This window comes from Streptomyces sp. NPDC053427, assembly GCF_044544985.1.
Lineage (GTDB): Bacteria > Actinomycetota > Actinomycetes > Streptomycetales > Streptomycetaceae > Streptomyces.
Window position 1 is genome coordinate 1 of the sequence record NZ_JBITYA010000001.1, and the last position, 115,343, is coordinate 115,343.

A 115,343-nucleotide genomic window follows, 5' to 3' on the forward strand; every position below is an offset into this window, starting at 1 on the left:
GCGACGATGGTGGTGGCGTCGTCGAGGGTGAGGGCGCCGGCGGTGTAGGCGGCGGCGATCTCGCCTTGGGAGTGGCCCAGGACGGCGTCGGGGTGAATGCCGTGGGCCTTCCACAGTTCGGCCAGGCCGGTGAGGACGGCGAAGAGCGCGGGTTGGACGATGTCGACGCGGTCCAGCCCGGGTGCGTCGGGGTGCTGGGTGAGCACTTCGGTCAGTGACCAGTCGGTGTGTCGGGACAGTGCTGTCTCGCACGCTTCGATGTGGTTGCGGAAGACGGTGGAGCTGGTCATGAGATCGGCGGCCATGCCCGGGTATTGCGAGCCCTGCCCGGGGAAGAGGAACACCGTCTTCCCACCGCCGGACGCCGCCGTGCCCTTGATGAGACCCGGGTGCTCCTCGCCCCGGGCCAAAGCCTCCAACGCCGCGGTGAGTTCGTCCCGATCGGTACCGATGGCCACGGCGCGGTGGTCGTGGTGCGCACGGGTGGTGGCCAGGGAGTGCCCGACGTCGGCAGGGTCGAGCTCCGGCCGCTCGGCGACGTGGGTCAGCAGCCGCATCGCCTGGGCTGCCAGCGCCTCGTCCGTCTTCCCTGAGACCGGCCAGGCGAACACCGGATTGGGGTCCGGCTCCACGGTCTCCTCGGCCACCGGCTCAGCCTCGGCAGGCGCCTCAAGAATGAGGTGAGCGTTCGTCCCGGAAATGCCGAACGATGACACACCGGCCCGGCGCGGCCGCTCAACCTCGGGCCACGGCGTCGATTCGGTGAGCAGGCTGACCGCGCCCGCCTCCCAGTCCACGTGTGGTGTCGGCTCGTCGACGTGCAACGTCTGCGGAAGCAGCCCGTGCCGCATGGCCATGACCATCTTGATGACACCCGCGACACCGGCCGCCGCCTGCGTGTGCCCGATGTTGGACTTCACCGACCCCAGCCACAACGGCCGCTCCACCGGCCGGTCCTGGCCATAGGTAGCCAGCAGCGCCTGCGCCTCGATCGGGTCACCCAGCGTCGTCCCCGTACCGTGCGCCTCCACCGCGTCGACATCAGTGGCGTCCAACTGCGCACTGGCCAGCGCCGCCCGGATCACTCGCTGCTGCGACGGGCCGTTGGGCGCGGTCAGACCGTTGCTGGCTCCGTCCTGGTTGACCGCCGAACCCCGGATGACAGCGAGCACCTGGTGCCCGTTGCGCTCGGCGTCCGACAGTCGCTCCAGCAGCACCAGCCCGACGCCTTCGGAGAAGCCCGTGCCATCCGCCCCGGCCGCGAAGGACTTGCTCCGTCCGTCCGGTGCCAGACCACGCTGCCGCGAGAACTCCACGAACACCGTCGGGGTCGCCATGACGGTCACGCCGCCGGCCAGCGCCATCGTGCATTCGCCATTGCGCAGCGCCTGCGCCGCCAGATGCATGGCGACCAGCGAGGACGAGCACGCCGTGTCGATCGTGACCGCCGGGCCCTCCAGGCCCAGCGTGTACGCGATCCGGCCCGACGCCACACTGCCCGCCGCGCTGGTGATGAGGTAGCCCTCGAAGCCCTCGGGGGTGCGCTGCGTCCCCGAGGACGGGGCGTAGTCGCTGTACATGACGCCGGTGAAGACGCCCGTGGCACTGCCCCGCAGCGTCCCCGGGTCGATCCCGGCCCGCTCGAACGTCTCCCAGCCGGTCTCCAGCAGCAACCGCTGCTGCGGGTCCATGGCCAAGGCCTCGCGCGGCGAGATGCCGAAGAACTCCGCGTCGAACTCGGCCGCGTCGTGCAGGAATCCGCCGTGGCGCGTGTAGCTCTTGCCCGACCGGTCCGGGGCGGGGTCGTACAGGTCCGCCACGTTCCAGCCCCGGCCCTCGGGGAACCCGGAGATCAGGTCGCGCCCCTGGGCCAGCCGCTCCCAGAACGCCTCCGGCGAGTCGGCCTCCCCGGGGAACCGGCAGGCCATCGACACGATCGCGATCGGCTCGTCGCTGCCGGCGAGGGTGACGGGCGCCTGGGCCGCGGTGCCGCCGGAGAGGTCGCCGGCCAGCTCGTCGTGGAGATGACGGGCGAGCGCGATGACCGTGGGATGGTCGAAGATCAGTGTCGCCGGCAGCCGGAGGCCCGTGGCCGCGGTCAGGTGGTTGCGGAGTTCGACCGCCGTCAGGGAGTCGAAACCGAGTGCCTTGAACGGCCGGCCGGGGTCGGTCGCCTCGTCGGCGGCATGGCCCAGCACCGCCGCGACCTGCGCTCGTACGAGGTCCAGCAGCGCCTGCTCCCGCTCGGCACGGGACAGCCCGGCGAGCCGGCCCCGCAGGGCGTCCGCCCCCGCGCCGCCCGAGGCCGGACCGGCCGCGCCGCGGCCGTCGGTCGCGCTCCTGCGCCGCACCGGGGTGCGGACGAGGTCGCGCATGACGGCCGGGAGCAGCCCCGCACCGGCCTGGGCGCGCAGGGCGGCACCGTCCATGGCGGCCGCCACCAGCACCGGCGGGAGGCCGGCGGACAGCGCGGCGTCGAACAGTTCCAGCCCGCGCTCCGTGGCCAGCGGCAGTACGCCCAGGCGGCCGGTGCGCGCCACGTCCGCGTCCGCGAGGTGGCCCGTCATACCGCTGGACTCGGCCCACAGGCCCCAGGCGAGGGAGACCGCGGGCAGGCCCCGGGCGTGCCGGTGGGCGGCCAGGGCGTCGAGGTAGGTGTTGGCCGCGGCGTAGTTCGCCTGACCGCCGCCGCCCGCGATGCCGACGATCGACGAGAACAGCACGAAGGCGGCCAGATCGAGGTCGGCGGTCAGCCGGTGCAGATGCCACGCGGCGTCGGCCTTCGGCCGCAGTACGGCATCCAGTTGCTCCGTCGTGAGCGAGGTGACGACCGTGTCGTCCAGCACCCCCGCCGTGTGCACGACCGCGGTGAGGGGCCGGTCGGGCGGTACGCCCTCGACGAGCCGGGTCAGCTCGTCCGGGTCGCCGACGTCGCAGGAGGCGACGGTGACCTCGGCCCCCGCCGCCGTGAGTTCCGCGACCAGCTCGGCGGCGCCCGGGGCGTCGGCACCCCTCCGGCCGGCGAGGAGCAGGTGGCGCACACCGTGCCGGGTGACCAGGTGACGGGCCGTCAGGGCGCCGAGGGTGCCGGTGCCGCCCGTGATGAGGACCGTGCCGTCGGGGTCCAGCGGGCGGCCGGGACGCTCGTCCCCGGGCAGCGCGGCCCGGTTCAGCCGCGGGACGTAAGCGGTTCCGCCGCGCAGGACGAGCTGCGGTTCACCGGACTCCAGCGCGGTGGCCACGGCTCCGGCCAGGGCCGCCGGCGGCGGCGAGGCGACCGCCGCGGAGGCGTCGTCGCAGTCGAGCAGGAGGAACCGGCCCGGGTGCTCGGTCTGCGCCGAGCGCAACAGGCCCCACACCACGGCCTGTTCGGGTGCCGGCACCTCGTCGCCGGGGTGCGCGGCGATCGCTCCTCGTGTCTGTACGACGAGGCAGGACCCGGCAAAGCGGTCGTCGGCCAGCCACGACCGGACGAGGGCCAGCGCGGTGTGGGCCGTCGTACGGGCGGCCGCCGCGTGGTCGGGGGTATCCGTCGCCCCGGTGAAGGCGGCGATGACCACGTCAGGGGCCGGGCCGTCCGCCGCGACACCCTCCTCCGGCGCGAGGAGACCGGTGTCCGCGTCCGGGCCGACGACCGCCCAGCGGTAACCGTCGGGCACTCCCGTGACCGGCAGCGGCGACCAGGTGAGGGCGTGCAGGGCGCCGTCGCCCTCGGACAGGGCGGCGGCCGCCAGCCGGTCCGGCGCGACCGGCCGGGTGGTCAGCGAGGCGAGGGAGACGACCGGCCGTCCGTCCGTGTCGGACAGGGACAGCGTCACGGCGTCCGGACCCGCGGGGGAGATCCGTACGCGCAGCGCGGTGGCCCCGGTGGCGTGGGACTCCAGTCCCGCCCACGAGAACGGCAGCCGGATGCCGCCGTCCGCCTCGCCGCCGAGCAGGCCGATCGTGGCGAGCGCGTGCAACGCGGCGTCGAGGAGGGCCGGATGGATGCCGAACCCCTCGGTGTCGGCGTCCTGCGGGAGGACGATCTCGGCGTACACCTCGTCGCCGTGCCGCCAGGCGGCGCGCACCCCCTGGAATACCGGCCCGTACTGGTATCCCTGGCCGGCGAGGCGTGCGTAGAGGCCGGTGGTGTCGACCGGCGTCGCGCCCCGCGGCGGCCAGGCGTCCGGGGCCGCCGGAAGGGCGTCGGCCGCCGGGCCGGACCCAGCCGGATGGGAGAGGGTGCCCGTCGCGTGCCGGGTCCACGGCCGGTCCGGGCCCCCGTCCTCCGGCCGCGAGTGGACGGTCAGCTGCCGCAGTCCGGAGCCGTCGAGGGCGCCGACGACCACCTGGAGGCGCACCGCCCGGTCCTCGGCCAGGGCGAGCGGCGCCTCCAGGACGAGCTCCTCCACCCGGTGGCAACCGCACTGCGCGGCGGCCTCCATGGCGAGTTCGGCGAAGGCGGCGCCGGGCAGCAGCGCCGCGCCCAGCACGACGTGGTCCGCGATCCACGGGTGGGTCTCCAGCGACAGCCGGCCGGTGAGCACGGACTCGTCGCTGCCCGCCACCGGGACGGACGCCCCGATCAATGGATGGCCGCTCGCCTCCAGCCCGGCGGTCGTCACGTCCGCGGCGGAGGCCGAGGGCGCGAGCCAGTACCGGTCGTGCCGGAACGGGTACGTCGGCAGGTCCACGACCCGGGCCCCGGGCGGGAACACCGGCTTCCAGTCCACCGGCAGGCCCCGGACGTGGGCGTGCCCGGCCGAGGCGAGGAACCGCTCCGGGCCGCCCATGCCGCGCCGCAGGGACTCCAGGACGGCGCCGGGGCCGTGGTCCCGCTCCTCCTCCAGCACGTCCGCGATGCCCAGGGTCAGCACCGGGTGCGGACTGACCTCCACGAAGCTCCGGTGACCGGCGCGGATCAGGGCGCGGACGGTCTCCTCGAAGCGCACGGTCCGGCGTCCGTTACGGAACCAGTACTCGGCGTCCAGCGCGGTGGTGTCGAGGAGGTCACCGGTGACGGTCGAGTAGAAGGCCGTTCCGGCGGGCAGCGGGGTGACGCCGTCGAGCACGGTCAGCAGATGGTCGCGCACCGCGTCCAACTGCGCGGAGTGGGAAGCGTAGTCGACCGGGATGCGGCGGGCCTGCACGCCCTGCCGCTCGCACGCGTCGAGGAACTCGTCCAGGGCCTGCGTACCGCCCGAGATCACCGTCGTGGACGGTCCGTTCACCGCCGCGACCTCGATCGCGTCGCCCCAGCGGACCAGCCGGTCCCGCACCTCGGCGACGGGCAGCGGCACGGAGACCATGCCGCCACCGCCGGACAGCGCCACCAGGGACCGGCTGCGGAGCGCGATGATCCTGGCGGCGTCCGCGACCGACAGGGCCCCCGCCACGCACGCGGCCGCGATCTCCCCCTGCGAGTGCCCGATCACCGCGTCCGGGACGACGCCCACGGACTCCCACTGCGCGGCCAGCGCGACCATGACGGCGAACAGCGCGGGCTGGACGACGTCCACGCGCTCCAGCGACGGCGCGCCCTCCGCTCCGCGCAGCACGTCCATGAGCGACCAGTCGACGTGCGGGGCCAGGGCGTCCGCGCACTCCTGGACGCGTGCGCGGAAGACGGGCGAGGTGTCGAGCAGTTCCAGGGCCATGCCCTGCCACTGGGAACCCTGGCCGGGGAAGACGAACACGGTCTTTCCCGTGTCGTCGCCCGCCACGCCCCGCACCACGCCGGGGGCTTCCTCGCCGTTCGCCAGGGCCTGGAGGGCGGCCGTCAGCTCCGCCCGGTCCCGGCCGGTCACGACGGCGCGGTGGTCCAGCGCCGCGCGGGTGGTGACCAGGGCGAACCCGATGTCCGCCAGGTCGGGGCCGTCCGCGGTGCCGTCCCGCGCGTCGCCGTGCCGCGGGTCCGGCCGCCCGGCGAACGCGGCGAGCCTGGCCGCCTGGTCGCGCAGGGCCTCCGCGGACCGCGCCGACAGCACCCAGGGCACGTACGCCCCGGCGGCGGCCGCCGCGGCCGGGGCCGCGTCCGCGCCTGCGTCGGCCGCCAGGACGGGGGACTCCTCCGGGCCCTGCTCGAGGATCACATGGGCGTTGGTGCCACTGATGCCGAAGGAGGACACCGCCGTCCGGCGGGCTCGTCCGGTCTCCGGCCACGGGACCGGCTCGGTGAGCAGGGCCACCCGGCCGGCCGACCAGTCCACGTGCGGGGACGGCTCGTCCACGTGCAGGGTCCGCGGCAGGACGCCGTGCCGCATGGCCATCACCATCTTGATGACCCCGCCGACCCCGGCCGCCGCCTGGGCGTGGCCGATGTTGGACTTCAACGAGCCCAGCCACAGGGGGTGTTCGGCGGGCCGGTCCTGGCCGTAGGTGGCGAGCAGCGCCTGCGCCTCGATCGGGTCGCCCAGCGTCGTCCCCGTGCCGTGCGCCTCCACCGCGTCGACGTCGCCCGGCGCCATCCTGGCGGCCGCGAGGGCCTGGCGGATCAACCGTTCCTGGGCGGCGCCGTTGGGCGCGGTCAGGCCGTTGCTGGCCCCGTCCTGGTTGATCGCCGAGGCCCGGATCACCGCCAGCACACGGTGGCCGTTGCGCCGGGCGTCCGACAGCCGCTCCAGGGCGACCATGCCGACGCCCTCGGCCCAGGCCGTACCGTCCGCGCCCGCCGCGAACGCCTTGCACCGGCCGTCCGGCGCCAGGCCCCGCTGCCGGCTGAACTCCACGAACATGCCGGGACCTGCCATCACCGTGGCACCGCCCGCGAGCGCCAGGGTGCACTCGCCCATCCGCAGGGCCTGGCAGGCCAGGTGGAGCGCGACCAGCGAGGAGGAGCACGCCGTGTCGACGGTGACCGCCGGGCCCTCCAGGCCGAACGCGTAGGCCAGCCGGCCGGACGCGACGCTGACCGTCTGCCCGGTGAGCAGGTAGCCGTCGAGCCGGCCCCGGGACTCGTACAGCCGCGGCCCGTACTCCTGCGCCGTCGCGCCGACGAACACCCCGGTACGGGTGGCGCGCAGGGACGTCGCGGCGATCCCCGACCGCTCGGCGGCCTCCCACGCGATCTCCAGCAGCAGCCTCTGCTGGGGGTCCATGGCCAGGGCCTCGCGCGGGCTGATGCCGAAGAACGCCGGGTCGAACCCGGCGGCGTCCCGCAGGAACCCGCCCGCCCGGGCGTACGAGGTGCCGGGCCGTTCCGGGTCCGGATCGTAGAGACCGCGCAGGTCCCAGCCCCGGTCGGCGGGGAAGCCGGAGATCGCGTCGGTGCCGTCGGCGACCAGCCGCCACAGGTCCTCGGGCGACTCGACACCACCGGGGAACCGGCAGCTCATGCCGACGATGGCGATCGGCTCGTCCTGCGGCGCCGGGCGCCCCGGCCCGTTGTCGGCCCTCGCGGCATCGGCGGTCCCGGCCGTGACCGCGCCCGCCAGCCTGGTCCGCAGGTGGCCCGCGAGCGCGGCCGGTGTGGGATGGCCGTACAGGGCGCTCGCGGGCACCCGCCGCCCCGTCACCGCCGTCAGCCGCCTGCACAGCTCGACGCCCAGCAGCGAATCGAAGCCCAGCTCCTTGAACGCGTGGTCCGTCCCCACCGCCTCGGCCGTGACGTGGCCGAGGACGATCGCCACCTGGGTGCGCACCAGTTCGAGCAGCAGCCGGCCCTGTTCCGTCTCGGACAGCCCCGACAGCCGTGCCGTCCAGCCGGTGTCGGCACCGTCCTCGCCTCCGGTCTCCGGAAGGGCGTCACCCGGCACCGCCTCCGGCAGCCCGGGCTCCTCCTGCGGCCCCGCGCCGTCCACGGCGTCCGGGAGCGGCTCGGGCCAGTGGCGGGTGCGCTGGAAGGCGTAGGTGGGCAGGGGCAGCCGCTCGCCGCCGTCGTCCGCCAGGAGCGTGCCCCAGTCCACCCGTACGCCGTGGGCGTGGGCCTGGGCCAGCGCCTCCCGCACCGACCGCTCCTCGGGCCGGTCGCCGCGCAGCACCGGCACCAGCAGGGGAAGGTCCGCGGTGTCCCCGGCGGCCTCGGACAGGGACGCCTCCGCCATGGCGGACAGCACGCCGCTCGGCCCCACCTCCAGGTACGCGCCGACGCCCAGACCGTCCAGGGCGATGACGCCGTCGGCGAAGCGCACGGGCCGTCTGATGTGCTCGGCCCAGTACTCGGGTGTCGTCAGCTCACCCTCCGTCGCGAGCCGGCCGGTGAGGTTGGAGACGACGGGGACGCGCGGCGCGTGGAACCGCAGCCCGGCGGCGATCTCGCCGAACTCCGCCACCATCGGCTCCATGAGGGGCGAGTGGAAGGCGTGGCTGACCTTCAGCCGCCGCGTCCTGCGGCCCCGCGCCGCCCAGAGACCGGCGATCTCCTCGACGGTGCTCTCCTCGCCCGAGATCACCACCGCGGCCGGGCCGTTGATCGCGGCGATGCCGGCCCGGCCCGCGTGCCCGGCCAGTGTCTCCAGCACCTCCTCCTCCGTCGCCTCGACCGCGGTCATCGCGCCGCCCGCGGGCAAGGACTGCATGAGGCGGCCGCGCGCCGCCACCAGCGCGCAGGCGTCCGGGAGTTCCAGGATCCCGGCCACGTGGGCCGCGGTCAGCTCACCGATGGAGTGACCGGTGAGGTGGTCGGGGGTGACGCCCCAGTGCTCCAGCAGCCGCGTCAGCGCGGTCTCCACGGCGAACAGACCGCTCTGTGTGTAGAGGGTCTGGTCCAGCAGCGCGGCGTCGGCACCGCCCTCCGGCGCGAACAGGACCTCGCGCAGCGGCCGCGGCAACAGCGGGTCCAGATGCGCGCACACCTCGTCGAGCGCCGCGCGGAAGACGGGCTCCCGCCGGTGCAGACGGTGCCCCATGCCGGCGTACTGGCTGCCCTGGCCCGTGAACAGGAAGGCGGTGCCGCCGCGTTCGCGCGCCGTTCCGCGCACCGCCGCCGCGCTCCCGTCGTTCCCGGAGGCCAGCTCGTCCAGTGCAGCCCGGAAGTCCGCCGCCTCCTCGCCGAACACGACGGCCCGGTGCCGGAAGTGGGTACGCGTGGCGGCCAGCGAGTAGCCGATGTCCGCGAAGTCCGCGCCGGGGTGGGCGTCGAGGTGCTCGCGCAGCCGCCGCGCCTGCTCGCGCAGCGCCGGCTCGTCGCGCCCGGAGACGACCCAGGGCACTGCCGTGCGGGGGGCGGAAGCTCCGGCGGACCGGCCGGACCCGGAACGGGCGGGGGCCTCGGCGCGGGCGGGAGCCTCGGCGCGGGCGGGGGCCTCGGCCAGCACCACGTGGCAGTTCGTGCCGCCCATGCCGAACGACGACACCCCGGCCAGCAGGGGCGCTTCCTCCCGCGGCCACGGGGTCAGCTCCCGCTGGACCTCCAGTCGCAGCGCGTCCAGGTCGATGTCCGGGTTGGGCCGCTCGAAGTTGAGGCTGGCCGGGATCCGCCGGTGCCTGATGCTGAGCGCGGCCTTCAGCAGACCGACGATGCCCGCGGCGCCTTCCAGGTGCCCCACGTTGGTCTTCGCGGACCCCACGAGCAGCGGCGGCCCGTCGGCACGCGCGGCGCCGAACACGTCACCGAGCGCCGCGGCCTCGACGGGGTCGCCGACCCGCGTGCCGGTGCCGTGCAGCTCCACGTACTGGACGTCGGCCGGCCGGACCCCGGCGCGGTCGTGCGCGGTGCGGATCACCCGGGACTGGCTCGCGGCGCTGGGCACGGTCAGTCCGTCGGTCGTGCCGTCGTTGTTGACCGCGCTGCCGCGGATCACGCAGTGGATCGGGTCCCCGTCGGCCAGCGCGCGGTCCAGGCGCTTGAGCACGACCAGCCCGCCGCCCTCGCCGCGGACGTAGCCGTTGGCCCGCGCGTCGAAGGTGAAGCAGCGGCCGTCGGGGGAGAGGCCGCCGAACCGCGCGGCGCCCTCGCTGCTCTCGGGGACGAGGGTCAGGTTCACCCCGCCGGCCAGGGCGACGTCCGACTCGCCGCCGCGCAGGCTCTCGACCGCCATGTGCACGGCCACGAGCGAGGACGCCTGGGCCGCATCGACGGTCATGCTCGGCCCCTGGAGGCCGTACGTGTAGGAGATGCGGTTGGCGATGATGCTGCGGTGGGTGCCCGTCAGCGTGTGCGGGGTGAAGGACCGGCTGCCGCGACGGAACAGGAGGTTGGCGTAGTCGTCCCAGATCGATCCGATGAAGACACCGGTCGCGGTGGAGCGCAGGCTCTCCGGGACGATGGCGGCGTCCTCCAGGGCCTCCCAGCTGAGCTCCAGCATGAGCCGCTGCTGGGGGTCCATGACGGCGGCCTCGCGCGGCGAGATGCCGAAGAACCCGGGGTCGAACAGGTCGACGCCGTCGACGAACCCGCCGTGCAGGGTCCCCGGAGCGGCCGACGGGCCGCTCACCCAACGGTCCCGCGGCGTCTCGGTGATGGCGCTGCGGCCCTGGCACAGCAGCTCCCAGAAGCCCTCCGGGCCGGCGGCCTGGGGCAGCCGGCAGGCCATTCCGACGACGGCGAACCCGTCCTCGGGAACGCCGTCGGCCGCCCGGTCCCGGTCGGTGGAGCCCTGAAGCCCAGAACGCTGATTGCCAGGGGTGCCGAACTCGCCTCGCATCGTCGCCCACTATCCCCTCGTGCGTACCGCAACCCGAGAAAACCGGCGGCCGCCGCAGGAGGGCCGGGCCCCGGTTTCGTGAACGGCCAGCATCTGTGGCGTTGCTTGCGGTGCCCTTTGCTCCTTCTAAAGCGGGACGAGGCCGTGACGGCGGGTCCTAGCCGGGCTTTAGACGTGGGCGGTTGTATGCGGCACCGAACCTCTTTTCCCGCCCGAACCGCGATCGTCCGACAGGAGAGGCGTCGATGCGAGTTCTGTTCGTTGCGGCGGCGATGAAGCCGCACTTCTACCATTTGGTGACGCTCGCGTGGGCGTTCCGGGCCGCGGGCCACGACGTCCGTGTGGCGGGTCAGCCGGCCATCGTGGAGCAGGTCAAGCAGTCCGGCCTGCCCGCCGTGTCCGTGGGGGCCGGCTACGACTACATGGACAGCCTGCGGGAACTGTTCAACGACCCGAGCATCGACCTCGCCTCGATCCGCAAGCGGATGACCCAGGCCGCGGGCGACGGGCGGCGCACGAACCGTGACACCAAGGAACTGCTGGGGCTCACGCCCGAACAGCAGCGCATGCGCGAAACGGTGACGTACGGGCCGTACGCCAAGATGGCCGAGGCGATGGCGGAGGACCTGGTGCCGTTCGCCCGGGCATGGCGCCCCGACCTCGTCGTGACCGACCCCCTGCCGTATGTGTCCGCGCTCGTCGCCGAGGTCCTCCGGGTCCCACTGGTACGGCACTTGTGGGGCCCGTACTCCGTACGGCAGCTGGCCGGACACGGGGCGCCGACCGCCGGCACGATGGTCGACTCCTGGCCCGCCTCGCTCGTCGAGCTCTTCGAGCGGTACGGGGCGGCCGTGAGCCCCGACCACGCCCGGGTCACCATCGACCCGACGCCCGTCCGGCTCCAGATCGACGACGTCCCCAACCGGCTCCCCGTCCGGTACGTCCCCTACAACGGCTCCGGCGTGGTCCCCGCCTGGCTGAGCGAGCCGCCGGAGCGACCCCGCGTCTGCGTGACCTGGGGGACCACGACCGGATTCCTCACCAGCCGCGAGGAGTTCGTGGTGCCGACGATCCTGAAGGAGCTCGCCGAACTGGACGTCGAGGTCGTCGCCACGCTGAGCAACGAGGACCGCGAACGGCTGGGCCCCCTCGGCGAGCGCATCCGGGTCGTCGAGGGGCTTCCGTTGGACTGGCTGCTGCCGACGTGCCAGGCCGTGGTGAGCCAGGCCGGCGGCGGCACCATGCTGACGGCCGTCGCGCACGGCATCCCCCAGGTGACCATCCCGCAGACGACGGACCAGCCCTTCAACGCGACCAAGTTGCAGCGCGCCGGTGCCGGACGGGTCGTGGACCTGGACGACCTGAAGAGCGGTGACATCCGCGACGCCGCCTCGGCGGTCCTGTACGACGAGTCCGTCCGCGAGGCCGCCCGCGGCCTGCGCGAGGAGATCATGTCCCAGCCCAGCCCGGCGGAGCTCGTCGGCACGCTGGAGCAACTGGTGTGAGGGGGCGGACCGCCGCCGCTCCGTGTCACGGCGCGGGCGGCGGCGTCCGCCGACAGGACGGGCCGACAGGCCGCCTCCGCAGGTTCGGCCCTGCGGAGGCGGCCTGCCGGCCCCTCCGTTCAGCCTCGGCGTGCCGTCCAGGTCACGGGGAGCTCGTGCACTCCGTAGATGACCATATCGCTACGCAAAGGAACCTCCTCCGGAGGCACCGCGAGCGCCAGATTGGGAAAGCGTCGGAAAAGCGCGGGAAAAGCAACACGCATTTCCACTCGTGCGAGCTGCTGGCCGAGGCATTGGTGGACGCCGTGCGAAAAGGCGAGATGCCCGTTGGCCGGTCGGGCCAGATCGAGTGTGTCGGGGTCGGGGAATCGCTCCGGGTCTCTGTTTCCGCCGGGCAGCGAGAGCATGACGGATTCGCCGGCGCTGATGCGGACGCCTTCGATTTCGACGTCCTCCAGGGCGACGCGCATGGTCCCCGGGATGATCGGGAGATAACGCAGGAGTTCCTCGACGGCGTTGTCCACGGTCTCGGGATCGGTCATCAACGGGATCTGCTCGGGGTGCTGGAGCAGGGCGAAGGTGCCGAGGCCGAGAATGTTCGCCGTGGTGTCGAGTCCGGCGCCGAGGAGCATGAATCCCATGTTGGTCAGCTCTTCGTCGCTCAGTTCGGCACCCGAGGTGACGAGGTCGCTGAGCACGTCGTTGGTCGGCTCGACCCGCATGCGCTGCACCAGACCGCCGAGGTATTCGGTGATGCTGACCATCGCCTGACGCTTCTCCTGCGGCGTGGCGTCCTGGCGGATCATCTTCGCGGTCAGCTCCTGGAACCACTCGCGGTAATCGATCGGCACCCCCAGCAGTTCGCAGATGACCGTCGTCGGGATCGGCGCCGAGTATGACCTGACCAGGTCCGTCTTGGGGCCTTCTGCCTCCATCCGGTCCAGGTGCTCGTCGGTGATCCGCGTGATGCGCGTGGTCAGCTGGCGCATCCGGCGCACCGTGAACTGGGCGGTGAGCAGCCGCCGGTAATGGGTGTGGTCCGGCGGGTCCATGTGCACGAACATGCCGGGCATGGCCGGCGTGGTGTCGCGGACGCTGGTGAACGGATTGCTGCGCAGTTCCTTGCGGGCGCTGAACCGCGGATCGGTGAGCACGGTACGGACGGTCGCGTGGCTGATCACCACCCAGCCGTGGGAACCGTCGGGATACGCGACCCGGGCGATCGGCCGTTTCCCGCGGAGCGCGAGAATCTCGCCGGGGGGTTCGAACAGGCCGGAGTTGGCCATCGGGAATGTCAGGGGTTCTGTTTGCATCGCCGCTGTCCTCCATTGCCAGGCGGCCACGTAACAGCGGAAGCCTGCGTCAACTGTCGGGAATGCCAGATGCGTTCGGCGCACCGGTCGGTGAACCAGGTTCGCACGGACGCGATAACCGATGCTATAACCGCCTCAGTTGGTAGTCCAGGTAACAAGTATCTCCGAGCGAAATGGTTTCGGAAGATACGGGGACGGTGTGGATGCAAGCCGCCGTGACGGGATTGCAGTGAACGATCACGGTGACGGAATGGTGAACTCCATTTAAGGTTCCGGCCGGTTCGCCAATTGATGTCGCGGCATGCCGGACGGTGTGCTCGCTGCTATTTGCATACGCGTTGTCAGGAGGCTGACGTCCTCGGACGGGAGAGCCAGGCGCAGTCCTAGGCCCAGGCGCAGGCGCAGGCCCAGGTGGGGGCCGTGGCCGAAGCTGAGGTGGCCGGTGCGCGAGTGCGCAGGGGCGCGAACGGTCACTGTCAGACCCTCCAACTAGTCTTGGCGCCAACGATGTTGATGTTCAACGGGGAGACACGAATGGGCCGTTCGGAGCGGGGGAGCGACGTGGGGGACGGGGCCGCGGGGGAGGACGGGTTCGTCGTTCCTGAGGCGTGGCGGGAGCGGGTCCATCCGCGGCGCGGGGGTATCGCCGGGCCGCCGATCGAGATCGACTCCCGTGCGGCGGGAGCCATCCGGCGCAGGCTGAAGAAGGTCCGGACCGACCTGGACGGGGTCCTGGACCACTCGCGCAGCGACAAGGAGATGGCGGACGCGGCGCGTGCCCATCTGAACGGGGAGCCGGATCCGCTGGGTGCCGCCGTGGTCGCGGCGATCATCTGGTCGATCTCGGGGTGGGACGAAGAGAAGTGCGAGGGCTTCACGGATGCCTGGGCCGAGCAGCACGGGCTTCTTTTCGCCGCCGTGGCGACCGCGGAGCTCAGCCGGGTACTCGTCCTGCACAGGACGAAGAAGCCGACGTTCGACGGCTGGGTGACGGTTCTGGCCGACGACAACTCCGCCTCCGGCTTCGAGGACGTCGAAGGGGCCGCGCGCCGGACCCGGGAAATGCTGGCCGCCGCCGACGAGACGGAATATCAGGAGACCGTCGCCGCGCTGGCGGACCGCCGGCTGACCCAGTACCAGCGGGTGGTCGTCTCCTACCTGGTGCCGGACCGGACGGACTGGTCGGACGAGCTGGTCGCCACCCCGTTGACGGCCAAGTATGCGCGCTGGTCACCCCTGCTGGTGTGTGCGCTGAGCTCGGCGGAACAGTTCACGCTGCTGCGGGAGCGACAGGGCGAGGCCTGGCTGGAGATTCCGCGGGTGGTACACACGGTTGCCGAGGGGGTCGGCGCCCCCGCGCTGGTAACGACGCTGGTCACGCTGCTCGACGAGGATCGTGTGCCCCTTCCCTGGCTCCTCAACGACATCTACGAGGTGCTGGCCGCCATGCCCGGCGACGAGGCGTTCGGCGCGCTCGCCGCCCGGCTCGGGCGGCCGGGCGTCCATGCCGCCGTACTGGAGGCGATGAAGCGGTTCCCGGTGCGGGCGCTGCGGCTGTTGGCCGACTCGGCCACCGGTTCCTCCCGTAGGGCTCGGATGGCCTGGCGGCTGCTGCGGGAGCACCTGAGGGCCAACCGCGCCCTGGTCGAGGACGTGCTGCCGACCCTGCCCGACACGGCCCGGAAGGCGATCGGGACGGCCATGCGGGCCAGAGAGCAGGTGGCGGAGGCGGCGCCGGAGGCGCTGCCCGGCGTCCTGGTGGATCCGCTCTGGGGGCGCACGGACGCGGCCGGCGCGGAACCGGCCCCGGGCGACGAGATCGATGTCCATCTGCTGCCGCAGGTGCTGGTGCGCGGGATCCGCCAGGCCCTGCCGGTGCCGGCCGTCCGGCACCTGGTGCGGATGCTCGCCGTGGCCCGGCCCGGTGAGGCGGGCCCCGCGGGTGCGGCGGACGCCGGCATCGACGTCGTCAAGGAGCTGTGCGAACCGGCGTCGCTGGACGAGTTCGTATGGGCGCTGTTCCGGCAGAGCGCCGAGGCGCCGCCCTGGGCACTGGCCGCGCTGGAGCGGCTGGGTGGCGAGGAGACGGCCCGCGAGCTGACCCGCCTCATCCGCACCTGGCCGGGGCGGGGCCACTACCGCAAGGCGATGGCCGGGGTCGATGTGCTGGCCGCCCTCGGCAATGACGTCGCGCTGATGCATCTGAGCGGGATCGCGCAGCGGACCAAGCATGAGAGCGTCAGGAAGACGGCCCGGAACCACCTCGACCGGCTCGCCGGTGAGCGGGGGCTGACCGTGGAGCAGCTCATCGAGCGGCTGGTGCCCGGCTTCGGCCTGGAGCGGAACGGCAGCCTGGTCCTCGATTACGGCCGGCGCCGGTTCACCGCGGGCTTCGATGAGCAGCTTCGGCCGTATGTCACCGATGAGGACGGCAAGCGGCGCAAGAATCTGCCCAGGCCCGGTGTGCGCGACGACCAGGTCCTCGGACCGCTCGCACACCGGCGGTTCGCCGGGCTGAAGAAGGACGTGCGGGTGGTCGCCGCGGACCAGATCCGGCGCATGGAGCGGGCGATGGTGTCCCAGCACCGATGGTCCCTGGCCGAGTTCCGCGCGACCTTCGCGGACCATCCCCTGCTGTGGCACCTCGCCCGGCGGGTGGTGTGGACCGCCGAGTACGGCGACACCCGCCGCGACTTCCGCCTGGCGGAGGACCGTACCCTCGCCGACATCGAGGACGAGGCGTTCACCCTTCCGGACGCGGCAAGGATCGGCATCCTCCATCCCGTCCATCTGGCGGCCGGGCACAACTGGGCGGAAATGTTCGCCGATTACGAGATCCTCCAGCCGTTCGCCCAGCTCGACCGGCCCGTCCATGCGCTGGCCGACGACGAGCGCGGCGGCACGGCCCTCACGCGCTTCCAGCACCTCACCGTGCCGACCGGCGGGGTCCTCGGCCTGGAGAAGCACGGGTGGCGGCGGGCCGCTCCCCAGGGCGGCGGCGTACAGCCGTGGATCTCCCGCGAGATACCCGGCGGCCTCTCCGTGGTGGTGGGGCTGAACCCGGGCATCGTCGTCCGAGCGCCCTACGAGCGACCCGAGCAGGCCCTCACCGGCGTCGAGATCCGCGACCTCTCCGAGGACGGGCGACGCCGGAAGCCGCGTCCCGCGCGGACCTTCGGCGACCTCGACCCGGTGACCGTCAGCGAACTGCTCACCGACCTCATCGACCTCACCGGGGCGGAGGCCTGACCGGGAGGGACTCCTGACCGGGCCCGACTCCCGACCGGGCCGGCCCCCGACCGGGACGGGCCGGCTCCTGGCCCGGTCCCGAACCGCTGACCGTGCCGCACTCCTGAACCGCGCCGACCTTCCGAACCGCGAGGCACCACACCGTGACATCACCACCCCTATCCACACCGGGATCCACGCCCGGATCCACCGAATCCGCGTCCGCGCAGCGGCCGCCCGCCGAAGTCCGCTTCGCGGACGAACTGGCCCGGCTCCGCGACACGGACGACCGCCACCGGCCGCCCGGCTGGGCCCTCAGCCTGGATGCCGCCCGGCGGTTCATCGTCGGGGACGACAAGCGCGGCGTCAGCCGTAAGTTCGTCGGCGACTCCGCCCTGGTCGACCGCGCCCTGGTCACGCTGGCGACCAGCCGCGGGCTCATGCTGGTCGGCGAACCGGGCACGGCCAAGTCGCTGCTGTCGGAGCTGATCGCCGCCGCCGTCAGCGGAGAGTCCACGCTCACCGTCCAGGGCGGCGCGGCCACCACCGAGGACCAGATCAAGTACTCCTGGAACTACGCCCTGTTGGTGTCCGAGGGCCCGTCCCCACGGTCCCTGGTACCGGCGCCGATGCTCCGCGGGATGACCCAGGGCAAGGTCGTCCGGTTCGAGGAGATCACCCGCTGCCCGCTCGAGGTCCAGGACTCCATGCTCTCGCTGCTGTCCGAGCGGGCGCTCGCGATTCCCGAACTGACCGGCGCCGACGGCATGGTGTTCGCCACCGAGGGTTTCAACGTCATCGCGACCGCCAACACCCGCGACCGCGGCGTCAACGAGATGAGCGCGGCCCTCAAACGCCGCTTCAACTTCGAGACGGTGTTCCCCATCGCCGACCTCGCCACCGAACTCGATCTGGTCGAGCAGGAGGCCAACACGCTGCTGCGGCGCTCCGGGGTGGCGATACCGGCGCCCCGGGACGTACTGGAGGTGCTGGTCACCGCGTTCCGCGAGCTGCGCACCGGCAGCGCGGAGACGGAAGGCGGCGGCGGGTCCACGGACCGGCTCTCCACGGTGATGAGTACCGCCGAGGCGGTCTCGGTCGCGCACGCCGTGGGCCTGCGGGGCTGGTATCTGCGGGGGGAGGCGGGCACGCCCGCCGACATCGTGGAGTGCCTGGCGGGCACGGCGGCGAAGGACAACGCCGAGGACCTCGCCCGGCTGCGCCGCTATCTGGAGCAGCGGGTGCCGCGGAAGAAGGGCGCCCAGTGGAAGGCCCTGCACCGCGCCCGTCACCTCCTCCCGGACCGGTGAGGGGGACGGTGATGCCGAAGTGACCGCCACCTTCGTCGGGGTTCGCCATTACAGCCCGGCCTGTGCCCGTCTGGTGGCCACGGCCATCGAGTCGCTGCGCCCCGCATTCGTCCTGGTGGAAGGGCCCGCCGACGTCAACGACCGGATCGATGAGCTGCTGCTCGGCCATGATCTGCCGATCGCGGTGTTCAGCTCCTACCGGGACGGCGAGCGGTACGAGAATTCCTGGACGCCGTTCTGCGCGTACTCCCCGGAGTGGGTGGCGCTCACCGCGGGCCGGGCGTGCGGCGCCGAGGTGCGGTTCATCGACCTGCCCGCCTGGCACCCCGCGCTCGCGCGGCGCCGCAACCGCTATGCGGACGCGGACCGTTGGGGCGCGGAGGCGGTCGCGCACCTCTGCAAGACCTTCGCGATCGACGATGAGGACACCCTGTGGGATCACCTCTTCGAAGCCGACGGTGAAGCGGACGGCCAAGGGGACGGTGAAGGAGGAGACGGTCAAGGAGGAGGCGGTGCGGAGGGCCTGGCCAAGGGGCTCGACGTGCGGCTCTCGGCCTACTTCGACCTGATCCGCGGGGAGGAGCGCGCGAGCGAGGCGGACCTGGCGCGCGAGGCGTACATGGCGCGATGGGTCAGGGCGGCGGTCGCCGAGGCCGGCGGCCGGCCGGTCGTGGTCGTGACCGGCGGCTTCCACCAGCCCGCGCTGCGCGCCCGGTGCGCCCAGGAGACGACGGGGGACGGCGACTGGCCCGAGGTACCGCGGCCGCCCGACGAGGCGATGGCGGCCAGTTACCTCGTTCCGTACTCCTTCCGGCGGCTGGACGCCTTCGCCGGCTATCAGTCGGGCATGCCGTCCCCGGAGTACTACCAGCGGCTGTGGGAGGGCGGGGCGCGGTCCGCCGCCGAGGGCCTGGTCGAGGAGTCCGTGACCCGGCTGCGGCGGCGCGGCCATGTGGTGTCCACCGCGGACCTGGTCGCGGCGCGCACCATGACCGAGGGGCTCGCGCGGCTGCGCGGCCATCGCACCCCGTTCCGTACCGATGTGCTGGACGGCCTGGCCGGGACGCTGGTCTCGGACGATCTCGGGCAGCGGCTGCCGTGGGCCGCGCGCGGCCCGCTGGCCCCGGGCGCCCACCCCGTCGTGGCGGAGCTGATGGCGGCGTTCAGCGGCGACCGGGTCGGCCGGCTCCACCCGGACACCCCGACGCCGCCGCTGGTCCACGACGCGACCGCGGAGCTCGAACGCCTCGGCCTCGCCGCCACGGGCGCGTCGGCCCTGACCCTGGATCTCGCCGAAGACCGGGGCCTGCGCCGCAGCCGCGTCCTGCACCGGCTGCGCGTTCTCCACATCCCGGGATGCGTACGGCAGTCGGGGCCGGCCACCGGAGCCGACCTGGTGCTCAACGAGCGCTGGCAGCTGTCCCCTTCCGACCGCCGGCTGCCCCGGCTGATCGAAGCGGGAGCCTACGGCGCCACCTTGCGGGACGCCGCGGCGGCGGTGCTGCGGGAGCGGATCGCCGAGGCCGGCAATGACGCCGGGCGGCTCGCCGGGGTGCTGTTCGATGCCGCGCTGTGCGGCCTCGCCGAGCTCTCCGCGGGCGCGCTCGAAGCCGTCGACGCCGGGATCGCGCAGGCGGTGGATCTGGGCGGGCTCGGCGGGGCGCTGGGCGCCGCGCTCGGACTGTGGCGGCACGACCGTCTCCTGGGAGCGGCCAAGAGCCCGCTGCTGGGCGCCGTCATCGGCGCCGCCGTCACCCGGATCCTGTGGCTGGCCGAGGGCGTGCACGGCGGCCCCGCGCCCGCCGACCGGGCCAGGCTGTCCGCACTGGCGGCGACGCGGGACGCGCTGGTGCACGCCGGGCCGCAACTCGGCCTGGACCGGGCGCCGGCACTGGCCACCGCGCGCCGGATCAGCGCGGACACCACGGCCCCGCCCGATCTGCGCGGCGCCGCCTTCGGGCTGTGCTGGTCCCTGGACGGCGCCGGCGCAGACGGAGACGAGGGCGGCGGCCGCGAAGCCGAGGGCCTCGACCCGGCCAAGGCCCTCGCCGGTACGGCCGGCCCCGAGGTGCTGGGCGACTGGCTCGCCGGGCTGTTCGCCCTGGCCAGGAGCGAGGTGCTGGCCGACGGCGGGGCGAGCGCCGGCGAGAGCGTCCTCGGAGTGCTCGACACGGTGGTCGCCGCCATGACCGGGGACGAGTTCCTGGTGGCGCTGCCCGCCCTGCGCCAGGCATTCGCGTACTTCCCGCCCCGCGAACGGGAGGCGATCGCCGGCGGTCTGCTGGAGCGCCGGGGGCTGCGCGGCTCGCCCAGGGCGCTGACCCGGACGGCGGCGGACCCGCTGGTGGCAGCCGAGGCGATGGCCCTGGAGGACCGGGTGACCCGCGTCCTGGCCGGCGAAGGGCTCGTCCCGGCCGGAGAAGGACCGATCCCGGCCGCGGCGACCGACACAGGCGGAACAAGGGGGACATCATGACCGAGCCGAACCCGGAGATCGAACGCTGGCGGCTGATCCTCGGCGCCCCGGCCGAACGCCGGACGGGTCCGCCGCAGGGCGAGGACGCCGACCGCGACGCCGCGCTGGAATGGCTCTACGGCCGCGACCCGGACCGGGCACGACGGCAGATACGCATCGGCGGGGTGCGCGCCGACGACGCGGCGGGATCCGACGGCGCAGAGGAATCCGACCGCAGCGGCGGCGCCACGAGACGGGCCGGCGGTTCCGAGCCCTCCACGCTCACCACCGTGGAGTGGCTCGACGGCATCCACCGCCTGTTCCCCAAGGAGACGATCGAACGGCTGGAGCGGGACGCCGTCGAGACGTACGGGATCCAGGAAGTGGTCACCGACCCGGCCGTCCTCGCCCGGATCGAGCCCAACGCCGTGCTGCTGCGCGCCGTGCTGCGCACCAAACACCTGATGAACCCTCAGGTCCTGGCGCTCGCCCGACGCATCGTCGAAGCGGTGGTCCGTGACCTGATGGAGCGGCTCAGGCCCGAGATCCGCCGGTCCTTCTCCGGCACCAGAGCCCGCCGCCCCAGCCGCTTCCGTCAGGCACGCAACTTCGACTTCCACGCCACCATCCGCGCCAACCTCGCCCACTACGACCCCGCGGCACGCCGCGTGGCCATCGAGAACCCCCGGTTCTTCGCCCGGACCCGGCGCCATGTCGAGCAGTGGCAGCTGATCCTCCTGGTGGACCAGTCCGCGTCGATGACGTCCTCGGTGATCCACTCGGCGGTGACCGCCGCCTGTCTGTGGGGTCTGCCGGGACTGCGCACCCACCTGGTCGCCTTCGACACCGACGTGGTGGACCTCACCCACGACGTCACGGACCCGGTGGAGCTGCTGATGACCACGCAGTTGGGCGGCGGTACGGACATCGCCAAGGCGGTGGCGTACGGTGCCTCGCTCATCGACAACCCACGCCGGACGATCCTGGCGGTGGTCACCGACTTCTACGAGGGCGGCGACGCGCAATGGCTGATCCGCACGGTGCGTGAGCTGGTGCAGCAAGGCACCCACGTACTCGGGCTCGCCGCACTCGACGAGGAGGCGAACCCCGACTACGACCACGACCTGGCGCAGCGGCTGGCCGACCTCGGCGCCCATGTCGGCGCCATGACCCCCGGACGGCTGGCGGAGTTCGTCGCGGAAAGGCTGGGCGGATGACCCGCGACGACCTCCTCACCCTCACCCCGGACGCGCTCGCCGCGCTCGCCAACCGCGGCCTGGTCAAACGCGCCGCCAAGGCCCTTGACGCCGGGACGGCGCCGGCCATCGAGGTCGGCGAGGACGGCACGGTACGGGGCACGTTCGACGACGGTGCGACCGCCGTGCTGCCCCGCGACACCGATCTCCAGGCGGCGTCCTGCACCTGCGCGGCGCCCGGCGTCTGCCGTCACCGCATCGGCCTGGTCCTGGCCTACCAACGGCAGTTCGGCCGGCCGCGGACCGACGAGGAGCCCGCGCCGTTCACCCCGTGGTCGCCGGGCGGCGTCGACGACGACACCCTGACCGCCCTGTACGGCGCGCCGGCCGTCGCCGCCGCCCGCCGCACCCTCACCTCCGGGTTCCCGGCGCGGCTGATCCGCCCCACGCCCGCCGATCCCGTGGCGCGCGCGGAACTGCGCTCCTGCACGGTCCGCTTCCTGGTCCCCGGCGAGGTGCGCTACGCCCACACCGATGCCGCCGACACCGCCCGGCACGAGATGGTCGTCCTCGCGGTGTGGGCGTTCCGGGCGGCGGACGAACGAGGCCTGGACGCCGACGACATCCAGCTCGACGTAGGAGGCACCCCCGAGAACTCCATTGCCGCCGCCACCGCCGCCACGGGCACCGGCCAGGGACTGGTACCCGCGGTCGCCCTGGTCGATGAGCTGCTGCTCGACGGCGCCTCGCACACGGGCGCCGTGGCGACGGCCTCGCTCCGCCGCGCCGCCCGCGCCCTGGACCGGCAGGGCCTGCGCTGGCCGGCCGCCGCGCTGACCGATCTCGTCGAGCAGCTGAACGCCTACCGCGACCGCACCGCCCGGCACCACCCCGAACGCCTCGCGGAGTTCCTCACCGAGATCCACGCCCGGCACCGCGCGGCCGTCAACGGCGGCGCCAGCCCCCGCTCCCGGATCCTGGGCAGCGACGAGCCCGCCGAGACGCCGCTGCGCCGGGTGCGCCTGACCGGCCTGGGCTGCCGGATCGGCGGCAGCGACACCGACCGCACCGCCGAGCTGTTCTTCGCGCATCCTGACAGTGGCACGGTCCTGGTGCTGCGCAAGCACTGGCCCGTCCCCGAGGGCGAGGAGCGGCCGCCGACCGGCGCGCGGCTCGCCACCCGCAGAATCAGCGGCGTGCCGCTGCGCGCCCTGGCCGCCGGTCAGGTGGTGACCGAGTCGGCGTCCCGCAGCGCGAGCCGGGTCGTCCGCCTGGCGCCCGGCCGGGTCGCCAGGACCAGCGTCACCCCGCTGGGCAGCAGCCAGGAGTGGGGCAGCCTGCCCGCCTCCGTGACGGCCCCCGATCTCGCCTCCCTGGAGCGCCAACTGGCCGAGCTGCCACCGAAGGTGATCCGCCCCAGAGTCGAGGCCGAACTGGTGAGGGCCGTGCCGGTCGACGAGGTGCGGGCGATCGGCTACGACCCCGGGGACCAGCGCCTCGACGCCGTCATCGCGGACGCGGAGGGGACGACGGCGCTGGTATCGGCCACCTACGACGGCGCCGCCCCGGGGGCGCTGGACTGCCTGGCCGCCGCCCTGGAGGGGGAGTTCGGCACACCCCGTTACCTCAGCGGCCTGGTACACCGCTCCGGAGGCCGCCTCATCCTGCGCCCCCTCGCCGTACTGACCGATGACGGCCCCGTCCTGCCCGACCTCGCGCCCGGCGACGGCGCCACGGATCTCGGCGCCGCCCCGGAGGAGGACGACGGCCCGTCCGAGCCCGTTGACGAAGCCCTTGGCGCCGCGCTCGCCGCCTGCGCCGACGCCGCCCACCACGGCCTGCGCCAGATGCCGCCCGGCGTCCGCCGCCGCCTCGGCGATGCGGCGGGGGCGCTGTCCGCCGTGGGGCTGCACACCGCCGCGGCTCTGGTCATCGACCTGTCCAAGGCCGTCGCGGGGGACGAGACCGACGCGATGGTCACCGCCTGGGTGGAGGCCCAGCTCAGGCTGCTCACGACCGCCGAGCTCCGCTGATGCTCCGTGCCCGCATCGCCCGCCGGCCGCCCCGTACCGCCCGCCGGCGGGTCGCGGGCGGTTGCCGCCGACCGCGGCGACCGAGGCGGAGGCGGCCGCGGGGCGTTCCGGCGCTCGGAGTGAACTCAACTGCCGGTTAAGCCCGGTGACCTTCACTGTCCGTAAGTGGACTGGTGCGGCGCGTTCATCCCATGAAAGGATGAGGAAAGAGGTTCCGGTGCCCTTAACTGTTCGTTGGGCTCGGCCCATTGGGCCGTCGTGCGGGACCCGAGGGAGTCCGGAGGACGGTGGGCATGACAGTGGGGGGCGACGGCCGGTCCAAGGGGGCGAGCAGCCCGCTCGCGGAACGGCTCAACCATCTCTTCGCGCATATGCACCCGGCCGGGGCTCCGTACACCAACGCTTTCGTGGCCGATGAGATCAGCGGTGAGACGGCCGAGTACGGCGGGGTGAAGGTCACCGAGCAGTATCTGTCGATGCTGCGCAACGGCAGACGTACCAACCCCAGCCCGGAGCTGCTGCGCGCGCTGGCCAAGTTCTTTGCCGTGCCGGTCGGTTATCTGCTGGGCGACCTCTCGCAGCCGCAGGCCGCGCGGGTGGCGGAAGAGGTCCGCTTCCTGGCGGCGATGCGCGACCAGCGGGTACGGGCCATCGCGCTGCGCTCCGTCGGGCTGCCGCCGGAGGTGCAGGAGAGCCTGACGACGATCATCTCCCAGTTCCGGCAGCAGATGAATCTCCCGGCCGATCCGCCCGAGCAGGGTGGTGAGCGGCGTGCGGAGTGAGGCGACCGGCGGTCCGACGGACGGGCCGATAGGCACCGCCGACCGCGACCAGATCTTCGCCTTCTGGCGGCAGGCCGGATACGAGGACGGGATGAGCATGCGAGTGGGGCAGATACGCAGGCGGTGCAAGCGGCTGATCAAGGAGCTGGCGCTGCCCGCCTCCATCGATCTGCGGGGGATGTGCGACATCGTCGCCACGCGTGTGCAACGGCCCGTCCAGATGGTGCCGATGAGCCTCGGCGGGGTGGTGTCGGGCATGACGGCCTCGACGGACGACGGCTACTGGATCTTCTTCGAGCTCAAGACGTCCCCCTGGCATCAGGCGCACATCGTGTTGCACGAGCTGAGCCATCTCCTGCTGGGGCATGCGCAGGATCCGGCCATTACGGAGGACGCGCTGCGGGTATGGACCCCGTCGGTCGATGTCGCCACGGCAATGCGCCGGATGGGGCTGACCGCCGGCCTCGCCCGGCACCACGGCTACGACAACCTCGCCGAGCGGGAGACCGAGGTGCTGGGCACGCTGCTGATGGAGCGGGTCGCGCCGTCCGCCGGGGAGCGGCAACTCCCGCTGGAGGGGCAGGCGGCCGAACTCGCCGCCGCCCTCGGACCCGCGCTGCAGCACATCCGCAAGCAGCAGGACGCGGACGCGGCCGGAGACGGGGGACCGCAGCGTGTTTGACGTCATCTACCTCTGCTTCGCGGTTCTCGCCTGGGCCATCGTCGGCTACAAATCCGCCGCCTGGTTCCGCGACCGCGGCAATGCCGACCTGGGCCTCGCCTGTGTGATGACGGGCGGCGTGGCGACGGTCTTCCTGTTCTCCGCGCCCAGCCTCTACCGCTGGTTCGACCGGCTGGTCGGCGTGGCCAACCTCGCCATGGTCTTCCTCTACTCCTCCGTCGTGGTGTTCGCCGCGGGCGCGCTGGTGCTGCTGCTGCGCTGGACCGCCGGCGAGGGCGAGGCCGCCCGGGCCCGCGCACGGGCCAAGGCGCGCGCCACGGTCGGGGGCGTGGCCGCGCTGTGGGCGCTGGCCGTCATCGGCTTCGCGGTCGGCCGCCCGGATGCGGTCGAGCACCCCCGCGACTTCAGCACCGCCTACACCAACTCCCCCGGTGTGATGCTCTTCCTGGTGCTGTATCTGGCCATCTTCGGCTCGAGCCTGGCGGCGCTGGGGACGCTCTGCCCGCGCTACGCCGCCCGGCTCGGCGCCTGCTGGCTCGCGCGCGGCCTGCGGGTGCTGGCCGCGGGCTGCTGGCTCGGCCTCGCCTACTGCGCCTGCAAGGTCATCGGCTTCGCCCTGTCCTGGGCGGGCCACCCGGCGCACTGGCTCTCCAACGGCGTGGCCCCGCTCAGCGCCTCGGTCGCGGCGATTCTCGTGCTCGCCGGATTCGCCCTCCCGGCCGCCGGCCCCCGCGCCGCCGCCTGGCGCCGGCTGCGCCGCCTCTCCCCGCTCTGGCGGACCGTCACGGCGGGGACTCCCGAGGTCACCATGGAACGCGCGAACTGGACCGTACGCTGGCCGTTCGCCGACCTCGAATGGCGCGCCAACCGGCAGATGGCGGAGATTCGGGACGTCCAGCGCGGCATCCGCCGCCATGTCGAGTCCGACGCCGTCGACATCGCCCGCGAGCGCGCCCGCGGCGTCTCGCTCGACGACCGTCAGCTCGCCGCCGTCGCCGAGGCGGCCGCGCTGCGCCGCGGGCTGGAGAACCGGGCGGTGGGCCATGTGCCCCACCACGGCGCCGACAGCGTGGTGGTCGTCACGGGTACGCCCATGGGGACGGACACGCATCCGGAAGGCGCAGAACTGGCCGCGGAATACGAGCACTTGGCGCTGGTCGCGGACGTCTATCACTCGCCTCTGATAGAGACCGTGCTCACCGAGCTGCGGCAGCGCAGCTCCGTATCGCGCGGCTAGCGGCGGCGCGACCACACAGACGGGGTGGCCCGGCACGGGGGTCCGGGCCACCCGCGCGACAGGGGCGGCACGGGTCCGTAGGCGCCGGTGCCGCCCCGCCGTTGCGGCCCGCGTCCCGGCCCGGGCGGGAGTTCGACGACACCCCCTAGAGTCGTGCCCCATGCAGAACACCGCCGAGACCGGCCCCGACGCCCCCATCGACGTGACGCCCCTCCTGGACGATCCCCATCCGGCCTATGCCGCGCTGCGCGAGGCCGGTCCGGTGCACCGGATCACCGGCGCGGACGGGAGCCCCGCCTGGCTGGTCACGCGTTACGAGGACGTCCGGCGCGCTTTCGCCGACCCGCGGCTCTCCCTGGACAAGCGGCATGCCGCGCCCGGTGGTTACCGCGGGTTCGCGCTGCCGCCCGCGCTGGACGCCAATCTGCTGAACATGGATCCGCCGGACCACACCAGGGTGCGCCGCCTGGTGGTGAAGGCGTTCTCCCCGGGGCGGGTGGACGCGCTGCGGGAGCCCGTACGACGGGTCGCCGACGCGCTGCTGGACGCCATGGAGGAACGCGGCGGCCGTGCGGAACTGATGGCCGACTACGCGGGGCAGCTGCCGATCATCGTGATCTGCGATCTGCTCGGCATCCCGCAGCGCGACCGGCGCGACTTCCGGGCCTGGACGGACACCCTGATCACCCCCGACCCCACCCGGCCGCAGCTGATGAAGGAGGCGATCGGGGCGATGCTGGAGTTCTTCACCGGCCTGATCGCCACCAAGCGCGCGGACCCGGGCGACGATCTGCTCTCGGACCTGATCGCGGTGCGCGACGACGCCACCGGCACGGCAGGCGACCGGCTCACCGAGGACGAGCTGACCTCGCTCGCCTTCCTGATCCTCTTCGCCGGATACGAGAACGTCGTCCACCTCATCGGCAACGCCACGCTCGCCCTGCTCGAACGCCCCGAACTCTGCGACCGTTTGCGCCGCAATCCGGCCGAACTCCCCTCCGCGGTCGAGGAGTTCATGCGCCACGACGGCCCCGCGCCGCTGGCGATCCGTCGCTTCCCCAAGGAGGACGTGGAGATCGGCGGGGTACGGATCCCGGCCGGCGAGAGCGTGCTGCTCGCCGTCGCTTCCGCGAACCGCGACCGCGCCCGCTTTCCCGATCCGGACACCTTCGACCACGGCCGGGACCTCGCCGGGCACCTCGCGCTGGGCCATGGCATCCATTACTGCCTCGGTGCGCCGCTGGCCCGTATGGAGACCGAGACCGCGCTCGGCGCGCTCATCAGCCGGTTCCCGGGCCTGCGGCTGGGCGTCCCGGCGGATGCGCTGCAGCGCCGGCGAGGCCTTCGCGCGCATGGCCTGATTTCGCTGCCCGTGGCCTGGGAATCGAGAGCCGAACAAGTTTTTGAGGCATAACCCCCCGCCAATGCGGTAGAAAGGTCTTGAGCCCGCCCGGTGTGCATCCCCCGTCGCACCGGGCGGGCCGTCGTTTGCAGCTGCGACACCGCGCCTCGCGAGCCGACACCACGGCCCGCCGCGCCCCACGCCGCGACACGCCGAACGGGCAGCGCTCCCGTGGTCCGTCTGGCGCACCCACGCTGCGGGCCGCAACGGCCGTTCTTAGCGTGACGGCATGGCAACCGACGCGCTGTATTCCAGGAAGGCCGCCGCGGTCGTGGCGCTAGCCGTCGCCGGAATCTCCCTGACGTCCATACCGGCCATGGCCCACCCCGGACCCGCCGGGACCGGCAGCCGTCGACCCGCCTCGCCGGGCGCGGACGTCCAGGTCGCCGCCGCCCCCCAGGTGCCCGAGCTGCCGAGCGGGCTGTCCGCCCGCTCCTGGATGGTCGCCGACGCCGACACCGGCGCCGTCCTCGCCGCCAAGGCGCCGCACCGCCGACTCCCCCCGGCCAGCACCCTCAAGACGCTGTTCGCGGTCACCGTGCTGCCGAAGTTCCCGGCCGGTTCCGTCCGCCGGGTCAGCGCCGAGGACCTCGAGGGCGTCGGGGACGGCAGCAGCCTCGTCGGCGTCGAGCAGGGCGAGCGCTATCGGGTCGCCGACCTGTGGCGCGGGGTCTTCCTCCGCTCCGGCAACGACGCCGTGCACGTCCTGGCCTCGATGAACGGCGGCTGGGACGCCACCGCCCAGGAGATGCAGAAGACCGCCCGCACATTGGGCGCCCGCGACACCACGGTGAAGTCCCCGGACGGCTACGACACCCCGGGTCAGCTCTCCTCGGCGTACGACCTGACCGTCTTCGGCCGCGCCGGGCTCGCCAACCCCGATTTCGCGCGCTACTGCGCCACCGCCCGCGCCCGCTTCCCCACCAGCGACGGCCTCACCCCGATCGAGAACACCAACCGGATGCTCGCCGGCTCGCACGGTCTGACCCCCTACCCCGGAATCATCGGCGTCAAGAACGGCTACACCACCCACGCGGGCAACACCCTCGTCGCCGCCGCCCGGCGGGACGGCCGAACGCTGCTGGTCACGGTCATGAACCCGCGGTCCGGCGAGTACAACGCCGTCTACAAGGAGGCGGGTTCCCTCCTCGACTGGGGCTTCGACAGCGTCGGCAAGGCCCGACCGATCGAGACCCTGCGCACGGTGCACACCGGCTCCGAGGGCCGTACCGCGATAGGCCCCGAGGACCGTGCGGTCAGACGCCCGCCGCCCACCGCCGCCATCACCGCCAAGGCCGACCACGGTCCCTCCGGGAACTCCGCCACCGCGGTGTGGGGCGGCGGCGTCGGCGCCCTGGTGCTCGCCCTGGCCGGGACGCTCGCCTGGTGCCGGCACGGCCGCCGGCGCGGGGGCCCGCCGGACGGGGAGGCCTAGGGCGCTTCTGACGGAGATCCCGCCAAGGTCCCGGCTACGCGGCCCCGGTACGCAGCCGGGGCGCCGTCCCGGCCGCCGGTACCGGGCCGCCGTGGTCCTCCAGGCTCCCCGTCACATGCCGTGCCCAGCCCATCAGCCCGACGACGTCGACGCCGTACGGGGAGGAATCCGCGTACGGCGCGACGGCCCCCGCGCCGCGGTCGAGCAGCGCCACGGCGCCCGCGACATTGCCGCGCGCCGCATGGGTGAGGCCCACGGCGAGCTGGGCCAGCCCCCGCCACAACCCGCGCTCCGCCTCCGGTGCCGCCTTCCAGGCGTCCTCGAGCACCTCGTGCGCATGGAACGGCATCCCGTCGTCCAGCAGTCGCTGCGCCTCGGCCAGCGCCTGTTCGGGCGTACGCGGCACCCCCTCGGGCTGCCGCGCCACGCCGGGGGAGTCGTACGGCAGCGGGCGTCCGAGTCCGTCCCGCGGCCGGGCGTTACGGGCCCGGCCCTGCGCATCACGGTCCCGGGAGCGCGAGGCCGCGGGCGCCGTCGGCGCGGTCTCCGTCCCGGCGCCGCAGTGCTCGCACACCTCGCTCTCCGGGCGTTCGCGGACCCGCCCGCAGGCGTCGCACACCATGCTCAGCCAGCAGGCCGGATCGCCGCCCGTGCCGGACCCGCCGGACCTGTCGTTCGTTTCCTCCGTGCCGTTCACCCTTCGATTGTGCGTCGTGCGCGGGGCCTGCGTCTCCCGGACGCGGAGCCGGGGCCGGTCGGGGAGGAATCCTGGTCAGGGGACCGGCGCCGGTGAGGAGGCGTCCGGTACGCGAAGGGACGGGCGGCCGCCGCCGTCCGCCCGGACGGTCCAGATGTCGGAGGGCCGGCCGTCGCGGCCCGGCAGGGCGTAGGCGAGGGTGCGGTCGTCCAGCCAGGCGGCCTGGTCGTCCACGCTGCGCGCTTCGGCGAGCGGGTGCTCGCGCAGCGTGCGCAGGTCCAGGACGTACAGCCGCCAGGGCCGGGTGGCCCCCTCGCGTACCCGCTTCTTGAAGGCGAGGCGGGTGTTGTCGGGGGAGAGCGACGGGCATTCGACGTTCTCGCGGAGGGTGTGCGCCGCCCACTTCCGCATATCGCCCTCGACCAGGTAGGTCTTCCCCTGCGTCGAGACGGTGGCGTAGAACCGGTTGTCGTCGCGGGCGAAGGTGACGCCCCAGTAGTTGACGTCGGGGGAGTGGTAGCGGCGGCCGTCGAGGGTGAGCGGGATCTCCTCCATGTTCTTGATGAGGTAGCCGGTGCGGGTGTCCAGGATCGAGGTGCGGGTGGAGAACGCGGTGGTGGCGTACGAGTCCCCGGTGGCGAACATCGTCCACGACAGCATCCGGCCGGACGCCGAGACCCGGGCCCGGTTGGGGATGCCGGTGAGCGCGATCCGCCGCTTCTCGCGCAGCCGCCGGTCCAGCACGACGGCGTAGGACCGGGGCGGGATGCCCGGGCGGCGCTGCAGACAGAGGCCGGTGCCCGCGGCCGCGTAGAAGCGCTCGCAGGCGGGGCCGCCGGTGGCGCGGTGGTCGGCGGGGCGCGCGGCGTGCGCCGACGCGCGGGCGGTGGCACCCGTTCGGGCGGGCAACCGGGCCACCCGGCCGGATCCGGCGCCCGTACTGCGGAAGTACAGCCGGCCGCGGTCCAGGCCGAAGGCCGAGGTGGCGTCGGCCGGTTCGGCGCGCCGGGCGGCGCTCACGGTGTAGACGACGGCGACGCCCGCGAGGAGGGCGGCGGCGGTCGCCACGGCGAGGATCCGGGCGCGGAACGAGAGGGCGGCGAACGGCGCGGAGGTACGCGCCGGGAGGGGACGGTCCTCCTGCTGCGACGGCGACGTGGACGGCGTCTCGGGCACGGGCGTCGTTTCCTTCGGTGGGTCAGGGCTTCGATGAGAGCAGGGCTTCGGGAGGTCGGGACTTCACGGGTTCGCGGGTTCGCGGGTTCATGACGGGGACGGTCGCCCATCCGGCTGTTCCGGCTGTTCCGGCTGTTCCGGGCGCTCCGGGGCCCGGCCGCTGCGGCTGGGGCCGGGGAGCAGCGCGGTGGCCGCCGCGAGCGCCACGGCCAGCGCGGCGACCGCGATGATCAGCGCGGGACGGGCGCCCCACAGCGTCCAGGCGGCCCCGAACCCGGCCGCCGCCAGCAGACGGCACAGCGCCTGCCCCGTCTGCAGCAAGGCCATTCCGCTCGCCCGCCGGGCGGCGGGCAGAACGGGCCCGGCGAGCGCCATCAGGACGCCGTCCGTCGCCGCGTAGAACACCCCCAGCAACAGCAGCACGCCCACCAGCAGCAGCCGGCCCGCGTCCGTCGACGCCAGCAGGACATAGCCGCCCAGGAGCGCCAGATGCCCGCCCAGGAAGGGAATGCGCCGCCCGATACGGTCACCGAGCCGCCCGGCGGGCACCGCCAGCAGCAGATAGACCGCGGCGGCCCCCAGCGGCAGGAGCGGGAACCAGCCGACCGCGAAGTCCAGTCGGCGCTGGAGCAGCAGATAGAGGAACGAGTCGCCGATGGTCGCCGCGCCGAGCAGCGCCGCGGCCGCGAAGATCCGGCGGAAGGCGGGGTCGCCGAGCGGCGTCAGCAGCCGCGCTCCGGCGCGAAGGCGCGGCCCGGCGACCGGTGCCGGGGGCCGGACCGCGGGCAGCGCCGCCCGCCCCGGAACGAAGGCGACCAGCAGCAACACCCCCACCAGCCCCACGCAGAAGCTGACGACGAAGACCGCGTCATAGGCGTCCGCGGTGGCCCACAGCAGCGCGAACGCGGCCAGCGGACCCAGCAGGGCGCCGGTGGTGTCCATGGCGCGGTGTACGCCGAAGGCCCGGCCGAGCGCGTCCGGCGGGGCGCTGAGCGAGATCAGCGCATCGCGCGGCGCGGTCCGTACGCCCTTGCCGATCCGGTCCGCGGCGAGCGACGCGCCGATGCCGACCGTGCCGCCACCCGCCAGCAGCAGCCCGAGGCGGGACAGCGTGGAGAGCGCATAGCCCGCCCCGGCGACGAGTTTGTGCCGCCCGCCGCGGTCGGCGGCATGCCCGCCCAGCAGCCGTACCAGCGCTGTAACGCCGTTGTAGAGGCCGTCGAGAAATCCGAACTGGAGTGGAGACAGTCCGAGTTGAAGAACGAAGTAGAGCGGCAGCACGGCGGTGACCATCTCGGAGGAGATGTCCGTGACGAGGCTGACCGCGCCGAGGGCCAGTACCGGCCCCCCGACGCGGCCACGCGTCACCTTTTTCGCCGTCGCGGCCGCGTCCGTGGTCGCGAGATACATCGGTCAGACCGCCCGTCGGTCCCGTTGCCGTCCGCCGCCGTCCGCCCGCGGGCTCAGTGGCACTGGTAGCTCGGGCTGCTGTCCTTGGTGCTGCCGTCCGTGCCGACCAGGTCCCAGGAGAACCCGTCGTCGGTGAAGTTCAGCTTGACCACGCCGAAGGTGTCGGTCAGCCGCTTCTCGCTGTTCGGCTGCACTTCCTCGATCTTGTACGGGTTTGCGCCGCCCATCCCGCCCAGCAGCTCGACGATCCCGTTCTTGTCCGCCTTGCCGTCCGGGTTCTGCGGCGCGAACCGCTCGTAGTGATGGTCGTGCCCGTTGAGGATCAGCTCGGCCTTGGCGTCGTAGAGCAGTTTCCAGACCGGGCGGCTGACCGGGTCGTTGCCGTGTTCGCCGGAGGAGAAGAGCGGGTGGTGCCAGTAAGCGGCCACGCACTTCTTGGAGTTGGCGGCGAGGTCCGACTTCAGCCAGTTCATCTGGGCCGAGTTCAGGCTGTTGGAGTCCAGCGCGATGAAGTGCCAGTTGTCCTGGTCGTAGCTGTAGTAGCTCTTGCCCTTGGGGTAGGCGATGTCGCCGAAGTAGGCCTTGTAGCCGGCCAGTTCACCGTCCGGGTCGTATGTCTCGTGGTTCCCGGCCACCGGATGCGTCTTGTTCTTGAACGCGCCCCAGCTGGTGTCGTAGTAGCTCTTGAAGTCCTTCAGCCGGGCGTCGTCGTACTGGTTGTCGCCCATGGTCATCACGAACGCCGGATCGATCTTCTTCACCAGCGCCGCGGTCTTCGGGTGCTCGCAGTCGCTGTCGTCGGCGGTGCAGCGCTCGGCGATATCGCCCGCCGCGACGGCGGTGAAGCCGCCGGCCGCCCGGTCCGGCGCGGCATCGGCGCGGCCGGCGGGCGACCACAGCACCACCCCGCCGACGAGCGCGAGCGCCGCGCCCGCGGCGGGGATGCCCCAGCGGGGGCTGGTGAGGCCGGTGCGCTTCCTCGAGTGTTTCCTCGGGTGGTTCTCGGAGTGGGGGGTCGACGTCATGTCCGTCTCCAGGGTCGGCGTGGGGGAGCCGTCCCGAGGAATCCTGGCGACAGGCCATGTACGCGTCAAGGAGACGGGCGATTATTGTTAGGAAACTTTCCTACCGTCATTCCCGATCCCTGCGCGGTCCGTCGGATCAGCCCAACTCCACCTCGTAGAAGCAGAGATGGTCCTTGATCTCCGCCACCTCGGGGCGCGGCTCAGGGTAGGCCCACACGATGTCCTCCGGACCACCGGCAAGTGACCAGTAGGAGGCGGTGCCCTTGAAGGGGCAGACGGTGTGGGTGTCGGAGGGGGTGAGCAGGTCGGTGCGGACGTCCTCGGGCGGGAAGTAGTAACGGGTGGGGTAGCCGGTCTCGGTGAGGAGGAGGGGCCGGTGCGAGTCGGCCACGACCTGGCCGTTGACGATGACGCGGACGTGCTCGGTGCCCTGGGTGACGTCGATGCGGTGGCCGGGGGTGGGGTTCATGCGGGCTCCTTGGGGGCCGGGGCGGGCGCTGGTCACTCCAGTGTCGTACCGGGGGCGGCGTCGGGGAGGGGGACACGGGCCGGCGCGGCGCGCACGATCTCGCCGACGTCGGCGACGGGGACGCCCAGCCCGGTCAGCCAGGAGACGACCTGGGCCAAGGAGGCGTCCATGGCGGAGGTCAGGGGCAGCAGGGTCTGGAGAGGCACCGGGGTGACGCCGTGCCAGGTGCGGTAGAAGGACAGCAAGGTGAGGGCCCTGTCGTACGGCAGGCCCGCGGGCAGCTGCCGGCCGGACGTCCGGATGCCGTAGGAGGCCAGGCGCGCCGCGATCTCCTCCGGAGTCGCCTGCACCTCCTGCGAGGCCACCACGACACGGGCGAACGGCAGCACTTCGGCCGGGCTCATCCGCCAGGCGGCACACGGCCCGGTCGGGCTGAGAAGTTCTTCGTCGAGCGCCGTACGGCGGTGCGGCGGCCGCAACGGCAGGGGGAACCCGTACGCCTGCAAGCGGGTCAGGATCTCCTCCAGGCCCCGGCCGGTCGCGCGCACGGCATGGAACAGGCGCTCGTAGGTGAGCGGTTCCTTGCGCCGCGGCAGGAGAGGCAGATCCGCGTCGCAGGCGTCGGCGGGGAACGGGTCGGGCGGCCGGAAGCCGTAGCCGGACAGCATCTCCACGATGCCCCTGGGCCCGAGGCTCAGTTTCCTTGCAGCCGACAGCACATGGCCGGGAGGGACCGGCTCCGCCAGGGACAGCCAGGGCCAGCGCCCGTTCGCCTCCGCGCTCAGCAGCGTCAGTGCCGCCTCGTCGGGCGCGGCGGGCAGCGTACCGGCCCGTGCATCGAATCCGTACCGGCGCAGTACGGCGGCGACCTGAGGCAGGGGGATGCCCAGCCGCAGGGCCGCCTGCGCCAGGTGGCCCGGTGGCACGGGCGCCTCGATGTCGAGCCACTCCCGCTCGTCGGGGCCCGGGTCGCGCAGATCCGTCAGCAGCAGCACATCGGGCCGGTCGGCCCTGGTGCGGGCCGGTGCGGCGGAGCCGGTCGAGGTGACGGGACGCAGCAGCGCTCGCCCGCGCAGGAACGGCACGTTCTCCTCGGCGTACGCCTGGAAGGAGACGCGGGCTCCGTCGGCGCCCGGCGAGGGAAGTCCCCCCTGCTCCTGAGGAGCCTGCAAGAGGATCGGCGGCGAGGCCCGCACCGCCCGTCGCGGTGCCTCCGCCGCCCCGGCGGGCGGGGCGGCCCGATGGGTGAGCGACAGATGGCCGATGCTCCCCGCCGGGACCACCGGGCCCGCCACCGCGCCGCCGGTCACCGCGTTCCGGATGTGCCCGTACTGCTGCATCGCGCCCTTCCCTTGGTCTGCGTGGAGACAGCCTAGGAGGGGTGGGCGCCGGGCCTCACACCTTTCGGATTCCGCGCCCCGCCCACTCCGGCGCCGGCCCGGCCAGACCGGTGAGGTAGCCGCGAGCCGCATCCGGCAGCGGCGCCGCCCGGCCCGCCCCCTGGTCGACGTGCAGCGCGCACAGCTCCTCCGTCGCCACCGCCTCGCCGACCGGTTCGCCGGAGGACGCCTCGCACACATACATCTCGTGCAGGAGGCGGACCTTCTTCGCGTCCGCTCCCAACACCGTTGTCCGGACGGCCAGTTGACTGCCCCGAGCGACTTCGTCGAGGTAGCGGACGTGCGCCTCGACCGTATAGAGCGAGCAGCCGCTGCGCGCCCGATAGCCGGCGTCGAGGCCGGCCGCGTCCATCAGCGCGTCCGTCGCGAAGCCGAAGACGAGGACGTAGTACGCCTCGCTGAGGTGGCCGTTGTAGTCGATCCACTCGTCCTGGACGGATTGCCGGAAGAGGGTGAGATCGGCGCTCATCGCTTGACGTCCCCCAGCCGGCCGGTCGCGCGCAGCACGTCGATCACGCCCCGGTCCCGTTCGGCGACCAGATCCGCGTACGTACGGTCGCCCGCGGCCGCCGCGCAGCCGTCGACCATCGCGTCCCGCAGCTTCCGGTCCAGCTCCGGTGCCTCCAGGCGGGTCCAGGGGGACTTCAGCGACGGGCCGAAGTGGTCGAGCATATGGGCCATCCCGCCCTCGCCGCCGGCCAGCGCAAAGGTCAGGCAGGGGCCCATGAAAGCCCAGCGCAGGCCCGGTCCCTCGGTTATCGAGGCGTCGATGTCCTCGACGGAGGCCTCGCCGTTGGCGACCATGTGCAGCGCCTCGCGCCAGAGCGCTTCCTGGAGGCGGTTGGCGATGAAGCCGGGCAGTTCGCGGTCCATGGTGATGACGGACTTGCCGGCCACGTCGTAGAAGCGGGCGGCCCACGCCACGGCGTCCGCGTCGGTCCGCTCGCCGCCGACGACCTCGACGAGGGGGATGAGATAGGGGGGATTGAAGGGATGGCCCACGACCAGCCGGCCCGCGCCGGCCGCCGTGGCCGCCTCGGTCTGCATATCGGTCATCGGGTAGCCCGAGGTGGACGAGGCGATGACGACACCCGGCGGGGTGGCGGCGGCCAGCTCGGCCAGCAGGGAGCGCTTCAGCTCCAGCTTCTCCGGGGCGCTTTCCTGGACGAAGTCGGCGTGGGCGACGGCCTCGGCGAGGGTGGGGGCGACCGTCAGGCGGCCCTGGGAGGCGCCCTCGGCCAGGCCTATCTGCTCCAGGGCGGGCCAGGCGGCGGCGACCAGGCGGCGGAGCCTGTCCTCGGCGTCGTCGGCCGGGTCCCAGGCGGTGACGTCGTAGCCGCGGGCCAGGAAGTGGGCGACCCAGCCGCCGCCGATGACGCCGGCGCCGATGCAGGCCACGCGGCGTACGGCCTCGGGGGCGCAGGGAGCGGCGGGGGATTTAGGGGCGTTGTCGGGCATGCCAGGGGTGTTTTCGGGCATGGGGGAGCGGCTCCAGACGGGGGAGAAGGGGCGGGGAGGGGTGAGGTCAGCCGCGCGGCTTCAGGCCGAGCCGGGCCCGTGCCTGGTCCGGCGTGGCGACCGACGCGCCGAGCAACTCCGTGATCTGCACGGCCCGTTCGACCAGCTGGGCATTGGTGGCCTTGACGCCGCGGCCGAGGTAGAGGTTGTCCTCCAGGCCGACCCGGACGTTGCCGCCGAGCAGAATCGACTGGGCGACCCACGGCATCTGCATCCGGCCGAGCGCGAAGCTGGCCCACTGCGCGCCCTCGGGCAGCATGTTCACCATCGACTGGAGCACGCCCGGGTCGGCCGGTGCGCCCCACGGGATGCCCATGCACAGCTGGAAGATCGTCGGGTCGTCCAGCAGCCCCTCGGCCAGCAGCTGCTTGGCGAACCACAGCTGGCCGGTGTCGAAGATCTCCAACTCCGGCCGCACGCCCAGCTCCTGGATGCGCCGCGCGCCGGTCCGCAGCATGTCGGGAGTGGAGACGTAGAGGTTGGAGCCGTCGCCGAAGTTGAGCGAACCGCAGTCCAGCGTGCAGATGTCGGGGAGGAGTTCCTCGACGTGCGGGAGCCGGTCGAGGCCGCTGACCAGGTCGGTACCGGGCAGCTGCGTCAGCGGGGCGTCGGGGTCGATCACCAGGTCGCCGCCCATGCCGGCGGTGAGGTTGATGACGACGTCGGTGCCGGTCTGCTTGATGCGGTCCACGACCTCGGCGTACAGCCGCGGGTCGCGCGAGGGGTCGCCGGTCTCGGGGTCGCGTACATGGATGTGCACCACCGCGGCGCCGGCGCCCGCCGCCTCGACGGCCGACTCGGCGATCTGCCGGGGCGTGACGGGGACGTGCGGGGAGCGGCGGACGGTGTCACCGGCGCCGGTCAGCGCACAGGTGATGATGACCTCGTTGTTCACGGGGGTTCCCTTCTCCGGGGGCCGGCCATGGACCGGCGTCGGCCAGATGCGATCTGGGCGTCGGCGGGTGTGCGCCCGGCTTCGGCCGGGTGTGCTCTCGGCGTCAGCCGGGCGTGAGTTCGCTCTCCACGAAGGCGAGGAGCGCGGCGTGCATGGTGTCGGGGGAGGTGCTGTCCGGGGCGGTGGCCAGGACCTGCGTGGCCAGGCCGTCGATCAGCGCGGTCAGGCGGAGCGCGGTGAACTCCGCATCCAGCGGGCGGAAGACGCCTTGCTCGACCCCCCGCCGCAGGACATCGGCCACCGTGGTGCGCCACTGCCGGTAGTAGTGCTCGTGCAGCCGGCCGACGGCGGTGGAGCGGGCCGCCTGTGCCCACAGGTCGAGCCAGACCAGCCACTGCCGGCGCTGCTGAGCGGTGCGCGGGGTCTGCAGCGCGATCAGATGCAGCAGCTCGGCGTGGGCGTCGGCGGCCGCTGCCAGGCCCGCGGCGCGGCGCTCGGTGTCTTCGTCCATGCACCAGCGCACGGCCGCCTCGAGCAGTTCGTCGCGGCCGGGGAAGTGGTAGTGCACGGCGGCGGTGCTCGTACCGCAGGCGGCCGCGATGTCCGCGACCCGTACGCCGTGGAAGCCGTGCTCGGCGATCAGCCGTACGGTCTCCCGCACGATCTGCAGCGGCCGGCCGCCCTCGGGCACCGCCACCGGCTCGCGGCCGGGCGGCGCTGCCGGGCGCTCCGGGGCGCCGAGCAGCCAGCCGGTCTCCACGCCGCCGATATCGGCGATGCGCACGATCTCGGCGAGCGTGAAGCGCCGGGTACCGCTCAGTGACCTGGACAGCTTCGAGGGGTCCATGACCATCCGGCGGGCGAACTCCCGACGGCTGCAGCCGAGCCGGTCGATCACCTGGCGGACACGGTCGGTGACATCCCCGGCCTCGTCGGCGATCCGGGCTCCGGGGTCTCCGGCGTCTTCCTCCATGGTCGGGGACCGTAACAGCGTGTTGAGAATATCGCAACGGTCGGGGTGGGATTCGGGGAGGAAATGCCTGTTCTTTCGGGGCGCGTAGTGGTGTGTTGCGAAGCAACTGATGGACGAGTCAGATGTGGGGCGGAAGTGGTGGACAATTCAGCCGGAGGATCCGAAAACCGCGGGAATGTGGCAAAGTGACGACATGGCTGACCGGGGAGCGAAGCGCCCCACCGTGTCGGTGCCGGACGACTGGCCCGCCCACCCGGACCTGACCCTGGCTCTCAACGGCATGGGCGGCTTCGACTGGGACCTCGACAGCGGGCTGATGCACATGGACCCGCCCGCCCTTGAGGTCTTCGACATGCTGCCGGCGGAGTACGACGACCGCCCGGACACCCTCGGCTGCCGCGTACCCGCCCACGAGGCGGCCCGCCTGGACGCCCTGGTGGCCAACGCCCTCAAGGACGGCAGCGACTCCTACGGCGCCTACTTCCGGGTACGGCTGCGGGACGGCGAGCTGCGCTGGACGCACGCCCAGGGCAGCATCCGCCGCGACCCCACCGGCCGGCCCCGCCGCATCATCGGCGTGGTGCGCGACGCCAGCGACGAATACACCCACGCGGCGGAACGGCTCGCGGCCGATGAGGAGCGGCGCCGGCACACCGGCATCGTGGAGCGCACCACCGCCGCCCTGGCGCACGCCAGAACGGTCCACGAGGTCATCGCCGTCCTGGGCGACGAGCAGGGGCTGAGCCGGCTGGGCGCGGAGAACGTGATCCTCGGGCTCGTCGAGGCGGGCCGCATCCGGCTGGTGTCGGAGGGCAAGGCGGGAAGCTTCGTGCCGGATCTGGAGTTCACACGCGTCGGCGACGAATTCCCGATGAGCGAGGTCGTGCGCACCCTCACACCGCGATATGTGCGCAGCCGCGCCGCATTCCAGTACGGCTACCCGCGGCTGTGGCACGCCATCGAACCGCTGAACGTCAATTCCGCCGCCTACCTGCCGCTGATCGCCCAGGGCCGCCTCATCGGCGTGATCGGGCTGTTCTTCGAGCGGGAGAGCGACTTCCGCGACCAGGAACGCAACGTCCTGCTCGCACTCGGCAGCAGCATCGCGCAGAGCCTGGCCCGCGCCATGCTCTACGACCAGGAACACGACCTCGCCGCCGGCCTCCAGCAGGCCATGCTGCCCCGCCGCATCCCCGGTGTCCCCGGCGCCCAGGTGGCGGTGCGCTACCGCTCCGCCCGGATGGGACGGGACATCGGCGGCGACTGGTACGACGTGATCCCGCTGCCCGACGGCCGCGTCGCCGCCGTCATCGGCGACGTCCAGGGGCACGACACCCAGGCCGCGGCCCTCATGGGCCAGCTGCGCATCGTCCTGCGCGCCTACGCCGCCGAAGGGCACGCCCCCGCGACCGTCATGGCGCGCGCCTCCGCCTTCCTCAACGAACTCGACACCGACCGCTTCGCCACCTGCACCTACGTGGATGCGGACCTGAGCACCGGAGCCGCCCGGTTCGTCCGGGCCGGGCACATCGAACCCCTGCTACGGCACGCCGAGGGCATCTGCCGCCGGCTGCCGGTGGCCGGCGGGCTGCCGCTCGGGATCGCCTCCGAGTTCGTACGGCTCGACTACCCCGTCACCACCGTCCATCTCGCCCCCGGCGACACCCTGGTGCTGTGCACCGACGGCCTCGTGGAACAACCCGGCATCGACCTCGACGACGGTATGCACGACCTGGCCCGCGAGGTCCGGGAGGGCCCGCAGGACGTCCAGCAACTGGCCGACCGGCTCTGCGAGTCGGTGGACAAGGGAACCGGCGAGGACGACATGGCGCTGCTCCTGCTGCGCCGCCTCGGCGCACCCGAGCACGACACCGTCGGCCGCTTCCGGCAGCACATCGCGCCCGCCGACCCCGAAGGACTGTCCGCCGCCCGCCACATGATCCGCGCCGCCGTACGGGCCTGGGGCGCCCGCGAACGCTCCGAGGAGATCGAGCTGGTCGCCGACGAGTTGATCACCAACGCTCTGCTGCACACGGACGGCGAGGCGATCGTCAACATCCGGATGCCGCACAGCGCCATGCGGCGGCTGCGTCTGGAGGTCGAGGACCACTCCAGCAGCCTGCCGCGGCGCCGCGAACCGGGCGAGGCCGGGGTCTCGGGGCGGGGACTGCTGCTGGTGGACCGGCTGGCGGATGTCTGGGGTGTGGAACCGCGCGGCACCGGAAAGTGCGTATGGTGCGAGTTCAACTGCCCCTGAGGGGATAGGCACCGACCGCGCCGGCACCGGCGGTATCGGACGCCGAGGAATCGGCACGGCCAAGTGAGGACGGTAGGACGGGTTATGGGATCGCCTGCGGATGCGGAACAGCGCGGACACACCCGCGAGTTGGCGGGACTGCTGGATGCGGAAGCCGTCCGGAACATCGCACTGTCCTGGGTGGACAATGCGGGCATCGCGCGCGCCAAGGCCATTCCGGCCGCCCGCCTGGCCCACGCCGCCCGGCGCGGGGTCGGCATGTCGCCCGTCTTCGACGTCTTCACCTCCGAGGACGCCATCACCGCATCCGACCACCTCGGCGGACCCTCCGGCGACCTACGGCTCTTCCCCGACCTGGACCGGATCACCGTACTCGCCGCGCAGCCCGGCTGGGCCTGGGCCCCGGCCGACCGCTACGACCAGGAAGGCGCGCCGCACCCCGCCTGCCAGCGGCAGTTCGCCCGCGCGATGGCCGAGCGCGCCACGGCGGCCGGCATCGACGTGCGGATGGGCTTCGAAACCGAGTGGGTCGTCACCCGCGCGCCCAAGGGCCACGATCCGGGCGAGGACGACGCCTACCAGCCGCTGGACTACCCCTGCACGGGCCCCGCGTACGGCATGAGCCGCATCGTCGAACTCTCCGACTACCTCCGCGATGTCACCGAAGCCCTGACCCTCCAGGGCATCGACGTCCACCAGATCCACCCCGAGTACGCGCCCGGCCAGTTCGAGGTGAGCTGCGCCCCCGGCGACCCGGTGCGCGCCGCCGACGACGCCGTCCTGGTACGCGAGACCGTCCGCGCCGTCTCCGTCCGGCACGGACTGCGCGCCTCCTTCGCCCCGTCCGTCGTGGCCGGACAGGTCGGCAACGGCTGCCACCTCCACTTCAGCCTCAACCGCGACGGCAAGAGCCTGCACCGCACCCCGAACGCCCCATGGGGCCTGGCGCCCGACGCGGTCGCCTTCCTCGGCGGCGTCTTCGCCGCCCTGCCCGCCCTGCTCGCCGTCGGCTGCCCCTCGCCCGCCAGCTATCTGCGGCTGCAGCCCTCCCACTGGGCCGGCGTCTACCAGTGCTGGGGCATCGAGAACCGGGAGGCGGCGCTGCGGCTGATCCCCGGCGCCCCCGACGACCCCGACGGCGGCAGCGCCGAGCTCAAGACCTTCGACGGCGCCGCCAACCCCTACCTCGCCGTCGGCGCCGTCATCGCCGCCGGACTGCACGGCATCGAGACCGGGGCGCAGCTCCCGGCGCCGGAGACCGACGACCCGGGCACCCTCGGCGTCCGCGAGCGGGCCCGGCGCGGCATCCTCCGGCTGCCCGCCACCCTGACCGAGGCCGCCGACCGGTTCGAGAAGTCGGCCCCGCTGCACGAGGCGATGGGCAAGGTGCTGCACGGCGCGGTGCTCGCCGTACGGCGAGCCGAGGAGGCCCGGTTCGCCGACGTCGACGCCGAGGAACTGGCCGCCGCCACCCGCTGGCGCTGGTGATGACGGCGAACGCCCCGGGGCCCTTCCCCGGCCCGGACGACGGCCTCCCGCCGCTGGTGGACCACCACTGCCACGGCGTGCACCGTCACGAACCGGACGCCGGGACGTTCGCCGCCTGTCTCACCGAATCCGACCGCCCACCCGCCGCGGGCACCACCTTCTTCGACACCCAGACCGGCTTCGCGGTCCGCCGCTGGTGCCCGCCGCTGCTCGACCTGCCCGCCCACTGCCCGCCCGACCGCTATCTGGCCCGCCGCCGCGACCTCGGCCCGGACGAGACCCGCCGCCGACTGCTGGGCGCCACCGGCATCGGCACCTACCTCCTCGACACCGGGCTGCCCGGCGACCTCACCGGCCCCGCCGAGACCGCCCAGGCCGGGCGCGGCACCGGATACGAGGTCGTCCGGCTGGAGGCCCTCGCCGAACGCGCCGCCCTCGGGGTGCGCGACGCCGAGGAGTTCACCGCCAAGCTCGACACCGCGATCCGGGACGCGGCACGCACCGCCGTCGCCTTCAAAACCGTCGCCGCCTACCGCCACGGCCTCGCCCTCGACCCGCTGCCGCCGACCCCGCACGCGGTGCACACCGCCGTCCGCGACTGGATGGCCGCCGGACTGCCCCGCCTCACCGACCCCGTCCTGCTGCGCCACCTCGTCTGGCAGGCCGTCGCCACCGGCCGCCCGCTCCAGCTGCACACCGGCTTCGGCGACCCCGACCTGCGCCTCGACCGGGCCGACCCGGCGCTGCTCACCGACCTCGTACGGGCCACCGCCGGCACCGGCACCGACCTGGTGCTGCTGCACTGCTACCCGTACCACCGCCAGGCCGCCTACCTGGCGAGCGTCTTCCCGCACGTCTACTGCGACGTCGGGCTCACCCTCACCCACATCGGCCCGCGCGCCACGGCCGTCCTGGCCGAATTCCTGGAACTCACCCCCTTCGGCAAACTGCTCTTCTCCACCGACGCCTACGGCCTCCCGGAGCTCTACCTGGTCGGCAGTGCCCTGTTCCGCACCGCGCTCGCCTCCGTACTCGGCGGCTGGACCGCCTCCGGCGCCTGGTCGGCCGACGACGCCCGACGGGTGGGCGGGATGATCGCGGCGGACAACGCGCGACGGGTGTACGGCCTCCCCGAGGACCGGACACCCGGGTAAGGGGCACACGGCCCCAGCGCCTCTTCCCGCCCTGGCGTCGGCCGCGCCCCCGCACCGTGCTTTACTGCGCCGCGTGCCCTCTACAACGACCTCCGACGAGACCTCCGGCGACGCGTCCGACGAGACCTCCGGCGCAAGCCCGGAAAAGCGCGAAATACCCCTGCGCTCCCGGATATTCGCCGACCTGACCCCCCTGCGCACCTCCCCGGACTACCGCCGCCTGTGGTGCGGCAACACCGTCTCCTGGATGGGCCAGCAGATGACCGCCCTCGCGGTCTCGCTCCAGGTCTACGCCATCACCAAGTCCACCTTCTCGGTCGGCCTGGTGGGCCTGTGCTCCCTGATACCCCTGGTCGTCTTCGGGCTGTACGGCGGCGCCATCGCCGACACGGTGGACCGCCGCAAACTGGGCCTCTTCAGCGCCTCCGGCGCCACCGTGATGTCCATCGTGCTGGCCACCGCGGCACTCGCCGGCTACCACCGGGTCTGGCTGCTCTACACCGTCGTCGCCCTCCAGGCCGTCTGCTTCGCGATGAACGCCCCGGCCCGCTCCTCGATGATCCCCCGGCTGCTGCCCACCGAGCAGCTGCCCGCCGCCAACGCCCTCAACTCGCTGACCGGCAACCTCGGTCTGATGGGCGGACCCATGCTGGGCGGCGTGATCGTCGGCCTTTGGGGATACCAGGCGGCGTACCTCATCGACGTGGCGGCCTTCAGCGGCTCCCTGTACGCGATGTGGCGGCTACCCGCCATGCGGCCCGAACGCGGCGACGGCCCCCGCGGCCGCGCCTCCGTCCTCGACGGCCTCCGCTTCCTGGCCACCCGCCCCAACCTCCGGATGACGTTCTTCTCCGACATGGCGGCGATGGTGCTCGCCCAGCCGCGCGCCCTGTTCCCCGCCATCGCCGTCCTCTGGTTCGCCGGGGACGCCAAGACCGTCGGCCTGTTGGCCGCCGCGCCCGCGGTGGGCGCCGTCCTGGGCGGCCTGTTCTCCGGCTGGCTCGGCGGGATCCGCCGACACGGCCTGGCCATCCTGGTCGCGGTGGCCGCCTGGGGCGCGGCCATCGCCTGCTTCGGGCTCTCCCGGCACCTGTGGCTGGGCCTGCTCTTCCTCGCCGTCGCGGGCTGCGCCGACACCATCTCCATGGTGTTCCGCAGCACCATGCTCCAGGCCGCCACGCCCGACGCGATGCGCGGCCGCCTCCAGGGCGTCTTCATCGTGGTGGTCGCCGGCGGCCCGCGGCTCGGCGACTTCCTCGCCGGCTCGACGGCCGACCTGACCTCCCCGGCCACCGCGGTGATCGGCGGCGGCCTCGCCTGCGTACTGGTCGTGACCGGCCTGGGCCTCGGGCGCCGCGCGTTCGCGCGGTACGACGCGAGCGATCCGCAGCCCTAGGGGGAGTGCGAACAGATCCCGTAGGGGGTGCGGGCGCCCCCTCGGGGCCACAACGCGGCGGGGCGGGGCCGGTATTCCCGTGCCGGGCAGGGGAAGGGCGGCGAGAGGAGCCGCGGGGCCGGCTGTGGACGAGCCGCGGGACCGGCCGGGGAGGAGCCGTGGGACCGGCCGGAGACCGGATGCGGGACCGGCAGGACCGGTCCCGCTGTCTCACGACACCAGCTCCGCCGACCGGCGGCTCCGGCTACGGCGGTGCGCTTCGGCCCAGTTCTTCAGCGCCGCGGCGCACGCATGGTCGAGGTGGCGCAGGCCGCCGAGGTCGAGTTCGACGTCCCGGTCAGCGGGGAGCGCCTCCAGTTGGTCGAGGAGCTTGGGCAGGCGCAGGAAGGTGGCGTTGCCCAGCGCCCGTACGAGGACCGGCCCGTCGTCGTCCGGGGTGTGGACGTCGAGGTGGACGTGCGAGGTCTCCCAGGCGGTCTTGACGACGGCCGCCACGATGCCGATGAGGACGCCCTCGAACATGTTGATCGTCACGATGGCGACGGCGGTGACGAGCAGGACCGCGGCCTCGCCGCGGTGTTCGCGCCACAACGGGCGCAGATCACGAAGCGGGATGAGCTTGCAGCCCGCGTGAAGGAGCACGCCGGCCAGCGCGGCGACCGGCACCACGCCCAGCGCGGCCGGGAACGCGGCCGCGAACAGCAGCAGCCAGACACCGTGCAGCACACGGGAGACCTTGGTCCTGGCCCCGGCCTGGACGTTGGCGGCACTGCGGACGATGACCGCGGTCATCGGCAGCGCCCCGAGCACGCCGCAGACGGCGTTGCCGGCGCCCTGGGCCATCAGCTCCTTGTCGTAGTCGGTGCGCGGCCCGTCGTGCAGCCGGTCGACCGCTGCCGCGCTGAAGAGGGACTCGGCGGACGCGATCAGCGCGAAGGCGAGCACCGTGCCGAGCGCACCGAGGTCGACGAGCCGGCCGAGGTCGGCGAGGCCGGGCGGCTGGATCGCGTCGAGCAGACCGCTGACCTTGACGCGGGCGACCGGCAGGTCCAGCGCCCACACCGCGGTGGTGGCCAGCGCGACGGCGGCCAGCGGTGCGGGCAGCATGCGCGCACCGCGCCGCCAGCGCGGCCACAGCACCAGGACGGCGATGGTGGTGGCACCGATCGCGAGGGCGGACAGCGCCCGGTCGGAGGCGACGGTGTCGGCGACCAGGCGCGGCAGCGCACCGATGTTGGCGAGGCCGCTGCCCGGCGCCTTGGCGTCCGTGAGGGCGTAGACCTGCCCGGCGATCAGCACCAGGCCGATACCGGCGAGCATGCCCTGCACGACGGCGATCGAAATCGCCCGGAACCAGCGCCCCAACTTCAGGGCGCCCATGCCCAGTTGCAGTACACCGGCCGCCAGCACCAGCGCGCCGAGCGCACCGAGGCCGTACTCCTTGACCGCTTCGAAGACAAGCACCGTCAGTCCGGCGGCCGGGCCGCTGACCTGCAGGCTGCTGCCCGGGAGCAGACCGGTGAGCAGGCCGCCGACGATGCCGGTGACGAGCCCCAGTTCGGCCGGCACCCCGGAGGCGACCGCCACCCCGACACACAGCGGGACGGCGACCAGAAAGACGACGAGGGAGGCGGCGAAGTCCGCCCGGAAGAACTCGAAGGAGGCGAGCCGCTTCATGAGGTGCACGCCCGGCCTCACAGCGGGAGGAACAGGTCGGTGGCCGGCTGATGCGCTGCCACCAGGCCGGTGTGCACCTCGTAGAACCAGCCGTGCAGCGTCACTTCCCCGGCGTCCAGCCGTTCTCGCACACAGGGGTAGCGGCGCAGCCGGTCCAGCTGTTCGCGCACATGCTGCTGCACCGCGGCGGCGACGGACGGCTCCGCGTCCTTCGGCAGTGCGTCGGACAGCTGCTGCGCGAGCCAGTCCCGTACGGCGGGGGCGCCGGTCAGGTCCTCGCCGCGGATCTTCGCGCCGACCGCGCCGCAGTGCGAGTGACCGCAGACGACGATGTCGGCGACGCGCAGCACGCGCATGGCGTACTCGATGGTGGCGGCCTCCGAGCTGGCCGCCATGCCCTCCTGGTATTCGGGGACGGCGTTCCCGGCGGTGCGCAGTTCGAAGAGTTCACCGGGCTGCGCGCCGGTGATCAGGGACGGTATGACGCGGGAGTCGGAGCAGGCGATGAACAGCGCGAGGGGCGACTGTCCGGCGGCGAGCCGGCCGTAGGTCTCCCGCTCCTCGCTCCGCTCGGCGATACGGGCCGTCAGGCCCCGGGCATGCTGGACGAAGGTCTCCATGCGGAGGTCTCCTGCTGATGAGTGGTGCCCTCCAGGGGAGGGCAGCGATGTGCGGGGTGCGGAGGGGTGGCGCGAGGCCACCCGCGGTCACGCTCGGCTGCGGAAGTCGCAGTGCAGGGCGGGCAGTTGGAGTGGTCTTCTCGACGCGGCACGCCAATGTGCGGCACGAGGGAACGGGGATCGTTCCGTCATGGTCGATCCATGGCAAGGCTAAACGTGCTCTAAAAGTGAAGCATCAAGGTTTCCCCTGTGATAACGGGAAATGACGCCATGTTTGTCGATTTCCGGCCGAGTTGACGTCGCGTGTCAGCCGTCATCGCGCCCGCTCCGTATGCCCGGCCCGCCCGGTCGCGTCGGGCGGGGCCGGTGTCACGCGCGCGGGCCGGGCCGCCGCTGCGACGACGGGCACGATCGCCAGCGCGAGGATCCCGCCCGCGAGCGCCAGTACCGGGTAGCCGCCCACCACCACGACCAGGCCCGACGACATTCCGCCGGCCGCACCGGCGATCGCGATGCCGACGTCCACCAGTCCCTGCGCCGAGGCGCGACGGGCCGGTGGCAGCGCGTCGGTGACCATGGCGGTGCCGCTGACCAGCCCGAAGTTCCAGCCGAGACCCAGCAGGACCAGCGCCGCGGCGAGGGCGGGCACCGCGTGCGGCGGCGCCACGGCGGCGAGGGCTCCGGCGCCGAGCAGGGTCACCGCGGAGGCGCCGGCGACCCACCGCCGGCCGACCCGGTCGACGAGCAGGCCGGTGAGCGGGGACGGCAGGAACATCGCCCCGACGTGCAGGGCGATGACGAACCCGGCCGCCTGCGTGGAGTGCCCGTGCGCCCGCATGTGCACCGGCGTCATCGTCATGACCGCGATCATGACGAGCTGGGTGAGGACCATGACGGTGGTGCCGGTGACCAGACCGCGGCGCTCCGGCCGGTCGGCCGCCTCCGCCGCGCCGCCGTCGGCGCCCGGCGCCGGCGCGTCCGCTGCCAACGCGCGGGCCAGCCGCAGCGGATCGGGGCGCAGGAGACAGGCCAGTACGACCGCGGCCGCCCCGAAGGCGACGACGGCCAGCAGAAACGGCCCGGCGAGGCGGGGAATGCCCCACGCATGCGCCCTCTCTCCCGTGACGGTCACCAAGTTGGGGCCGACGACCGCGCCGAGCGTCGTGGCGAAGAGCACCGTGCTCACCGCCCGGCCGCGGCGCGCGGGCGGGGCCAGATCCGCTCCCGCGTAGCGTGCCATCAGGTTCGTCGAGGTGCCGGCTCCGTAGACGAGCAGCGCCAGAAACAGCAGCGGAACGCTGCCCACGGCGGCCGCCGCGACGACGCCGAGGCTGCCGACGGCTCCGACGCCGTAGCCGAGCGCGAGTCCGGGCCGCCGGCCCCAGCGCTGGCAGATACGGCCGATGCCGACGGCGCCGAGGGCGGCTCCGGCGGTGAACAGGGCACTGGGCACACCGGCCAGCCCGGTCGAGCCGAGCATCTCCTCGGCGAGCAGCGCGCCGACGGTGATCCCGGCCGCCAGGCCCGCACCGCTGAGGACCTGGGACACCACCAGCACGGCCAGAATCCGCCGCTGCGCGGGCACGTCACCCGGGCGCAGGAAACGAGCGCCGTTCCGAGCCGTCATGATTCCTTTCCCAGCTCTGTCGGAAGCGTCGATGAGGGCATGGATTTCGGTGCGGTGGACGTGGCGCGGCGCTCACGCCGCCATCGGTTCCAGCGCCCCGATTTCCGTGAGCGACAGTCCCATCTGCGCATGCAGGAAACGGACGATCGTCCAGTGCGGCAGCGCCCCTTCGTCGAACGGCCCGAACTCCTGGCAGTACAGGGGTATCCAGCGCAGGGCCTCTTCGAGCGCCTGCTCCCGGCCCGGTTCCTGCTGGTAGTCCTCGTAGGCGATGCTGCGGTGTTCGATGAAGAACTTTCCCGGCAGCCTTTCCTCGCACAGCGTGCGGTATTCACGGGTCTGCAGGATGAGGTAGTGCCAGATCTCGTCGATGTCCTGCTCCACCGGCAGGAAGAGCCCGCTGAGCCGGTCGCGGTGCCGGGAGACGAGATAGAGATAGCGCAGGCACTCGGTGACCTGACGCTCCACGAACTCCCGTGCAGCGTCGCTCCTTTCGGCGAAATGCGTTACCAGCTCGGAATGCAGCGATGCGCCGAGCAGCGTCCTGAGGTCGGCGGCGGAAATCCGCGGCTGACTGGTCATGCTTCTCCTGTCCGGGGGACGGTGGGATTTCCGGGTGCTTCAGGCACCGTTCGCGAGCCAGGCGTATTTCCCCGACTTCCCGATGGGTATGTGCGCACGGTGGTCCAGCCGGCAGCGCCGGCCGGTGAGCTCCTGGACGCCGCGCTCCAGCGCCGAGGCCTCGGCCGGTTCGACGGGCACACCGCTGAACGTCGTATAGGCCAGCCGGGCCTCGGCGGTGCCCGTCAGCTGCAACTGGTGCACGAAGACCTGCGCGGACGCCTCGGCCACGCACCGGTCGAGATCGCCCTGTGCGACGGGACCGCGCGGGGAGGCAAGCAACTCCTTTTCCCGGCCGCAGAATTGGGAGATCTTGGCGGGGTCGGGCGTGCCGTCCGTCGTGCGTACGCAGTCTCCCGAGCGGTACCGGATCAGTGGCATGTACGGATTGCGCACACTGGACACGACGAGGTGATGGATCGCACTCCCGGGGGCGACCGGAACGAGTTCCACGCTCATTTTGTCGAGGTGGGGGTGGTACCGGCCGAGGCGGTCGCTGAAGAAGAGATAGCCGAGCTCGGTACTGCCGAACAGGTCGATGATCGGGCAGGCGAAATGCCGCTCCAGGAAAAGCCGGACATTCACCGGGGTGTATTCGTAGGCGTGGATGATGCTGGCGGGCGGCGGGAATGCGTCCCACAGGCCCCACTCGTCCACCTTTCGCACCAGATGCGCGAGGTGATAGCCGGAGCAGTCGAGGTGATACCAGCCGCGCGGATGCGCCTGCCCGGCCGTCCGGATCTCCTCGAGCATCCGCTCCACCTCCTCGCGCTCCCAGAGCGCGGGGTCGAGCCGCAGATTGAGATAGCAGGTGCGCTCGTCGAGCCACCGGTCGTCGAGGGCCGGCACCGGAACCGCGTCCGTGCCGCGCTTCTTTGCGTTCACCCGGGCCACGTGTTCCGTCGCCAGCACCGTGGTCAGCGAAACGCGACGGCAGCCCGCTTCCCAGGTGCCGGCGATATCCGGGTGCTCGCGCCACAATTGGTAGTAGGAATTCAGGAGGAAATACGGGGGCCGGATGATCTGCATACGGGCGTGATTGGTGCCCGTGGACAGGACGAACTCGGCCTCGCCGGACTCCAGGGCCGAGGCCAGCCGGGGCGTCATCCAGTTGTCGGGAAAGCCCCGGGCGATCTCCGGCTTGTCGAGTATCGGGAAGTGCCCCCGCTCCAGCGACTCGCGGTAGATCGGAATGTCGCGGATCTGCTCGATGACCTCGGCGGTCGGCTGACCATCCATGAATCCCTCATATGTGCTCGGAAAGTGGGCGCATGCGGGCGTATGCGGGCGCGTTCGGGGCGCTGCACCCGGCAGCGGTCCGGCAGCGGTCCGGCAGCGGTCCGGCGGCGGGAGAAGTGCCGCCGGACCGCTGCCGGCCGTCATCGGCCGGCCACCGGGCCGGTCAGCGGACGACGGTCAGGAGATACAGCCGGTCTTCCTGGCCACGCTGATGCAGCCGGCCTTGGGGGCGGCGCTGATGCAGCCGGCCTTCGCCGCCTGCTGCGCCGAGTTGGCGGCCAGCCAACCCTGCCAGACGTCGTCCTGAGCCATCTTCTTGATGAGCTGCTCCATGAGTGACCTCCGAAACGGTGTGGGAGTGCGGCGCTGACCTGCGTTGATGCCGCACTCATCGAACGTAAAATCCACACCAAGTGAATGTCAAGGAAAGGCAATGCGATCTTGATCGTAACCGCGTCCCGTGCGCCAACTTTGGCGGATTCGCATCGAGATGCGCGCTAACGGGATCAAAGTGACGAGGCATCAGTTTCGGGGCGGCCCAGCAGCCCAGGACCGGCGGCGGAAGCACCGGCTGAAGGGATACCGGCTACAGGAGCACCGGCGTGAGGTCCGGATCCTCGAACCCCTCGTCGTCGAACGGGTAGAGCGGTCGCCGCACCTTGTGGTGGCCCAGCCGCAGCAGGTCCTGGTCCACCCCGCCCGGGGTGAGCGCGAGCAGCCAGTCCGCGGCCATGGCGTACAGCTCCGGCTCCAGGTAGCCGATCTTGACGACCACCAGGTCGTACCCGAGCGGATCGAGCGCCCCGAAGTCCGCGCGGGTGTGGAACGGCTTACGGCGTTCGGTGAGCACCACCGTCACCCCGCCGCGGGTGACGGCCGCGGTCCGCCCGCCCCCGTCATAGGCCGGATTGCCGCGCGGGGTCCCCGCGGCGGGGGTCGGCGGGCCCTCCAGCGCGGTGACGGTGCCGGTCAGCTCGTACGGCTCGGCGTACGGACCGGTGCCCGCGCTGACGTGGCCGCCGACCCGGAGCGTGACCTCGGCACCCACCCCCGCGGCGAAGCAGGCGGTGACGGCCTTCGGGTCGGTGATGCCGGGGTGCAGCGCGGTGACCCGCCCGCTCGCCAGGTCCTCGTGGGCCAGCAGGCGGCCGAGCATGTAGGCCAGATCCCCGGCCCCGCCCGCGGTCGGATTGTCGCCGGAGTCGCTGATCAGGAAGGGGCGGGAACGGGACGCCACGGCGCGGGCGATGCAGTCGTCCGCGTCGCCGGTCGGGCCGACGAAGACGAAATCGCGGCGGGCGTCCCAGTAGCGGCGGGCCAGCAACTGCGCCTGATGGAGCGCTTGTCCGGGATCGTCAGCAGTCACCACCACCGCGGCCCGGCAGCGTTCCTCGTCGGCCCAGGCATAGCCCACCCAGATCGCCGCGTCGACGACCCCGTCGAGCGCCTCCACCGAACTCAGCCGTCCGTAAAGGGACATGGCGGGCTCCAGCCGGGTGCTGGTCTTCTCGCCCGGCAGCAGGACCGGGATCTGCACCCAGGCCCGATACGGTCGCCCCTTCCCGCTCTCTAGCCGTTCCACGAGCTTGCGGGCGGCCCGCTCGCGCGTCTCCCAGGCGTCCTCGTGCGGGGCCAGCCGGTGCGCGGTGAGCAGATCGAGGCGCTCGGCGAAGCGACGCGAGACATTGCCGTGCAGATCCATGGCCGCCGAGATGAGCGTGTCCGGCCCGGTCGCGGCCCGTACCGCATCGGTCAGATCGGCCTCCGCGTCCGTCAGCCCGACCACGCTCATCGCGCCGTGGATGTCGTGGACCAGACCGTCCAGCGGCCCGGACTCCCTTATGCGGTCGGTCAGTTCGCTCTTGATGCGGTCGTAGGTGGCGCGTTCGACGGGCCCGCCGGGCAGCGAGACGGCGTGCACCAGCGGCACCCACTCGACGCGTTCCACCAGATCGCTGTCAGGCCCGGTCCAGGTGTAGCGGGCCAGCAGCTCGGCGCCCCGGGTGACGCGGAAGTCCTCGTAGACGGAGCGGTGCGGGCAGAACTGGCTGGACTCGATGGCCATGCCGCCGATGCCGATCCGCAGACGGCGGGTGGCGGAGGCGGCCGGGGCGGCGGAGGGCTCAGGGGCGCTGGGGGGCATGGGGGCCATGGGTCCTCACAATCGGTGGCGGCTGGAGGGGAGTTCGCGCAGTGCGGCGTGGCCCGCGCCGAGCAGGCCCGCGTCGGGGCCGCATACGGCGGCCTTGATGGTGAGTTCGCTGGTCGCCATCGGCAGGCAGCGCTCGTAGAGCATCCCGCGCACCGCGGCGACCAGGGGTTCCGCGCCGGAGAGCGCGCCGCCCAGGATCACCGCCTCGGGATTGAAGAAGTTCACCACGACGGCCAGCACGGCGCCGATGTCCCGGCCCGCCTGCCGGACGAGGGTGGTGGCGTGCGGTTCGCCGTGCTCGACCAGGCGCAGGATGTCGGTGGTGGAGTCGGCGGCGATGCCCTGCTCGCGCAGCGCGGTGGCGATCGCGGCGCCGCTCGCCACGGTCTCCAGGCAGCCGATGTTGCCGCAGGAGCAGGGGAGTTCGGTGCCCGAGCCGACCCGGACATGGCTGATGTCACCGGCCGAGCCGCGCGCCCCGCGGTAGAGCCGGCCGTCGCTGATGATGCCGGAGCCGATGCCGCGGCCGGCCTTGACGACGACGAGATGGCGCAGTGCCGGGTGTGCGGCGCGGTGCTCGCCCAAGGCCAGCACATTGGCGTCGTTGTCGAGCAGGACCGGCAGGCCCAGCCTTTCGGCGAGGCGGTCGCGGAGCGCGAAGAGGTGCCAGCCGGGCATCCGTGAGGGGGCGATGACCCGGCCGCCGGCGGTGTCCACCGGGCCGGGGAAGCCGATGCCGACGCCGTGTACGGTCCGCCCGGCGGCGCGCTGCCGTTCGGCCAGCGCCGCCAGCCGCTCGGCGAGGACGTCCAGGGCGGGTTCGGGTCCGGCGGTGAGGTCGAAGGCGTACTCCTCGATGTCCGTACCGGTGCCGGTCAGGCCGACCGCTCCGGTACGGATGTGATGGCTGCCCAGGTCGGCGGCGAGCGCCACCGCTCCGTGGTCGGCGATGCGCAGCAGCCGGGGGCGGCGGCCGCCGCGCGAGGCGCCCTCGCCGGATTCGGCGAGCAGGCCGGCGTCGACCAGTTCCTGGACGCGGGCGGAGACGGTGGAGGCGGCGAGGCCCAACTCCCGGACGAGATCGGCGCGGGAGGTGGCGGAGCCGTTCGCGACGAGTTCGAGGACCTGCGCGGCGGAGCCGGACTGCTCGTCGGGGGCCATCACTGGGTGCCTTTCGTGTGGGGGCCGAGGACTTTCTTCGGAGTGCGAAGCAAGTCGGACGGGCAACTCGCCGTCAGTACACCTCGGTTGGCCTTGTTTCGCCAAGGGGTTGACTTCCTTTCTCCGCCGTCCGTACTTTGCTCGCATTCTTCGACCGGTCGATCCCTCGGAGGCGGCATGGGCGTGCGCAGCAGACGAATCCGCGGGCCCCTGGCGCGGGCCCTGACGGCGGTCGTGCTCGGCATCCTCGCGTCGCTGACGGCCGGCTGCGGACCGCGCGGCAACGTTGTCACCGACCTCGGTCCCACCGGCGGCACCCCCGTCGAGGGCGGCACCGTCACCATGGCCCTGCCGCCCGCCGCCGGCCCCAACTGGATCTTTCCGATCGGCGCCCCCGGGTATCTGGCGTCGTACAACAGCGCCATCCAGAACCTGCTCTACCTGCCGCTGTTCGCCCCCGAGAAAAAGGGCGACGCGCTGACCATGGATTCCCCGCACGGCCTCGCGGAATCGCCCCGCTACAGCGACGGCGACAAAACCGTCACCATCACGCTGAAGAAAGGGCGCGCATGGTCCGACGGGGTGCCCGTCACCACCCGCGATGTGAAGTTCTGGTTCGACCTGATCAAGCACAACAAGGAGGACTGGGCGGGCTATTCGCCGGGACTGATGCCCGACGACGTCAAGGCCTTCGAGAGCGTCGACGACCGCACCTTCCGGCTCCGGCTGGACCGCGGCTACAACCCCGCGTGGTTCACCGCCAATGAACTCCAGGACGTCGTCGCCCTTCCCGTACACGCCTGGAACCCCGGCCACCAGGACCCGAAGCGGGTCTTCGCCCGGCTGATGCGGCACGCCAAGCACTTCTCCCGCTTCGCCACCGATCCGCTGTGGAAGACCGTCAACGGACCCTGGACGGTGGAGAAATGGACCACCTCGGGCCGGGTGTCGCTGATTCCCAACAAGAAATACCGCGGGCCCGACAGGCCGCATCTCGACCGGGTGATTTTCAAGCCCTTCACCACCGCCGACTCCGAATTCAATGTGCTGCGCGCCGGGGGAGTGGACTACGGCTATATTCCGCCCTCCGTGATGGCCCGGTCGCCGAAGTTCAAGGAGAGGGGATATCGCATCGACCCGTGGGAGGGCTGGGCGATCACCTACATCGTCCTCAATTACCACCACCCCACCGCCGGGCCGCTGCTCCGCCAGGAATATCTGCGCCAGGCGCTCCAGCATCTGATCGACCAGAAGGGGATCTCCCGGGTGATCTGGCACGGCAGCGCCACCCCGACCCTCGGCCCGGTCCCCGCCGGCCTCCTGGACGGCGACCCGTATCCGTACGACCCGCGGAAGGCGCGGGCGCTGCTGGCCGCGCACGGCTGGGCCGGCCGGGACGGGACGCTGCGCTGCGTACGGCCCGGGGGCGGCGCGCGGCAATGCGGTACAGGCATCGAGGACGGACAGGAGCTCCGGCTCTCGCTGCTCTCCCAGTCCGGCTCGACCGAGACCTCCAACACCATGCAGGTCATCAAGTCCGCGTTCGGCACGGCGGGCATCGACCTCGACATCCGGCAGCAGCCGCTCAACACCGTCCTGGGCACCACCGTCCCCTGCAAGCGGACCGAACCCCTCTGCGCCCAATGGCAGCTCGGCTTCTTCGGTACCCAGGGCAGCTGGTACTTCCCGCCCGACCCCAGCGGAGAGAAGATCTTCGCCAGCAACGCCCCCTCGAATATGGGCAGTTGGTCCGACCCGCGCACCGACCGGCTCATCCGGGACACCGAGTACTCCGAGGGCTCACCCCAGGGGGACCCCCGCCGCGCCGCGCTCGCGCTGCGCGCCTACGGCCGCGAGGTCGCCCGCCGGCTCCCGGTGCTGTGGACCCCCAACCCCGCCTACCAGGTCTCCGTCATCCGCAACGACCTGCGCGGCGTGGACCAGAACCCGACCCTCACGCTCGCCCCGCAGGACTGGTACTACGTCAAGAAGGGCGGCACCGGCTCATGATCCGCTTCCTGGTCAAGCGCCTCGCGCAGGCCGCCGTCGTCCTGCTCCTGGTCTCCGTCATCGTCTTCGTCCTGCTGCATCTGCTGCCCGGCGGCCCGGCCCGCGCCATCCTCGGCGTCCAGGCCACCCCGCAGGCCCTCGCGCACTTCGACCACCAACAGGGCTACGACCGCGCGCTGCCGCAGCAGTACGCCATGTACCTCGGCCGGCTGCTCTCCGGAGACCTCGGCGAGTCGTACAAGCTCAACCAGACCGTCGCCTCGCTGCTCGCCGAACGGCTGCCCAGGACCGCCCTGCTGGCGGGGCTGTCCCTCGCCCTGGCCGCGGCTCTGGCCGTCCCGCTCGGCATGGTGCAGGCCGTACGCCGCGGCAAGGCCGCCGACCACGTGCTGACGGGCGCGGCCTTCCTCGCCTACGCCACCCCGGTGTTCTTCCTCGGCCTGATCCTCATCCTGGTCTTCAGCCAGCAGCTCCAGCTCCTCCCGGCCGAAGCGCCGCAGGCCGACACGGTCGGCGGCATCCTCGCCGATCCGCTCGCGCTCGTGCTCCCCGTCGTGACCACCGCGCTCGGCATCATCGCCGCCTTCAGCCGCTATATGCGCTCGGCCGTCCTCGACAACCTCGGCGAGGAGTACGTCCGCACCGCCCGAGCCAAGGGCCAGTCACCCGCCCGGATCATGACCCGGCATGTGCTGCGCAACGCCCTCATCCCGCTCGCCACCCTCCTCGGCCTCTACCTCCCCACCCTCTTCAGCGGCACCCTCGTCGTCGAATCGATGTTCAACTACCCGGGCATGGGGCTGCTGTTCTGGAACGCGGCCCAGGGCTCGGACTTCCCCGTACTGCTCGGCGTCACCCTCGTCGTCGGCGTCGCCACCGTCCTCGGTTCCCTGATCACCGATATCGCCTACGCCGTCCTCGACCCGCGCATCAGGAGCGTGACATGAGCGCCATGGATGTCCCGGCCTCCGAGGCCGGCCTCGCCTCCCCGGGCCTGGCCCGCCGCGCCCTCGCCGTCTTCGCCCGCAACAAGCTCGCCCTCACCGGCGCCCTGGTGCTGCTCGCCCTGCTCGCCTTCTGCTTCCTCGGACCGCTCCTCCACCCCACCGACCAGATCCACACCGACCTCTCCCAGGCCAATCTCGCCCCCGGAGCGGGCCACCCGCTCGGCACCACCGACCTCGGGTACGACATGCTGGGACGGCTGATGCACGGCGGCCGCACCTCCCTCGAAGTCGGCCTGGCGGCAGGGCTTTTGGCCACCCTCATCGGGACCGTGTACGGCGCGGTCGCCGGCTATGCCGGCGGATGGGTGGACGCCGCGATGATGCGGGTGACGGACGCGGCCCTCGCGATCCCCGCGCTCTTCCTGCTCGTCGTGGTCGCCGCCATCGTCACGCCCAGCAAGCCCGTCCTCGTCCTCATCATCGCCTCCGTCGCCTGGCTCTCCCCGGCCCGCCTCGTCCGCGGTGAGGCGCTGGCGCTGCGCGACCGGGACTACATCCATGCGATGCGGCTGATGGGCGGCGGCGGGGGCCGGGCGGTCTTCCGGCACATCGTGCCCAACGCCGTCGGCACCGTCGTCGTCAACGCCACCTTCCAGATCGCCGACGCCATCCTCTACGTCGCCTATCTGTCCTTCCTCGGCCTGTCCATCCCGCCGCCCGCCGCCGACTGGGGCTCGATGCTCTCGGCCGGCATCACCTACACCCAGGTCGGCCACTGGTGGCTGATCTTCCCGCCGGGTCTCGCGATCGTGCTGGTCGTCGCCGCGTTCACCTTCATCGGGGACGGACTGCGGGACGCCTTCGACGTACGGCTCCAGAAGAACTGATGGGAGGAATGACGTCATGACCGACTCGCTGCTGCGGATCGAGGACCTGCGTGTCGAGATCGCCGGCCGCCGCCCGGACCGCACCGTTCACGCCCTCGACGGCATCGACCTCGACCTGGCACCCGGCGACTCGCTGGGCATCGTCGGCGAATCCGGCTGCGGCAAGACCATGACCGCGCTGTCCGTCCTGGGCCTGCTCCCGCCCGGCGGCCGGATCACCGGCGGCCGGATCCTCTTCGACCGTCCGGACGGCCGGGGCGGCGACCGCACGGACCTGGCCGCCGCCCCGGAACCCGTACTGCGCGACATCCGCGGCAACTCCATCGCCATGGTCTTCCAGGACCCGCTGACCTCCCTCAACCCCACCCTCACCATCGGCGCCCAGGTGGCCGAACCCCTGCTGCTGCACCGGTCGGTGGGCAAGGCCGAGGCCTGGGCGCGGGCCGAGGAGATGCTGAGGCTGGTCGGTATGCCGGGCCCCGCCGAGCGGATGCGCAACCATCCGCATCAGCTCAGCGGCGGCATGCGGCAGCGCGTCGCGCTCGCCATGGCGCTGATCGCCGAACCCCGGCTGCTCATCGCCGACGAGCCGACCACCGCCCTCGACGTCACCACCCAGCGCCAGATCCTGGACCTCATCGACGAGCTGCGCGCCCGCCTCGGCATGGCGCTGATCCTGGTCACCCACGACCTGGGCGTGATCGCCCACCGGGTCGACCGGGTCGCGGTGATGTACGGCGGCCGGATCGCCGAACGCGCCCCCGTACGGGACCTGTTCACCACCCCGCGGAACCGCTACACCCAGGCCCTGCTCGCCGCCCTCCCCGAACGCGCCACCCACGCCGCCCAGCCGCTGGCCACCCTCCCCGGCCTCCCGCCGTCCCTGCTCACCCGCCCCGCCGGCTGCCGCTTCGCCCCGCGCTGCGGCTTCGCCGACGCCCACTGCCGCACCGCCGAGCCGGACCTGACCGGCGAGACCGACGGCGACCCCGCCCCGCCCCACGCCTTCGCCTGCTTCCACCCCGTCCCCCCGGCCGCGGCCGGTGCGGACCCGGCGGCCGAGATCCGGCCCCCCGCACCCGCCGCACCCCCGGCCCGTACCGAGGAACCGCTGCTGCGGCTCTCCGCCGTCGCCAAGTCCTACCCCCTGCACAGCGGCCCCTTCGCCCGCCGCACGCCGGGCGCCGCCCCCCTGCCGGACCGGCGGTGGAAGTACCCCCGTCGCGCCGCGCAGGTCAGCGCGGTGGCCGGCGTCTCGCTCACCGTCCGGCACGGCGAGACCTTCGGCATCGTGGGGGAGTCCGGCTCCGGCAAGTCCACGCTCGGCCGGCTCGTCGTCGGCCTGGAAGCGCCCACCGACGGCACCGTCCGCTTCGCCGGCCGCGACATCGGCACCCTGTCCGGGCGGGAGCTGCGCGCGCACCGCCGGAACGTCCAGCTGATGTTCCAGGACTCCTACGCCTCCATGGACCCCGGAATGCGGGTCGGCGCCGTACTGCGCGAACCGCTGGTCATCCAGGGCATCGGCGGCAAGGCGGAACAGCGGCGGCGGATCGCGGGGCTGCTGGACGACGTCGGACTGCCGCGCGGCGTGGTGGACCGCTATCCGCACGAGTTCTCCGGCGGCCAGCGCCAGCGCCTCGGCCTGGCCCGCGCCCTCGCCCTGGCGCCCTCGCTGGTCGTCGCCGACGAACCGCTCTCCGCCCTCGACGTGTCCGTACAGGCCCAGATCCTCAACCTCATGCGCGAGCTGCAACGGGAGAAGGGACTCACCTATCTCTTCATCTCGCACGACCTGGCGGTGGTACGGCACCTCGCGGACACCGTCGGGGTGATGTACCTCGGCAAGCTGGTCGAGACCGGCCCCGCCGCCCGGGTCCTCGCCCGGCCGCTGCACCCCTACACCAGGGCGCTGCTGGACTCCGTCAACACGCCGGACCCGGACGCCGCCCCGGCCGGCACCCCGCTGGGCGGCGAGGTCCCCTCGGCCGCCGCGCCGCCGTCCGGCTGCCGCTTCCGCACCCGCTGCCCGGCGGCCACCGGGCTGTGCGCCACCACCGAGCCCCCGGTCGCCGAGCCGTACACGCCCGGCCACCGGGTGGCCTGCCATTTCCCGTTGGCGGCGGAAGCGGTCAGTAGCGGGTGAGCGCCGTCGGCCCGTGCGCCGTCCCGATGGCGATGTGCGGCTCCTCGGACGGGCGCACCCAGGACAGGATCCGCGCCATCGCCTCGGCCGGTACGGACACACACCCGGCCGTCGCGCCCTTGCCGTTGACGTGCAGGAAGATCCCGGCGCCGCGACCGTGCACCGGGCGGCGATAGTTGAACCCGATGACCAGCGCCCGGCCGTACTGCGTCGGATAGTCCGCCAGGCGCTCCGACTCGGTGGCCGCGCAGTCCCGGGGCAGGGGCTCCACCCAGCGGTTGTAGGAGGCCGAGGCGTTGTCCTCGCACCACCACGAGTCCGGGCCGACCCTGCGGTACGGCGTTGCGGTGCCGGCCGGGGCCGGGTCGGTCCCGAAGCCGTACGGCAGGTCGTACAGCCCCGTCGGGGTCGTCGAGGTGCCCTGCACGCGGGTGCTGCCCTCGGTGAGGCCGCCGGACCCGAAGCGGGCGGGCGCCGAACCGATCTCCCGCCAGCGGCCGTTGTGCCGCTGCCACCACGTCACCGTCCCGGTGGTGGCGCTCGTGGTGGGCGCGCCGGCGGTGATCAGCTGCGTGCCGCCCCCGGTGTCGGCCATCCGGTACGGCAGCGGGAGGGGACACGCGCGGGCGGGCGCGGCGAGGGCGAGCAGCAGCGTCGCGCAGGCCGCGGAGAGCAGGGCCGTGCCGCGACGCATACGGGACGGAAACGTCATGGGCATGGCGGCAATGTAGACCGCACTACGGGGGACGGGCGCCGCCCAATCAGGTCACATCGGCCCGGCCGGGGCCCGGCGCTCCCCTCCGCGGCCTCATCCGGTGGTAATCCATGGTGCGCCGGGGCCTTGAACGGGCCAAACTCGGGTACGGGGGCCAATGTGCCACTAGACGTCTCATTCTGGAGGCCCCCAGTGCAGCGGCAACCGCTTACGCGCAGTGACCGCACGTTCGACCCCGATCCCCAGCCCGTGCCGCCCCCCGACCCCGGTGGCCCCGGTCCGCACCCCCTGCCGGAGCCGCTCCCCGGCCCGCCGTCGCCGCCCCCGCCGCCCGATCCCATACCGCCGGAGCCGTCGCCGGTCCCGCGTCCGCCCGGACCCGACCCCGACCCGGTCCCCGAGCCGTCCCCCGCCCCCTCACCGCTCTCCTGAGCCCCCCGACCTCTCACCGCCCCTCAGAGGAGGTGCCGATCATGGCCATCGCCACGGTCAACCCGGCCACCGGCGAGACCCTGAAGACCTTCGACGCGCTCAACGCGGGCGAGATCGAAGACCACCTGGTCCGTGCCGAGCGCGCCTACCAGGATCACCGGACCACGTCCTTCGCGTACCGCAGCGAACGGCTGCTGGAGGCCGCCGACCTCCTGGACGCCGACCGGGACTCCATCTCCCGCACCATGACCACCGAGATGGGCAAACCGCTCGCCCAGGCGCGCGCCGAGGCCGCGAAATGCGCCAAGACCATGCGCTGGTACGCCCACCACGCCGAGGAACTCCTGGCCGACGAGCACCCCGACCCCGCGGACATCAAGGACTCCGGCGCGGCCCGCGCCGTGGTGCGCTACCGCCCGATCGGCACCGTGCTCGCCGTCATGCCCTGGAACTTCCCGCTCTGGCAGGTCGTGCGGTTCGCCGCCCCCGCCCTGATGGCGGGCAACACCGGCCTGCTCAAGCACGCCTCGAACGTCCCGCAGACCGCGCTCTACATCGAGGAGCTCTTCCGCCGCGCCGGCTTCCCCGAGGGCTGCTTCCAGACCCTGCTGATCGGGTCCGGCGCCGTCGAGGGCATCCTGCGCGACCCGCGGATCGCCGCCGCGACGCTCACCGGCAGCGAGCCCGCCGGCCGCTCGGTCGCCGCCATCGCCGGCGACGAGATCAAGAAGACCGTCCTGGAGCTCGGCGGCAGCGACCCCTACATCGTGATGCCGTCGGCCGACCTCGAGAAGGCGGCCTCCGTCGCCGTCACCGCCCGCGTCCAGAACAACGGGCAGTCGTGCATCGCGGCCAAGCGGTTCCTCGTCCACACCGATGTCTACGACGCCTTCGCCGCCCGCTTCACCGAACGGATGGCGGCGCTGACCGTCGGCGACCCGATGGACGAGAACACCGACGTCGGCCCGCTGGCCAGCGAGCAGGGCCGCTCCGACCTGGAGGAACTGGTCGACGACGCGGTCCACCAGGGCGCCACCGCGCTGTGCGGCGGCCGCCGCCCGACCCAGTACCCGGCGGGCTGGTTCTACGAGCCGACGGTGCTCTCCGGCATCGTGCCCGGCATGCGCATCCACCGCGAGGAGGCGTTCGGCCCGGTCGCCACGCTCTACCGCGTCGCGGACCTGGACGAGGCGGTGAGGCTCGCCAACGACACGCCGTTCGGGCTCAGTTCCAATGCCTGGACCCGCGACCCGGACGAACAGGCCCGCCTGGCACGGGACGTCGTCGCCGGCTGCGTCTACTTCAACGGCATGACCGCCTCCCACCCGGGCCTCCCCTTCGGCGGCGCCAAGCGCTCCGGCTACGGCCGGGAGCTCTCCGGGCACGGCATCCGGGAGTTCTGCAACCCGACGACGCTGTGGTACGGACCGGAGGACTAGGGCGCTTCTGACGGATCTCCGCGGCGTCGCGACTCAGGAGTCCCGCCAGAGCGTGACCGAGAGTTCCAAGGTGGGGTTGCGGGCCGCCGAGCCCGCGAAGCCCTCCGCGAAGGGCGGCCCCACCTTGGTGAACCTCATCTTCGCCACCCGGCCCTCGGTGGTGATCACGCACCAGACCGTGCCGCCGGTGATCTCCTGCACCGCCGTGGACCGCGGCAGCTGCCGCTCCCGCGCCGCCGCACGGCAGGCCGCCGCCGTCCCGATACCGGCGTCGCCGCGCCCCACCTTCACCCGGGAACCGAGGGTGTTGGTCTCGATCGCCCCGCCCGCCAAGGTGCCGGTGCAGCCCCGGTACAGGAACTCGGCACCCGGGTTGCCGTACGTGTCTCCCGGGTCGAACGACGGGGCGTCCAGATCGAGGACCTGGCTGCCGTCGATGCAGGCGACCGCCGTCCAGGTCAGCTGCTTGTCGCGGTAGACCACCCGGGTCCCCGACGGGGTGGGCCGCGGGGACACCGGCGTCGCGGAGCGGGAGGCCATCGGCGTCGGCTCTCCGCCGTGCGAGGCGGTCGGCGGAGACGAGGCGGTCGAGGGCTTCCCGCTCCCGCCGTTCCCACCGGTTCCCTCGCCCCCACCGGCCATCCCCTTCACCAACGGCACCGCGAGCAGCGCCGCCAGCGTGCCGCCCAGAACCGCGGCGATCACCAGGGGGCGCCGCCGGTTCCGTAGCGGCGCCGGCCGCGGCGGTATGTGCGGGAACACCGCGGGCGCGGGCGGCGGCGGGGGCGGTGGCATGGCGGACGGCCGGGGCGGAACCGTCCGCCTCCCCTCCCGCGGACGGACCGGGCCCCGCACCAGCATCAGCGCCCCCGTCGCCCCCGCCGACCGCCGCTGCGGCCGCGGCAGGCCCAGGCCGTGCAGCTCGCGGTCCACATGGCCGTGGAGCTCGTCGAGGGAGAGGGGGGACGGCTGGGCGAGGCCGTCCAGCAGCGCACCGGTGAAGGCCGTGTACGTCGCCCCGAAAGGCGCGTGCGCCGGAGCGGTTTTCGTGGTGGACGTCAGGGTGTACGTTCCTGTCAGGTCGAGCTGGCCGACGGCCAGGTTGGTCGGCTCGGCCATCGCGGACACCGCCCGTCCCGAGAAGCAGCAGTCGACGATCAGGACCCGGGACGCGGCGCGGGCGTCGCCCACATTGCGCTTGATCAGCTCGATGGGCACGGCGGAGAAACCGACCTGACCGATATCGGTGTGCCGCAGCCCCAGATGCAGCAGCCCGTCGCCGTCCAGCACGCCGTGCCCGGCGTAATAGACCAGCAGCAGGTCCGTCGCCTCCCGTACCGCCCAGCTCAGTGCCGCACCGACGGTCGCCTGGTCGGCGGGGTCGGACACCACCCGGCAGTGTTCGGGGGCCAGCAGACCGTGCGCCGGGTCGGTCAGGGTGGCGTGCAGCGCCCGGAGATTCGCCGCGACGGAGGGGATGTCGGGCAGGCCGGCGTTGCTGAAGCGACCGGTCCCGATCAGCACCGCCCGGCTGGAGGGCCCGTGCGCGATCCGTCGCCGGTCCGTCCGCTCGGTCATTCACCTTCCCTGTCGAGTTCTCTGCCCAGCGAGGTGAACAGCTCCCGCGCCTCGCGGATCACCGCCTGCTGGTCGGTGGCGCGTTTGACGTCGACGCTGACCTTCCGGCCGTCGCCGAGCTCCAGGGTGACCGCGACGTCCGGGCGGCGGCCGGTGAACCATGTGCACAGCGGGGCGATCAGCGCCGCGATGCCGCCGGTGCCCAGGGCCACGGTCAGCACCTGCAGGGTGCCGCCCATGTGGCCGGCCTCCGGCGGTGCGTACCGCCAGGCGACCCGGCCGCGCAGCTCGTCGTCGGACGACAGCCAGTCCTGCAGCGACCGCAGATGTGACTCCCCGTCCGACCCGGCGACGGCCAGCGTCAGTTCCCCCGGATCCGGACCCGATTGCGCATCCCCACCCGGCCCGGTCCCCGTACCCGTCATCGCGCTTCCTCCCCAAGGCAGACGGCCGCTGTCATCCTGGCACGACCGGCCCGGCGCGGGTGTCCGAATCCCTGCCTCCACATCCGACCCACCGTCAGCAGCGCCCTCCCTGACGCACGTTCATCGCACCCGTGCCGATGCCTCTGGCATCTCGGGCACCACGAATTCGCACCACAGTGCCTTGCCGGAGCCCCGCGGCTCCGCGCCCCAGCGGTCCGCGAGCGCCTCGACCAGCAGCAGCCCCCGGCCCGAGGTCGCGGTCTCGCCGGGGCTGCGCCGCCGCGGCCAGGAGCTGGAGCGGTCCTCGACCTCCAGGCGGATCCGCCGCGGGGTGTCGGGCAGCAGCTCCACGGAGACCAGGGCGCCGCTCTCCGTGTGCGTCAGCGCATTGGCGATCAGCTCGGAGGCGGCCACCTCGACATCGTGCGTGACCTCGCCCGCCCGCCACTGGTCCAGCGTCCGGCGCAGCGCCGAGCGGACCTCCGCGGTGCCCGACGGGTCGGCCTGATGGACATGCAGCCGCAGCCGGGGCGTGGTGGCGGCGCCCGACCCCGCCGGCCGGTGCAGCAGCAGAAGGGCCATGTCGTCCTCCGAGCCCGGCTCGGCCCACAGATGCGCCGAGAGCCGGTCGGCGAGCTCCTCCAGCTTCTCGGGCCCGGCGCCGAACGCCGCGGACAGCGCGTCGATGCCCGCCGAGATGTCCCGGCCCGGCTGCTCGACCAGGCCGTCGGTGCACAGCAGCAGCGTGGAGCCCGGTTCCAGGAACAGCTGGGTCTCCGGAAAGTGGTCGTGCCCGAAGGCGTCGGCCAGGCCCAGCGGCAGCCCGCCGCGGACCTCGGGCCAGTCGACGTGCCGGGCACCGTCACGGACCAGCGGGCCGAGGTGGCCGGCCCTGGCCACCTGCAGCGCCCCCGACTTCAGGTCGGCCTGGACGTACGTACAGGTCGCGAACCGCTCGGTGTCCAGCTCGGCCAGGAAGCGGGAGGCCCGTACCAGGACGGTCTCCGGCGAGTGTCCCTCGGCGGCGTAGGCCCGCAGGGCGATGCGCAACTGGCCCATTACGGCGGCCGCGTGCGTGTCGTGGCCCTGAACGTCGCCGACCACCAGGCCGGTCCGCCCCTGGGGCAGCGCGATCACGTCGTACCAGTCGCCGCCGATGTCCCGTCCCACGCTCGCCGGGTGGTAGCGGACGGTGACCTCACCCCCGCAGATCTCCGGCAGCCGGCGCGGCAGCATGGTGGCCTGCAGCCCGGTCGCCAACTCCCGCTCCTGATCGAAGAGCGTGGCCCGCTGCAGCGACTGGGCGACGACACCGGCCAGCGCCAGCGCCAGATTCCTGGCCTCCGTCGACTGCACCGCGGGTTCGGTGGTGAACAGCCCCAGCGCCCCGATGACGGTGTCCTGCGCGATCAGCGGCAGAAAGGACGAGCTGCCGGTCGGGAGGACCTCGCCGTACGGGCGCAGCCGCGGATAGCGGGCCAGCAGCTCGCCCCGGGAGCCCAGGAAGGAGGGCCGCCGCGAGACCGCCGCCTCGGACAGCGGCAGGGTGTCGTCCAGCTGGGACGTGAGCATCTCCTCGGGGACGTCGCCCCCCATCCCGGCGACCGCGATGACCTCGAACCGGCCGCCCGCGGTCAGCCCCAGCAGCAGCCCGTCCGCGCCGAACCGCCGGGCCCCGCCGATACCGGTGAGCACCCGGGTCACATCCGCGACCGACAGCGCCCGGGACAGCGCGACGGTGACCTGTTGCACCATCACGGTCTGCCGCTGCCGTTCCTTCTGGAGCGAGTGCAGCAGCGCGGAGTCCGCCAGCTCCCCGGACGCCTCCCGGACGATGCCGATGATCCGGTACGGCAGCCCGTCCGCGTCGTGCAGGATCCGGCCCTGGGAGTGCGTCCAGCGCGGCGTCCCGTCCCGGCACCGGACGCGGAAATAGGCGCCGTAGGACGAGGTGCCCGCCTGCAGCGCCTGGGAGAGCGCGGCGTCCAGCCGGATGCCCTCCTCCGGCGGCACCCGGCAGACCAGCGACATCGGCGCGCCGTCGTATTCGTCCGGGCGCAGATCGAAGACCTCCAGCGCGCCGGGATCCAGATCCATGAACCCGCGGTCCAGGTCCCAGTCGAAGGTGCCCATCCGGTTGAGCGCGAGCCGTCGGCGCAGGCCGATCGGTTCATGGTGCGAGACGCCGGGGAAGTGCTCCGGGACGCGGTGGGGGTCCCCCCGGCCGGAGGCTGGGGGAAGGTCCCGGTCGGCGCGGGGGTCGTAGCCGTCGGGGGACGGTCCGCTCTGCGTGATCATGTTGCGCTGCGCCTCCGCGGCCGATGTCCATCGGAACGCGGCCGTGCGATCACCTTAGGTGGCGGCCGGAGGCCCCGCACTTCCTGCACCGCGGGTATCGGCGGGCGTTACGGAGGACGGGTGACGAGGCGCGCAACCCGCGGCACCCCCCCGTATGCACCACCCGCAGCACCACCTGCGGGCGGCCGGACAACGGTCCTTCAGGGCTGGAACGTACCCCGCGTCACCCGATCGCCGACCCCCACGTCGTGCCGCCCTCCGCCGGAGGGCGCTCCTCGCCATGAGAGGCCGTACGGCCACCCGAGGCCGCGGGCAACGGCACCGGCGGCCCGCCCGACGCCCGGACCGACGTCGCCGCTTGGGTCAACCACCGGCAGGGGGAAGCTCGTTGGGCGAACGCCAAGAGCCGTCCCGGGGCGTCGGGGTCCCGGGACGGCGTACGACAGGTACGTCAGTCAGGTACGTCAGGTACGACAGGTCAGGCGTGCGCCCGCGCCGCCGCGACCGGACCGCTCTGCCGCGTGCGGTGCGCCAAGGTGGCCTTCCGCGTCGCCACGTCGACCGTGTAGACGTCGATGGTCAGCCGTGCCTCCGCCACCTTCAGCACCATGAACCCGTGGTCGGAGAAGTTCTGCCAGTCGGCGGGGTGCGTGAAGTGCGCCTTGCCGTCCTCCGTCTTGGCCGACGCGCCGCACACCACCTGCCGGGTGCCGCCGGTACGGGCGGTCGGCTCCAGCACCTGCAGCGTGTGATCGTGGCCGGAAAGGATCAGATCGGCGCGCCCGCACACCACCTTCTCGTACATGTCCTTGAGGTGGACGCCGCTGGTGTAGTTCCCGATGGTGAAGCCGTCGTAGGAACCGGCGCTGCCGTGCTTGCCGTTGTTCAGGTACGGGTGGTGGCCGATCACCACCTTCCAGCGGGCCCGCGAGGCGCGCAGCGCGCCGTCCAGCCAGCTGCGCTGCTCGCGCATGTAGGGGCCGTCCCAGTGGAAGTACGGGTCGAGCTGCGCGACGTACGACGACCAGGGAATGGTGTCGATGGCGAAGAACTCCACCAGCGGGTCGGCGGCAGGCAGGGGCACGCTGTAGTAGCGGCTCGGCATGTACCAGCGCTTCGACGTCGAGGCGTAGGCGACCTCGCGGTCACCGCGGGACGGGTCGCCGCCGCTGCCGGGGATCAGCCCGGAGCAGTCGTGGTTGCCCAGGACCATCAGCCACGGCACGTCGATGCCGCTGTTGGGCTTCTCGAACTTGTCCTGGAATTCGGAGTCATGGGCCGACTCCGGGCCGTTCTCGTAAATATTGTCGCCGAGGCCGATCGCGAGACCTACCCGCTCGGCCTCGCAGACATCGCGGGCGGCGGCCGCCACCGCGTACTGCGCCTCGTCACCCGTCCCCGCGTCGCCGGTCACCAGAACGGCGAACTCGCCCTTGCCATTGGGGTGTTCGGGGAACGCAAAGGCCCCCGGCGCCCCGAGGCGGGGCGCGGCGGACGCGGTGGCCGCCTTCGTCCCCGAAGCCAGCACCGTCAGGGCGGCACCGGCCATCGCGCCGCCCAGCAGCGTCCGCCGGTTCACCCACTGCGGGACCCGCCCCGTCGTGCGCATCGGCGACCCGTCCGCCGTCGCCTCCGAGCCGGCCCGCAGCCACTCCCGCTCGGTCATATCCGCCTGCGGCGGAATCATTTCGTCTTCACACATGCCTGGATTTCTCTCACGAGCGGCAGGGGTGGTGGTGACGAAAAGATGAATCACCGGTGGACGTCTGGCGATCAGCTGCGACGCGGGCTACTAGTCGGTAACTCCGCGTTTCCGCACGTCATCAGGGTGTGAAGGAGGGGGCCGCGACGGCCTTGCGGGCCAGCCGACGGAGGGTCCGGCCGAGGTGCCGGGCGTAGCAGCGCTGGAGTACGGGCACCAGTGGGCCCGCGAGCCGCGTGTACCAGGCGGCCGGGCGGCTGAAGGCCGTGACGGTGAACCACACCGAGTCGTCGGCGCGCCGCTCGACCAGGAATGCCTCCTCCCCGCACTCGGGGTGCCCCTCCCGGGTGCCGTACCCGAAGCCGATACGGTCCTCGTCGGCCACCGTCCACACCACCCGGCACGGCGCCCGCAGTCGCAGCGGGCCGATGCCCAGCCCGACCTCGACGGCCACGCCCGGAGCGGCCCGGGTGGCGTCGGCCTGGACGATGGTGCCTGCGGAGCGGTGCATCCGGAAGGTGGTGACCGCCGTGCCCGCCGCCACCAGGACGTCACGACCCCGCCCGATCGGCACCGCCACGTGCAGATGGGAGTAGCCGGGCGGCAGCGGGGTCCGCCGGGTGCCGCCTTCCTCGCGGTAGTTGACGTCGCTCATGCGTGGCGCTCCTTCAGGGCGGGGGTGCGGGCGGATTGCGGCTGTGGGGGTGTGGCGTGCAGACGGCGCTGGGCGAGCAGGGCGCACAGGGCGAAGCCGAGGGCGTTGCCCAGGCCGTGGGTGGCGGCCATCCAGGCGAGGGAGGGGTGCGGCAGGCCGGTCGCCTCGCCGAGCGCCCAGCTCAGGGCGAGCAGCATGGTGGCCACCAGGACCACGGCGGAGCAGCCGAGCAGCGTGCGGGTGGTGCGGTCGGGCCGGGTGGTCCGGATGTCCCGCCAGGTGAGCAGGCCCACCAGCCACATGCCGGCGGTCAGCACCAGCGCGCCGACCAGTTCGGCCCAGTCGTCGATGAAGTAGCCGGCGAGCACGAGCAGGGTGCCCACCGGGACGCTGAGCGCCGCGAACCGGCCGGCCCGGCCGCCGCCGCTGCCCCGGCAGACCAGCCCCGCGATCAGCGCCGCGGCGAACCCGGCGAAGTGGAAGTGCGGAACGGTCAGCGCCAGGATGTCGAGGTCGAAGCCGAACAGCCGGTATCCGGCGCGTTCGGCGACCAGCGCCGACCCCGCGACGGCCGGGGTGACCAGCGCGGTCAGGACGGCGATCTCGGAGGGCGCGAGCGAGCGGTTCCGGGCCAGCCGCCGGGGCGCCTGTACGGCGAGCGCCAGGGTGGCGGCCGCGTACCCGGCGGCGCAGCCGGTGGCGACCGGGCCGCGCGGCAGCCACAGCGCGAGTGCGCCCGCGGCGGCGGCGAGCGGCCAGATCCTCCGGATGCGGGCCAGGCCGGGCCCGTCGATCAGCGAGAGCCCCAACGGGATCACCACGAACATTCCGAGCATGACGATGAGTTGCACCAATACGGCCATCGCGTCCTCATTCCTGCCGGTCCGTCCGGGGCGCCCTTCTCCGATGCCCCGGACGTTGCGCAACCGACAGTACCGCAGAATTGAACGCGTTCAAGAAAGGGGTTCGTGAAGCGGGTTCGCGAAGGGGGGCGCGAACGCCTGCCGGTGCGTTTGCCGGTCCGCGGAACCGGCCGACGGCCGTCGCCGTCTGAGCCGTCATGCGCGTGACGATGATTCTTCCCGCCCTGACGGAAGCGACCGGCCCGCTCTTCCGGCCCGTCAAATACTCGCTCTTCCCGCCGCTGGGCCTGGCGACCCTCGCCGGGTATCTGGACCCGGACGACGAGGTGCAGCTGTACGACGAGCATGTGGAGCGGGTCGACATCGAGGCGCTGGAGACCCCCGACCTGCTGGTGCTACAGCCGTACATCACCTCCGCCCGGCGCAGCTACGCGATAGCCGACCACTTCCGGGCGCGCGGCGTACACGTGGCCATGGGGGGTCTGCATGTGACCTCGCTGCCGGAGGAGGCCGCGGCCCATGCCGACACGCTCTTCACCGGGCCCGGTGAGGACACCTGGCCGCTGTTCCTCAAGGACTTCCGGGACGGTGTACCGGCCCGTCGCTACGACTCCCGGCAGCGGACCTTGGCCGGACTTCCGCCCGTACGCCGAGACCTGATCAAGCGTCAGCTCTATCTCGTCCCCAACTCGATCGTGGTCTCGCGCGGCTGCCCGCACCACTGCGACTTCTGCTACAAGGACGCCTTCTTCGAGGGCGGCAAGTCCTTCTACACGCAGGCCGTGGACGACGCCCTGGCGGAGATCGAGCGGCTGCCCGGCAGGCATCTGTACTTCCTCGACGACCATCTGCTGGGCAACCGGCGCTTCGCGGAGGCGCTGTTCGACGGGATGAGCGGTATGGGGCGGCTGTGGCAGGCGGCCGGCACGGTGAAGTCGGTGCTGGAGCCGGGGCTGCTGGAGCGGGCCGTGGACGCGGGACTGCGCAGCCTGTTCGTGGGCTTCGAGACCGTCAACGGGGCGAACCTCGCCGAACGGCGCAAGGACCAGAACATCGGCCGGGACTACGCGGCCGTCGTGCGGCGCCTGCACGACGCCGGCGTCATGGTGAACGCCAGCTTCGTCTTCGGGCTCGACCAGGACGGCCCGGACGTCTTCGACCGCACGGTGGAGTGGGCCGTCGAGCAGGGCATCGAGACGGCGACGTTCCACATCATGACGCCGTACCCGTCGACCGGCCTGTGGAAGCAGCTCGCGGCCGAGGACCGCATCGTCCACAAGGACTGGGACCTCTACGACACCCGCCATGTCGTCTACCGGCCCAAGGGAATGACGCCCTGTCAGCTGGAGGACGGCTACTGGCGCGCCTACCGGGACTTCTACCGCTGGTCGAACATCTGGCGCGGCGCGGCGTCCCAGCCGGGAGGGCATGAACGGCTCCGGCACCTCGCCTACGCGGGCGGCTGGAAGAAGTGCGAGCCCGCCTGGGACGTGCTGATCCGCTCCCGCCGAGTGGTCCGCGCGCTGCCGATGCTGGAGCGGACGCTGGCGGCATTCGGCGGCCGGCAACCGCGGTCCTGACCGCGGCCCGCCCGCCCCGCCGGCGCCGTCTCACGAACCGCTCACCCCGGTTTCCCGCTGTGGTCCGGGCGGGCGGGCGTCCGTACGGGGAGGAGGTGCGGGCGTTTGGCGGTGCGGCCGTCGCCCGAGGAGCGGCCGCGCACGCGCCGGCCCAGCCAGGGGCCGAGGAAGGCGGCGGCCCAGCGCAATTCGGCGGCGGTGGCCTGCCATCCGGTGGGCGGCGGTGTCGCGGGCGGCGGCAAGGGGTGCGTCCAGGTGTCGTCGCTGCCGGGCAGGTCGAGGGCGTGGGCGACGGCCGCGGCGATCCGCTGATGGCCCAGGGGGGCGGCATGCAACCGGTCCGGGCTCCACAGGCGGGGGTCGGTGACCACGGGATGGTGGGCGGTCTCGGCGACGGCGACCCCGTGGTGGCGGGCCACGCGGCGGATGCGGTCGTTGAGGGCGCCGATGCGGGGGCCGAGCGGCCGGGCGAGCGGGGTGATCCGCGCGAGGTCGGGGAAGGTGAGGGTGGCGACGCGGGCTCCCTGGGCGGTGAGTGCGGCGAACATCTCCTCCAGGTGGCCCGCGACCTCGTCGGCGTCGAACCGCGGCCGCAGCAGGTCGTTGACCCCGGCGACCACGGTGGCCAGCCCGGGGCGCAGCGCGAGGGCGGGAGCCAGCTGCTCGGCGTGGACCTGGCCGGCCAGGCATCCTCGTACGGCCAGATTGGCGTACGTCATTCCGGGGTTGTGCGGTGCGAGATGTTCGGCGAGCCGGTCGGCCCACCCACGCAGCCCGACGATGTCGTCGCCGTCGCCGAGGCCCTCGGTCTGGCTGTCCCCGAGGGCGACGTAGCGAAGCCCGGCTGGGTCACTGCTCGGCATGGGCGCCTTCTCTCTCCCGCAAGATGGCGCCATCATACTCACGAATCTGACTAATCACATTCATGAGTATGAGCGCGGGCACCGGGGCCACCGCTTCCCCTTCGGTGGCCCCGGCGGCGGACCTGTCGCTTCAGGCCCGGTACGGCTCGCCGTGCCGCCCCGCACCCGCCGCGAACCGCGCCGCGCCCGTCAGGCCCTCGGTCAACACCCCTTGTCCGTAACGGAGTTCACCGGCCATGGCCGACTCCTCGTCCAACCCCTCCTGCGCCAGCAGGGAGGCGCGGTCGCTGCGCAGGCAGGCCTGAGGGAAGCGGGCGATCTCCGCAGCCAGCAGCTCCGCCTCCCTACGGGCCGTCCCCGTGGGCACCACCCGGTTCGCCAGGCCGATGCCGAATGCCTCGTCGGCCGGGACCGGGCGGCCGGTCAGGACCAGGTCCATCGCCCGGCCCGCCCCGATCAGCCGGGGCAGTCGCACCGTGCCGCCGTCGATCAGCGGCACGCCCCAGCGCCGGCAGAACACCCCGAAGACCGCGTCCTCCTCCGCCACCCGCAGATCGCACCAGAGCGCCAGCTCCAGGCCGCCGGCCACCGCATGCCCGGCCACCGCCGCGATCACCGGTTTGCTCAGGCGCATCCGGGTCGGGCCCATCGGGCCGTCGCCGTCCGGGGCGACGCGGTTGCCGCGCTCGGTGCCGACCGCTTTGAGATCCGCGCCGGCGCAGAACGTTCCGCCCTCGCCCCACAGCACCGCGACGCTCGCGCCGTCGTCCGCCTCGAACTCCCGGAAGGCATCCGCCAGTTCGCGTGCCGTCGCGCCGTCCACGGCGTTGCGGGCGGCCGGTCGCGACAGCACCACCGTCGTCACCGGCCCGCTGCGCTCCACCCGTACGGACATCAGGCCCCGCTCCGCGCCGCGGCCGGGTCCTTCAGCCGGGCGCGGTCCAGGATCGCGCCCAGGTCGACGCCCGTCGGCAGGGTGCCGAAGGCATGGCCCCACTGCCCGCCGAGTCGCGAGGCGCAGAACGCGTCGGCCACGGCCGGGTGGCTGTGCCGCACCAGCAGTGAGCCCTGGAGCACCAGTGCCATCCGCTCCGCCAGCGAGCGCGCCATCAGCTGCGCCCGCTCCGGAACGGCCAGCCCGCCGAGCATCTCCCGGACCCCGGCCACCGCCGCGTCCAGCCGCCGGTCGGCGCCCGCGGCGGCGTCCACCTCGGCGAAGAAGGCGTCCAGAGAGGCCGGTTCCTTGCCCAGTGCGCGCAGGACGTCCAGGGCGGCGACGTTTCCCGAGCCCTCCCAGATCGACAGCAGCGGCGCCTCCCGGTACAGCCGCGGCATCCCGGACTCCTCGACGTAGCCGTTACCGCCCAGGCACTCCAGTGCCTCCGCCGCATGTGTACTGCCGCGCTTGCACACCCAGTACTTGCCCGCCGCCAGCGCCAGCCGCCGCAGCGCCGCCTCCCCGGCGTCCCCGGCCTGCGCCCGGTCCACCGCCGCCGCCAGCCGCATCGCCAGCAGCGTCGCCGCCTCCGACTCGATCGCGAGATCGGCCAGCACCGCCCGCATCAGCGGCTGCTGGTCCAGCTCCCGCCCGAACGCCCGCCGATGGGCGGTGTGATGCAGCGCCTGCCGCAGCCCCGCCCGCATTCCGGCCGCCGAGCCCAGCACACAGTCCAGCCGGGTCATGTTCACCATCTCGACGATGGTCCGCACCCCGCGGCCCGGATCGCCGACCGGCCACGCCACCGCCTCGTCGTACTCGATCTCGGAGGAGGCGTTGGAGCGGTTGCCGAGCTTGTCCTTGAGCCGCATCAGATGCATGCCGTTGCGGGTGCCGTCCGGCAGTACCCGCGGCACCAGGAAGCAGGTCAGCCCTTCTGCCGTGTGGGCCAGCGCCAGAAAGACATCGCTCATCGGCGCCGACGTGAACCACTTGTGGCCGGTGATCCGGTACGTGCCGTCGCCGGCCGGCACCGCGCGCGTGGTGTTGGCCCGTACGTCGGAGCCGCCCTGCTTCTCCGTCATCGACATGCCCGCGATCAGACCCGCCTTGGTCAGCGGCGCGCGCAGGCCGAAGTCGTACGTACGGGAGGCCAGCAGCGGCTCGTACTGCGCGGCGAGCTCCGGGGCGGCGCGCAGCGCGGGGACGGCGGCGTAGGTCATCGAGATCGGGCAGCCGTGCCCCGGCTCGGCCTGCGACCAGACATAGAACTTCGCGGCGCGCACCAGATGGGCGCCGGGGCGGTCGTCGGACCAGGGCGCGCCGTGCAGGCCGTGCTCCACCGCGACGGTCATCAGCTGGTGCCAGGCCGGGTGGAACTCGACCTCGTCGATGCGGTGCCCGTGGCGGTCGTGGGTGTGCAGCCGGGGTGGCTGCTCCTCCGCCCAGCGCGCCTGGTCCTGCACCGCCTGCGTACCGGCCAGCGCCCCCAGCGCGGTCACCTCCGGCTCGCCCCACTCGGCGCCCTCCCGGCGCAGCGCCTCCAGCAGGGCGGGCTCGTCCGCCGTACTGAACTCGGTCAGCGGCGGAGCCTGATTCAGGACTTCGTGAGTGACGGTCATAGCGATGACGTTACAGATCTCGAACACTCGTGGGAAGACTGTAAGAGAGGGGCGCGGGGAGCGGCGTGGCTAGAATTTCGGGCACATATGAACGACGACTCCCTCGCGCTGCGGCCGCTCACCGCCCGCTCCATCGTGCTCAGCACCCTCCTCGGGCATCACCCGCCCCGGATGCCGGCGCGCGCCCTGGTCCGGGTCGGCGAACTCTTCGGCATCGCCGAGGGCACCGTCCGGGTCGCGCTCTCCCGGATGGTGGCCGCCGACGATCTGCGGCAGCGCGAGGGCGCCTACGAGCTCACCGCCCGGCTGCTGGCCCGCCAGGCCCGCCAGGACGAGAGCCGGTCGCCCCGCACCCGCCCCTGGGACGGCGCCTGGGAGATCGCCGTGGTCAGCGTCGAGCGCCGGCCGGCCGCCGAACGCACCGCGCTGCGGCAGGCGATGGCGGCCCTGCGGCTGGCGGAGCTGCGCGAGGGCACGTGGCTGCGGCCCGGCAACCTCGAACGCCCCCTCCCGGCCGTGGTCACCGACCAGTGCACCCTGCTGACCGGAACCCCGGACGGTGACCCGGCGGCGCTGGCGCGCACGCTATGGGATCTGTCAGGCTGGTCGGCGCGGGCGCGCGCCCTGCTGACCGCACTTGACGGGGCGACCACTCCCGCGCAACGCTTCACGGTCTCGGCCGCCGTACTGCGCCATCTCCTCACCGATCCGCTGCTTCCGGACCCACTGCTGCCAGGTCACTGGCCGGGGTCCGAACTCCGGCGCCGCTACGACGAGTTCGAGGCCGAACTGCGCGATCTGCTGCGGCAGTACGTCACGCCCGAGCACACCGGCTGATCGAGGCACGGCCGAAGGGGTCCGTGCGCGGTGCGTGCGGACCTGCGCCGCGCGTGTGCACCGAGCCCCACGAGTGCGCCCGGCAGACGCGGCCGACAGGAACACCTGGTCGATCGGCGCGGGGTGCGCGTGCCGCCGGCATGAAGGGTGCGCCCCTACCCGTCCCATGGGTGCACCATGCGACGGCTCCTGTCCCCGATGTGGCGGCAAGGGGGCAAGCCTGTCGGCGAAGGCGCTACCGCGCGCTCTGTCGATGCGAACTCCGGTCATGGTTGTGTCTGACCCGTCGAATTCATGGCACCTCGCAGAATTCGCTGCGCAAGCCGATGCGATGCACAAGGAAATACGCACGGGCAATGCGGAAGCGAAGGACGGCAAGGTGCCACGTTTCCTGAATGGCCGCCAGGTAACTGTGCGGCGAGCGACGGGAGCAAAAAATGGAATTTCCTCAGGTGTACGAGACCGGATCGGAATCTGTCGGCCGGAGTGAATTCCGGGGCCGGGGGGCCCGGGGTGTCGCGGCGGCCGCGGTCCTGCTGGCGGCCGGCACGCTGAACGTGACGGCCGAAGGGTCGGCCGAAGCGGTCGGCTACGGGACGTGGGACCGCCTGGCCGGGTGCGAGAGCGGCGGGAACTGGCACGCCGACACGGGCAACGGGTTCTCCGGCGGGCTGCAGTTCGCCCACCGCACCTGGCACTCGTTCGGCGGCGGAAGCTACGCTTCGCGGGCCGCGTTGGCGAGCCGGCCGCAGCAAATCAACGTGGCGGAGCGGGTGTTGGCCCGCCAGGGGTGGGGTGCCTGGCCCGCCTGCTCGGCCTCCCTGGGCCTGCGGGGATCGGCCGCACCGCGCACCACGGCACCACGGACCACGGTCCCGCGCACGACGACGCCCCGCACCCCCGCCCCGCACGCCGCGCCCTCCCCGGAGAAGCGGTGGAAAGCGGCGCGCCACCGGAGTACCGGCGATTCCGTCGTGGTGAACCGCGGGGACACGGTGAGCGGTATCGCTCTCGCACACGGCTGGCGCTGGGAGGAATTCTATCGGCTGAACCGTCCGGTGATCGGTGCCGACCCGGATCTGATTTTCCCGGGCATGCGGCTTTCCGTGCGGCGCTCCGGCGTCAGCTGACCGCATTCCGGATTTCTCCGGAACCGTAGCGGAGAATGCAGTCGAGGGTGATGCGACTGAGGGGTTTGCAGGCCGTCCGTGGCGCCGCGGACGGCCTGCCCGCATGTTTACTCCGACCGCCGCCCATTCAAACCCGCCGCCGCCGAATGTCGTATGCGCCTACTCCTGATCCCACTCCCGCACCTGCCGTCGGAGCGCTCGGCCCGGAATTGCGCGCGGCCGTGCCGGCTTCGCGCGCTCCCGCCCGTGCCGCGGCGTCCCGGCTCACCGGGGCAGTACGCACACCGGCATCGGCGCGGCGAACGGCTCGCCCACCCTTCCCAGCGCCCCCGTCGCCGCGTCGACCGAGAACACCGTCACCGACCCCGACTTCTGGTTCGCCGCGAACAGCAGCCGCTCGTCCGGCGAGAACGCGATCTCCCGCGGAAAGTCCCCGCCCACCGGCACCGTGTCCAGCAGCCGAAGCCGCGCGCCGGCCGCCTCCACGGCGTAGCGGGTGAGGCTGTTGTGGCCCCGGTTGGCGAGATACGCGAAGCGGCCGTGGTGGGTGACCAGAATCCGCGCCGGGAAATTGGTTCCCGGGCCCGTCCCCGTGGACTGCGGCGCCCCGGGCGTCAGCCGTCCGCTCTTCCTGTCGTAGCCACAGACCACGACCGTGTTGTCGACCTCGTTCGCCAGATAGGCGAAGGCGCCGTTGGGATGGAAGGTCAGATGCCGGGGCCCGGCACCCGGCCGCAGCGACGCATACGCCACCTGGGTGAGCCGTCCGGCGTGCTCGTCCAGCCGGTAGGTGTAGACGGTGTCGTTGCCGAGGTCGACGGCGAGCACATGGCCGCCGTCCGGGCTGGTGATGATCTGGTGCGCATGCGGCCCGTCCTGGCCGGGACCGGGCGGCGGGGTCGCATGCGCCACCAGGTCCGTGCGCTCCCCGAGGGCACCGGTCGCCGGATCGATCGGATGCACCGCCACACTGCCCGAGAGGTAGTTGGCGCTCAGCAGCCAGCGCCCGCCGGGGTGCACCGACAGATGGCAGGGCCCGGCGCCGCCGGTCGGTTGCCTGCCCAGCACCTTGGGCGGCGCACCGCCGGGCGGCAGCGCGAGCGCCGTGACACCGCCCTCCTCCTGCTCATCGACCGCATAGAGGGTCCGCCCGGACGGCGCGAGCGCGAGATAGGAGGGGTCGGCGACGCCGGCCAGCACACCCGTCGCGGTGATGCGGCCGCTGGTGGTGTCGTATGTGCCCAGTCCGATGCCGGTGCCGCCGCCCTCCTTCGAGGTGTACGTCCCAAGGAAGAGCGGCCGCCGGGCGTCCGGGTGGCGGTTGCCGGGGGGCCGCCGGTCGCCGCGCGGCCGCGGGTCCTGTGAGCGGACCCCGTACCCGACGAGGCCCCCCGCTACGCCGACCGCGGCCATCCCCATGAAGTGCCGACGCCCGATGCCTGCCCCTGCCTTGGTACCTATGCCTCGTCCTGCGCTCATGCCACACCTCGGCTTCGGTGATCGCGGATGGCGGTTGTGGCAGCCAGGGTGACCGGTGCCCCGCGCCAAGGCAAGAGCTGCAACTCGCATTGCATACTGCGCAACGCGACGCGGGGCGGCCCCGAAGCGGGTCCGGACAGGCGGACCCTGACATTCCCCTACACCCCGATGATGACCCCCACCCCCGCAGTAGCACTCCAGACGGACGGCAAGAACCCATACGCGGGTTGATTCGCGGCACCCCTCACGGCCCGTAGTTTCGTGATCAAGGCACGGAGATGAGCGAGAGGCCACGGATATATGTACGGCAAGGCATTCGCCCCGGAATATCAGGGCGAACTGGGCTCGGCGTTGGGCGTGAACTCCTCGTACGAGGAGGTGCTGGCCGCGGCGAGCCGCGAGCAGGCCGACGCGGACACGGCGTTGGAGAGGGCGCGCGCCGCGCTCGCGGTCGCCGAGGCCAACCGGCGGCTGGGCCGGGTCACGGACGCCGGTGCCGCCTGGCGGGACAGCTACCGCAGCGCACGCGACGCGGGTGACGCCGCCGCCATGTCCTGGGCCCTGTGGAGCGGCGGCACCCTGGCCCGCCAGTGCGGCACGCTCCCCCTCGCGCGCCGCCTGCTCACCCACGCCGTGGAGCTGGCCGCCGACAGCGGCGACCGCCTCGCGCACGGCTACTCCCTCGCCGGCCTCGCCGAAACCGGCCGTATCCAGGGCGATTACGCCGCGGTCGCCGCACTCCACGAGCGCCTTCTCGAAGAGGGCCGGGCGCACGGCGAGGCCCGCCATGTGGTCTGGGCGATGTCCGGCATCGCCCAGATGCACCGCAACACCGGCGACTACGCCAAGGCGCTGGAGCTGTTCGAGGAATCCGTCCGGATAGCCACCGAGGCCGATGACGCCCGGGGCCGCGCGTGGTCGCTCCGGGGGGTGGCCGACGTCCTCTCGGTGCAGGGCGACCCGGACGGCGCGCTGGCGCTGCTCTCCGAGGCGGAGACCATCTGCCGCACCATGGACCTGGCGGGCGCCCTCGCCTACAACCACAAGATGCGCGCCAACGTCCACTACCGCGCCGGGTGCTACGAGGCGGCGCGCGACACCTACGCCCTCGCACTGGCCGAATTCAGCGATATGCACGAACCACGCGGCGTCGCCCTCTCCCGCCTCGGCCTGACCAAGTCCCGCGCCCACCTGGGCCGCGACCTGGACGAGACGCTGGCCGAACTCGCGGTACTGGAAGGGGATTTCGCGCGAATAGGGCTGCGGCACGCCCGGGACATGGTCGTCGCCTTTCGCGCCGAGGCGCTGCAGAGCGCCGGGCGGGACGAGGCGACCGAGGCGGCCGAGGCGGCCGGGACGGCCGAGCGCAAGGAGGCCGCCGCGATCAGTGACACGGCCGGGATCAGAGGCACGGCCGGGATCAGTGAGAGGGCCGAGAGGGTGACGGCGGCAGGGGCGACAGCGCCATAGGCGGCAGGAAGCGCCGCTCCTCGGTCCGGTGCCACCATGCCCCGGTCTCCCGTAGCTCCCGCCAGGTCGTGAAGCGGTACCGGAAGACCCGGGCCCGGATCCGCGCCGGCGGGGTGTCCGGGAACGGATTGGTACGCAGCAGCCGCAGCGTGTCCCGGTCGTTCTCCAACAGGCGCTCCACGAACGTCCCGAACCACGCGCCGGCATACGCCGGCGAGAGGGCGGCGAACCACATCAGCCAGTCCAGCCGCAGGTGATACGGCGCGAACTGGCGCGGCAGCCGCCGTACGTCGCCCGGCTTGCCGTGGAACTCGTACGCGAGCCAGGTCGTGCCGGGGCCGGTCACCGCATCTGCCGTCCCCTCCACCACGATCTCCCGGCGCACCCGGGTGATACTGCCGAACGCACCGTACGAATTGACCAGATGCAGCGATTCGTAGGACGTGTTCATGCGCTGCCGGCGGCTCAGCAGATTGCGGGCCGGGCGGTAGCTGAGGAGGGCGACACAGACGGTGGCCGCGATCACCAGGACCTCGAACCACAGCGGGGGTGCGGCCGGTACCGAGGGCGGAGGCCACCACGTAGGGGCCAGGGCCGACAGGGCCAGCGTGATGGTGAGCCAGTTCAGCCAGGCGAAGTTGCCGGAAATCACCAGCCACACCTGGGTGACGGCCATCGCGACCGCCGCCCATCCGGCCACCGGCTGCGGGGCGAACAGCAGTACCGGCAGGCCGAGTTGGGCCACGTGGTTCGCGGCGACCTCGACGCGGTGCAGGGGCTTGGGCAGGTGGTGGAAGAACCAGCTCAGCGGGCCGGGCATCGGCTGGGTCTCGTGGTGGTAGTACAGGCAGGTCAGATCGCGCCAGCAGCTGTCGCCGCGCATCTTGATGAGCCCGGCCCCGAACTCCACCCGGAACAGCACCCAGCGCAGCAGATACAGGACGAGGACGGGGGGAGCGGTATCGGCGTTGCCGAGAAAGACGGCGAGCATGCCCGTCTCCAGCAGCAGCGACTCCCAGCCGAAGCTGTACCAGGTCTGCCCCACATTGACGATGGACAGATACATCGCCCACAGCACCAGCCACATGACCATCGACGCCCACAGCGGCACGGCGTCCGCCGCCCCCGCTGCGACGGCAGCCGCCAGCAGTGCCCCGCCCCACGCCCACCGCGCGAAGAACCGGTCGGAGTAGTGCAGCTGAAAGACCGAGGGCGCCGCCCGGAACGGCACTCGCGCCACGAAATCGGGCACGGGCAGCATCCCTCGTGTCCCGATCAACGCCCGGTACTGCCGGGCCGCCGCGATGAACGCGACGAGGTAGGTCACCGCCAGCATCCGCTGGAAAACGAGCCGCCCCAGCCAGTACCCAGGATCCGAGAACCATTCCACCCGCCCATGGGTAGCACTGCGGCCGGGCACCCGCAGGACAGGCGCGCGGCCGCGGGAGAGCGATCCGTCCCGCCCGCCGCCCGCCGGGAGGAGGGTGCGGTTTCCGCCTGCCGACGCCATGCCGATATCGCCGGAAAATGCCGAGCGCGCAGCACGGGACGTCGATACGCTGGTGGTCGACGGACGACCCTTCTGGGAGACGCCAACACCATTGGCCCGTCGCGGGACCGCCACAAACCCTGGCTGACCTCCCGGTTTGTGAATGAGGCGCCACCGCGTCGGACCGTTACCTCAATGAAGGAGTGCGTGGTGGCATTGCACAAGGCTCAGTACAAGCAGCCCCGGTTGAAGCAAGGTGACCGGCCAGGTCGTATCAAGGAAGTCCGTAACCTCGAGGTCTGGGGCCGATGCGTCCCGGTGCGCCTCGCCGGCTGCGATGACGACCCCGCCGAGCCGTACATCTTCCGCGGTATCGACTGAGATCGATCGCGCGACGGAGACCGCTGCCGTGATGCGGTCTCGTCGCGCGGGACCGGCCGGAACCGCGGCGTAGGCGGCCGGAGGGCAGCGGAGGGACGGGAGCGGCGCCATGGGCGGCCGCTCCCCTTCGTACGCGGGGTCAGGGCCGACGGCCCAGCAGGCACAGCAGCCGGGTGAGGTCGTCGGCGTCCGCCGGGGGCTCGATCGCGGGAGCGAAGAGCCCCGAGGCGCCCAGGCCCGGGGCGTACGGCTCGACCTCGCGCAGGGCGGCCGTCGCCAGATGGTCGGGAAGCCGCTCCTCGGCGCCGATCGCCCGGGACAGGTCCCAGGCGTGGACCACGGCGTCGGCCATCATCTGGGCGCAGTAGGCATCGGCCGGGCTGGAGCCGTAGGACAGATGGACGGTGCGGCCGAGCGCTCCCGGTGCGCTGAACGCCGCCACCGCGGCCACCGCCGCGCGGTCCCAGACCGAGGCCGGGTCGACGCCCAGCTGATCGCCGTCGAAATCCGTGCCCACCTGCGCGATCGTGGCGCCGTCGCGCACCAGCCGGGGCACCCACAGCTGCTCCGCGGTGAGGTGGTTCACCAGATCGCGGACCGACCATTCCGTGCAGGGTGTGGGGTTCTCCCACTGGTCGTCACGCACGGCATGGACCCGGGCCCCGAAGAGCTCGACTGCCTCGCCATGGGTGCGCAGGATCTCGTCATGGTTCATGGTCCCCGAGGATAGGAGGGGGCACTGACAGTGCGGGGGACGGCGCACGGCGAGCGCGCGGAGTCGGGCTCCACCGGGCCCCGATGACTCGAACGGGTCAATGCGCGGGAATTTTTTTCCGGTGGTGCCTACGGGGCGCCCGCCCTACCGTTCCGCCCGCCGGGCCGCCCCTCCGTACCGTCCTGCGGTGCCCGTCGCCGCGTGGTCGGCCGGCACCGCAGGAGGCGGCGGTCAGTCCGCGTACAGCTGGCGTCGCGGCACGATCTGCTGCGGCAGGCCGGGGCTGGACCACAGCAGCTTCATATGGGCCTCGCCGGTGCGCTCGGTGTAGTCGATGCGGATGCTGTGGCGATGGCCGGCCCTGAGGGTGACGGTGCCCTTGTCGACCTTGGGGCCGTGCGGGGTGGCGCTGTCGATCACCTGCTTGCCGTCGATCCACAGCCGCACGGTGTCGTCGGAGACGGTCGTGAGGGTGTACGTCCCGTCGAAGCGCGGCTGGATGCTGCCGGTCCAGCGCGTGCTGAAGTGGTCGGCGGGGATCTTGGGGTCCGGGGAGCCGTCGAAGCGGTAGGACTTGTTCACGGTCGGGTCGGTGGTGGTCACCGCGGGCGGGCCGGTGAAGGAGTCGTTCGGCCAGGTCTGCGCCGTCAGGCCGGTGCCGGTGCCGGGGGGTGCGGCGGTGGGCGGCTCGATGGTGAGCCTGATGACGCCGGCGGTGGGGTCGGGGGCCGAGCCGGACGGGGTGAGGTCGTAGCCGTCGCCCGCCGGGGTGACCTCGACCCGTTGCTGCGCGCTGCCGAGCACCTTCGCCGACGTCACCCGGAAGGGGGCGTTGGCGGTGAGGTGCAGGGGCCGGCCGGGCGCGGGCCAGGTGGTGACGGAGGCGTAGAGGTCATTGCCCCGGCGGGAGACCGCTCCCCAGGAGGGGTCGCCGACCAGACCGGTGTGCCCGGCCTCGTACACCGCGTCGCCCTGGCCGTGCGCGCTCAGCCACCGGCCGGCCTCGCGCAGCCGTTCCACGGACGGCTGCGGAATGCGGCCGTGCTTGTCCGGCCCGACGTTGAGGAGGTAGTTGCCGCCGCGGCCGGCGACGTCCAGGAGATTGCGCACGACCGTGGCCGAGGACTTCCAGTTGGTGTCGTACTTGGCGAAGCCCCAGTGGTCGTTGAGCGTCATACAGCTCTCCCAGAGCTGCCCGTCGACGGGTTCGGCGGGGATCTCCTGTTCCGGCGTGCCGAAGTCGCCGTCGACCACATCGCGTTTGCCGACACGGTTGTTGACGATGAGGCGGGGGTCGGCCTCGTGCAGATAGGCCTGGAGGTCGGCGCCGTCCCGGCGGGACCAGTTGTTGGTGGGGTTGTCGGCGTCCCACTCGCCGTCGAACCACAGCAGCGCCGGGTCGTAGGAGTCGATCAGCTCCTTGAGCTGGCCGTACATCCGCTTCTTGTAGCGCGGGAAGGTCGCGGGATCGGCGAAGTCGGGGTCGTGCCAGTCCCAGATCGAGTAGTAGAAGCCGAGCTTGATGCCGGCGGCGTCGGAGGCATTCTTCAGCTCGGCGAGGATGTCGCGATGCGGATCGAAGGAGGAGTGGTCGCGCAGATTCCACTTGTTCTGCCGGGTGGGCCACATCGCATAGCCGTCGTGGTGCTTGGCGGTGATGACGATATAGCGCTGACCGGCGTCCTTGGCGGCCTTGACGATCGCCCCGGCGTCGAAGCCGGCCGGGTTGAAGGTGGCGGCCTGCTTCTCGTACGCCTCGTCGGGGATCCCGCACTCGCGCTTGATCCACTCGGCGTTACGGCAGACCGTGCCGTCGGGCCGGGTGTACTCGCCCTCCAGGTTGGAGTACGCGCCGAAGTGGATGAACATCCCGAAGCGGTCCTGGCGCCACCAGGAGGTGCGCTCGGCGGTGAAGGGATCGTCGGTCGCGTGGTTGGTGCCGGGGCCGGTGGTCGTGGTCGTGGTCGTGGACGGGGATGCGGATGCGGGCGCGGGCCGTGCGGTGGCGGTCACGGGGTTGCCGATGGTGAGCAGCAAGGAGCTCAACGCTCCCGCAACTCCCAGTAACCGTAGGCGTCTTGTGCGACTGTGCATGGCTCGCTCCTTCGGCCGGGGGTTCGCCTGGCGGTCGATCGGGCCGTCAGGCCGGTGGGGCGGTCATCCCGCATGGTGCAGCCCCGAGTGAGGGGATCGGAAGACCTCGGATGCGACAAACATCGGAGGATAGGGCCAAGAGATGGGAGTGAGAGGGCGATGTCGAGGGGGGAGCGGAGAGGGTGACGTGGGGAAACCTCGGATGTAAGGGGGCGGATGACGGGGCCGAGGCGTACTGACATCGCGTCAGCGGTCTGGAAACCCGCTCCGGTCGGCTGTTCAATGGGCGCGGCCGACACGCATTGGAGGCACCATGGATGACGCCGTCGCCCCATCCGCCACCGCGCCCGCCATTCGCTCGGCCGGTCACGAGCGCGGCTACCCCCAGTTCTTCGAGCGCGCCGGACGCATCGCAACGGGCCTGCGTGCCATGGGAGTTGAGCCGGGGGACCGGATCTCCGTCGTGATGCGCAACGAGCCCGCGTATCTCGAGATCACCGCCGCGGCCGCCCAGCTGGGTGCCTCGGCCGTGCCCGTCAACTGGCACTTCAAGCACGACGATCTACGGCATGTGCTCACCGACAGCGGCAGCAAGGTCGTCTTTGTGCACACGGACATGGTGCACGCGGTGACCGCGGTGCTCCCCGAGGGCGTGCGGGTCGTCGAGGTCCCGGTCCCCGCCGGCGTCGCGGCCGCCTGTGGCGTCGTCGCGCCGGCCGTCACCGGACCGTACCCCCTTCTGGACTCCTGGCTGGCGGGCTACGAGCCGCTGGCGCAGGCCGCCGCGGAACGTCCGCCGACCGTCATCTACAGCTCCGGAACCACCGGCCGTCCCAAGGGAGTGCTGCGCGAACCCGTGCCCCAGGAACGGCTCGCCGAGGCGGTCCAGTCGTTCCTGGAGTACTTCGCCGTCGCCCCCGGCGGCCGTACGCTCATCCCCGCCCCGCTCTATCACGCCTCGCCCAGCCAGCACGCGGTGCTCGCCCTCGCCGCCGGCCTGGACATCACGCTGATGCCGCGCTTCGACGCCGAGGAGTTCCTGCGGCTGGTCGAACGGCACCGTATCGAGCAGGTGCAGGTCGTGCCCACGATGTTCGTACGGCTGCTGCGGCTGCCCAAGGACGTGCGCGAGCGCTACGACCTGAGCTCGCTCACCTCGGTGGTGCATGCCGCGGCGCCCTGCCCGCCGCATATCAAACACGCCATGATCGACTGGCTGGGTCCGGTGCTGCGGGAGTACTACGGAGGCAGCGAGACGGGCGCCGTGACATGGTGCGACAGCGAGGAGTGGCTGGCCCACCCCGGTACGGTCGGCCGGGCCGAGGGGACCTGCGGGGTGGCGGTCGTCGGGCCCGACGGCGCGCCGGTGCCGACCGGCGTCACCGGCGACATCTACCTCAAACCCAGCGACAACTGGCCGCGGTTCACCTACCTCGGCGACCCCGCCAAGCGCGCCGCGATGGAAGTCCCCGGCCTCCCCGGATACGTCACCATCGGCGACATCGGCCACCTCGACCCGGACGGCTACCTCTACCTCAGCGACCGCCGCAACGACATGGTCATCTCCGGTGGCGTCAACATCTACCCGGCGGAGATCGAGGGCTGTCTGCTCGCCCTCGAAGGGGTGCGGGACGCGGCGGTGTTCGGCATCCCGGACGAGGAGTTCGGGGAGGTGCTCGCCGCCCATCTGCAGGCCGAGCCGGGGGTGGTGCTCGGCGCCGAGGCGGTACGCGCCCATGTCGCGGAGCGGCTGGCCGGGTACAAGGTGCCCAGGGCCGTGGTGTTCGAGGAACGGCTGCCCCGCGACGAATCGGGCAAGCTCTTCAAGCGGCGGTTGCGGGAACCGTATTGGGAGGGCAGGGGCGGCGCCCTCTGAGCAAGCCGGGTCCGGGACCGGGCCGGCAGATGCCGGGGCCTCTCGCCACCCTTTTCCCCCTCTCGAATCATGTGGCGCCGGGGGCCCGAGGGGCAGACATCGTCGAGCGGGCCGGGGCGAGCGACGGCGGCGCGCCGGTGCACAGCCGGCCCCGAGTGGGGCCACACCGTCGTTCAGGTAGGCGGATGACGCTGCCGCTGCGGGGCCCGCGGCCGTCTGGAGGCGTACATCGGCGCGATCCTTCCGGCGGCCGGCGGCCGGCGGCCGGCGGTCGGCGGTACGGCCTCGCCCGGCCGTGCAGCGGCCCGCTCGTGACGGCGCCGAGGGCCGTCGCCCACACGCGCCCGGTGCCGCGGCTCCGCGCCTTCGGCTCCCGTCTCCAACTCCTCTTCCCACGCCGGGAGTTCGCTGCCACTATGACGTCGTTCGGATCAGAGATCGGACCATCGTTCATCGATGTGACCATCCATGCGTCGTGAGGTGAATACATGGAACGCCGGCAATTTCTCGCCACGGGCGCCGCGTTGGCGGCGGGTGCCGCTGTGCCCGCCCCGCATCCGGCCGACCGGCTGCCGGCCCGCGCCGGGATCGTCGCCGTACTGCGCCGGGTCGCCGACCACTGGATCGGCGCGCACGCCGACCCCGGCGACAACGAGTGGGCCCGCGCCACCTTCTTCAGCGGGCTGATGGCCCTGCACCGCCTCACCCGCGAACCGCGCTACCTCGCCTATGCGAGCGACTGGGCGGAGAAGCATGCGTACGGGTTGCACAACGGCGTCACGACGCGGCACGCCGACGACCACTGTGCCGGACAGGTGTACCTCGACCTCTATGCGCTGGACGCCTCGCCCGACCAGGCCAAGATCGCCGCGATCGAGGACTCGCTGCGGCGGATGGCCGACACCTCCGCCGAGAAGCACGACGACTGGTGGTGGGACGACGCGCTGCACATGGCGATGCCGCCGTTCGCCCAGCTCGGCGCGCTGCGCGACGACCGCGCCTACTGGGACGCGATGCACGCGCTCTACACCCACACCAGGAGCGCCGAGGGCGGGCCGGGGCTGCGCGATGCGCACAGCGGCCTGTGGTACCGCGACAAGAGGTTTCTGCCCGGCGGGATCTCCTCGCCGAACGGCAGGCCGGTCCTGTGGTCGCGCGGCAACGGGTGGGTGGCGGGCGCGCACGCCAAGGTGCTCGCCGTCCTCCCGGACGCCTTCGCCCCCGTCCGCGCCTACCGCGCCACGCTCGTCGGCGAACTCAACGCGCTGCGCGCCGTCCAGCGCTCCGACGGGTTCTGGAACGTGAACCTCGCCGACCCCGAGCACCTGCCGGGACCGGAGACCAGCGGCACCGCGTTCTTCACCTACGCAACGGCCTACGCGCTGCGCGCCGGACTCGTCCCGCGCGACACCTTCCGCCCCGTGGCGGCCCGCGCCTGGAACGCCATGGTCGCCACCGCCGTGCACCCCGACGGCTTCCTCGGCTATGTCCAGGCCGCCGGTGACCGGCCGGAGTCGGGCCAGCCGATCACCCGTGACGCCACCGCGGACTTCGGAGTCGGGGCCTTCCTGCTCGCGGGGACCGAGCTGGCGGCGCTGGGTGGAGGGCCCGGCCGATGACCCCAGAGGTAATGATGGAGAGGACCACGAGCACGGCTGCTGCGCAGGTCAGAGGCAACGTCGCAACTCACAGGTCGTCCACTCCTGCGGCTTCGTGAGCCGGCCTCCCCGAGCAGGCCTCTGAAGTGACGAAGGACGTTCGTCGAGGCCCGTTCCTTACCGTCCTCGCCTGGGAAGACGAGCCCGTACGGTCTCCCACCATCGCCGGGTGCCGTGTGCGCATGCGACCAGGTGCTGCCCGCCCCCGCTGCCGATCCTCCTGAGCGTGCATCTGCCGGGCGCAGGCCACCAGTTGGTTGAGTACGGCGACGGCCGGCCAACTGGTCGATCTGGCAGGTGACATGGGCCAATTCAGCCATCAGCAGGGTGGCGAGATCACCCACCCTTCGGATCGCGATCAGTCCTTCTCTCCTAAATATGACAGGAGTTACCATCGGGATTGTTAGTTACTTGACCTTGGTAGCTAAGCGCGCGACAGGCGGCACGGCACCTCCGCGGCGACGACGCCGCAGCCCGATCATGGAAGGACGCCCGCATGACGACCGCACAGCAATCCCAAGCAGCACCCGTGACGCACCCGAACGCCCCGGTCCTTCCGGCCGCGCGGGCGGCGGGCTGCCCCTTCGACCCCGCCCCGGACATCGAGCGGGCTCTCCGCGAGGAACCGATCACCCGGGCCACCCTCTGGGACGGCACTTCCTGTTGGCTGGTGACCCGCCACGAAGACGTCCGCGCGGTGCTCGGCGACCCCCGCTTCAGCGCCGACGCCGCCCGCCCCGGGTTCCCCTTCATCGCCGCGGGCGGCCGCGAACTGGCCGCCTCCACCCCGACCTTCATGCGCATGGACGATCCGGCACACGCCCGGATACGCCGGATGCTCACCTCCGACTTCATGGTCAAGAAGATCGAGGCGATGCGCCCCGAGATGCAGCGCCTCGCCGACGATCTGCTGGACCGGATGACCGACGGCCGCACCTCCGCCGATCTGGTCACCGAATTCGCGCTCCCGCTGCCGTCCCTGGTGATGTGCCTGATCCTCGGCATCCCGTACGAGGACCACGCCTTCTTGCAGGAGCGCAGCCACGTCGTCAACCCGCGGTCGGCCCCCGAGGACGTACGTGCCGGGCTGTCCGAGCCGCCCGAGTACCTGCTGCGGCTGGTAGAGGCGAAGCGGCGCGAGCCCGACGACCGGATCATCAGCCGGCTGGTGGCCCGCGGCGAGCTCGACGACACCGAAATCGCCTCCATGGGGCGTCTGTTGCTGTTCGCGGGCCATGAGCCGACCGCCAATATGACGGCACTCGGCACGCTCGCCCTGCTGCGCAACCCCGCCCAACTGGCCCGGCTGCGCCGGGACCCGTCGCTGACCGAAGGGGCGGTGGAGGAGTTGCTGCGCTACCTGACGATCGCGCACAACGGCCTCCCGCGGGTCGCCACCGAGGACGTCACGCTCGACGGCCACACCATCCGCGCGGGCGAGGGCGTGATCTGCACGCTCAACTCCGCCAACCGCGACGACGACGTCTTCCCGTCGGGCGAAACCCTCGATGTCGGCCGCGAAGCCCGCCGTCATCTCGCCTTCGGCTTCGGCGTCCACCAGTGCCTGGGCCAGTCGCTGGCCCGGGTGGAACTGCAGATCGCCCTGGAGACGCTGGTGCGCCGGCTGCCCGGGCTGCGGCTGGACGTCCCGTTCGAGGACATCGCGTTCCGCAACGACATGGGGGTGTACGGGGTGCACGCACTGCCCGTCGCCTGGTGAACGTCACCCACCCCACCAGGCACCCACCCCATCAGACACCCACACCACACGCCCCACTACCCACCCTTTGAGCTCCTTGGGAGAACCATGCGTATTCACGCCGACCAGGAGAAGTGTTGCGGCGCCGGAAGCTGTGTGCGGGCCGCGCCGGATGTTTTCGACCAGCGCGACGAGGACGGCATCGTCGTCGCCCTCGACACCGAGCCGCCCGCGGAGCTGCATGACGCGGTACGCGAGGCCGCGGCCATCTGCCCCGCCGCCGCGATCTCGGTGACCGACTGACGCCCGTACGCGCCTTCGCCGTACCGCCGCCACCGCCTTCGGCGCCCTCACCCTCGTCTCACGCCGCCTGCCCCGGCAGGCGCCGCCACCGGCTACTTCACGTACGTCGTCGAGGGCGACCCGCAGCCGTACGTCCTGCTCCTGATCGCCGAACTCGTCGTCGAGGTGGGCCCGTTGTGGCATGAGCGCCACCAGGCCAGACTCGCCTCCCGGCCGCGGAGGCGAGCCGTCGGCGCCGATGCGAAGCACCGGCTGGTGTTCGTCGACCGGCTCCTGGCCACCCTCGCCCATCTCCGCCACGGGACCACCCACGACGTACTGGCCTGCCCAGCCCGACCAGGCCAACCCGAAGTGCGTGAAGCCCTTGAAGAAGGAGACCCGGACGGACTGCCCGGGTCTTCTTCTTCCTCTGCGAAGGTGAGTCCTGCCGGCCATCCCGGGCCACGGCGGGGAGTCGGAGCCAGGCCGGTTACCCCGGAGGTAATCGCCCCGTACGGAGACGAGTGGAAACGTAGCCGTCAGCGAACCCCGCCCACCACGAGAGGCAGTCCCATGACCGCATACGCCATCGCCCACCTCCGCTCGGTCGTCCCGCACCCCGACATCCCCCGTTACATGGAAGAGATCCAGGCAACCATGGACCCGTTCGGCGGCCGGTTCCGGGTCCACAACGCCAAGGTCGAGGTCAAGGAGGGAAGTTGGCCGGGATTCGTCGTGGTCATCGAGTTCCCGGACTTCGACGCGGCCAGCGCCTGGTACGACTCGCCCGCCTATCAGGAGATCCTGCCGCTGCGTACCCGGCACATCGAGGGGGATCTGGTGCTGGTGCCGGGTGTCGCGGACGGCTACGACGCGTCGGAGTCGGCGGCGCAGGCGCGAGCCGCGGCCGTATAGCCCCGCGGCGCCCGGCTGTCCCCGGTGGTCCGCGACGGTCCCGGGTCTCCCGTGGGCGTCATCGCGGACACCGTGCGTCCTGGGTCGTGCGCTCTTTCAGCGTGGCGTTCGTGGGGATGCGTCCGCGGGGCGCGGGCGGGACCTGCTCGTCGTGGCCGAGACGGCCGGTGGCCATGAGCGTGCGGTATTCAGCGGTGCCGCGCCGGGAGCGACCGTTCCTCCCGGTCGTCGACCGCCCGATCGTTCGAAGTCCGTCACGCCACTGTCGCGCCGCGACGCCACCACCGCCAGCACGCCGATGGCAATCAGTGACCAGCCGCCTGAGACCGGTTCCAGCACGGCCACCGGGATTCCGAGTGCCAGCAGGATCCATCCGGTCTCCACGGGCATCGCGCCCATGGCGATCACGACCCTCCTGGCAAGGAGCCCAAGGCCGAAGAAGGCAACTCCGCTGATCATGAACCAAAGGGCCGTCATGCGGGTGTAGTTGTCGTTGCGGACGGTATTCCACAGTCCGTCGGAGACGATGCCGCTCCAGTACGGGTACGAGGCGATGACGCCCACCATCATGTGCTCCTGCACCCGCGCCGCTTCGGGATCCTGTTTCGTCAGGCATGTCCTAGGAAGGGGAACAGGTGGCGTCGGATTCTCCGGCGCCCCACCCATTCCACGAGATTCACGCCCAAAGGCGTACCGGTGGCTGGTTACTGAGGCACGCTGCCGGCGCCTCTCGTCACATTCCCGTCTGCCCCGCGAGTCCGGCCGGAGCCCCGGCGCCCCGCAGCAGGGTGTCCACGACGCGGGTGGCGAGCGCGTCCGTGTCGCTGCCTCCCGCTCCCTCCTTGGCCGCCTCGTGGATGAGGGCGTAGTAGACGCGCCGGGTCCAGTCGAGGTCGATGTCGGGGCGGAGCACGCCCGCCTCCTGGGCGCGGCGGAAGAGCCGGATGCAGGTGGCCCGGACCTCGGCGTGGAGGCGGGCCGCCTCGGGGTGGGCGTCCTCGGCCGCGCGGTTCATGGCGAACGACCAGTCGGTCTTCACGCGGAGGACGTTGGCGGTGACCTGGTAGAGGGCGACGAGCGGCGGGGCAGCGTCCGGGCGGGCGGTGTCGACGGCGGCCGCGAACTGGCGGGCGGCCCAAGCGGTGAGCTCCTCCAGGAGCGCCTCACGGGTGGCGAACCGGCGGTGGACCGTGGTCCGGGCGACGCCGGCGGCCCGGGCGAGCTGCTCCATGGTCGCCGCCTGGTTGGTGGCCAGGACGCGCTCGGCCGCTTCCAGGATCGTCTGCACGGTCCGTTCGGTGTCGGCCCGGAGGGGCCGTTTCGCCTGCTGTTCCGTCTGCTGCTGCTTCTGCGCCGTCACGCCGACATGCTACATCCGCACTCCCTCAAAGACTCTACTTGCGACATTGTTGTTGCATGTTCTAGGTTCATGGCGTCGGAGAGGTTGCAACTCCGCACCCCGTCCGCGGGGAGAGGCGACATCAAGGAGCAGTGAGTGATGCAGCACAGGAAGCTGGGCCGCACCGGCGTATCGGTCAGCAGGTTCGCGCTGGGCACCCTGCGCCTGGGGGCGTGGGGGAACACGGATCACGACGATGCGGCCCGGCTGATCCACACGGCCCTGGACGCCGGGATCAACCTCATCGACACCGCCGACCAGTACTCGGGCGGCGAGGCCGAGGAGATCGTGGGCAAGGCCATCCGCGACCGCCGCGACGAGGTCGTGCTCGCGACGAAGGGTCACTTTCCGGTCCGCTTCAAGGACGAGGACCCCAACCGGCAGGGAAACTCCCGGCGTTGGCTCACCAAGGCCGTCGACGACAGCCTGCGCCGCCTGGGTACCGACCGCATCGACCTCTACCAGGTGCACCGCCCGGACCCGAGCACGGACATCGACGAGACGCTCTCGGTCCTGTCCGACCTGGTGCGCGCGGGCAAGATCATGGCCATCGGGACCTCGGACTTCCCCGCCGAACAGCTCGTCGAGGCCCAGTGGACCGCCGACCGCCGGGGCCACATCCCCTTCCGCACCGAGCAGCCCCCGTACTCCGTCTTCGTGCGCGGGATCGAGGCGGACGTGCTGCCCACCGCGCAGAAGTACGGACTCGGCGTGCTGACCTGGAGTCCACTCAACAGCGGCTGGCTGACCGGGCGGTTCCGCCGCGGCGAGCCGATCGAGATGAACGGGTTCCGGCAGGCGGTCGCCCACAAGTTCACCCTCGACCTGCCGGGCAACCAGCGCAAACTCGACGCCGTCGAGCGCCTGTCGGCCTTGGCGGACGAGGCGGGAATCTCCCTGACGCACCTGGCGCTCGCCTTCGCGTCGACGCACCCGGGCGTCACCTCGGTGATCCTCGGCGCCCGCACGACCGAGCAACTCACCGACCAGCTCGCCGCCGCCGAGGTCCGGCTCGACGACGAGATGCTCGACCGCATCGACGAGATCGTCGCCCCCGGCGTCACGCTCAACCCCGCGGACATCGACTACAGGCGGCCGGCTCTGACCGACTCCGAGCAGCGCCGCAGGCCCGCCCACCACCGCTGACGGCGGTCCGCCGGCGACGAGTTCCGGCGGCACACCGGAGCGGGCTGTGGTTCTTCAAATGATCTTGAGTGTTGGATCATGGCCGGGTGATACGTCGCCATGAACTCTCGTATGAGGCAGGGGAGTTCGTCCGTCCGCTGCTGCCTGAGTCCCTGCGGGGGCGGAAGCGGTTGGCCCGGGCCGGCCCCGGATGCGGCGCGCCCACGTGCTGGGCGACAAGGGCTGCAGCTCCCGGGCGAGGACGCCACGGACCTGTTCCCGCTGGACGACCGGCTGCTGATGCGCTGCGACATGGGGCACGGATCGTCGGGCGGCCCGATGGCCGACACCGACGGCCGGATCATCGGCGCCAACAGCCACGGTGAAGACGACGGCGACGGGCGTCCGGCCAGTGACACGCTGTTCTCTTCGGCTCACCAGGACCATGCGGTGACCGTGATCAACAAGATCAACGAACTCAACTGACGTACCCCGCAACACCGGGGCCCCGCATCCACGACAGGGTGCGGGCCCCTTGCTGGGCGGCCCTACTCGGCGGCTGTATCGGTCCTGCGCCTGCGTACTGCCCACACCACGGCGCCGCCCGTCAGGACCGCGCCCACTGCCACGGCGAGCGTCTGCGCCGGGCCCGTCGTCCACACGTCGCCCGGCTGCGGCCCGGCAAAACCCGGGTCGATGTCGTCGGCCTTGGGGGTGTTCACCGTCTGCTGGTGGATGTACCGGCCCCGGATCTCGCCGGTGGTCAGCAGCTCCCACCCGTCCGGCTTGGTCTTGCCCGCCTTGTCCAGTTCGGCGGTCCAGGCCGTCATGAGGCCCTCGCGGGTCTGCGGAATGGACTGGGCCGCAGCCTTAGAGGAGACCGTCACCTGCGGCTGATGGTCCCAGGGGGATGCGACCGCGAGTGCCGTCGCCGCCCCGGCCGCGAACGCCACTGCCCCTGTCGCCCATGCCTTCTTGCGTGTCACCGTGCTCCCTCCCGTGCCGCGCCCCTCTCCACGCTGCCATATGGGCGGCGCCCTGTGTGCTGGAGCGGCTTTCCGCCGTACCGGGCAGGGGAGTTGTGCGGCCCGGCACCCAGCTACTGGATACGCGCGGCGCCCTGGGCCGGCGGAAGGTCCGCGCGACCCGCCACAAGATCAACTATCGGACACGGCCCAGTGGGCTCATGGCGTCCGTGGAGCGGGCGGCGCGCGCTGGACGGTGCTACCGGACCCGTCCGGGCAGCCGTTCTGCATCAGCGCCGGGTAGCCCTCGCCCCGTGGGCTCACGCGTCCGCGGGTCTCACTCGGCGATGCCCCGGGTGAGGACCACGACGGTGACGAACCTGCGGTAGAGCCGGATCGGGTCCTCGTCGGTGAGCCGGACGGTCACGGCGTCGACGCGTACGACGTCGGTGACCCAGGCGGCCATCTCGGCGAGGTCCGGATTGCGGAACCGTACGGTCAGCGTGGCCGGCAAGGCGATGCGTGGCGGGGCGGCCTGCGGCAGGGACCGTACGGCCTCGCGCGCGGCCTCGTGGATCATTTCCCGCGCCTCGAAGGGGTGCAGGCTGTCCGCGGCGAATCTGGACACCGAGGACTTGACCACGGCGCTGCGGATGCCCGGGCAGAACGGTGCGATCTCGGCGGCCGTGGTGTCATCGCCGGTGATCAGCACCACGGGCACGCCATGGCCCAGCGCGACCAGGGCGTTGATGCCGCTCTCCCCGGCGATCACGCCGTCCAGCCGCACCTCGCTGATGGCCCGCGGGTTGTAGGTGTGCGACAACGTGGCCGGGCTGCCCGACATCGAGCCGTGGTAGGAGACGAAGAAAACGCCGTCGAACGAGGCGTCCAGACCCTGCATCATATAGAGCGGCTTGTGGCGTCCGGACAGATAGCGGCTGCGGCCCGCGAGGGCGTCCGGCCGTAAGTTGGTCATCGCCGAGTGGGCGTCGTTGACCAGGAACTCCGTCGCGCCGCCGGCCCTCGCCCCCTCGATCGCGGCGTTGACCTCCTCCTGCAACAGGCCCCGGTAGTAGCCGTATTCGGACTCCGCGGGCCGGCACTGCGACCAGTCCACGACACCTGCGGTGCCCTCCATGTCGGAGGAGACGAAGATCTTCACGGCACATGCTCCCTGGGGCGGTGGGTACGGGGCCGGCGCTCGTCCCATCCGGGACCGGTTCGCCGCACCAGTTATGCGGGATCCGGCCGGAGCGCGGCCAGAGCGCCTTTTCGGCCGCCGGGGCGCCGGCGCTCGCAGCGGGTCTACAGTCCGGCCAGCTCCGCCAGCACCCGAGCCTGCGTCAACTCCTCCGCCCCACCCGCCACATCGTCGTGGTCGGCACTCCACAGCGCGCCCTCCACGGCCCGCGCCACCGACCAGGCGAGCAGCCGTGCCGGATCCTCGTCCAGCGCCTCGGCGACCAGCGCGTACCGCTCGCGGAGCACCGGGCGCGGATCCGGATGCGCGAAGGGGTCGTCGATCTGCATCAGCAGCGGCCAGGGATCGTACGCCGGATCACCGACCATCGGCTTGGGATCGATGGCCAGCCACGGCCGGCGCTGCGCCGTCAGCACATTGCCGGGGTTGAAGTCGCCGTGCACGACGACCTCGCGGCCGGCCGACGCCGGGAGCCGGCGCAGCAGGTCGGCACCGAGCGAGACCAGCCCGGGGTCGTAGCCGGGGTGCAGCCGCAGCATCCGCTCCTGGAGGACATCGGCCCACTCGGCGCACACCGCGTCGACCCGCTCCAGGTGGCCGTCGGCCGGTGCGGCCGCGGCCCACAGGTCGCGGAGCAGGCCGGCCGCGAGGGTGAGCCGCTCGGCGGGTGGCAGGGCGGCGGCATCGGCGAGCGGGGTGCCGGGATCGCACCGCTCGACGAGCAGCGCCCCGCGCTCGCGGTCCCAGCGGTGCAGCCGTACGGCGCCGTTGCCGTCCCAGGCGTGCAGGCCCGGGGCCTCGCCGTCGGCCTCGCGGTGCGGCCAGCCGACCTTGAGGACCGCGGCGCCGCCGCCGGGCAGTTCGGCGGGCGCCACCCAGGAGCAGCTGCCGCCGTGGAACGGGTCGCCGAGCCGTAGCTCCCAGCGCTCCTCGACCTCCCGCACGAGCCCCGGCAGCCGGTCGAGCCAGGCCCGTCCGGATGCCGTCCGCCCCAGCTGTGCGACCACGGGCAGCCCGGCGGGGAACCGGCGGTCGTCGTACGAGGTGCCGTGCGGGGTGTGCGCCATCCGGGCAGCGTACGACGAGAGGGGAGTGGCGGGGGGCCGTACGGGGGAGAGCGCCGGACGCCGGACCGGTACGGCAAAAATGCTCCGGTAACTACTGGTATGTGTATCGGGCATGAGCGCGTATACACGGTATGCGGCCGTCGCCCTGGTCGCCGCCCTGGCCGTGGGCTGCGCCGGCCCGCCCAGCACCCCGCACCCCGCCCCGCACCGCGCCCGGCCGGCGCTCGCCAAGGCCGCGCCGCGCGGCCACGCCGGCGCCCCCATGACGCATGCCGCCCACCCCTTCACCCTGGTCGCCTCCGGCGACATCCTCCCGTCCTCCCCGGACGTCCTCGGCACCGCACGGGAGGACGCGGCGGACGCCGGCTACGAGTACCGGCCGATGCTCGCGGACGTGAAGTCGGTCGTCTCCGGAGCCGATCTGGCGCTGTGCCATCTGGGGGCGCCGCTCGGCCCGCTGTCCGGCCCCTTCACCGGCTACCCCGTCTACCAGGCGCCGCCGCAGCTCGCCACCGCGCTGAAGGCCACCGGCTACGACTCCTGCTCCACGGCCTCCAACCACGTCCTCGACCAGGGCGTACCGGGGGTGGGCCACACCCTGGAGGCCCTGGACACGGTAGGGCTGCGGCACGTCGGATCCGGGCGCAACGCCGGCGAGGGCGGGCGCCCGGCGCTGCTGCGGGCCGACGGCGGCGCGCGGGTGGCCCAGCTCGCCTACACCTACGGCACCGACCAGAAGCGCCGCCCGGCGTCGGCGCCCTGGACGGTGAACCTGATCAATGCGCAGCGGATCATCGCCGATGCCCGGGCCGCCCGGCGGGCCGGCGCCGATGTCGTGGTCGTCAGCCCGCACTGGGGCAGGGAATACCGGACCGCCCCCACCGCGCGGCAGCGGGAACTCGCCCGTGCGCTCACCGCCTCGCAGACCGACGGCCGTCCCGACATCGACCTGATCATCGGCACCCATGCGCACACCCCCCAGCCGTACGAGAAGGTCAACGGCACCTGGGTCGCCTATGGCCTCGGCGACCAGATCGCCGGATCGATGAGGAAACCGGAGGGCAACTGGGGCACCCTCGCCCGCTTCCGGTTCGCCCCGCCCGACCGGCCCGGCGGGCGCTGGGAGGTCACCAGGGCCGAATACATTCCGCAGCTCGCCGCGCTGGGACCGCCGCTGCGGGTGCGCAACCTCGCCAGGACCGCGGGATACACGGACGTCCGTAAGGCGATCCGCAGGGCGGTGCTCAGCCGGGGCGCCCGCGCGGAGGGGCTGCGCATGGGGGAGTGACCGGGCCTCGCACGGCGCTCCGGTGCGGCCCGCCCCCGCGGTATGAAACCCTGGTCACCTACCGGATCGCGCCAGTTCGCGAACCGCTGTGACATCGGCGAGGCCAGGGAAGGACCGGAGGGCAGTGAGCGAGAGTGCGGCCGCCCGGCCCCGTAACCCGCGCGGCCAGGGCGAGCGGCTGCGGGAGGAGCTCCTGCGGGCCACCGAACGCCTTCTGGAGGAGGTCGGCAGCGAGGACGCGCTGTCGCTGCGCGCGGTGGCCCGCGAGGCGGGCGTCGCCGCGCCGAGCATCTACCGCCACTTCGCCGACAAGACCGAGCTGGTCTGGGCGACCATGGAGGTCAGCTACGAACGGCTCGGCCGGGCGATGGCCGAGGCCGGCGCGAAGGCGGAGGACGATCCCGTCGCACGGCTGCGCGCCCAGCTGCGCGCCTACTGCCGCTACGCCATCGGGCACCCCGCCACCTACCGCCTGCTCTACGAGACCCGGCAGACCCCGGTGGGCCCCGAGCGGCTGGCCCAGCACCCGGCCGCGCCGCTGGTGCGCGGCTTCCACGATGCGCTGACCGCCTGCGAGGAGGCCGGCTGGCGGGTGCGCGGCTCGCGCACCGAGGCGCCGTACGTGCTGTGGTCGTCGGTGCACGGCCGGGTCATGCTCTGGCAGGTCATGCCGAGCCGCAAGGACACCGGCCGGCTGGACCGGTTCGTGGACGAGATGCTGCACCTGCTGCTCGAGCGCTGAGCCGCTTTCCCCGAGCCCGGTCGGCAACGCCCCGGGCCCGTCACCCGGAACGCCCCGGGCCCGTCACCCGCGACACCCCCAGGTCCGTCACCCGCGACACATTTACCTGTGCATTACACATGTAAGCTTACAGTCGTAAGGCGAACGTTCGACTCATGGCGCACGCCGCTGCCCGGTGTGCGCGCGAGAAGCGAGATGAGCGAGATGACGATTTCCCCCGCCGCCCCGGCCGGCACCGCCCCGGAGCCGCTCCCCGTCCAGCCCCCGAGCGGCTGCCCCTTCGATCCCCCCGCCGCATTCGGCACCCTGCGCACCGAGCGGCCGATCTCCAAGATCTCACTCCCGGACGGCAGTTGGACCTGGCTGGCCACCCGCTACAGCGACATCCGTGCGATCCTCGGCGACCTCCGCTTCAGCTCCGACACCACCCTCCACGGCTACCCCCTCAGCGGCATGACCGGCGGCGGCAACACCGAGAACCGCGGCTTCATCCGCATGGACCCGCCCGAGCACACCCGGCTGCGCCGGATGGTCACCCGGGAATTCATGGTCAAGCGGGTCGAGGCGCTGCGCCCGGAGATTCAGCGCCTCACCGACGAGCTGTGCGACGCCATGGAGCGCCGGACGGGCGAGGACGTGGACCTCATCGAGGCGCTGGCCCTGCCCGTGCCCTCGCTCGTCATCAGCCTGCTGCTCGGCGTCCCCTACGACGACCACGACGTCTTCCAGCGGCTCACCGGCACGCTGCTCTCCCGTACCGTCCCGGACGACGAGCGAGAGGCCGCACGCGTCGAACTGCGCGACTACCTCGACCAGTTGGTCACCGCAAAGGAGGCCGCTCCCGGCGACGACATCCTCGGCCGGCTGATCACCGAACAGCAGCGGACCGGCGAGATCAGTCACGACGACGTGGCCGCCTTCGCCGCCCTGCTGCTCATCGCCGGGCACGAGACCACCGCCAACATGATCGGCCTCAGCGCCCTGACCCTCATGCTCGATCCGGGGAGCGCGGAGCGGCTGCGCCAGGAGCCCGGACTGATCCGCGGCGCTGTCGAGGAACTGCTGCGCTTCCACAGCATCATCCGCAACGGCCCGCGCCGGGTCGCCACCGCCGACATCGAGATCGACGGGCACCTCATCCGGGCCGGCGAGGGCGTGGTGACGGCCGTACCGTCCGCCAACCGCGACGAGAGCGTCTTCGCCGACGCCGACCGCCTCGACGTCTGCCGCCCCAACGCCCAGCACCACGTCGCCTTCGGCTACGGCATCCACCAGTGCCTCGGTCAGGCGCTGGCCCGCGTCGAACTCCAGGTGGTGATCGGCACCCTGCTGCGCCGCTTCCCCGCACTGCGGCCCGCGGTCCCGGTCGAGGAGATCCCGTTCCGTACCGACATGGCGATCTACGGCTGCCATGCTCTTCCCGTCACCTGGTGACCGGACACACCTTCCGTCCAACGCCCCACGAGTCCCATGGAGTTACCGTCATGAAGATCACCATCGACGCCGACAAGTGCTGCGCCGCAGGCCAGTGCGTGCTGATCGCCCCCGAGGTCTTCGACCAGCGTGACGAGGACGGCGTCGTCGTCCTCCTCGACGCCGAACCGCCCGCCGAGCAGCACGACGCGGTCCACGAAGCCGCCGCCATCTGCCCGGCCGCCGTCATCGAGGTGCACTGATGACCGCCCGTCCGATCGCCGTCGTCGGGGCCTCGGCGGCCGGCCTCGCCGCCGTCGAGGCGCTGCGCCGCTCCGGCTGGACCGGCCCGCTCACCCTCATCGGCGACGAACCCCATCTGCCCTACGACCGGCCGCCGTTGTCCAAACAGCTGCTGGACGGCACCTGGGAGCCGGACCGCCTGCTGCTGCGCACCGAGGAACAGCTCGCACCGCTCGACCTCGACCTGCGCCTCGGCACCCGCGCCACCGGCCTCGACGTGGCCACCCGCACGCTCACCCTCGACGGGGGCACGGGGGTCCCCCCGGGCGAGCGGTGGGGGAGTCTCGCCTGCGCCGGAGTGATCGTCGCGACCGGCGTGACGGCGCGTACGCTGCCGGGCGCCGAGGGCATCGAGGGAGTGCACACCCTGCGCACCCTCGACGACGCGCTGGCCCTGCGCGCCCGGCTGACCGGCCCCGGCCGCCGCCTGGTGATCGTCGGCAACGGCGTCCTGGGCTGCGAAGCGGCCGCGGTCGCACGGGAGCTGGGACACGACGTCACCCTCGTCGGCATCGACGCGATACCGATGGCGGCCGCCGTCGGCACCGAGATCGGCGAACTGCTGGCCGAGGAGCACCGAGCGCACGGCGTGACGCTGCGGACGGGAGCGGTGGAAGGCTTCGAGACCGCGGCGGGAACGGTCACCGGCGTACGGCTCGCCGATGCGGGTACCCCCGCCGCCGGGGGAGAGGGAAGCACCCTGCTGCCCGCCGACACCGTGCTGCTGGCCATCGGCTCCACGCCCGCCGTCGGCTGGCTGGCCGGCGACCCGGCCCTGGACACCTCCGACGGGCTGCGCTGCGACGCGTACTGCGCCGCCGCCCCCGGCATCTACGCCGCGGGCGACGTGGCCCGCTGGGAGCACCCGGTGCACGGCCGGCCGCTGCGCTTCGAGCACCGGATGAACGCCAGCGAACAGGGGATGGCCGCGGCCCGCAACCTGCTGGCCGAGCTGGCCGCCGAGGGTGCGGACGGCGGCGAAGCCCCGGAGCGCCGCCCGTTCGCTCCCGTCCCGTACTTCTGGTCCGACCAGTACGCCGTCAAGCTCCAGGCGTACGGGCTGACCGCGGGCGCCGACCGCGTGGAGACCACGGTGCTGGACCGAGCGGAGCGGCGCAGCGTCGCCCTCTTCGGACGCGACGGCAACGCCGTCGGCGTCCTGACGACCGGCCTGCCGCCCCGCCAGCTCCGCACCCTGCGCGCGGTGATCGCCACCCCCGTCCCCTGGGAGGAGGCGCGCGAGCGGATCCGGACCGCCACGGCCGTCGGCTGAAGGTTCCGGATCAGGGCGGACCGTGCCCGATCATGGAGGGATGGCCGACTCGTACGTACGGGTGCGCGGCGCCCGTGAGCACAACCTCCGCACCATCGATGTGGACATCCCGAGGGACGCGCTGGTCGCGTTCACCGGGGTGTCCGGATCGGGCAAGTCCTCCCTCGCCTTCGGCACCCTCTATGCCGAGGCGCAGCGCCGCTACTTCGAGTCGGTGGCCCCCTACGCCCGCCGCCTCATCCACCAGGTCGGCGCCCCGAAGGTCGAGGACATCACTGGCCTGCCGCCCGCCGTCGCCCTCGAACAGCGGCGCTCCGCGCCGACCTCCCGCTCCTCCGTCGGCACCGTCACCACCCTCTCCAACACCCTGCGCATGCTCTTCTCCCGCGCCGGCGACTATCCGCAGGGCGCGACGGAACGCCTCGACTCCGACGCCTTCTCGGCCAATACGGCGGCCGGCGCCTGCCCGGAGTGCCACGGCCTGGGCACCGTGCATCGCGTCACGGAGAACTCACTCGTCCCCGACCCGGCCGCCACCATCCGCGAGGGCGCCGTCGCGGCCTGGCCCGGCGCCTGGCAGGGCAAGAACCTCCGCGACATCCTCGCCGCCCTCGGCCACGACATCGACCGGCCCTGGCGCGAGCTGCCACCGGCCGACCGCGACTGGATCCTGTTCACCGACGAACAGCCCGTCGTCACCGTCCACCCGGTACGCGACGCCGGCCGTATCCAACGCCCCTACCAGGGCCAGTACATGAGCGCCAAGCGGTACGTCCTGCACACCTTCGCCGACTCCAAGAGCGACACCCTGCGCAAACGCGTCCAAGGCTTCATGACCGCCGAGCCCTGCCCGGAGTGCGGCGGGCGGCGGCTCCGCCCCGAGGCCCTGGCCGTCACCTACGAGGGCCACGACATCGCCACCCTCGCGGGCCTGCCGCTCGGCGCCCTCGCCGCACTGCTGCGCCCCACCGCGGCCCGCCCGGACGACGAGGTTGCCCCGACGCTCGCCCGCGACCTCGTCGCCCGCATCGAGGTGCTCACCGAACTCGGCCTGGGATATCTGAGCATGGACCGCCCCGCCCCCACCCTCTCCGCGGGCGAACTCCAGCGGCTGCGCCTGGCCACCCAGCTGCGCTCCGGCCTCTTCGGCGTCGTCTACGTCCTGGACGAACCCTCGGCGGGCCTCCACCCCGCCGACACCGCGTCCCTGCTCACCGTCCTCGGCCGGCTCAAGGAAGCGGGCAATTCGCTCTTCGTCGTCGAGCACGACATGGACGTGGTGCGGCGCGCCGACTGGATCGTGGACATCGGCCCGCGCGCCGGGGAACACGGCGGCCAGGTGCTGCACAGCGGCCCGGTCGCCGGCCTCGCCCACGTCGCCGCCTCCGCCACCCGCCGCTTCCTCTTCGCCACCGAACCACCGCCCGCACGCACCCCGCGCACCCCCTCCGGCGCGCTGACCCTGCACGGCGTCACCCTGCACAATCTGCGCGGCCTGGACGCCGTCTTCCCGCTCGGCGTCTTCACCGCCGTCACCGGCGTCTCCGGATCCGGCAAGTCGACGCTGGTCACCCGGGTCCTCGCGGAGACGGTGCGCGAGCACCTGGGGGCGCCCGCATCCGATACGAACGAGGGCGAACCGGACGCCGGCCCGATGGCCCGCGCCCAACTCACCGCCGCCAAGGGCCTGGAGGCCATCGACCGGCTGGTCCGCGTCGACCAGAAACCCATCGGACGGACGCCCCGCTCCAACCTCGCCACCTACACCGGACTGTTCGACGCCGTACGCAAGGCCTTCGCCGCCACCGACGAGGCCCGCGCCCGCGGCTACACCGCCGGGCGGTTCTCCTTCAACATCGCCGCCGGCCGCTGCGAGACCTGCCAGGGCGAGGGCTTCGTCGCCGTCGAACTGCTCTTCCTGCCCGGCACCTACGCCCCCTGCACCGCCTGCCACGGCGCCCGCTACCACCCCGAGACCCTGGAGATCACCTACCGCGACCGCACCATCGCCGATGTCCTCGCCATGACCGTCGACGACGCCGCCGGGTTCCTCGACGACATCCCGCCCGCCGCCCGCAGCCTGCGCACCCTCCAGGACGTGGGCCTGGGCTATCTGCGGCTCGGCCAGCCCGCGACCGAACTCTCCGGCGGCGAGGCCCAGCGCATCAAACTCGCCGCCGAACTCCAGCGCGCCCGCCGCGGCCACACCCTCTACCTCCTCGACGAGCCCACCACCGGCCTGCACCCCGCCGACACCGAGGTTCTGCTGCGCCAGCTGCACGGCCTGGTGGACGCCGGCAACACCGTCGTGGTCGTCGAGCACGACATGGGGGTGGTCGCGGGCGCCGACCATGTCATCGACCTGGGGCCGGGCGGCGGCGCGGACGGCGGCCGGATCGTCGCCGCGGGCGCCCCGGCCGAGGTGGCGGCCGCCGCGGGCAGCCGTACGGCGCCGTATCTTGCCCGACGGAGGGCGCGGCCGGGGCCGTCTTGACGGTCCGCTAATGTACGCAGGTCAGATCACCAGGCAACAACACCGCGCAGTACTGCGCAGCACCACGAAGGGGGCACCTCTGATGGCAGACATCGAGAAGGCCAAGGCGACGTTCGCCCGGTTCGACGCGGACGGCGACGGCCAGGTCACGCCGGACGAGTTCAAGCACGCGATGGCCGAGATGGGCGACCCGTACGTCACCGGCCCGGTCGCCGAGGCGGTCATCAAGGCCAAGGACACCGACGGCAACGGCACGATGTCCTTCGACGAGTTCTGGCAGGCCCTGCAGGGCTGACCGCACCTCGCACCCCCTTCACGACGGTTCCACCCCTTCGCCCGCGGCCGCGCGCAGCGCCGCGGGCCCGCGGGCGATCGGGGGGATCCCGCAGCCATGGGCGACCGGGGCCGCGCATCACTGCCCGGCCGCGGCGCCCACCGGCGGCGGCGCGGCCCGGTCGCCGGTGCCCCACCGGGATGGCTCGGGCCCCACGGAGAAGGCCAGTTCGCGGCCCGCACGCAGCTCCTCGGTGGTGAGATAGGTGCGGTCCCGCCCGGCGCCGTCCAGGCGGACGGACTGGACATACCGGTTGGCCGGCGACGTACCCGGCGCCTTGATGGTGAAGCGCCCGGCCGGGAAGTAACGCCGGTCCAGCGTCAGGTCCACCCGGTCGAAGACCGGCGTGCTCAGCCCCCAGGTGTCGGTGCCGGGCTGCACCGGGAACACCCCGATCGCCGAGAGCACCATCCACGCCGACATCGTCCCCAGGTCGTCGTTCCCGGTCATCCCGCTCGGGGAGTCCGTGAACAGCGTCAGCGCGGCATGCACCACGTCCGTGGTCTTCCACGGACGACCGGTCGAGAGATACGTGTACGGCGCGATCAGGTCGGGCTCGTTCTGCGGGTTGTACTTGTCCGCGTTGTAGTAGTCGTACGGCCCGTTGACCCACACCTCGCGGGCCGTCTTCTCCGGGTCCTTCAGCAGCTGCCGATAGGCGAAGAAGGAATCCAGCCGGCTGTCGGCCTTGTCCTTGCCGCCGATCAGCTCGATCATCCCGGGCAGATCCTGCGGCACCAGCCACTGGTACTGCCAGGACGTGCCCTCGTGGAAGCCCTCGCTCTTGGCGGGATCGGCGGGCCCGGTGAAGGCGCCCTTCGCGTCCCGGGCCCGGAAGAATCCGGTCGAGCGGTCGAAGATCTTGCGGTAGTTCTGCGCCCGGGACGCATAGCGGTCGGCGTCCGCCCGGTGCCCCAGATCGCGCGCCATCTGCGCCAGCATCGCATCCGACAGGGCGTATTCCAGGGTCGCCGAGGCGCCGTGGTCGAAGTCGGAGTCGCCGGGCTTGGCGTGCGGGCGGCCCTTGACGTACGGGGCGAAGCCGTCCTTCAGGTACGGTGCGTTGGCCTCCCGCCCGACGGCCGGCGAATCGGCCGGCGGCACCCCGTCCGCGTTCTTCTTCAGCGCCGCGTACGCCTCCTCCTCATGCCCCCGCAACAGCCCCTGCTGATAGGCGTTGGTCAGGAACGGCGTGACCGGATCACCCGTCATGATGTTCGTCTCGACCGTTCCGTAGCCCCACTTGGGCAGCCAGCCGCTCTCCTTGTCGATCCGCAGCACCGACAGCGCCATGTCCCGGGACTCGCGCGGCGCGAGGAGGGCCAGCAGCTGCGCCTGGGTGCGGTAGGTGTCCCACAGCGACCAGTTCTGGTAGTAGGTGAAGCCGGTCGCCCGGTGGGTCTTCTGGTCCCAGCCCGTGTAGCGGCCGTCCACATCGCTGCCGATGTTGGGGGCCAGGAAGGACCGGTAGAGGGAGGAGTAGAAGGTGCGGCGCAGCGCCTTGGCGCCGCCCTGTGTCGTCACCAAGGCCAGGCGCCGCTCCCAGGCGGCGTTCGCGGCGGCCTTCGTGCGGTCGAAGGAGCGCCCTCCCTCGGCGCGCAGATTGCGGGCCGCGCCCGCCGCGTCGACGTAGCTGAGGGCCGTGGTCGCCTCGACCGTACGGTCCTTCCGGGTGTCGAAGCGGGCGTACGCCCCGTGCCGGCCGCCCGCCGTGGAGCCCTTCGACCCGGGCGTCACCCTCGCGCCCTCCCAGGTCCCGTACGACGCGAAGGGCCGGTCGAAGCGGGTGATCGTGTAGACGGTGTAGGGCCGGGTGTCCTGGCAGAAGCCGCGGCCGGTGATGGCGGTGCGGATGGTGCGGGAGTCCAGCACCTCGACCCGGGTGGAGACCGTCTTGTGCAGCGACTGGCCCGTATTGAGCAGCACATTGGCCTTGTCGGTGGCGGGGAAGGTGTAACGCTGCTTGCCGGTGCGGGCGGTCGCGGTCAGCTCGGCCGTGATCCCGCCGTACGACGTCAGTCCGACGCGGTAGTAACCGGGGCGGGCCGACTCGTCGTCATGGCGGTAGGCGGCGGCGTACTTCGCATAGTCGGTCTCGGCGATGTCGCCCGTGGTGGGCAGCACCGGCAGGTCGCCGCCGAGCCCGCAGCCCACGCCGGAGATGTGGACGGCGCTGAAGCCGCGGATGTGGTCGTCGTCGTAGCCGTAGCCGGTGGTGTGGCCGGTGTCGGGGGAGAGCTGCACCATGCCGAAGGGGACGGCGGCCCCCGGGTAGGTGTTGCCGTCGTTCCGGCTGCCGATGAACGGGTTGACCAGATCGGTGAGCGGGCCGCCGCCGGGCGGTTCGGCCTGCGCGGCGGGGACGGTGAGCGCGCCCCCCATGAGGACGGCGGCCAGTACCGCTCCCGCGGTACGCAGCCGGTGACGACCGAGCCATGCCATGGGTCCAACCTCCGGTTCCGACAACGTTGTCGGGGCGCGCTCATTCTTTGGCTTCGTCAGGTGCGCGTCAAGGGTGGCGCGGCCATGACTCCGGTGCGGCCGGCCCTCGTTGCGGGGGTGGGGCGCCGCGTGTGCGTACAGGCGGCTCAGCCGCGGCGTGGGGCAGGGGCAGTTCGCCGGGCATGGGCTCTCTTCGGTGCAGGCGCGTCAAAAATCATGAGGTGACTGCCTTGCTCTCTTCGGGGGCGCGTGTCTCAATGGTCAGCGTTTCAGGTCGCTGACCTACCGTCAGATCTGGGCGGTGGTCGGCCGGTTCCCGACCGCGGGCCACCGCGTGGCCGTCTGTCGTTCCCTCACGCACCTCTCGACGCCGTGCCATGGGCCTGCACCCCCCTCACGAAGGCGGTACCCCCCATGAGACACCTCAGATCAGGCACGCTCGGATTCGGTACGGCGCTCGGCGTGGCCGTCGCCGCCGCAGGCACCCTCGCGATGGCGCCGGCCGCCACCGCGGTGACCCCCGACACCGCCACCGTCTCGTTCGACTGCGGCAGCTTCGGCTCCGGCACGGCGACGCTCACCGCGACCCAGGACGGTACGGCCGCGACCATCAGCCTCGCCACGTCGGCGATCACCGCACCGATCGACGTCGGCGCGAACTCGGTCACCTCCACGCTCACCCTCACCAAGAACGGCTCCGGGACCACGGAGTTCAGCGGCAGCTCCAACCCGGCGATACCGGCCGGCGGCGAGGTCTCCACCGGTCCGCTCACCGGCACGGTCGCCGCGGGCGACAGCCTGGAGGCCACGTCCCTGAAGGTCGTGGTCTTCGGTGTCACGGCCACCTGCAAGGCCACTTCTCCGCAGTCCCCGGGACCGTTCGTCTTCTGACGCCGAGGAACAAGCGGGGACCGGCGGGCTGTCGTCCGCCGGTCCCCGGTGTCCGCCGCCGCGCGGTCAGCGGCCGCGGCTCACGGCCGCGCCTCGCCGCTCTTGCCGCCGGCGCTCTCCCGCTCCGCCCGTGCCAGGTTCGAGCGGCGGCGGGAGTACGTGAAGTAGATGACCAGACCGACCAGGAACCACACGACGAACCGCACCCAGGTCTGCCACTCCAGGAAGGTGATCAGCCAGAGGGAGAAGCAGACCCCGATCGCCGGGACCACCGGCATGCCCGGTACTCGGAAGCTCCGCGGCAGTTCGGGGCGCTTGTAGCGGAGCACGATCACCGCGACGCAGACCACCACGAACGCCAGCAGAATGCCGATGTTCGTCAGCTCGGCGGCCTCGCCGATCGGCAGGAAACCCGCGATGGCCGCCGAGGCGACGCCGACGATCCAGGTCACCCGGGTCGGTACGTGGTGCTTGGCGCTGGTCTTGGCGAACCACTTCGGCAGCAGTCCGTCGCGGCTCATCGAGAACCACACCCGCGTCACCCCGAGCATGAAGGTGAACATGACGGTCAGGATGCCGATGATCGCGCCGACCGCGATGACATCCGCGAGGCCGCTCAGACCCACCGACTTGAACGCGGTCGAGAAACCGCTCTCCGGGTCGATGGACTTGTAGTCCTGCATACCCGTCAGGACCAGGCAGGCCAGGACGTAGAGCACCATCGAGATCGCCAGCGAGTACATGATCGCCTTCGGCATGTGGCGCTGCGCGTCCTTGGACTCCTCGGCCGCGGTGCTCATCGCGTCGTAGCCGAAGACCGCGAAGAAGACGGTCGCCGCGCCGGTGAACGCGCCGCTCACCCCGAACGGGAAGAACGGCTCGTAGTTCGCGGTGTTGATGTGGAAGAAGCCGACCGCGATCACGACGATGACGACCAGGACCTTCAGGCCCACCACGATCGTCTCGAAGCGCGCGGCGTTCTTGATGCCGAGCGTGAGGAGGTAGGCGATCAGCAGGCAGAGAACGGCGGCGAAGAGGTCGACCCGGTGGCTCGGTCCGGTGCCCGGCGCGCCCAGCATCCAGGCGGGCAGATCGAGACCCGCCTCGCCGAGCAGAAAGCCGAAGTAGCCCGAGATGCCGATCGCGACCACCGCCACGATCGCGGTGTATTCCAGGAGCAGGTCCCAGCCGATGAACCAGCCCGCCAGCTCGCCGAGCACCGCATAGCCGTAGGTGTAGGCCGAGCCCGCCTTCGGGATCAGCCCGGCGAACTCGGCGTACGAGAAGGCGGCCGCGGCGCTGGCGATGCCCGCGATGAGGAAGGAGATCAGGACGGCCGGCCCGGCCTTCCCGTTGGCGACCGTGCCGGCCAGCGTGAAAATACCCGCGCCGATGATGCCGCCGACGCCGATGGCGGTCAGCTGCCACAGGCCCAGCACACGCGTGAGCTGCTGGCCCGCGGCGCCTTCCGGCTCCTCGATGTGATCGATCGGTTTGCGGCGCAATACGCCCTGTCCCGCGCGCAGGCCCATGCGTGATCCCTCCGTAGGCTCCGTCGTGGTCCGACGGCGGATCATCATGGACCTTGGGCGGCCACTAGGAAAGGCGACTCCCTAGTAGCGCCGGGACTTCCCGGCAAGACGTACCCGGGAGGGGCGTCAATCGGCGTCAATCGGCGCCAAGCGGCGTGGAAGCACCGTCACGCAAGGTCGAGTGTCATCGAGCGGCGTGGAAGCACCGTCACACCGCGTCGAGCGGCGACGAGCGGTGCCCAGGGCCGTCAGTCGGAGTCCTCCAGCCGGAAGCCGACCTTCAGGCCGACCTGGTAGTGGTCGATCTCGCCGTCGACGATATGGCCGCGGACCTCGCTGATCTCGAACCAGTCGAGGTTGCGCAGGGACTGCGAGGCGCGCTTGATGCCGTTGCTGATCGCGGCGTCCACGCTCTGCTGGGACGTACCGACGATATCGGTCACGCGATACGTGCGATCGGTCACGATGGTCTCCCTCGGCCGGGGCGGCGCTCCGCCCGTCCGTCTTCCACCGTGCCTCAGGCCGGTCCGCCCCACCAGCGGAGCGGCCGGGACACCACCTAGGGCACCACCGTGACCGGCCAGCGTCCGGCCTTGACCAGGCGGACCGCGACCGAGCCCATGATGCGGTGCCCGGCCGACTCCGAGGCGCCGACCACCACCGCATCGGCCTTGAGCTCGTCGGCCATCTGCACCATGCCGTTGTACGGGTCCCCGCGCAGGGTGTGGAACTCCCAGCGCACGTCGTATATCCCCTGCAGCCGTTCCGTCGCCTGGCGGATCTCGGCCATCAGCTCCTCGGCGACCTCGTTCGTCGCGTCCATGACGGGCGCGCCCATCGCCGCGCCGGCCGCCATCACCGGCTGCACATAGACCAGGACGAGCTTCGACCCCTGCCGCCGCGCCAGCCCGGCCGCGTAGGCGGCGGCGCGCCATGACGAGTCGGAGCCGTCGACGCCGACGACGATGACCTTCGGGCCGTCCGTGCCGCGCTCGAAAGGCGCGGGAATGCTCTCGTCCACAGCAGGGAGAGTAACCGTACGCACGTGCTGACGGGCCCCCGGCCATGCCGCCGTCCGCCGTACGCGGCAGTCTTCCCTACGGCGCCGGCGCGGTTCGGGCGGGGGCCGGCGGCCAGCTGTCCGCGGCCAGCACGCCCAGCACATAGGCCTTGGCGACCAGCGCGGTACGGCCCTGCACCTGCCAGCGGCGGGCCAGCCGGGTGAGGTGGTAGTTCACCCCGTCGACGGTCAGGCCCAGTGCCGTGCCGATGGCCGCCGTGGTGGTGCCGCCGGCGGCCAGCGCCAGGATGCGGGCCTCGACGGGGCTGGCCGTGCCGCGCGGCGCGGGCGGCGGACCCGCGTCGCGGACCCGGAGTACCGCCAGCAGCGCGGGCGGCTGTACGGAGGCGTCCCCGACCGGATCGACCGTCAACTCCCCGTCCCGCTCGGCGCCGTCGGACGCGGACCGCCAGTGCACCTCGACCGGATAGCGCGAGCGCCGGCCCAGCCGCACCGCGTCGGCGATCCGCACCAGCTGAGCCTTTTCCCGCGGCCGGAACAGGTCGAGCAGATTGCGGCCCCGCAGCTGCCCGGGGGCCGCTCCCCACTGCTCGGCCATCGCCGGATTGGCGATCACCACCTCGCCGTCGGCCCGGCACACCGCGATCGGCGTGGGGATACGGTCCAGCAGGATCAGGAAGTAGTTGCGCCAGGGGCCGCTCGAGTACGGCCCGGCCGGGTCGGCATATCCCGTCACACACGGCGGCCGGTGCGCGGTGGGCGCGTCCGTTTCCGCCCCCGATGCCGCTTCCGCATCCGGCGCGCCGTCGGCAGTCCCGTTGTCCATGGCTCCTTCTCGGTCCGTGCGCAAGAGCGAGTGGCGAAAAACCACTGCACAATCATGCAGTTGCCGGGACCGGACCCGCACACCGGGCCGGTCACGCTGGAGACATGACCGACACGATCGCGCTCCACACCGACGAACGCGCCGCCGACGACGACGGCATCCCGGTAGCCGACATCACGGCGGCCGGTCTCACCTCGACGCCGCTCCAGCAGGCCATGGACCTGGCCCGGGTCCACGGCCCGGTCTTCCGGCGCAGACTGGGCGACCGCGAGACGCTGTTCGTCTCCTCGCTGGAACTGGTCACCGAACTCGCCGACGAGGAACGCTTCGTCAAGGGCGTATCGGTGATCCTGGAGAACGTCCGAGAGTTCGCCGGTGACGGTCTGTTCACCGCCTACAACGACGAACCGAACTGGGCCAAGGCGCACGAGGTGCTGATGCCCGCCTTCGCGCTCGGCTCGATGCGTACGTACCACCCGGCGATGCTCAAGGTCGCCCGCCGGGTCATGGCCGGTTGGGACCGCCGGGTGGCCGACGGCACGGCCCTCGACGTCGCCGAGGACATGACCCGGATGACGCTGGACACCATCGGGCTCGCGGGCTTCGGCTTCGACTTCGAGTCGTTCGCCCGGGACACCCCGCATCCGTTCGTCGAGTCGATGGCGCGCTGTCTGCAGTGGAGCGGGGCCAAGTTCGGCCGTAAGCCCGGTGCCGACCACTCCGCGGAGGACGCGGCGTTCCGCACCGACGCCGACTACCTCGCGTCCGTGGTCGACGAGGTCATCGCCGCCCGGACCGCCAGCGGCGAGAACGGCGACGACGATCTGCTGGGCCTGATGCTCGGGTCGCGGGACCAGGACGGAGAGACGGAGGGCCCCGCCCTCGACCTCGCCAACATCCGCAACCAGGTCATCACCTTCCTGATAGCCGGCCACGAGACCACCTCGGGCGCGCTCTCCTTCGCCCTGTACCACCTGCTCAAGGACCCGGTCGCGCTGCGCCTGGCCCAGCGCGAGGCGGACGAGCTGTGGGGCGACGAAGCGGACCCCGACCCGTCCTTCGAGGACATCGGCCGGCTGCCGTACACCCGGCAGGTCGTCAACGAGGCGCTCCGGCTGTGGCCGACCGCCGCGGCGTTCAGCCGCCAGGCCCGGACCGACACCCTGCTCGGCGGCCGCTACCCGCTCGCGGCGGGCGATCTGGTCACCGTCCTCACCCCGATGCTGCACCGCGACCCGGCCTGGGGCGACAACCCCGACCTCTTCGACCCCTCCCGGTTCGCCCCGGAGACCGAAGCGGCCCGCTCCCCGCACGCGTACAAGCCCTTCGGAACGGGCGAACGCGCCTGCATCGGGCGGCAGTTCGCGCTGCACGAGGCGACCATGCTGCTCGCCCTCCTGGTGCACCGCTACCGCCTGATCGACCACAGCGGCTATCAGCTGCGCATCAAGGAGACGCTGACCCTCAAGCCCGAGGCCTTCACGCTCACCCTCGCCGCCCGCACACCCGCGGACCGGGCCGCGACCCGCGCCGCGCTCGCCGTACTGCCCGGTGGCACGACCACCGCCCAGGACGACGCCGCCACCGACGACGGACTGCCCACCCGGGTCCCGCAGGACACCGGTCTGCTCCTGCTGCACGGCACCAACTACGGCACCTGCCGCGAGTTCGCCGAGCGGCTCGCCGACGAGGCCACCGGCCTGGGCTTCGCCACCGAGGTGGCGCCGCTGGACGCCTACGCCGGCGGGCTGCCCGCCGACCGGCCGGTCGCGATCGTCGCCGCCTCCTACAACGGGCAGCCCACCGACGACGCGGCCGCCTTCGTCCACTGGCTGCGCACCGCACCGGAGGGCGCCGCCGAGGAGGTCCCGTTCGCCGTCCTGGGCGTCGGCGACCGCAACTGGGCCGCGACCTACCAGCATGTGCCGACCCTCATCGACGACCGCCTCGACGCGCTCGGCGCCCACCGCCTCCTCCCGCGCGCCGAGGCCGACGCCTCCGGAGACCTCAGCGGAACCGTCAAGGAATTCGCCCGCGCCCTGCGCACCCAGCTGCTGGCCCGCTACGGCGATCCGGCGAGCATCGGCGCGAGCGCACCGGCCGACGAGAACACCGGATACACCGTCACCGAGATCACCGGCGGTCCCCTGGACGCGCTCGCCGCCCGCCACGACCTCGTCGCGATGACCGTCACCGAGGCCTACGACCTGACGGCACCGGACTGGCCGCGCCCCAAGCGCTTCCTGCGCATCGCGCTGCCCGACGGCGTCGACTACCGCACCGCCGACCACCTCGCGGTGCTCCCGGCCAACGCCCCCGCCGCCGTCGAACGGGCCGCGCGGGCGCTCGGCGCCGACCTGGACACCGTCCTCGCCCTGCGCACCGGCCGCCCCACCCGCGACGCCCTCCCCGTCGACCGCCCGCTGACCGTACGCCAACTCCTCACCCACCACCTGGAGTTGGGCGCCCGGCCGACGCCCGGACAGGCCGCCCTGCTCGCCGCCCACAACCCCTGCCCGCCCGAGCGGGCCGCGCTGGAAGCCCTCGCCGAGGACGATCAGCGCACCCTGATCGACCTGATCGAGGCCCACCCGGCGCTGCGCGGCGCACTGCCCTGGCCGACCGTCCTGGAGCTGCTGCCGCCGCTGCGCACCCGGCACTACTCCCTGTCCTCCTCGCCCGCCACCGACCCCCGGCACGCCGACCTGATGGTCTCGCTGCTGCCGGGCGGCACCGGCTCGACCCATCTGCACACCCTGCGGCCCGGCGACACCGTCCTGGCCCGCGTACAGCCCTGCCGCGAGGCCTTCCGCCTCGACCCGGCCGACCCCACCCCGGTCATCATGGTCGCGGCCGGTACCGGGCTCGCGCCGTTCCGCGGCGCGGTCGCCGACCGGGTCGCCGCGGGCCGCACCACACCCGCGCGGCTCTACTTCGGCTGCGACGACCCCACGGGCGACTTCCTGCATGCCGCGGAGCTCACCGCCGCCCAGGAGGCCGGCGCGCTCACGCTCCACCCGGTCTTCAGCGCCCGCCCCGAGAACGGCCACCTCTTCGTCCAGCACCGCATCGCCGCCGAGGCCGCCGAGGTGTGGGAACTCCTCCAGGCCGGCGCGCGGGTCTACGTCTGCGGGGACGGCAGCCGGATGGCACCCGGCGTCCGGGCCGCCTTCCGCGAGCTGCACGGTGCCGCGGTGGGCGCCTCGCCGCAGGAGTCCGAGGCGTGGCTGCGCGAACTGACCGCCGTCGGACGCTACATCGAGGACGTGTACGCGGCGGGGTGAGCCCCCCCGCGCACGGGCCTGGCTCTCCGGGCCCGGCGGGTTCAAGGTGGGTGGTGCGGCCTACGGGGCCGCGCCACCCGCCCGTCGGTTTGTCCGGCAGGCGGGCCCGGCGGGCGGACCGAATGGGGGACCGACGGCATGACCGCAGCCCTGACCACATCCCTGACCACATCCCCGACCACCTCGCTGACCCGAGCCCTGATCATCGGCGGCGGCATCGCCGGAGCGGTGACCGCGATGGCCCTGCAGAAGGCGGGCATCGAGGCGGAGATCTACGAGGCCTACCCCACCGGCGCGGACGACGCCGGCGCCTTCCTCACCGTCTTCGCCAACGGCCTCGAAGCGCTACGGGTGATCGACGCCCACGGCCCCGTCGTGGCCAACTCCTTCCCCGCGCACCGCATCGCGTTCCTCGGCGACCGCGGCGAGGACCTGGGCCGGCGGCCCCTCGCCGGCAGCGAACAGGATGCCCGGCTCGGGCCGCGCACCCTGCGCCGGGCCACGCTCAACCGGGTGCTGCA

85 protein-coding genes and 1 pseudogene (1 of these 86 running past the window's edge) are annotated in these 115,343 nt (G+C 72.5%); 42 read left to right on the plus strand and 44 right to left on the minus strand.

What is annotated here, in order from left to right; translation table 11 throughout:
• Positions 1-10,565, minus strand: a 10,565-nt coding sequence (locus ACIGWZ_RS00005) for a type I polyketide synthase (RefSeq protein WP_400059087.1), incomplete at its 3' end; no start/stop codon positions are given.
• A gap of 245 nt (positions 10,566-10,810) precedes the next feature.
• Between ACIGWZ_RS00005 and ACIGWZ_RS00010 the strand changes: the two genes are divergently transcribed.
• The gene (locus tag ACIGWZ_RS00010) at positions 10,811-12,070 is read left to right on the plus strand and encodes a nucleotide disphospho-sugar-binding domain-containing protein (RefSeq protein ID WP_400059089.1); all 1,260 of its coding nucleotides are present in this window, start codon (positions 10,811-10,813) and stop codon (positions 12,068-12,070) included.
• A gap of 119 nt (positions 12,071-12,189) precedes the next feature.
• On the opposite strand, the gene ACIGWZ_RS00015 is transcribed toward ACIGWZ_RS00010, so the two are convergent.
• The gene (locus ACIGWZ_RS00015; RefSeq protein WP_400059091.1) at positions 12,190-13,356 is read right to left on the minus strand and encodes a cytochrome P450; all 1,167 of its coding nucleotides are present in this window, start codon (positions 13,354-13,356) and stop codon (positions 12,190-12,192) included.
• A 561-nt stretch (positions 13,357-13,917) separates the two neighbouring features.
• Here ACIGWZ_RS00015 and ACIGWZ_RS00020 point away from each other — a divergent pair.
• The 10 genes from ACIGWZ_RS00020 to ACIGWZ_RS00065 all read left to right on the plus strand — a co-directional run bounded on the left by ACIGWZ_RS00020 (position 13,918) and on the right by ACIGWZ_RS00065 (position 29,143).
• Positions 13,918-16,632 carry a DUF4132 domain-containing protein gene (locus ACIGWZ_RS00020; protein WP_400059093.1) on the plus strand — a complete coding sequence of 905 codons (2,715 nt, stop codon included), beginning with the start codon at positions 13,918-13,920 and terminating at the stop codon, positions 16,630-16,632.
• A gap of 143 nt (positions 16,633-16,775) precedes the next feature.
• Positions 16,776-17,921 (plus strand): AAA family ATPase, encoded by a 1,146-nt coding sequence (locus ACIGWZ_RS00025; RefSeq protein ID WP_400059095.1) that lies wholly within the window; start codon positions 16,776-16,778, stop codon positions 17,919-17,921.
• 19 nt (positions 17,922-17,940) lie between these two features.
• Complete coding sequence (locus ACIGWZ_RS00030; RefSeq protein ID WP_400059097.1) at positions 17,941-20,397, plus strand: DUF5682 family protein; 2,457 nt, start codon at positions 17,941-17,943, stop codon at positions 20,395-20,397.
• Complete coding sequence (locus tag ACIGWZ_RS00035; RefSeq protein ID WP_400059099.1) at positions 20,394-21,593, plus strand: VWA domain-containing protein; 1,200 nt, start codon at positions 20,394-20,396, stop codon at positions 21,591-21,593. The genes ACIGWZ_RS00030 and ACIGWZ_RS00035 overlap by 4 nt, the downstream gene beginning before the upstream one ends.
• Positions 21,590-23,605 (plus strand): hypothetical protein, encoded by a 2,016-nt coding sequence (locus tag ACIGWZ_RS00040; RefSeq protein ID WP_400059101.1) that lies wholly within the window; start codon positions 21,590-21,592, stop codon positions 23,603-23,605. The genes ACIGWZ_RS00035 and ACIGWZ_RS00040 overlap by 4 nt, the downstream gene beginning before the upstream one ends.
• A gap of 293 nt (positions 23,606-23,898) precedes the next feature.
• On the plus strand, positions 23,899-24,387 hold the full coding sequence (locus ACIGWZ_RS00045) for a helix-turn-helix domain-containing protein (RefSeq protein WP_400059103.1): 489 nt from the start codon (positions 23,899-23,901) through the stop codon (positions 24,385-24,387).
• Between the two features lie 103 nt (positions 24,388-24,490).
• Positions 24,491-25,069, plus strand: coding sequence for a hypothetical protein (locus ACIGWZ_RS00050; RefSeq protein WP_400060732.1), 579 nt, complete (start codon positions 24,491-24,493; stop codon positions 25,067-25,069).
• Positions 25,062-26,306 (plus strand): MAB_1171c family putative transporter, encoded by a 1,245-nt coding sequence (locus tag ACIGWZ_RS00055; protein ID WP_400059105.1) that lies wholly within the window; start codon positions 25,062-25,064, stop codon positions 26,304-26,306. The genes ACIGWZ_RS00050 and ACIGWZ_RS00055 overlap by 8 nt, the downstream gene beginning before the upstream one ends.
• Positions 26,307-26,466: 160 nt before the next feature.
• A complete protein-coding gene (locus tag ACIGWZ_RS00060) occupies positions 26,467-27,720 on the plus strand; it encodes a cytochrome P450 (RefSeq protein ID WP_400059107.1) in 1,254 nt (417 codons plus the stop codon).
• A 217-nt stretch (positions 27,721-27,937) separates the two neighbouring features.
• A complete protein-coding gene (locus ACIGWZ_RS00065; RefSeq protein WP_400059108.1) occupies positions 27,938-29,143 on the plus strand; it encodes a D-alanyl-D-alanine carboxypeptidase family protein in 1,206 nt (401 codons plus the stop codon).
• A 34-nt stretch (positions 29,144-29,177) separates the two neighbouring features.
• On the opposite strand, the gene ACIGWZ_RS00070 is transcribed toward ACIGWZ_RS00065, so the two are convergent.
• The 10 genes from ACIGWZ_RS00070 to ACIGWZ_RS00115 form a co-directional block, all read right to left on the minus strand.
• A complete protein-coding gene (locus ACIGWZ_RS00070; RefSeq protein WP_400060734.1) occupies positions 29,178-29,765 on the minus strand; it encodes a DUF309 domain-containing protein in 588 nt (195 codons plus the stop codon).
• A 150-nt stretch (positions 29,766-29,915) separates the two neighbouring features.
• Complete coding sequence (locus tag ACIGWZ_RS00075) at positions 29,916-30,917, minus strand: hypothetical protein (RefSeq protein WP_400060736.1); 1,002 nt, start codon at positions 30,915-30,917, stop codon at positions 29,916-29,918.
• A gap of 186 nt (positions 30,918-31,103) precedes the next feature.
• Complete coding sequence (locus ACIGWZ_RS00080; protein ID WP_400059110.1) at positions 31,104-32,426, minus strand: MFS transporter; 1,323 nt, start codon at positions 32,424-32,426, stop codon at positions 31,104-31,106.
• Positions 32,427-32,479: 53 nt separating this feature from the next.
• The gene (locus ACIGWZ_RS00085) at positions 32,480-33,451 is read right to left on the minus strand and encodes a metallophosphoesterase family protein (RefSeq protein WP_400059112.1); all 972 of its coding nucleotides are present in this window, start codon (positions 33,449-33,451) and stop codon (positions 32,480-32,482) included.
• A 136-nt stretch (positions 33,452-33,587) separates the two neighbouring features.
• Positions 33,588-33,920: a DUF427 domain-containing protein gene (locus ACIGWZ_RS00090; protein ID WP_400059114.1), complete on the minus strand. Its 333-nt coding sequence runs from the start codon at positions 33,918-33,920 to the stop codon at positions 33,588-33,590.
• Between the two features lie 32 nt (positions 33,921-33,952).
• Positions 33,953-35,260 carry a hypothetical protein gene (locus tag ACIGWZ_RS00095; RefSeq protein ID WP_400059115.1) on the minus strand — a complete coding sequence of 436 codons (1,308 nt, stop codon included), beginning with the start codon at positions 35,258-35,260 and terminating at the stop codon, positions 33,953-33,955.
• Between the two features lie 55 nt (positions 35,261-35,315).
• The gene (locus ACIGWZ_RS00100) at positions 35,316-35,789 is read right to left on the minus strand and encodes a thioesterase family protein (RefSeq protein ID WP_400059118.1); all 474 of its coding nucleotides are present in this window, start codon (positions 35,787-35,789) and stop codon (positions 35,316-35,318) included.
• A complete protein-coding gene (locus ACIGWZ_RS00105) occupies positions 35,786-36,799 on the minus strand; it encodes a 3-hydroxyacyl-CoA dehydrogenase NAD-binding domain-containing protein (RefSeq protein ID WP_400059120.1) in 1,014 nt (337 codons plus the stop codon). The genes ACIGWZ_RS00100 and ACIGWZ_RS00105 overlap by 4 nt, the downstream gene beginning before the upstream one ends.
• A gap of 46 nt (positions 36,800-36,845) precedes the next feature.
• The gene (locus tag ACIGWZ_RS00110) at positions 36,846-37,733 is read right to left on the minus strand and encodes a 3-keto-5-aminohexanoate cleavage protein (protein WP_400059122.1); all 888 of its coding nucleotides are present in this window, start codon (positions 37,731-37,733) and stop codon (positions 36,846-36,848) included.
• Between the two features lie 103 nt (positions 37,734-37,836).
• Positions 37,837-38,706 (minus strand): TetR family transcriptional regulator C-terminal domain-containing protein, encoded by an 870-nt coding sequence (locus tag ACIGWZ_RS00115; protein WP_400059124.1) that lies wholly within the window; start codon positions 38,704-38,706, stop codon positions 37,837-37,839.
• Between the two features lie 193 nt (positions 38,707-38,899).
• On the opposite strand from ACIGWZ_RS00115, the gene ACIGWZ_RS00120 reads away from it, so the two are divergent.
• The 4 genes from ACIGWZ_RS00120 to ACIGWZ_RS00135 all read left to right on the plus strand — a co-directional run bounded on the left by ACIGWZ_RS00120 (position 38,900) and on the right by ACIGWZ_RS00135 (position 45,001).
• Complete coding sequence (locus ACIGWZ_RS00120; protein ID WP_400059126.1) at positions 38,900-40,963, plus strand: SpoIIE family protein phosphatase; 2,064 nt, start codon at positions 38,900-38,902, stop codon at positions 40,961-40,963.
• Between the two features lie 84 nt (positions 40,964-41,047).
• A complete protein-coding gene (locus ACIGWZ_RS00125; protein WP_400059128.1) occupies positions 41,048-42,451 on the plus strand; it encodes a glutamine synthetase family protein in 1,404 nt (467 codons plus the stop codon).
• Complete coding sequence (locus ACIGWZ_RS00130) at positions 42,451-43,605, plus strand: amidohydrolase family protein (protein ID WP_400059130.1); 1,155 nt, start codon at positions 42,451-42,453, stop codon at positions 43,603-43,605. Before ACIGWZ_RS00125 ends, ACIGWZ_RS00130 begins: the two co-directional genes overlap by 1 nt.
• A 73-nt stretch (positions 43,606-43,678) precedes the next feature.
• Positions 43,679-45,001, plus strand: a complete 1,323-nt coding sequence (locus tag ACIGWZ_RS00135) for an MFS transporter (RefSeq protein ID WP_400059132.1) — start codon at positions 43,679-43,681, stop codon at positions 44,999-45,001.
• 210 nt (positions 45,002-45,211) lie between these two features.
• Here the strand turns inward: ACIGWZ_RS00135 and ACIGWZ_RS00140 are convergent, their stop codons facing one another.
• The 8 genes from ACIGWZ_RS00140 to ACIGWZ_RS00175 all read right to left on the minus strand — a co-directional run bounded on the left by ACIGWZ_RS00140 (position 45,212) and on the right by ACIGWZ_RS00175 (position 54,098).
• Positions 45,212-46,678, minus strand: a complete 1,467-nt coding sequence (locus tag ACIGWZ_RS00140; protein ID WP_400059133.1) for a SulP family inorganic anion transporter — start codon at positions 46,676-46,678, stop codon at positions 45,212-45,214.
• A gap of 17 nt (positions 46,679-46,695) precedes the next feature.
• Positions 46,696-47,298, minus strand: coding sequence for a carbonic anhydrase (locus ACIGWZ_RS00145; RefSeq protein WP_400059134.1), 603 nt, complete (start codon positions 47,296-47,298; stop codon positions 46,696-46,698).
• A gap of 313 nt (positions 47,299-47,611) precedes the next feature.
• Positions 47,612-48,925, minus strand: coding sequence for an MFS transporter (locus ACIGWZ_RS00150; protein ID WP_400059136.1), 1,314 nt, complete (start codon positions 48,923-48,925; stop codon positions 47,612-47,614).
• Positions 48,926-48,997: 72 nt separating this feature from the next.
• A complete protein-coding gene (locus tag ACIGWZ_RS00155) occupies positions 48,998-49,507 on the minus strand; it encodes a hypothetical protein (RefSeq protein ID WP_400059137.1) in 510 nt (169 codons plus the stop codon).
• Between the two features lie 39 nt (positions 49,508-49,546).
• A complete protein-coding gene (locus tag ACIGWZ_RS00160; RefSeq protein ID WP_400059139.1) occupies positions 49,547-50,785 on the minus strand; it encodes a hypothetical protein in 1,239 nt (412 codons plus the stop codon).
• Between the two features lie 177 nt (positions 50,786-50,962).
• A complete protein-coding gene (locus tag ACIGWZ_RS00165; protein ID WP_400059141.1) occupies positions 50,963-51,118 on the minus strand; it encodes a hypothetical protein in 156 nt (51 codons plus the stop codon).
• Positions 51,119-51,371: 253 nt separating this feature from the next.
• Positions 51,372-52,928 carry a M81 family metallopeptidase gene (locus tag ACIGWZ_RS00170; protein ID WP_400060737.1) on the minus strand — a complete coding sequence of 519 codons (1,557 nt, stop codon included), beginning with the start codon at positions 52,926-52,928 and terminating at the stop codon, positions 51,372-51,374.
• A gap of 15 nt (positions 52,929-52,943) precedes the next feature.
• A complete protein-coding gene (locus ACIGWZ_RS00175; RefSeq protein WP_400059143.1) occupies positions 52,944-54,098 on the minus strand; it encodes an ROK family protein in 1,155 nt (384 codons plus the stop codon).
• A 177-nt stretch (positions 54,099-54,275) separates the two neighbouring features.
• Between ACIGWZ_RS00175 and ACIGWZ_RS00180 the strand changes: the two genes are divergently transcribed.
• From ACIGWZ_RS00180 to ACIGWZ_RS00195, 4 genes are read left to right on the plus strand one after another with little or no spacing between them, the layout of a single operon-like run.
• Positions 54,276-56,108, plus strand: coding sequence for a peptide ABC transporter substrate-binding protein (locus ACIGWZ_RS00180; protein ID WP_400059145.1), 1,833 nt, complete (start codon positions 54,276-54,278; stop codon positions 56,106-56,108).
• Positions 56,105-57,055 carry an ABC transporter permease gene (locus ACIGWZ_RS00185; protein WP_400059147.1) on the plus strand — a complete coding sequence of 317 codons (951 nt, stop codon included), beginning with the start codon at positions 56,105-56,107 and terminating at the stop codon, positions 57,053-57,055. Before ACIGWZ_RS00180 ends, ACIGWZ_RS00185 begins: the two co-directional genes overlap by 4 nt.
• Complete coding sequence (locus ACIGWZ_RS00190) at positions 57,052-57,942, plus strand: ABC transporter permease (protein ID WP_400059149.1); 891 nt, start codon at positions 57,052-57,054, stop codon at positions 57,940-57,942. Before ACIGWZ_RS00185 ends, ACIGWZ_RS00190 begins: the two co-directional genes overlap by 4 nt.
• A gap of 16 nt (positions 57,943-57,958) precedes the next feature.
• Positions 57,959-60,088, plus strand: coding sequence for a dipeptide ABC transporter ATP-binding protein (locus tag ACIGWZ_RS00195; protein ID WP_400059151.1), 2,130 nt, complete (start codon positions 57,959-57,961; stop codon positions 60,086-60,088).
• Here the strand turns inward: ACIGWZ_RS00195 and ACIGWZ_RS00200 are convergent.
• The gene (locus tag ACIGWZ_RS00200; RefSeq protein WP_400060739.1) at positions 60,075-60,782 is read right to left on the minus strand and encodes a L,D-transpeptidase; all 708 of its coding nucleotides are present in this window, start codon (positions 60,780-60,782) and stop codon (positions 60,075-60,077) included. The genes ACIGWZ_RS00195 and ACIGWZ_RS00200 overlap by 14 nt on opposite strands.
• 494 nt (positions 60,783-61,276) lie before the next feature.
• On the opposite strand from ACIGWZ_RS00200, the gene ACIGWZ_RS00205 reads away from it, so the two are divergent.
• A complete protein-coding gene (locus ACIGWZ_RS00205; protein ID WP_400059152.1) occupies positions 61,277-62,674 on the plus strand; it encodes an NADP-dependent succinic semialdehyde dehydrogenase in 1,398 nt (465 codons plus the stop codon).
• A gap of 33 nt (positions 62,675-62,707) precedes the next feature.
• Here ACIGWZ_RS00205 and ACIGWZ_RS00210 read toward each other — a convergent pair whose 3' ends face one another.
• The 6 genes from ACIGWZ_RS00210 to ACIGWZ_RS00235 all read right to left on the minus strand — a co-directional run bounded on the left by ACIGWZ_RS00210 (position 62,708) and on the right by ACIGWZ_RS00235 (position 70,195).
• The gene (locus tag ACIGWZ_RS00210) at positions 62,708-64,252 is read right to left on the minus strand and encodes a caspase domain-containing protein (RefSeq protein WP_400059154.1); all 1,545 of its coding nucleotides are present in this window, start codon (positions 64,250-64,252) and stop codon (positions 62,708-62,710) included.
• A complete protein-coding gene (locus ACIGWZ_RS00215) occupies positions 64,249-64,677 on the minus strand; it encodes a hypothetical protein (RefSeq protein WP_400059155.1) in 429 nt (142 codons plus the stop codon). The genes ACIGWZ_RS00210 and ACIGWZ_RS00215 overlap by 4 nt, the downstream gene beginning before the upstream one ends.
• A gap of 120 nt (positions 64,678-64,797) precedes the next feature.
• Positions 64,798-66,975, minus strand: coding sequence for a SpoIIE family protein phosphatase (locus ACIGWZ_RS00220; RefSeq protein ID WP_400059157.1), 2,178 nt, complete (start codon positions 66,973-66,975; stop codon positions 64,798-64,800).
• Between the two features lie 478 nt (positions 66,976-67,453).
• The gene (locus tag ACIGWZ_RS00225) at positions 67,454-68,677 is read right to left on the minus strand and encodes a metallophosphoesterase (protein WP_400059158.1); all 1,224 of its coding nucleotides are present in this window, start codon (positions 68,675-68,677) and stop codon (positions 67,454-67,456) included.
• A gap of 121 nt (positions 68,678-68,798) precedes the next feature.
• A complete protein-coding gene (locus tag ACIGWZ_RS00230; protein WP_400059160.1) occupies positions 68,799-69,332 on the minus strand; it encodes a DUF1990 family protein in 534 nt (177 codons plus the stop codon).
• Positions 69,329-70,195: a YndJ family protein gene (locus tag ACIGWZ_RS00235; protein ID WP_400059161.1), complete on the minus strand. Its 867-nt coding sequence runs from the start codon at positions 70,193-70,195 to the stop codon at positions 69,329-69,331. Before ACIGWZ_RS00235 ends, ACIGWZ_RS00230 begins: the two co-directional genes overlap by 4 nt.
• 209 nt (positions 70,196-70,404) lie before the next feature.
• On the opposite strand from ACIGWZ_RS00235, the gene ACIGWZ_RS00240 reads away from it, so the two are divergent.
• Complete coding sequence (locus tag ACIGWZ_RS00240; protein WP_400060741.1) at positions 70,405-71,775, plus strand: B12-binding domain-containing radical SAM protein; 1,371 nt, start codon at positions 70,405-70,407, stop codon at positions 71,773-71,775.
• 41 nt (positions 71,776-71,816) lie between these two features.
• On the opposite strand, the gene ACIGWZ_RS00245 is transcribed toward ACIGWZ_RS00240, so the two are convergent.
• The 3 genes from ACIGWZ_RS00245 to ACIGWZ_RS00255 form a co-directional block, all read right to left on the minus strand.
• Positions 71,817-72,638: an SGNH/GDSL hydrolase family protein gene (locus ACIGWZ_RS00245; protein ID WP_400059163.1), complete on the minus strand. Its 822-nt coding sequence runs from the start codon at positions 72,636-72,638 to the stop codon at positions 71,817-71,819.
• Positions 72,639-72,768: 130 nt separating this feature from the next.
• Positions 72,769-73,533 (minus strand): crotonase/enoyl-CoA hydratase family protein, encoded by a 765-nt coding sequence (locus ACIGWZ_RS00250; protein ID WP_400059165.1) that lies wholly within the window; start codon positions 73,531-73,533, stop codon positions 72,769-72,771.
• Positions 73,533-75,197, minus strand: coding sequence for an acyl-CoA dehydrogenase family protein (locus ACIGWZ_RS00255; protein ID WP_400059167.1), 1,665 nt, complete (start codon positions 75,195-75,197; stop codon positions 73,533-73,535). Before ACIGWZ_RS00255 ends, ACIGWZ_RS00250 begins: the two co-directional genes overlap by 1 nt.
• Before the next feature lie 87 nt (positions 75,198-75,284).
• On the opposite strand from ACIGWZ_RS00255, the gene ACIGWZ_RS00260 reads away from it, so the two are divergent.
• Complete coding sequence (locus ACIGWZ_RS00260) at positions 75,285-76,034, plus strand: PaaX family transcriptional regulator C-terminal domain-containing protein (RefSeq protein WP_400059168.1); 750 nt, start codon at positions 75,285-75,287, stop codon at positions 76,032-76,034.
• A gap of 437 nt (positions 76,035-76,471) precedes the next feature.
• Positions 76,472-77,164 carry a transglycosylase family protein gene (locus ACIGWZ_RS00265; RefSeq protein ID WP_400059170.1) on the plus strand — a complete coding sequence of 231 codons (693 nt, stop codon included), beginning with the start codon at positions 76,472-76,474 and terminating at the stop codon, positions 77,162-77,164.
• A 264-nt stretch (positions 77,165-77,428) separates the two neighbouring features.
• Here the strand turns inward: ACIGWZ_RS00265 and ACIGWZ_RS00270 are convergent, their stop codons facing one another.
• Positions 77,429-78,643: a lactonase family protein gene (locus ACIGWZ_RS00270; protein WP_400059171.1), complete on the minus strand. Its 1,215-nt coding sequence runs from the start codon at positions 78,641-78,643 to the stop codon at positions 77,429-77,431.
• A 300-nt stretch (positions 78,644-78,943) separates the two neighbouring features.
• Here ACIGWZ_RS00270 and ACIGWZ_RS00275 point away from each other — a divergent pair, with 300 nt between their 5' ends.
• A complete protein-coding gene (locus tag ACIGWZ_RS00275) occupies positions 78,944-80,113 on the plus strand; it encodes a tetratricopeptide repeat protein (RefSeq protein WP_400059173.1) in 1,170 nt (389 codons plus the stop codon).
• Here the strand turns inward: ACIGWZ_RS00275 and ACIGWZ_RS00280 are convergent.
• Positions 80,064-81,503 carry a lipase maturation factor family protein gene (locus ACIGWZ_RS00280; protein ID WP_400059175.1) on the minus strand — a complete coding sequence of 480 codons (1,440 nt, stop codon included), beginning with the start codon at positions 81,501-81,503 and terminating at the stop codon, positions 80,064-80,066. The two genes, ACIGWZ_RS00275 and ACIGWZ_RS00280, sit on opposite strands and share 50 nt — an antisense overlap.
• A 309-nt stretch (positions 81,504-81,812) precedes the next feature.
• Here ACIGWZ_RS00280 and ACIGWZ_RS00285 point away from each other — a divergent pair, with 309 nt between their 5' ends.
• On the plus strand, positions 81,813-81,983 hold the full coding sequence (locus tag ACIGWZ_RS00285) for a hypothetical protein (RefSeq protein ID WP_400059177.1): 171 nt from the start codon (positions 81,813-81,815) through the stop codon (positions 81,981-81,983).
• Between the two features lie 139 nt (positions 81,984-82,122).
• Here ACIGWZ_RS00285 and ACIGWZ_RS00290 read toward each other — a convergent pair whose 3' ends face one another.
• Together ACIGWZ_RS00290 and ACIGWZ_RS00295 are read right to left on the minus strand one after the other, a co-directional pair.
• A complete protein-coding gene (locus ACIGWZ_RS00290; protein ID WP_400059179.1) occupies positions 82,123-82,698 on the minus strand; it encodes a TIGR03086 family metal-binding protein in 576 nt (191 codons plus the stop codon).
• Positions 82,699-82,929: 231 nt separating this feature from the next.
• Positions 82,930-84,792 (minus strand): alpha-L-fucosidase, encoded by a 1,863-nt coding sequence (locus ACIGWZ_RS00295; RefSeq protein WP_400059181.1) that lies wholly within the window; start codon positions 84,790-84,792, stop codon positions 82,930-82,932.
• 313 nt (positions 84,793-85,105) lie between these two features.
• Between ACIGWZ_RS00295 and ACIGWZ_RS00300 the strand changes: the two genes are divergently transcribed.
• From ACIGWZ_RS00300 to ACIGWZ_RS00320, 5 genes are all read left to right on the plus strand, one after another.
• Positions 85,106-86,668 carry an AMP-binding protein gene (locus ACIGWZ_RS00300; RefSeq protein WP_400059183.1) on the plus strand — a complete coding sequence of 521 codons (1,563 nt, stop codon included), beginning with the start codon at positions 85,106-85,108 and terminating at the stop codon, positions 86,666-86,668.
• 488 nt (positions 86,669-87,156) lie between these two features.
• Positions 87,157-88,287 carry a glycoside hydrolase family 88 protein gene (locus ACIGWZ_RS00305; RefSeq protein WP_400059184.1) on the plus strand — a complete coding sequence of 377 codons (1,131 nt, stop codon included), beginning with the start codon at positions 87,157-87,159 and terminating at the stop codon, positions 88,285-88,287.
• A gap of 535 nt (positions 88,288-88,822) precedes the next feature.
• Positions 88,823-90,046: a cytochrome P450 gene (locus ACIGWZ_RS00310; RefSeq protein ID WP_400059186.1), complete on the plus strand. Its 1,224-nt coding sequence runs from the start codon at positions 88,823-88,825 to the stop codon at positions 90,044-90,046.
• 87 nt (positions 90,047-90,133) lie between these two features.
• A complete protein-coding gene (locus ACIGWZ_RS00315) occupies positions 90,134-90,328 on the plus strand; it encodes a ferredoxin (protein WP_400059188.1) in 195 nt (64 codons plus the stop codon).
• A gap of 552 nt (positions 90,329-90,880) precedes the next feature.
• On the plus strand, positions 90,881-91,222 hold the full coding sequence (locus tag ACIGWZ_RS00320; protein WP_400059190.1) for a DUF1330 domain-containing protein: 342 nt from the start codon (positions 90,881-90,883) through the stop codon (positions 91,220-91,222).
• A 279-nt stretch (positions 91,223-91,501) separates the two neighbouring features.
• Here the strand turns inward: ACIGWZ_RS00320 and ACIGWZ_RS00325 are convergent.
• Together ACIGWZ_RS00325 and ACIGWZ_RS00330 are read right to left on the minus strand one after the other, a co-directional pair.
• Positions 91,502-91,888 (minus strand): annotated as a pseudogene (locus ACIGWZ_RS00325) (DUF6463 family protein); the annotation flags it as partial.
• Between the two features lie 67 nt (positions 91,889-91,955).
• Positions 91,956-92,582 carry a TetR/AcrR family transcriptional regulator gene (locus ACIGWZ_RS00330; protein WP_400059192.1) on the minus strand — a complete coding sequence of 209 codons (627 nt, stop codon included), beginning with the start codon at positions 92,580-92,582 and terminating at the stop codon, positions 91,956-91,958.
• 138 nt (positions 92,583-92,720) lie between these two features.
• Here ACIGWZ_RS00330 and ACIGWZ_RS00335 point away from each other — a divergent pair, with 138 nt between their 5' ends.
• A complete protein-coding gene (locus ACIGWZ_RS00335) occupies positions 92,721-93,767 on the plus strand; it encodes an aldo/keto reductase (protein ID WP_400059195.1) in 1,047 nt (348 codons plus the stop codon).
• A gap of 318 nt (positions 93,768-94,085) precedes the next feature.
• Positions 94,086-94,232 carry a hypothetical protein gene (locus ACIGWZ_RS00340; RefSeq protein ID WP_400059197.1) on the plus strand — a complete coding sequence of 49 codons (147 nt, stop codon included), beginning with the start codon at positions 94,086-94,088 and terminating at the stop codon, positions 94,230-94,232.
• Between the two features lie 62 nt (positions 94,233-94,294).
• Here ACIGWZ_RS00340 and ACIGWZ_RS00345 read toward each other — a convergent pair whose 3' ends face one another.
• The 3 genes from ACIGWZ_RS00345 to ACIGWZ_RS00355 form a co-directional block, all read right to left on the minus strand.
• Positions 94,295-94,732: a hypothetical protein gene (locus ACIGWZ_RS00345; protein WP_400059199.1), complete on the minus strand. Its 438-nt coding sequence runs from the start codon at positions 94,730-94,732 to the stop codon at positions 94,295-94,297.
• 316 nt (positions 94,733-95,048) lie between these two features.
• Positions 95,049-95,873, minus strand: coding sequence for a M55 family metallopeptidase (locus tag ACIGWZ_RS00350; protein ID WP_400059201.1), 825 nt, complete (start codon positions 95,871-95,873; stop codon positions 95,049-95,051).
• A gap of 143 nt (positions 95,874-96,016) precedes the next feature.
• Complete coding sequence (locus tag ACIGWZ_RS00355; protein ID WP_400059203.1) at positions 96,017-96,979, minus strand: aminoglycoside phosphotransferase family protein; 963 nt, start codon at positions 96,977-96,979, stop codon at positions 96,017-96,019.
• A gap of 112 nt (positions 96,980-97,091) precedes the next feature.
• Between ACIGWZ_RS00355 and ACIGWZ_RS00360 the strand changes: the two genes are divergently transcribed.
• The 7 genes from ACIGWZ_RS00360 to ACIGWZ_RS00390 all read left to right on the plus strand — a co-directional run bounded on the left by ACIGWZ_RS00360 (position 97,092) and on the right by ACIGWZ_RS00390 (position 104,787).
• Positions 97,092-98,267, plus strand: a complete 1,176-nt coding sequence (locus ACIGWZ_RS00360; protein ID WP_400059205.1) for a CapA family protein — start codon at positions 97,092-97,094, stop codon at positions 98,265-98,267.
• Between the two features lie 124 nt (positions 98,268-98,391).
• The gene (locus ACIGWZ_RS00365; protein WP_400059207.1) at positions 98,392-99,009 is read left to right on the plus strand and encodes a TetR/AcrR family transcriptional regulator; all 618 of its coding nucleotides are present in this window, start codon (positions 98,392-98,394) and stop codon (positions 99,007-99,009) included.
• Positions 99,010-99,213: 204 nt separating this feature from the next.
• Positions 99,214-100,443 (plus strand): cytochrome P450, encoded by a 1,230-nt coding sequence (locus tag ACIGWZ_RS00370; RefSeq protein WP_400059209.1) that lies wholly within the window; start codon positions 99,214-99,216, stop codon positions 100,441-100,443.
• 50 nt (positions 100,444-100,493) lie between these two features.
• Positions 100,494-100,685, plus strand: a complete 192-nt coding sequence (locus tag ACIGWZ_RS00375) for a ferredoxin (RefSeq protein WP_400059211.1) — start codon at positions 100,494-100,496, stop codon at positions 100,683-100,685.
• Positions 100,685-101,998: an NAD(P)/FAD-dependent oxidoreductase gene (locus tag ACIGWZ_RS00380; RefSeq protein ID WP_400059213.1), complete on the plus strand. Its 1,314-nt coding sequence runs from the start codon at positions 100,685-100,687 to the stop codon at positions 101,996-101,998. Before ACIGWZ_RS00375 ends, ACIGWZ_RS00380 begins: the two co-directional genes overlap by 1 nt.
• A 40-nt stretch (positions 101,999-102,038) precedes the next feature.
• Positions 102,039-104,492: an excinuclease ABC subunit UvrA gene (uvrA, locus tag ACIGWZ_RS00385; protein ID WP_400059215.1), complete on the plus strand. Its 2,454-nt coding sequence runs from the start codon at positions 102,039-102,041 to the stop codon at positions 104,490-104,492.
• A gap of 82 nt (positions 104,493-104,574) precedes the next feature.
• Positions 104,575-104,787, plus strand: coding sequence for an EF-hand domain-containing protein (locus ACIGWZ_RS00390; protein ID WP_400059217.1), 213 nt, complete (start codon positions 104,575-104,577; stop codon positions 104,785-104,787).
• Between the two features lie 117 nt (positions 104,788-104,904).
• On the opposite strand, the gene ACIGWZ_RS00395 is transcribed toward ACIGWZ_RS00390, so the two are convergent.
• Positions 104,905-107,268 (minus strand): GH92 family glycosyl hydrolase, encoded by a 2,364-nt coding sequence (locus tag ACIGWZ_RS00395; protein ID WP_400059219.1) that lies wholly within the window; start codon positions 107,266-107,268, stop codon positions 104,905-104,907.
• A gap of 414 nt (positions 107,269-107,682) precedes the next feature.
• Between ACIGWZ_RS00395 and ACIGWZ_RS00400 the strand changes: the two genes are divergently transcribed.
• On the plus strand, positions 107,683-108,159 hold the full coding sequence (locus ACIGWZ_RS00400) for a hypothetical protein (RefSeq protein WP_400059221.1): 477 nt from the start codon (positions 107,683-107,685) through the stop codon (positions 108,157-108,159).
• Between the two features lie 80 nt (positions 108,160-108,239).
• On the opposite strand, the gene ACIGWZ_RS00405 is transcribed toward ACIGWZ_RS00400, so the two are convergent.
• From ACIGWZ_RS00405 to ACIGWZ_RS00420, 4 genes are all read right to left on the minus strand, one after another.
• On the minus strand, positions 108,240-109,691 hold the full coding sequence (locus ACIGWZ_RS00405; protein ID WP_400059223.1) for an amino acid permease: 1,452 nt from the start codon (positions 109,689-109,691) through the stop codon (positions 108,240-108,242).
• Positions 109,692-109,939: 248 nt separating this feature from the next.
• On the minus strand, positions 109,940-110,155 hold the full coding sequence (locus ACIGWZ_RS00410) for a dodecin (protein WP_400059226.1): 216 nt from the start codon (positions 110,153-110,155) through the stop codon (positions 109,940-109,942).
• Between the two features lie 95 nt (positions 110,156-110,250).
• Positions 110,251-110,712, minus strand: coding sequence for a universal stress protein (locus ACIGWZ_RS00415; RefSeq protein ID WP_400059228.1), 462 nt, complete (start codon positions 110,710-110,712; stop codon positions 110,251-110,253).
• A 76-nt stretch (positions 110,713-110,788) separates the two neighbouring features.
• On the minus strand, positions 110,789-111,538 hold the full coding sequence (locus ACIGWZ_RS00420; RefSeq protein ID WP_400059230.1) for a PAS domain-containing protein: 750 nt from the start codon (positions 111,536-111,538) through the stop codon (positions 110,789-110,791).
• A gap of 104 nt (positions 111,539-111,642) precedes the next feature.
• Between ACIGWZ_RS00420 and ACIGWZ_RS00425 the strand changes: the two genes are divergently transcribed.
• Positions 111,643-114,822: a bifunctional cytochrome P450/NADPH--P450 reductase gene (locus tag ACIGWZ_RS00425; RefSeq protein ID WP_400059232.1), complete on the plus strand. Its 3,180-nt coding sequence runs from the start codon at positions 111,643-111,645 to the stop codon at positions 114,820-114,822.
• Between the two features lie 138 nt (positions 114,823-114,960).
• Positions 114,961-115,343, plus strand: partial view of an FAD-dependent monooxygenase gene (locus tag ACIGWZ_RS00430; RefSeq protein ID WP_400059234.1) — the start only. 841 nt of this gene lie beyond the right edge of the window; only the first 383 of its 1,224 coding nucleotides appear in the window; the start codon lies at positions 114,961-114,963; its stop codon lies beyond the right edge, outside the window.

Excerpts from the sequence above, each read along its gene's own strand:
- ACIGWZ_RS00265 (WP_400059170.1), top strand. The coding sequence starts at position 76,472 with ATGGAATTTCCTCAGGTGTACGAGACCGGATCGGAATCTGTCGGCCGG.
- ACIGWZ_RS00355 (WP_400059203.1), bottom strand. The coding sequence starts at position 96,979 with ATGGCGCACACCCCGCACGGCACCTCGTACGACGACCGCCGGTTCCCC.
- ACIGWZ_RS00015 (WP_400059091.1), bottom strand. The coding sequence starts at position 13,356 with ATGGCCAACTCCGGCCTGTTCGAACCCCCCGGCGAGATTCTCGCGCTC.
- ACIGWZ_RS00120 (WP_400059126.1), top strand. The coding sequence starts at position 38,900 with ATGGCTGACCGGGGAGCGAAGCGCCCCACCGTGTCGGTGCCGGACGAC.
- ACIGWZ_RS00200 (WP_400060739.1), bottom strand. The coding sequence starts at position 60,782 with ATGCGTCGCGGCACGGCCCTGCTCTCCGCGGCCTGCGCGACGCTGCTG.
- ACIGWZ_RS00070 (WP_400060734.1), bottom strand. The coding sequence starts at position 29,765 with ATGGTGTGCGACGCCTGCGGGCGGGTCCGCGAACGCCCGGAGAGCGAG.
- ACIGWZ_RS00380 (WP_400059213.1), top strand. The coding sequence starts at position 100,685 with ATGACCGCCCGTCCGATCGCCGTCGTCGGGGCCTCGGCGGCCGGCCTC.
- ACIGWZ_RS00370 (WP_400059209.1), top strand. The coding sequence starts at position 99,214 with ATGACGATTTCCCCCGCCGCCCCGGCCGGCACCGCCCCGGAGCCGCTC.
- ACIGWZ_RS00205 (WP_400059152.1), top strand. The coding sequence starts at position 61,277 with ATGGCCATCGCCACGGTCAACCCGGCCACCGGCGAGACCCTGAAGACC.
- ACIGWZ_RS00340 (WP_400059197.1), top strand. The coding sequence starts at position 94,086 with ATGGCCGACACCGACGGCCGGATCATCGGCGCCAACAGCCACGGTGAA.
- ACIGWZ_RS00020 (WP_400059093.1), top strand. The coding sequence starts at position 13,918 with ATGGGCCGTTCGGAGCGGGGGAGCGACGTGGGGGACGGGGCCGCGGGG.
- ACIGWZ_RS00230 (WP_400059160.1), bottom strand. The coding sequence starts at position 69,332 with ATGAGCGACGTCAACTACCGCGAGGAAGGCGGCACCCGGCGGACCCCG.
- ACIGWZ_RS00255 (WP_400059167.1), bottom strand. The coding sequence starts at position 75,197 with ATGACCGTCACTCACGAAGTCCTGAATCAGGCTCCGCCGCTGACCGAG.
- ACIGWZ_RS00425 (WP_400059232.1), top strand. The coding sequence starts at position 111,643 with ATGACCGACACGATCGCGCTCCACACCGACGAACGCGCCGCCGACGAC.
- ACIGWZ_RS00140 (WP_400059133.1), bottom strand. The coding sequence starts at position 46,678 with ATGAAGCGGCTCGCCTCCTTCGAGTTCTTCCGGGCGGACTTCGCCGCC.
- ACIGWZ_RS00125 (WP_400059128.1), top strand. The coding sequence starts at position 41,048 with ATGGGATCGCCTGCGGATGCGGAACAGCGCGGACACACCCGCGAGTTG.
- ACIGWZ_RS00165 (WP_400059141.1), bottom strand. The coding sequence starts at position 51,118 with ATGGAGCAGCTCATCAAGAAGATGGCTCAGGACGACGTCTGGCAGGGT.
- ACIGWZ_RS00335 (WP_400059195.1), top strand. The coding sequence starts at position 92,721 with ATGCAGCACAGGAAGCTGGGCCGCACCGGCGTATCGGTCAGCAGGTTC.
- ACIGWZ_RS00160 (WP_400059139.1), bottom strand. The coding sequence starts at position 50,785 with ATGGATGGTCAGCCGACCGCCGAGGTCATCGAGCAGATCCGCGACATT.
- ACIGWZ_RS00215 (WP_400059155.1), bottom strand. The coding sequence starts at position 64,677 with ATGACGGGTACGGGGACCGGGCCGGGTGGGGATGCGCAATCGGGTCCG.
- ACIGWZ_RS00405 (WP_400059223.1), bottom strand. The coding sequence starts at position 109,691 with ATGGGCCTGCGCGCGGGACAGGGCGTATTGCGCCGCAAACCGATCGAT.
- ACIGWZ_RS00235 (WP_400059161.1), bottom strand. The coding sequence starts at position 70,195 with ATGGCCGTATTGGTGCAACTCATCGTCATGCTCGGAATGTTCGTGGTG.
- ACIGWZ_RS00065 (WP_400059108.1), top strand. The coding sequence starts at position 27,938 with ATGGCAACCGACGCGCTGTATTCCAGGAAGGCCGCCGCGGTCGTGGCG.
- ACIGWZ_RS00155 (WP_400059137.1), bottom strand. The coding sequence starts at position 49,507 with ATGACCAGTCAGCCGCGGATTTCCGCCGCCGACCTCAGGACGCTGCTC.
- ACIGWZ_RS00240 (WP_400060741.1), top strand. The coding sequence starts at position 70,405 with ATGATTCTTCCCGCCCTGACGGAAGCGACCGGCCCGCTCTTCCGGCCC.
- ACIGWZ_RS00290 (WP_400059179.1), bottom strand. The coding sequence starts at position 82,698 with ATGAACCATGACGAGATCCTGCGCACCCATGGCGAGGCAGTCGAGCTC.
- ACIGWZ_RS00085 (WP_400059112.1), bottom strand. The coding sequence starts at position 33,451 with ATGACGTCGACCCCCCACTCCGAGAACCACCCGAGGAAACACTCGAGG.
- ACIGWZ_RS00035 (WP_400059099.1), top strand. The coding sequence starts at position 20,394 with ATGACCGAGCCGAACCCGGAGATCGAACGCTGGCGGCTGATCCTCGGC.
- ACIGWZ_RS00145 (WP_400059134.1), bottom strand. The coding sequence starts at position 47,298 with ATGGAGACCTTCGTCCAGCATGCCCGGGGCCTGACGGCCCGTATCGCC.
- ACIGWZ_RS00250 (WP_400059165.1), bottom strand. The coding sequence starts at position 73,533 with ATGTCCGTACGGGTGGAGCGCAGCGGGCCGGTGACGACGGTGGTGCTG.
- ACIGWZ_RS00210 (WP_400059154.1), bottom strand. The coding sequence starts at position 64,252 with ATGACCGAGCGGACGGACCGGCGACGGATCGCGCACGGGCCCTCCAGC.
- ACIGWZ_RS00400 (WP_400059221.1), top strand. The coding sequence starts at position 107,683 with ATGAGACACCTCAGATCAGGCACGCTCGGATTCGGTACGGCGCTCGGC.
- ACIGWZ_RS00185 (WP_400059147.1), top strand. The coding sequence starts at position 56,105 with ATGATCCGCTTCCTGGTCAAGCGCCTCGCGCAGGCCGCCGTCGTCCTG.
- ACIGWZ_RS00270 (WP_400059171.1), bottom strand. The coding sequence starts at position 78,643 with ATGAGCGCAGGACGAGGCATAGGTACCAAGGCAGGGGCAGGCATCGGG.
- ACIGWZ_RS00080 (WP_400059110.1), bottom strand. The coding sequence starts at position 32,426 with ATGTATCTCGCGACCACGGACGCGGCCGCGACGGCGAAAAAGGTGACG.
- ACIGWZ_RS00190 (WP_400059149.1), top strand. The coding sequence starts at position 57,052 with ATGAGCGCCATGGATGTCCCGGCCTCCGAGGCCGGCCTCGCCTCCCCG.
- ACIGWZ_RS00225 (WP_400059158.1), bottom strand. The coding sequence starts at position 68,677 with ATGTGTGAAGACGAAATGATTCCGCCGCAGGCGGATATGACCGAGCGG.
- ACIGWZ_RS00275 (WP_400059173.1), top strand. The coding sequence starts at position 78,944 with ATGTACGGCAAGGCATTCGCCCCGGAATATCAGGGCGAACTGGGCTCG.
- ACIGWZ_RS00395 (WP_400059219.1), bottom strand. The coding sequence starts at position 107,268 with ATGGCATGGCTCGGTCGTCACCGGCTGCGTACCGCGGGAGCGGTACTG.
- ACIGWZ_RS00300 (WP_400059183.1), top strand. The coding sequence starts at position 85,106 with ATGGATGACGCCGTCGCCCCATCCGCCACCGCGCCCGCCATTCGCTCG.
- ACIGWZ_RS00060 (WP_400059107.1), top strand. The coding sequence starts at position 26,467 with ATGCAGAACACCGCCGAGACCGGCCCCGACGCCCCCATCGACGTGACG.
- ACIGWZ_RS00245 (WP_400059163.1), bottom strand. The coding sequence starts at position 72,638 with ATGCCGAGCAGTGACCCAGCCGGGCTTCGCTACGTCGCCCTCGGGGAC.
- ACIGWZ_RS00315 (WP_400059188.1), top strand. The coding sequence starts at position 90,134 with ATGCGTATTCACGCCGACCAGGAGAAGTGTTGCGGCGCCGGAAGCTGT.
- ACIGWZ_RS00115 (WP_400059124.1), bottom strand. The coding sequence starts at position 38,706 with ATGGAGGAAGACGCCGGAGACCCCGGAGCCCGGATCGCCGACGAGGCC.
- ACIGWZ_RS00175 (WP_400059143.1), bottom strand. The coding sequence starts at position 54,098 with ATGGCCCCCGACGAGCAGTCCGGCTCCGCCGCGCAGGTCCTCGAACTC.
- ACIGWZ_RS00260 (WP_400059168.1), top strand. The coding sequence starts at position 75,285 with ATGAACGACGACTCCCTCGCGCTGCGGCCGCTCACCGCCCGCTCCATC.
- ACIGWZ_RS00100 (WP_400059118.1), bottom strand. The coding sequence starts at position 35,789 with ATGAGCGCCGATCTCACCCTCTTCCGGCAATCCGTCCAGGACGAGTGG.
- uvrA (WP_400059215.1), top strand. The coding sequence starts at position 102,039 with ATGGCCGACTCGTACGTACGGGTGCGCGGCGCCCGTGAGCACAACCTC.
- ACIGWZ_RS00195 (WP_400059151.1), top strand. The coding sequence starts at position 57,959 with ATGACCGACTCGCTGCTGCGGATCGAGGACCTGCGTGTCGAGATCGCC.
- ACIGWZ_RS00010 (WP_400059089.1), top strand. The coding sequence starts at position 10,811 with ATGCGAGTTCTGTTCGTTGCGGCGGCGATGAAGCCGCACTTCTACCAT.
- ACIGWZ_RS00320 (WP_400059190.1), top strand. The coding sequence starts at position 90,881 with ATGACCGCATACGCCATCGCCCACCTCCGCTCGGTCGTCCCGCACCCC.
- ACIGWZ_RS00105 (WP_400059120.1), bottom strand. The coding sequence starts at position 36,799 with ATGCCCGAAAACACCCCTGGCATGCCCGACAACGCCCCTAAATCCCCC.
- ACIGWZ_RS00390 (WP_400059217.1), top strand. The coding sequence starts at position 104,575 with ATGGCAGACATCGAGAAGGCCAAGGCGACGTTCGCCCGGTTCGACGCG.
- ACIGWZ_RS00305 (WP_400059184.1), top strand. The coding sequence starts at position 87,157 with ATGGAACGCCGGCAATTTCTCGCCACGGGCGCCGCGTTGGCGGCGGGT.
- ACIGWZ_RS00360 (WP_400059205.1), top strand. The coding sequence starts at position 97,092 with ATGAGCGCGTATACACGGTATGCGGCCGTCGCCCTGGTCGCCGCCCTG.
- ACIGWZ_RS00045 (WP_400059103.1), top strand. The coding sequence starts at position 23,899 with ATGACAGTGGGGGGCGACGGCCGGTCCAAGGGGGCGAGCAGCCCGCTC.
- ACIGWZ_RS00095 (WP_400059115.1), bottom strand. The coding sequence starts at position 35,260 with ATGCAGCAGTACGGGCACATCCGGAACGCGGTGACCGGCGGCGCGGTG.
- ACIGWZ_RS00220 (WP_400059157.1), bottom strand. The coding sequence starts at position 66,975 with ATGATCACGCAGAGCGGACCGTCCCCCGACGGCTACGACCCCCGCGCC.
- ACIGWZ_RS00040 (WP_400059101.1), top strand. The coding sequence starts at position 21,590 with ATGACCCGCGACGACCTCCTCACCCTCACCCCGGACGCGCTCGCCGCG.
- ACIGWZ_RS00090 (WP_400059114.1), bottom strand. The coding sequence starts at position 33,920 with ATGAACCCCACCCCCGGCCACCGCATCGACGTCACCCAGGGCACCGAG.
- ACIGWZ_RS00295 (WP_400059181.1), bottom strand. The coding sequence starts at position 84,792 with ATGCACAGTCGCACAAGACGCCTACGGTTACTGGGAGTTGCGGGAGCG.
- ACIGWZ_RS00420 (WP_400059230.1), bottom strand. The coding sequence starts at position 111,538 with ATGGACAACGGGACTGCCGACGGCGCGCCGGATGCGGAAGCGGCATCG.
- ACIGWZ_RS00180 (WP_400059145.1), top strand. The coding sequence starts at position 54,276 with ATGGGCGTGCGCAGCAGACGAATCCGCGGGCCCCTGGCGCGGGCCCTG.
- ACIGWZ_RS00375 (WP_400059211.1), top strand. The coding sequence starts at position 100,494 with ATGAAGATCACCATCGACGCCGACAAGTGCTGCGCCGCAGGCCAGTGC.
- ACIGWZ_RS00130 (WP_400059130.1), top strand. The coding sequence starts at position 42,451 with ATGACGGCGAACGCCCCGGGGCCCTTCCCCGGCCCGGACGACGGCCTC.
- ACIGWZ_RS00170 (WP_400060737.1), bottom strand. The coding sequence starts at position 52,928 with ATGCCCCCCAGCGCCCCTGAGCCCTCCGCCGCCCCGGCCGCCTCCGCC.
- ACIGWZ_RS00310 (WP_400059186.1), top strand. The coding sequence starts at position 88,823 with ATGACGACCGCACAGCAATCCCAAGCAGCACCCGTGACGCACCCGAAC.
- ACIGWZ_RS00150 (WP_400059136.1), bottom strand. The coding sequence starts at position 48,925 with ATGACGGCTCGGAACGGCGCTCGTTTCCTGCGCCCGGGTGACGTGCCC.